At 71.5% G+C, this 112,957-nt stretch carries 108 protein-coding genes and 1 tRNA gene (2 of these 109 only partly in view); 70 read left to right on the top strand and 39 right to left on the bottom strand.

Annotated elements, in window-relative coordinates:
• Positions 1-129 carry the beginning of an inorganic diphosphatase gene (locus KBX71_RS10570; RefSeq protein WP_091403280.1) on the bottom strand. 378 nt of this gene lie to the left of the window's left edge, so only the first 129 of its 507 coding nucleotides appear in the window; its start codon is at positions 127-129; its stop codon lies off the left edge, out of view.
• Positions 130-641: 512 nt separating this feature from the next.
• On the opposite strand from KBX71_RS10570, the gene dacB reads away from it, so the two are divergent.
• The 3 genes from dacB to tilS all read left to right on the top strand — a co-directional run bounded on the left by dacB (position 642) and on the right by tilS (position 4,298).
• Positions 642-2,132, top strand: coding sequence for a D-alanyl-D-alanine carboxypeptidase/D-alanyl-D-alanine-endopeptidase (dacB, locus tag KBX71_RS10565; protein ID WP_374102595.1), 1,491 nt, complete (start codon positions 642-644; stop codon positions 2,130-2,132).
• Between the two features lie 92 nt (positions 2,133-2,224).
• Entirely contained in the window at positions 2,225-3,295 is a 1,071-nt protein-coding gene (locus KBX71_RS10560) for a zinc-dependent metalloprotease (RefSeq protein WP_196929159.1), read from the top strand.
• Between the two features lie 10 nt (positions 3,296-3,305).
• Entirely contained in the window at positions 3,306-4,298 is a 993-nt protein-coding gene (gene tilS, locus KBX71_RS10555; RefSeq protein ID WP_210817759.1) for a tRNA lysidine(34) synthetase TilS, read from the top strand.
• Positions 4,299-4,307: 9 nt separating this feature from the next.
• On the opposite strand, the gene KBX71_RS10550 is transcribed toward tilS, so the two are convergent.
• Positions 4,308-5,270 carry a GlxA family transcriptional regulator gene (locus tag KBX71_RS10550; protein ID WP_203121473.1) on the bottom strand — a complete coding sequence of 321 codons (963 nt, stop codon included), beginning with the start codon at positions 5,268-5,270 and terminating at the stop codon, positions 4,308-4,310.
• Between the two features lie 42 nt (positions 5,271-5,312).
• Between KBX71_RS10550 and KBX71_RS10545 the strand changes: the two genes are divergently transcribed.
• The 4 genes from KBX71_RS10545 to folE all read left to right on the top strand — a co-directional run bounded on the left by KBX71_RS10545 (position 5,313) and on the right by folE (position 9,312).
• Complete coding sequence (locus KBX71_RS10545) at positions 5,313-5,558, top strand: hypothetical protein (RefSeq protein ID WP_210817824.1); 246 nt, start codon at positions 5,313-5,315, stop codon at positions 5,556-5,558.
• Positions 5,559-5,658: 100 nt separating this feature from the next.
• Positions 5,659-6,234: a hypoxanthine phosphoribosyltransferase gene (gene hpt / locus KBX71_RS10540; protein ID WP_210817758.1), complete on the top strand. Its 576-nt coding sequence runs from the start codon at positions 5,659-5,661 to the stop codon at positions 6,232-6,234.
• Between the two features lie 407 nt (positions 6,235-6,641).
• A complete protein-coding gene (gene ftsH, locus KBX71_RS10535) occupies positions 6,642-8,660 on the top strand; it encodes an ATP-dependent zinc metalloprotease FtsH (protein ID WP_124820165.1) in 2,019 nt (672 codons plus the stop codon).
• Positions 8,661-8,694: 34 nt separating this feature from the next.
• Entirely contained in the window at positions 8,695-9,312 is a 618-nt protein-coding gene (gene folE, locus KBX71_RS10530; RefSeq protein WP_307847032.1) for a GTP cyclohydrolase I FolE, read from the top strand.
• Positions 9,313-9,417: 105 nt separating this feature from the next.
• Here the strand turns inward: folE and KBX71_RS10525 are convergent, their stop codons facing one another.
• On the bottom strand, positions 9,418-10,137 hold the full coding sequence (locus tag KBX71_RS10525) for a hypothetical protein (RefSeq protein ID WP_210817757.1): 720 nt from the start codon (positions 10,135-10,137) through the stop codon (positions 9,418-9,420).
• A gap of 28 nt (positions 10,138-10,165) precedes the next feature.
• A complete protein-coding gene (locus KBX71_RS10520) occupies positions 10,166-12,727 on the bottom strand; it encodes an FtsK/SpoIIIE domain-containing protein (protein WP_210817756.1) in 2,562 nt (853 codons plus the stop codon).
• A gap of 194 nt (positions 12,728-12,921) precedes the next feature.
• On the opposite strand from KBX71_RS10520, the gene KBX71_RS10515 reads away from it, so the two are divergent.
• Positions 12,922-13,479 (top strand): hypothetical protein, encoded by a 558-nt coding sequence (locus tag KBX71_RS10515; RefSeq protein ID WP_210817820.1) that lies wholly within the window; start codon positions 12,922-12,924, stop codon positions 13,477-13,479.
• A gap of 2 nt (positions 13,480-13,481) precedes the next feature.
• Here the strand turns inward: KBX71_RS10515 and KBX71_RS10510 are convergent, their stop codons facing one another.
• From KBX71_RS10510 to KBX71_RS10480, 7 genes are all read right to left on the bottom strand, one after another.
• Positions 13,482-14,081, bottom strand: a complete 600-nt coding sequence (locus KBX71_RS10510) for a hypothetical protein (protein ID WP_210817755.1) — start codon at positions 14,079-14,081, stop codon at positions 13,482-13,484.
• Between the two features lie 13 nt (positions 14,082-14,094).
• Complete coding sequence (locus KBX71_RS10505; RefSeq protein WP_210817819.1) at positions 14,095-15,198, bottom strand: M23 family metallopeptidase; 1,104 nt, start codon at positions 15,196-15,198, stop codon at positions 14,095-14,097.
• 71 nt (positions 15,199-15,269) lie between these two features.
• Positions 15,270-15,818, bottom strand: a complete 549-nt coding sequence (locus KBX71_RS10500; protein ID WP_247683215.1) for a hypothetical protein — start codon at positions 15,816-15,818, stop codon at positions 15,270-15,272.
• A 5-nt stretch (positions 15,819-15,823) separates the two neighbouring features.
• Positions 15,824-17,779 (bottom strand): MFS transporter, encoded by a 1,956-nt coding sequence (locus KBX71_RS10495; protein ID WP_210817753.1) that lies wholly within the window; start codon positions 17,777-17,779, stop codon positions 15,824-15,826.
• A 1-nt stretch (position 17,780) separates the two neighbouring features.
• Entirely contained in the window at positions 17,781-21,221 is a 3,441-nt protein-coding gene (locus KBX71_RS10490; protein ID WP_210817752.1) for an ATP-binding protein, read from the bottom strand.
• Between the two features lie 70 nt (positions 21,222-21,291).
• On the bottom strand, positions 21,292-21,654 hold the full coding sequence (locus tag KBX71_RS10485) for a hypothetical protein (RefSeq protein WP_053654782.1): 363 nt from the start codon (positions 21,652-21,654) through the stop codon (positions 21,292-21,294).
• Between the two features lie 13 nt (positions 21,655-21,667).
• Positions 21,668-21,982, bottom strand: a complete 315-nt coding sequence (locus KBX71_RS10480) for a hypothetical protein (RefSeq protein ID WP_053654780.1) — start codon at positions 21,980-21,982, stop codon at positions 21,668-21,670.
• A gap of 356 nt (positions 21,983-22,338) precedes the next feature.
• Here KBX71_RS10480 and folP point away from each other — a divergent pair, with 356 nt between their 5' ends.
• From folP to KBX71_RS10445, 7 genes are all read left to right on the top strand, one after another.
• A complete protein-coding gene (gene folP, locus KBX71_RS10475; protein ID WP_210817751.1) occupies positions 22,339-23,235 on the top strand; it encodes a dihydropteroate synthase in 897 nt (298 codons plus the stop codon).
• The gene (gene folB, locus KBX71_RS10470) at positions 23,232-23,600 is read left to right on the top strand and encodes a dihydroneopterin aldolase (RefSeq protein WP_124820155.1); all 369 of its coding nucleotides are present in this window, start codon (positions 23,232-23,234) and stop codon (positions 23,598-23,600) included. Before folP ends, folB begins: the two co-directional genes overlap by 4 nt.
• A complete protein-coding gene (gene folK, locus KBX71_RS10465; protein WP_210817750.1) occupies positions 23,597-24,124 on the top strand; it encodes a 2-amino-4-hydroxy-6-hydroxymethyldihydropteridine diphosphokinase in 528 nt (175 codons plus the stop codon). The genes folB and folK overlap by 4 nt, the downstream gene beginning before the upstream one ends.
• 19 nt (positions 24,125-24,143) lie before the next feature.
• Complete coding sequence (locus KBX71_RS10460; RefSeq protein WP_210817749.1) at positions 24,144-24,680, top strand: DUF3180 domain-containing protein; 537 nt, start codon at positions 24,144-24,146, stop codon at positions 24,678-24,680.
• 119 nt (positions 24,681-24,799) lie between these two features.
• Positions 24,800-26,014, top strand: coding sequence for an ABC transporter permease (locus KBX71_RS10455; protein WP_210817748.1), 1,215 nt, complete (start codon positions 24,800-24,802; stop codon positions 26,012-26,014).
• A gap of 52 nt (positions 26,015-26,066) precedes the next feature.
• Entirely contained in the window at positions 26,067-26,375 is a 309-nt protein-coding gene (locus KBX71_RS10450; RefSeq protein WP_124820151.1) for a hypothetical protein, read from the top strand.
• A 125-nt stretch (positions 26,376-26,500) separates the two neighbouring features.
• The gene (locus KBX71_RS10445) at positions 26,501-26,932 is read left to right on the top strand and encodes a hypothetical protein (protein WP_307788253.1); all 432 of its coding nucleotides are present in this window, start codon (positions 26,501-26,503) and stop codon (positions 26,930-26,932) included.
• Between the two features lie 54 nt (positions 26,933-26,986).
• Here KBX71_RS10445 and KBX71_RS10440 read toward each other — a convergent pair whose 3' ends face one another.
• Positions 26,987-27,991 carry an ABC transporter ATP-binding protein gene (locus KBX71_RS10440; protein ID WP_196929173.1) on the bottom strand — a complete coding sequence of 335 codons (1,005 nt, stop codon included), beginning with the start codon at positions 27,989-27,991 and terminating at the stop codon, positions 26,987-26,989.
• A 2-nt stretch (positions 27,992-27,993) separates the two neighbouring features.
• On the opposite strand from KBX71_RS10440, the gene KBX71_RS10435 reads away from it, so the two are divergent.
• The 4 genes from KBX71_RS10435 to KBX71_RS10420 all read left to right on the top strand — a co-directional run bounded on the left by KBX71_RS10435 (position 27,994) and on the right by KBX71_RS10420 (position 32,420).
• Positions 27,994-28,680, top strand: a complete 687-nt coding sequence (locus KBX71_RS10435) for an ABC transporter permease (RefSeq protein ID WP_210817747.1) — start codon at positions 27,994-27,996, stop codon at positions 28,678-28,680.
• Positions 28,677-29,417, top strand: a complete 741-nt coding sequence (locus tag KBX71_RS10430; RefSeq protein ID WP_196929174.1) for an ABC transporter permease — start codon at positions 28,677-28,679, stop codon at positions 29,415-29,417. The genes KBX71_RS10435 and KBX71_RS10430 overlap by 4 nt, the downstream gene beginning before the upstream one ends.
• Positions 29,418-29,617: 200 nt before the next feature.
• Entirely contained in the window at positions 29,618-30,622 is a 1,005-nt protein-coding gene (locus KBX71_RS10425) for a glycine betaine ABC transporter substrate-binding protein (protein ID WP_124820147.1), read from the top strand.
• 109 nt (positions 30,623-30,731) lie between these two features.
• A complete protein-coding gene (locus KBX71_RS10420; protein WP_210817746.1) occupies positions 30,732-32,420 on the top strand; it encodes a hypothetical protein in 1,689 nt (562 codons plus the stop codon).
• A gap of 18 nt (positions 32,421-32,438) precedes the next feature.
• Here the strand turns inward: KBX71_RS10420 and KBX71_RS10415 are convergent, their stop codons facing one another.
• The 3 genes from KBX71_RS10415 to KBX71_RS10405 all read right to left on the bottom strand — a co-directional run bounded on the left by KBX71_RS10415 (position 32,439) and on the right by KBX71_RS10405 (position 35,931).
• Complete coding sequence (locus KBX71_RS10415) at positions 32,439-33,626, bottom strand: NADH-quinone oxidoreductase subunit D (RefSeq protein ID WP_181518448.1); 1,188 nt, start codon at positions 33,624-33,626, stop codon at positions 32,439-32,441.
• Positions 33,623-34,855: an SAM-dependent methyltransferase gene (locus tag KBX71_RS10410; protein ID WP_210817745.1), complete on the bottom strand. Its 1,233-nt coding sequence runs from the start codon at positions 34,853-34,855 to the stop codon at positions 33,623-33,625. Before KBX71_RS10410 ends, KBX71_RS10415 begins: the two co-directional genes overlap by 4 nt.
• Before the next feature lie 65 nt (positions 34,856-34,920).
• Complete coding sequence (locus KBX71_RS10405) at positions 34,921-35,931, bottom strand: SDR family oxidoreductase (RefSeq protein ID WP_307847031.1); 1,011 nt, start codon at positions 35,929-35,931, stop codon at positions 34,921-34,923.
• 16 nt (positions 35,932-35,947) lie between these two features.
• Between KBX71_RS10405 and KBX71_RS10400 the strand changes: the two genes are divergently transcribed.
• The 8 genes from KBX71_RS10400 (at position 35,948) to KBX71_RS10365 (ending at position 43,572) form a co-directional block, all read left to right on the top strand.
• On the top strand, positions 35,948-36,544 hold the full coding sequence (locus KBX71_RS10400; protein WP_210817744.1) for a TetR family transcriptional regulator: 597 nt from the start codon (positions 35,948-35,950) through the stop codon (positions 36,542-36,544).
• An 89-nt stretch (positions 36,545-36,633) separates the two neighbouring features.
• Positions 36,634-37,608, top strand: a complete 975-nt coding sequence (locus KBX71_RS10395; protein WP_210817743.1) for a Rossmann-like and DUF2520 domain-containing protein — start codon at positions 36,634-36,636, stop codon at positions 37,606-37,608.
• 114 nt (positions 37,609-37,722) lie between these two features.
• Positions 37,723-38,571 carry a pantoate--beta-alanine ligase gene (panC, locus tag KBX71_RS10390; protein WP_210817742.1) on the top strand — a complete coding sequence of 283 codons (849 nt, stop codon included), beginning with the start codon at positions 37,723-37,725 and terminating at the stop codon, positions 38,569-38,571.
• A 44-nt stretch (positions 38,572-38,615) separates the two neighbouring features.
• On the top strand, positions 38,616-39,044 hold the full coding sequence (gene panD, locus KBX71_RS10385; RefSeq protein ID WP_210817741.1) for an aspartate 1-decarboxylase: 429 nt from the start codon (positions 38,616-38,618) through the stop codon (positions 39,042-39,044).
• A 96-nt stretch (positions 39,045-39,140) separates the two neighbouring features.
• Positions 39,141-40,037, top strand: coding sequence for a septum formation family protein (locus KBX71_RS10380; RefSeq protein ID WP_210817740.1), 897 nt, complete (start codon positions 39,141-39,143; stop codon positions 40,035-40,037).
• Positions 40,038-40,145: 108 nt separating this feature from the next.
• The gene (locus KBX71_RS10375; RefSeq protein ID WP_210817739.1) at positions 40,146-41,843 is read left to right on the top strand and encodes an L-aspartate oxidase; all 1,698 of its coding nucleotides are present in this window, start codon (positions 40,146-40,148) and stop codon (positions 41,841-41,843) included.
• A gap of 56 nt (positions 41,844-41,899) precedes the next feature.
• Positions 41,900-42,796, top strand: coding sequence for a carboxylating nicotinate-nucleotide diphosphorylase (nadC, locus tag KBX71_RS10370; RefSeq protein WP_210817738.1), 897 nt, complete (start codon positions 41,900-41,902; stop codon positions 42,794-42,796).
• 17 nt (positions 42,797-42,813) lie between these two features.
• Positions 42,814-43,572 (top strand): type III pantothenate kinase, encoded by a 759-nt coding sequence (locus KBX71_RS10365; RefSeq protein WP_030489971.1) that lies wholly within the window; start codon positions 42,814-42,816, stop codon positions 43,570-43,572.
• 35 nt (positions 43,573-43,607) lie between these two features.
• Here the strand turns inward: KBX71_RS10365 and KBX71_RS10360 are convergent, their stop codons facing one another.
• Positions 43,608-44,348: a class I SAM-dependent methyltransferase gene (locus KBX71_RS10360; protein ID WP_210817737.1), complete on the bottom strand. Its 741-nt coding sequence runs from the start codon at positions 44,346-44,348 to the stop codon at positions 43,608-43,610.
• An 88-nt stretch (positions 44,349-44,436) separates the two neighbouring features.
• Here KBX71_RS10360 and lysS point away from each other — a divergent pair, with 88 nt between their 5' ends.
• The 3 genes from lysS to KBX71_RS10345 all read left to right on the top strand — a co-directional run bounded on the left by lysS (position 44,437) and on the right by KBX71_RS10345 (position 49,437).
• A complete protein-coding gene (lysS, locus tag KBX71_RS10355; protein WP_210817736.1) occupies positions 44,437-45,945 on the top strand; it encodes a lysine--tRNA ligase in 1,509 nt (502 codons plus the stop codon).
• A gap of 112 nt (positions 45,946-46,057) precedes the next feature.
• On the top strand, positions 46,058-46,402 hold the full coding sequence (locus KBX71_RS10350) for an Lsr2 family protein (protein WP_036392792.1): 345 nt from the start codon (positions 46,058-46,060) through the stop codon (positions 46,400-46,402).
• A 491-nt stretch (positions 46,403-46,893) separates the two neighbouring features.
• On the top strand, positions 46,894-49,437 hold the full coding sequence (locus KBX71_RS10345; protein WP_203125971.1) for an ATP-dependent Clp protease ATP-binding subunit: 2,544 nt from the start codon (positions 46,894-46,896) through the stop codon (positions 49,435-49,437).
• Between the two features lie 561 nt (positions 49,438-49,998).
• On the opposite strand, the gene KBX71_RS10340 is transcribed toward KBX71_RS10345, so the two are convergent.
• The gene (locus KBX71_RS10340; RefSeq protein ID WP_210817735.1) at positions 49,999-50,910 is read right to left on the bottom strand and encodes an A/G-specific adenine glycosylase; all 912 of its coding nucleotides are present in this window, start codon (positions 50,908-50,910) and stop codon (positions 49,999-50,001) included.
• A 96-nt stretch (positions 50,911-51,006) separates the two neighbouring features.
• On the opposite strand from KBX71_RS10340, the gene KBX71_RS10335 reads away from it, so the two are divergent.
• The 3 genes from KBX71_RS10335 (at position 51,007) to KBX71_RS10325 (ending at position 52,917) form a co-directional block, all read left to right on the top strand.
• Entirely contained in the window at positions 51,007-51,519 is a 513-nt protein-coding gene (locus KBX71_RS10335; protein ID WP_210817734.1) for a glycine cleavage system protein R, read from the top strand.
• The gene (locus KBX71_RS10330) at positions 51,516-52,088 is read left to right on the top strand and encodes a peptide deformylase (RefSeq protein ID WP_210817733.1); all 573 of its coding nucleotides are present in this window, start codon (positions 51,516-51,518) and stop codon (positions 52,086-52,088) included. The genes KBX71_RS10335 and KBX71_RS10330 overlap by 4 nt, the downstream gene beginning before the upstream one ends.
• Before the next feature lie 118 nt (positions 52,089-52,206).
• The gene (locus KBX71_RS10325) at positions 52,207-52,917 is read left to right on the top strand and encodes a hypothetical protein (protein WP_210817732.1); all 711 of its coding nucleotides are present in this window, start codon (positions 52,207-52,209) and stop codon (positions 52,915-52,917) included.
• 6 nt (positions 52,918-52,923) lie between these two features.
• Here the strand turns inward: KBX71_RS10325 and disA are convergent, their stop codons facing one another.
• The 4 genes from disA to KBX71_RS10305 all read right to left on the bottom strand — a co-directional run bounded on the left by disA (position 52,924) and on the right by KBX71_RS10305 (position 57,542).
• Entirely contained in the window at positions 52,924-54,108 is a 1,185-nt protein-coding gene (gene disA / locus KBX71_RS10320) for a DNA integrity scanning diadenylate cyclase DisA (RefSeq protein ID WP_030327921.1), read from the bottom strand.
• Positions 54,109-54,239: 131 nt separating this feature from the next.
• A complete protein-coding gene (gene radA / locus KBX71_RS10315; RefSeq protein ID WP_210817731.1) occupies positions 54,240-55,697 on the bottom strand; it encodes a DNA repair protein RadA in 1,458 nt (485 codons plus the stop codon).
• Between the two features lie 85 nt (positions 55,698-55,782).
• Positions 55,783-56,562, bottom strand: coding sequence for a hypothetical protein (locus KBX71_RS10310; protein ID WP_210817730.1), 780 nt, complete (start codon positions 56,560-56,562; stop codon positions 55,783-55,785).
• A gap of 140 nt (positions 56,563-56,702) precedes the next feature.
• Complete coding sequence (locus KBX71_RS10305) at positions 56,703-57,542, bottom strand: UbiA family prenyltransferase (RefSeq protein ID WP_374102592.1); 840 nt, start codon at positions 57,540-57,542, stop codon at positions 56,703-56,705.
• A 46-nt stretch (positions 57,543-57,588) separates the two neighbouring features.
• On the opposite strand from KBX71_RS10305, the gene KBX71_RS10300 reads away from it, so the two are divergent.
• From KBX71_RS10300 to KBX71_RS10285, 4 genes are all read left to right on the top strand, one after another.
• The gene (locus KBX71_RS10300; RefSeq protein ID WP_210817728.1) at positions 57,589-58,362 is read left to right on the top strand and encodes a bifunctional 2-polyprenyl-6-hydroxyphenol methylase/3-demethylubiquinol 3-O-methyltransferase UbiG; all 774 of its coding nucleotides are present in this window, start codon (positions 57,589-57,591) and stop codon (positions 58,360-58,362) included.
• A gap of 41 nt (positions 58,363-58,403) precedes the next feature.
• Positions 58,404-59,570, top strand: a complete 1,167-nt coding sequence (locus KBX71_RS10295) for an acyl-CoA dehydrogenase family protein (RefSeq protein WP_124818984.1) — start codon at positions 58,404-58,406, stop codon at positions 59,568-59,570.
• A 94-nt stretch (positions 59,571-59,664) separates the two neighbouring features.
• The gene (locus tag KBX71_RS10290; RefSeq protein WP_210817727.1) at positions 59,665-60,714 is read left to right on the top strand and encodes a type III polyketide synthase; all 1,050 of its coding nucleotides are present in this window, start codon (positions 59,665-59,667) and stop codon (positions 60,712-60,714) included.
• A gap of 24 nt (positions 60,715-60,738) precedes the next feature.
• Entirely contained in the window at positions 60,739-61,389 is a 651-nt protein-coding gene (locus tag KBX71_RS10285; protein WP_210817726.1) for a hypothetical protein, read from the top strand.
• A gap of 9 nt (positions 61,390-61,398) precedes the next feature.
• Here the strand turns inward: KBX71_RS10285 and KBX71_RS10280 are convergent, their stop codons facing one another.
• Entirely contained in the window at positions 61,399-62,091 is a 693-nt protein-coding gene (locus KBX71_RS10280; protein ID WP_210817725.1) for a hypothetical protein, read from the bottom strand.
• 329 nt (positions 62,092-62,420) lie between these two features.
• On the opposite strand from KBX71_RS10280, the gene KBX71_RS10275 reads away from it, so the two are divergent.
• The 4 genes from KBX71_RS10275 to KBX71_RS10260 are packed head-to-tail and all read left to right on the top strand — an operon-like array spanning position 62,421 to position 65,194.
• Positions 62,421-62,906 (top strand): CarD family transcriptional regulator, encoded by a 486-nt coding sequence (locus tag KBX71_RS10275; protein ID WP_196929198.1) that lies wholly within the window; start codon positions 62,421-62,423, stop codon positions 62,904-62,906.
• Positions 62,907-62,960: 54 nt separating this feature from the next.
• Positions 62,961-63,656 carry a 2-C-methyl-D-erythritol 4-phosphate cytidylyltransferase gene (ispD, locus tag KBX71_RS10270; RefSeq protein WP_210817724.1) on the top strand — a complete coding sequence of 232 codons (696 nt, stop codon included), beginning with the start codon at positions 62,961-62,963 and terminating at the stop codon, positions 63,654-63,656.
• Between the two features lie 13 nt (positions 63,657-63,669).
• Positions 63,670-64,155: a 2-C-methyl-D-erythritol 2,4-cyclodiphosphate synthase gene (gene ispF, locus KBX71_RS10265; protein WP_210817816.1), complete on the top strand. Its 486-nt coding sequence runs from the start codon at positions 63,670-63,672 to the stop codon at positions 64,153-64,155.
• A 10-nt stretch (positions 64,156-64,165) separates the two neighbouring features.
• Positions 64,166-65,194, top strand: a complete 1,029-nt coding sequence (locus KBX71_RS10260) for a tetratricopeptide repeat protein (protein WP_210817723.1) — start codon at positions 64,166-64,168, stop codon at positions 65,192-65,194.
• On the opposite strand, the gene KBX71_RS10255 is transcribed toward KBX71_RS10260, so the two are convergent.
• The gene (locus KBX71_RS10255) at positions 65,191-66,351 is read right to left on the bottom strand and encodes a homogentisate 1,2-dioxygenase (protein WP_210817722.1); all 1,161 of its coding nucleotides are present in this window, start codon (positions 66,349-66,351) and stop codon (positions 65,191-65,193) included. The two genes, KBX71_RS10260 and KBX71_RS10255, sit on opposite strands and share 4 nt — an antisense overlap.
• A gap of 94 nt (positions 66,352-66,445) precedes the next feature.
• Between KBX71_RS10255 and KBX71_RS10250 the strand changes: the two genes are divergently transcribed.
• From KBX71_RS10250 to KBX71_RS10225, 6 genes are all read left to right on the top strand, one after another.
• The gene (locus KBX71_RS10250) at positions 66,446-67,315 is read left to right on the top strand and encodes a hypothetical protein (RefSeq protein WP_210817721.1); all 870 of its coding nucleotides are present in this window, start codon (positions 66,446-66,448) and stop codon (positions 67,313-67,315) included.
• Positions 67,312-68,508: a fumarylacetoacetase gene (gene fahA / locus KBX71_RS10245; protein ID WP_210817720.1), complete on the top strand. Its 1,197-nt coding sequence runs from the start codon at positions 67,312-67,314 to the stop codon at positions 68,506-68,508. The genes KBX71_RS10250 and fahA overlap by 4 nt, the downstream gene beginning before the upstream one ends.
• A gap of 176 nt (positions 68,509-68,684) precedes the next feature.
• Positions 68,685-68,894, top strand: coding sequence for a DUF397 domain-containing protein (locus KBX71_RS10240; protein WP_030327888.1), 210 nt, complete (start codon positions 68,685-68,687; stop codon positions 68,892-68,894).
• Positions 68,895-69,038: 144 nt separating this feature from the next.
• Positions 69,039-69,521 (top strand): SRPBCC family protein, encoded by a 483-nt coding sequence (locus KBX71_RS10235; protein WP_210817719.1) that lies wholly within the window; start codon positions 69,039-69,041, stop codon positions 69,519-69,521.
• An 81-nt stretch (positions 69,522-69,602) separates the two neighbouring features.
• Positions 69,603-70,859, top strand: coding sequence for a PQQ-binding-like beta-propeller repeat protein (locus tag KBX71_RS10230; RefSeq protein ID WP_210817718.1), 1,257 nt, complete (start codon positions 69,603-69,605; stop codon positions 70,857-70,859).
• Between the two features lie 101 nt (positions 70,860-70,960).
• On the top strand, positions 70,961-71,323 hold the full coding sequence (locus tag KBX71_RS10225; protein WP_210817717.1) for a hypothetical protein: 363 nt from the start codon (positions 70,961-70,963) through the stop codon (positions 71,321-71,323).
• Positions 71,324-71,361: 38 nt separating this feature from the next.
• Here the strand turns inward: KBX71_RS10225 and KBX71_RS10220 are convergent, their stop codons facing one another.
• The 5 genes from KBX71_RS10220 to hppD form a co-directional block, all read right to left on the bottom strand.
• Positions 71,362-72,048 (bottom strand): hypothetical protein, encoded by a 687-nt coding sequence (locus tag KBX71_RS10220; RefSeq protein ID WP_210817716.1) that lies wholly within the window; start codon positions 72,046-72,048, stop codon positions 71,362-71,364.
• A gap of 364 nt (positions 72,049-72,412) precedes the next feature.
• Positions 72,413-72,967 carry a hypothetical protein gene (locus tag KBX71_RS10215; RefSeq protein ID WP_307847030.1) on the bottom strand — a complete coding sequence of 185 codons (555 nt, stop codon included), beginning with the start codon at positions 72,965-72,967 and terminating at the stop codon, positions 72,413-72,415.
• 139 nt (positions 72,968-73,106) lie between these two features.
• Positions 73,107-74,210, bottom strand: a complete 1,104-nt coding sequence (gene hisC / locus KBX71_RS10210; protein WP_210817715.1) for a histidinol-phosphate transaminase — start codon at positions 74,208-74,210, stop codon at positions 73,107-73,109.
• A complete protein-coding gene (locus KBX71_RS10205; RefSeq protein ID WP_210817714.1) occupies positions 74,207-75,199 on the bottom strand; it encodes an RDD family protein in 993 nt (330 codons plus the stop codon). The genes hisC and KBX71_RS10205 overlap by 4 nt, the downstream gene beginning before the upstream one ends.
• Positions 75,200-75,445: 246 nt before the next feature.
• Positions 75,446-76,651 (bottom strand): 4-hydroxyphenylpyruvate dioxygenase, encoded by a 1,206-nt coding sequence (gene hppD / locus KBX71_RS10200; protein WP_210817713.1) that lies wholly within the window; start codon positions 76,649-76,651, stop codon positions 75,446-75,448.
• A 139-nt stretch (positions 76,652-76,790) separates the two neighbouring features.
• Here hppD and KBX71_RS10195 point away from each other — a divergent pair, with 139 nt between their 5' ends.
• The 5 genes from KBX71_RS10195 (at position 76,791) to KBX71_RS10175 (ending at position 85,285) form a co-directional block, all read left to right on the top strand.
• Positions 76,791-77,294, top strand: a complete 504-nt coding sequence (locus KBX71_RS10195) for an Lrp/AsnC family transcriptional regulator (RefSeq protein ID WP_210817712.1) — start codon at positions 76,791-76,793, stop codon at positions 77,292-77,294.
• Between the two features lie 70 nt (positions 77,295-77,364).
• The gene (locus KBX71_RS10190; protein WP_374102594.1) at positions 77,365-78,810 is read left to right on the top strand and encodes a PQQ-binding-like beta-propeller repeat protein; all 1,446 of its coding nucleotides are present in this window, start codon (positions 77,365-77,367) and stop codon (positions 78,808-78,810) included.
• A gap of 125 nt (positions 78,811-78,935) precedes the next feature.
• Positions 78,936-80,603 carry a fumarate hydratase gene (locus tag KBX71_RS10185; protein WP_196929212.1) on the top strand — a complete coding sequence of 556 codons (1,668 nt, stop codon included), beginning with the start codon at positions 78,936-78,938 and terminating at the stop codon, positions 80,601-80,603.
• A 258-nt stretch (positions 80,604-80,861) separates the two neighbouring features.
• A complete protein-coding gene (locus KBX71_RS10180) occupies positions 80,862-83,840 on the top strand; it encodes an AfsR/SARP family transcriptional regulator (protein WP_210817711.1) in 2,979 nt (992 codons plus the stop codon).
• A gap of 35 nt (positions 83,841-83,875) precedes the next feature.
• On the top strand, positions 83,876-85,285 hold the full coding sequence (locus tag KBX71_RS10175; protein WP_210817710.1) for a class II fumarate hydratase: 1,410 nt from the start codon (positions 83,876-83,878) through the stop codon (positions 85,283-85,285).
• A 55-nt stretch (positions 85,286-85,340) separates the two neighbouring features.
• Here KBX71_RS10175 and KBX71_RS10170 read toward each other — a convergent pair whose 3' ends face one another.
• Entirely contained in the window at positions 85,341-85,631 is a 291-nt protein-coding gene (locus tag KBX71_RS10170; protein WP_210817709.1) for a hypothetical protein, read from the bottom strand.
• Between the two features lie 731 nt (positions 85,632-86,362).
• On the opposite strand from KBX71_RS10170, the gene KBX71_RS10165 reads away from it, so the two are divergent.
• From KBX71_RS10165 to KBX71_RS10155, 3 genes are all read left to right on the top strand, one after another.
• Positions 86,363-87,175: a helix-turn-helix transcriptional regulator gene (locus KBX71_RS10165; RefSeq protein WP_210817708.1), complete on the top strand. Its 813-nt coding sequence runs from the start codon at positions 86,363-86,365 to the stop codon at positions 87,173-87,175.
• Entirely contained in the window at positions 87,166-87,348 is a 183-nt protein-coding gene (locus KBX71_RS10160; protein WP_210817707.1) for a DUF397 domain-containing protein, read from the top strand. Before KBX71_RS10165 ends, KBX71_RS10160 begins: the two co-directional genes overlap by 10 nt.
• Before the next feature lie 89 nt (positions 87,349-87,437).
• Complete coding sequence (locus KBX71_RS10155; protein ID WP_210817706.1) at positions 87,438-88,022, top strand: GNAT family N-acetyltransferase; 585 nt, start codon at positions 87,438-87,440, stop codon at positions 88,020-88,022.
• Here KBX71_RS10155 and KBX71_RS10150 read toward each other — a convergent pair.
• A complete protein-coding gene (locus tag KBX71_RS10150; RefSeq protein WP_210817705.1) occupies positions 87,989-88,534 on the bottom strand; it encodes a CGNR zinc finger domain-containing protein in 546 nt (181 codons plus the stop codon). The genes KBX71_RS10155 and KBX71_RS10150 overlap by 34 nt on opposite strands.
• An 86-nt stretch (positions 88,535-88,620) precedes the next feature.
• Between KBX71_RS10150 and KBX71_RS10145 the strand changes: the two genes are divergently transcribed.
• From KBX71_RS10145 to KBX71_RS10135, 3 genes are all read left to right on the top strand, one after another.
• Complete coding sequence (locus KBX71_RS10145) at positions 88,621-89,589, top strand: DMT family transporter (RefSeq protein ID WP_210817704.1); 969 nt, start codon at positions 88,621-88,623, stop codon at positions 89,587-89,589.
• 30 nt (positions 89,590-89,619) lie between these two features.
• The gene (locus KBX71_RS10140) at positions 89,620-90,354 is read left to right on the top strand and encodes an HAD family hydrolase (RefSeq protein WP_210817813.1); all 735 of its coding nucleotides are present in this window, start codon (positions 89,620-89,622) and stop codon (positions 90,352-90,354) included.
• A gap of 65 nt (positions 90,355-90,419) precedes the next feature.
• On the top strand, positions 90,420-92,114 hold the full coding sequence (locus KBX71_RS10135) for a S8 family serine peptidase (protein WP_210817703.1): 1,695 nt from the start codon (positions 90,420-90,422) through the stop codon (positions 92,112-92,114).
• A gap of 119 nt (positions 92,115-92,233) precedes the next feature.
• Here KBX71_RS10135 and KBX71_RS10130 read toward each other — a convergent pair whose 3' ends face one another.
• Both KBX71_RS10130 and KBX71_RS10125 read right to left on the bottom strand, forming a co-directional pair.
• Entirely contained in the window at positions 92,234-93,343 is a 1,110-nt protein-coding gene (locus KBX71_RS10130) for a DUF559 domain-containing protein (RefSeq protein WP_210817702.1), read from the bottom strand.
• A 279-nt stretch (positions 93,344-93,622) separates the two neighbouring features.
• Positions 93,623-94,231 carry an IclR family transcriptional regulator gene (locus KBX71_RS10125; RefSeq protein WP_247683258.1) on the bottom strand — a complete coding sequence of 203 codons (609 nt, stop codon included), beginning with the start codon at positions 94,229-94,231 and terminating at the stop codon, positions 93,623-93,625.
• 210 nt (positions 94,232-94,441) lie between these two features.
• Between KBX71_RS10125 and cysS the strand changes: the two genes are divergently transcribed.
• Complete coding sequence (gene cysS / locus KBX71_RS10120; RefSeq protein WP_210817700.1) at positions 94,442-95,857, top strand: cysteine--tRNA ligase; 1,416 nt, start codon at positions 94,442-94,444, stop codon at positions 95,855-95,857.
• On the top strand, positions 95,857-96,990 hold the full coding sequence (gene rlmB, locus KBX71_RS10115; protein WP_124818921.1) for a 23S rRNA (guanosine(2251)-2'-O)-methyltransferase RlmB: 1,134 nt from the start codon (positions 95,857-95,859) through the stop codon (positions 96,988-96,990). The genes cysS and rlmB overlap by 1 nt, the downstream gene beginning before the upstream one ends.
• Positions 96,991-97,127: 137 nt before the next feature.
• On the opposite strand, the gene KBX71_RS10110 is transcribed toward rlmB, so the two are convergent.
• On the bottom strand, positions 97,128-98,219 hold the full coding sequence (locus KBX71_RS10110; protein ID WP_210817699.1) for an ABC transporter ATP-binding protein: 1,092 nt from the start codon (positions 98,217-98,219) through the stop codon (positions 97,128-97,130).
• Between the two features lie 339 nt (positions 98,220-98,558).
• Between KBX71_RS10110 and KBX71_RS10105 the strand changes: the two genes are divergently transcribed.
• The 3 genes from KBX71_RS10105 (at position 98,559) to KBX71_RS10095 (ending at position 100,266) form a co-directional block, all read left to right on the top strand.
• Positions 98,559-98,635: transfer RNA gene (locus KBX71_RS10105), tRNA-Thr, on the top strand.
• A 143-nt stretch (positions 98,636-98,778) separates the two neighbouring features.
• On the top strand, positions 98,779-99,318 hold the full coding sequence (locus tag KBX71_RS10100) for a GNAT family N-acetyltransferase (RefSeq protein WP_210817698.1): 540 nt from the start codon (positions 98,779-98,781) through the stop codon (positions 99,316-99,318).
• Between the two features lie 174 nt (positions 99,319-99,492).
• On the top strand, positions 99,493-100,266 hold the full coding sequence (locus tag KBX71_RS10095) for a hypothetical protein (RefSeq protein WP_210817697.1): 774 nt from the start codon (positions 99,493-99,495) through the stop codon (positions 100,264-100,266).
• Positions 100,267-100,276: 10 nt separating this feature from the next.
• Here the strand turns inward: KBX71_RS10095 and KBX71_RS10090 are convergent, their stop codons facing one another.
• Positions 100,277-101,050 (bottom strand): hypothetical protein, encoded by a 774-nt coding sequence (locus tag KBX71_RS10090; protein ID WP_210817696.1) that lies wholly within the window; start codon positions 101,048-101,050, stop codon positions 100,277-100,279.
• Positions 101,051-101,149: 99 nt separating this feature from the next.
• On the opposite strand from KBX71_RS10090, the gene KBX71_RS10085 reads away from it, so the two are divergent.
• From KBX71_RS10085 to KBX71_RS10070, 4 genes are all read left to right on the top strand, one after another.
• Positions 101,150-101,551, top strand: a complete 402-nt coding sequence (locus KBX71_RS10085; RefSeq protein ID WP_210817695.1) for a helix-turn-helix domain-containing protein — start codon at positions 101,150-101,152, stop codon at positions 101,549-101,551.
• A gap of 35 nt (positions 101,552-101,586) precedes the next feature.
• The gene (locus KBX71_RS10080) at positions 101,587-102,006 is read left to right on the top strand and encodes a VOC family protein (RefSeq protein WP_088952055.1); all 420 of its coding nucleotides are present in this window, start codon (positions 101,587-101,589) and stop codon (positions 102,004-102,006) included.
• Between the two features lie 10 nt (positions 102,007-102,016).
• Complete coding sequence (locus KBX71_RS10075) at positions 102,017-102,688, top strand: DUF998 domain-containing protein (RefSeq protein WP_210817694.1); 672 nt, start codon at positions 102,017-102,019, stop codon at positions 102,686-102,688.
• Between the two features lie 67 nt (positions 102,689-102,755).
• Positions 102,756-103,400, top strand: a complete 645-nt coding sequence (locus KBX71_RS10070; protein ID WP_210817693.1) for a histidine phosphatase family protein — start codon at positions 102,756-102,758, stop codon at positions 103,398-103,400.
• Here KBX71_RS10070 and KBX71_RS10065 read toward each other — a convergent pair.
• Entirely contained in the window at positions 103,388-103,957 is a 570-nt protein-coding gene (locus tag KBX71_RS10065; RefSeq protein ID WP_210817692.1) for a hypothetical protein, read from the bottom strand. The two genes, KBX71_RS10070 and KBX71_RS10065, sit on opposite strands and share 13 nt — an antisense overlap.
• A gap of 168 nt (positions 103,958-104,125) precedes the next feature.
• Between KBX71_RS10065 and KBX71_RS10060 the strand changes: the two genes are divergently transcribed.
• The 3 genes from KBX71_RS10060 (at position 104,126) to KBX71_RS33620 (ending at position 109,023) form a co-directional block, all read left to right on the top strand.
• Entirely contained in the window at positions 104,126-106,513 is a 2,388-nt protein-coding gene (locus tag KBX71_RS10060; protein WP_210817691.1) for a M4 family metallopeptidase, read from the top strand.
• Between the two features lie 66 nt (positions 106,514-106,579).
• Positions 106,580-107,347: an enoyl-CoA hydratase/isomerase family protein gene (locus KBX71_RS10055; protein WP_210817690.1), complete on the top strand. Its 768-nt coding sequence runs from the start codon at positions 106,580-106,582 to the stop codon at positions 107,345-107,347.
• Between the two features lie 152 nt (positions 107,348-107,499).
• Positions 107,500-109,023 (top strand): serine/threonine-protein kinase, encoded by a 1,524-nt coding sequence (locus tag KBX71_RS33620; protein WP_307847028.1) that lies wholly within the window; start codon positions 107,500-107,502, stop codon positions 109,021-109,023.
• A 70-nt stretch (positions 109,024-109,093) separates the two neighbouring features.
• Here KBX71_RS33620 and KBX71_RS10045 read toward each other — a convergent pair whose 3' ends face one another.
• From KBX71_RS10045 to KBX71_RS10030, 4 genes are all read right to left on the bottom strand, one after another.
• The gene (locus KBX71_RS10045) at positions 109,094-109,537 is read right to left on the bottom strand and encodes an HNH endonuclease (protein WP_124818902.1); all 444 of its coding nucleotides are present in this window, start codon (positions 109,535-109,537) and stop codon (positions 109,094-109,096) included.
• Between the two features lie 212 nt (positions 109,538-109,749).
• On the bottom strand, positions 109,750-110,958 hold the full coding sequence (locus KBX71_RS10040; protein ID WP_247683212.1) for a hypothetical protein: 1,209 nt from the start codon (positions 110,956-110,958) through the stop codon (positions 109,750-109,752).
• Between the two features lie 67 nt (positions 110,959-111,025).
• Positions 111,026-112,579 carry an FAD-dependent oxidoreductase gene (locus KBX71_RS10035; RefSeq protein WP_210817689.1) on the bottom strand — a complete coding sequence of 518 codons (1,554 nt, stop codon included), beginning with the start codon at positions 112,577-112,579 and terminating at the stop codon, positions 111,026-111,028.
• Positions 112,580-112,604: 25 nt separating this feature from the next.
• A protein-coding gene (locus KBX71_RS10030; RefSeq protein ID WP_210817688.1) for an MSMEG_6728 family protein crosses the window boundary here: on the bottom strand, positions 112,605-112,957 show its 3' portion. The gene runs 136 nt beyond the window's last position; 353 of the gene's 489 nt are visible here — the last part of the coding sequence; the start codon falls outside the window, past its right edge — the gene reads right to left on this strand; the stop codon is at positions 112,605-112,607.

The following is a 112,957-nucleotide window of genomic DNA, read 5'->3' as shown; positions in this document are numbered from 1 at the left end:
CCCGTAGTCGGCCGGGTACTGGGTGGAGGTGAAGAGGGTGCGGTCCAACCGGATCCGGCCGGTCTTGTGGTCCACCTCGTACTTGTTCCGGTGACCCTTGGGGATCTCAACCGTCACGTCGAAATCCATCTGCACGCTCCCTCGTCTGCCCACGCTGGCTAACGGAACCACTGGCGGCCCCCCGGACAGGTGAATGCCCACCCGCCGACTCCGGCCGCCGCATAGTCTTCGGACCGAAGTAGTGTCACCCAAGCCGATTTTCGCTGGGGGAGGAGGGGGTCGTGGGGAGGGAAGATTCACACTACCGCCCGGACGGTGGCTCCGCGCACGGTACCGGACGATCCGGCTCCGGCAGTGCCAAGGGGCGGGTCCCGGTGCCGGAGGCGCACCTCCCGCGGGCTCCCGAACCATCGACCCCGGCACCGGAGACGGTGCCCGAGCGGCCCCCGCCGCTGCCCTGGCGCCCACCGGCCGGTTCGGCGTCGCCCACTCCGAACACCGGCCACTTCCCGGGAGTCGGCGGTGAACGGCCGGTGAGCGGTCCGCCGCGCGGCAGTGCCACGGTCCCGGTCAGCCCCGCGCCGGTCAGCCCGTCGTTCGGCCCCGGGCCGGTCACCCCCGGCCCCGGCGGGGTCCCCCCGCTGGGCCCGCCGATCTCCGCGCTGCCGGCACCGGCCGACTCCGCGCCCGCGCCCGCCGCGCCGCGCCGCCGGAGACGACTGCCGCTGGTGCTGGTGCTGGCCTCCGTGCTCCTGCTGGTGCTCGTCAGCGTCGGAGTCGTGATCATCCGTCCCGGCCCGGTCGCCGGGTGGCTGGGCGACGACGCCGGGTCCGGGCCCAACGCGGCCGGCGTGACCCAAGATCCCGCCCCGTCGGACGTGCTGGCCGGCCCGGATTCGAACGCCCCGGTGCCCAGCCCGGACGGGGTCCGTGCCGCGCTCGATCCACTGGTCGGCGTCGCCACGCTGGGTGGCCGGGTGAACGTCTCGGTCGCCGACGTGATCACCGGTCAGACGCTGTTCGCCAAGGGGGCGGACGACGGCACCGTCCCCGCCTCGGTGACCAAACTGGCGACCGCGGTGACAGTGCTGGCGGCCCGGGGGTCCGGCTACCGGATTCCCACGCGTGCGGTGGCCGGCGCGAAGGCCGGCGAGGTGGTGATCGTCGGGGGTGGTGACCCGACCCTCGCGATCAACAAGAAGGGCTACTACCCGGGTGCGGCGCGCCTCGACGACCTGGCCGCCCAGGTGCGTGCCGCGCTCGGCGGCACGCCCCCGACCAGTGTCACGGTCGACGGTTCGGTCTACTCCGGCCCGGTCTACGGCCCTGGCTGGGACGACGACATCCCCACCGGCGGTTCGGGGGGCGCGGTGACCGCGTTGATGACCGACGGCGCGCGTACCGACCCGGGCGTCGAGCACGGGTCCGCCCCGCGGTTCGCCGAGCCGGACCTGGCCGCCGGCAAGGCGTTCGCCCGGTTGCTCGGGGTGCCGACCGACTCCGTGAAGCGGGGCGCGGCCCCGCCTCAGGCGGCGACCGGTGCCAGCCCGGCACCGGGTACCGAACTGGGCGTGGTGCAGTCTCCGCCGCTGATCCGGCTGGTCGACGTCATGATCAGCGAGAGCGACAACCTGGTGGCCGAGGCGCTCGCCCGGCAGGTCGCGTTGGCCCGCGGTCAGCCCGCCTCGTTCGACGGCGGCGCCGCCGCCATGGACGCCGAGGTGGCGGAGCTGGGCCTGCCCGCCGACGAGATCAGCGTCTCCGACGGCAGCGGCCTGTCCCGGCTCAACCGGATCAGCCCGTCGCTGCTGACCGATCTGATCCGCTTGGCCGCGAGTCCGGACCATCCGGAGCTGGCCGGGGTCTTCGGTGGTCTGCCGGTGGGCGGCTGGTCCGGAACCCTGAACGAGCGCTACCGCAACACACCGGGCACCGCCGCGGGCGCGGGCAGCGTCCGGGCCAAGACCGGCACCCTGACCGGCGTGCACTCCATCGCGGGCCTGGTCACCACCGCCGATGGTCGGCTGTTGACCTTCGCGGTGCTCACCGACAAGGTGCCGGGTGACCGGGACACCGCCCAGCCGGCGCTGGACCGGATCGCCGCCGCGCTGGCCGGCTGCGGCTGCGGCTGACCGTCGCCGGTCCGGGGTGCCGCGGTCGCCATCGGAGTCGATCGAGGGCGCGAGCCCGGGCCGGGGTGTCGCGGCGCGGGTACGGTGGGTCCATGGCGCAGTTCGTGGACTGGGATCTGGCCGCCGCCACAGCGGGGGCGTTGAGCAAGTCTGGCCCCCGCGTGTCGTACGCCGAAGCCAGTGACGTCGTCGGCGACCTGCGCCGGCTGACCGACGAGGCGGCCGGGCACGTGGCCGACTACACGGGGCTGCGGGCGCAGGTGTCGCATCCGCCGGTCCGGGTGGTCGATCGCCGCGACTGGGCAGCGACCAACATCGCTGGGCTCCGCGAGGTGATCACTCCGCTGATGAGTCGGCTCTCCGGCGACAAGCAGGCGGGCGCGTTGACCGAGGCGATCGGGTCCCGGCTGACCGGTGTGCAGGCCGGCACGGTGCTGGCCTACCTCTCCGGCCGGGTGCTCGGCCAGTACGAGGTCTTCTCGGCTGACCCGGGCCAGTTGCTGCTTGTCGCACCGAACATCGTCGAGGTGGAGCGCAAGCTCGGCGCCGACCCTCGGGATTTCCGGCTCTGGGTGTGTCTGCACGAGGTCACCCACCGCACCCAGTTCACGGCCGTGCCGTGGATGCGGGCCTACTTCCTCAGCGAGGTGCAGGCGTTCGTGGACGCCTCGTCCAGCGGGAGCGAGCACCTGGTCGAGCGGTTGCGGCGCGGGGTGGCCACGTTGTCCGAGGCGGTCCGTGACCCGGAGAGCCGCACCAGCGTGCTGGACATCGTGCAGACCCCGGCGCAGCGGGCCGTACTGGACCGGCTCACCGCGTTGATGACCCTGCTGGAGGGGCACGCCGAGTTCGTGATGGACGGCGTCGGCCCGCAGGTGATCCCGAGCGTGGAGCGGATCCGGGCGTCGTTCAACCGACGCCGGGAGACGGGAAACCCGCTGGAGAAGGCGATCCGCCGGCTGCTCGGGGTGGACGTCAAGATGCGCCAGTACGCCGAGGGGCGCAAGTTCGTGCACGGCGTGGTGGAACGCGTCGGCATGGACGGTTTCAACTCGATCTTCAACTCGCCGCTGACCCTGCCTCGACTGTCCGAGTTGGGCGACCCGGACGCCTGGGTCGCCCGGGTGCACGGCCCGGCCGGCACCATCCCGGCCGCTGGCTGACCCCCCGCCGGTGGCCGCGCTCGCTCCGCCGGTGGCCGCGATCCGGGTGGCGGTACGCCGTGCCCTGACCGGTCTGCCGTCCGGCGGTCCGGTGCTGGTCGCCTGTTCCGGTGGCGCCGACTCGCTCGCGCTCGCGTCGGCCACCGTGTTCGTGGCGCCCCGGCTGGGCCGCGCCACGGTGCTCGTCAGCGTCGACCACGGCTTGCAGGACGGCTCCGCGGAGCGCGCGGAGGCGGTGGCCACCTGGGGTCGGGAAGTCGGTTTCGCATCGGCCACGGTGGTCCGGGTGGAGGTGGCCGGGCGTCCCGGCGGGCCGGAGGCAGCCGCCCGCGAGGCCCGCTACCAGGCGTTGGCCGAGGTGGCCCGACAGCAGAACGCGGTCGCGGTGCTCACCGGGCACACCCGCGACGACCAGGCGGAGACGGTGCTGCTCGCGCTCGCCCGGGGCGCCGGCCCACGAGGGCTGGCCGGGATGCCCGCCCGACGCGATCTGGGCGGGGTGCCGCTGCTGCGCCCCCTGCTGGAGATCAGCCGGGAGCAGACGCGTGCCGCCTGCGCGGTGCTCGGGCTCAGCCCGTGGCAGGACCCGCACAACACCGACCCGTCGTACGCCCGGTCGAGGGTGCGGGCCGACCTGCTGCCGGCGCTGGTGCGGGCGCTCGGACCCGGCGTGGTCGACAACCTCGCGCGTACCGCCCGGTTGGTGGCTGCCGACAACGCCGCGCTCGACGAGTTGGCCGGGACGGCGCTCGCGGTGGCCCGGTGTCCCGACGGAGGGCTGTCCGTACCGGTGCTGCTCGGCCTGGTCCCCGCCGTACGCGGACGGGTGCTGCACTCCTGGGCCCGCGAGCTGGGCGCGCTACCCGGTGCCCTGTCCCATCGGCACGTCGCCGCTCTGGACGCCCTGGTCACCGATTGGCACGGTCAGGGTCCGGCCGACCTGCCCGGGGGTGTCCGGGTGCTCCGCCGGGCCGACCTGTTGGCCCCCGTCGTCCCCGGTTGAGCCCTCTGGTCAGCCGCTGTGCGCCCGGTCCCGGAAGGTCGTCCGGTAGCTGTGGGGGGTGGCGCCGACCCGGCGGCTGAAGTGGTGGCGCAGCGCGGCCGCGTCGCCGAAGCCGGACTGGTCGGCGACCGCCTCCACGCTCAACGGGGTCTCCTCCAGCAGCCGCCGGGCGAGCAGCACCCGCTGGTTGGTGAGCCAGTCGTGCGGGGTGGTGCCGGTCTCGGCACGGAACCGGCGGGCGAACGTGCGAGGCGCCATGCCGGCGCGGGCTGCCAACTCCTCCACCGTGATCGTCCGGTCCAGGTGACCCATCAGCCACTCCAGCACCGGTTCGAGGGTGGGTGCCTCGGGCGCCTTCGGGATGGGCGCCTCGACGTACTGGGACTGACCGCCGTCGCGGTGCGGCGGGACCACCATCCGCCGGGCCAGCCGGGTCGCGGTGGCCGAGCCGTGCTCCTGGCGGATCAGGTGCAGGCACGCGTCGATGCCCGCCGCCGTGCCGGCGCTGGTGAGCAGCCGGCCGTCCTGGACGTAGAGCGAGTTGCACCGCACCCGGGCGCGCGGGTGCCGACGTTGCAGCTCGTCCACGTACCGCCAGTGGGTCGTGCACTCGCGGTCGTCGAGCAGCCCGGCCTCGCCGAGCAGGAAGGCGCCGGAGCAGACGCTGAACAGGTGTGCTCCGCGGGCGTCGGCCCGGCGTAGCGCGTCGAGAACCGGGCCGGGGACGGTGGTGCCCTGGCTGTGCGCGGGGATGGCCACCAGGTCGGCCTCGTCGACCGGGCCGAGGTCCGCGTGTGGGGTGAGGTGGAAGCCGGACGAGGTACGCACGGGAGCGCCGTCCGGGCTGCACACCTGGAAGCGGTAGGCGGGAAAACCGTCGGCCGTCCGGTCGGTGCCGAACACCTCGGCGAGTACGCCGAGCTCGAAGGGGGCGACCTGGTCGAGGGCGAGGACGGCAACGGACCGCAGCATGTGACGAGGGTAACCCGACAGGTGGCAGTAAATCGATGACCAATGGCATTCCTGCCACTGTCCGATCGCTTCGTGAGGTCGCAGACTGGTCTCAGTCCGGTGCGCACCGGCGGCGAAACCGACAGCAATCATGCGAAAGTGAGCGCCGCCATGGAGTTCCTCGTCTTCCTCCTGTTCCTCGTCCTGCTCGTCGCCGCCTCGGCGGCCGGCCTCACCGTCGACAGTCACGATTCGGCCGACTGGAAGCCCACCGACGACGGCCGCCGCTGGCGGTCACGCACCAACTGACGTGATTAGCCTCGTTTGCGCAGAAAATCCTTGGCGGGACCGCGCCAAAAGGTGCGGCCCCGCCGACGGAGGCCATCCGACGTACGGCAGGCTAGGAGTCATGGCTGACGGCTCCTGGTACGACGCCGACATCGACCACGTGATCATTTCTGAGGCGCAGATCCGCGAGAAGACGGCGGAGCTGGCCAAGCAGGTCTCCGCCGACTACGCCCACGTGGGCGACGGGCTGCTGCTGGTGTGCGTACTCAAGGGCGCGGTGATGTTCATGGCGGACTTCGCCCGGGCGCTGGGCCGCAACGGCCCCCCGGCGGAGCTCGACTTCATGGCCATCTCGTCCTACGGACAGGGCACCACCTCCTCCGGGGTGGTCCGCATCCTCAAGGACCTGGACCGGGACATCGCCGGTCGGCACGTGATCGTCGTCGAGGACATCGTCGACTCCGGGCTCACGCTCTCCTGGCTGCTGCGCTACCTCGAGTCGCGCTCGGCGGCGAGCGTCGAGGTGGTCGCCCTGTTCCGCAAGCCGGACGCGGTGAAGGTGCCGGTCCCGGTGAAGTACGTCGGCTTCGACATCCCCACCGAGTTCGTGGTCGGGTACGGCCTCGACTTCGCTGAGCGCTATCGGGAGCTGCCCTACGTCGGGGTGCTCAAGCCCGAGGTCTACGCCCGCTCCTGACGACCGACCCGACCCCGTTGGGCGGCCCGCCGGCCGGCATGAGCCCAACTCGCATCGGTACTCATCAAGCCGACGTTCAGCGCGCTCTCAGCTGATGCGGTTACCGTGTAGCACGGTGGCCCGGAGGTTACTCCGCGCTCGACCCCCTCGATCGCGTGACCGGGCGCTCGGGTGGCCGAGCCGGACTCCCCGCCACGCCGGCTTTTGATGGTGCACGACTGCGGGGCTCGCAAGCTCACTCCTCGCGTGCACGGTGTACCGTCGAATGACCGCGGCGCGGCAGTTTTCGCGCCTCGGGGTCGAGGCCGGCCCGCACGGCGGCTCCGGCCGCCGCTCAGCGCGGCGACACCATCAGACGGTCAGGACGTCGATCAGGAGGATGCGGGCGCTCCGCGCTCGACAACAGTATGGAACGTACGCGTTTCTTCCGCCGACCGGTGGTCTGGATCATCCTGGTCATCCTCGGCGCCGTTGTGCTCAGTCAGCTGTTCACCGCTGGTCCCAGCTACCACCGCGTGGACACTTCCGTTGCGCTCGATCAGCTGCACACCGCCAAGATCAACAAGGTGGTCTTCCAGGACAAGGAGCAGACGCTCCAGCTGGACCTGGCCCAGAAGACCAAGTTCGGTAAGACCGAGACCAACAAGATCGAGGCCCAGTTCCCGTACCAGGCTGGCGACCAGATCTGGAACGAGGTGCTGGACGCCAAGGCGAACAACCGGGTCACCGGCCCGGCCGACGCCAAGGTCTCCTCGGACAGCATCTGGGTGAGCCTGCTGGTCAACCTGCTGCCGATCGCGCTGCTCGTCCTCCTGCTGCTGTTCTTCATGTCGCAGATGCAGGGCGGCGGCTCCCGGGTGCTCAACTTCGGCAAGTCCAAGGCCAAGATGATCACCAAGGACACTCCGAAGACGACCTTCGCGGACGTCGCGGGTGCCGAGGAGGCCGTCGAAGAGCTGTACGAGATCAAGGACTTCCTGCAGAACCCGGCCAAGTACCAGGCCCTGGGGGCCAAGATCCCGAAGGGTGTGCTGCTGTTCGGCCCGCCCGGCACCGGCAAGACGCTGCTGGCCCGCGCGGTCGCCGGCGAGGCCGGGGTGCCCTTCTACTCCATCTCCGGCTCCGACTTCGTGGAGATGTTCGTCGGCGTCGGCGCCAGCCGGGTCCGTGACCTGTTCGAGCAGGCCAAGACGAACGCCCCGGCGATCGTCTTCGTCGACGAGATCGACGCCGTCGGCCGGCACCGTGGCGCCGGCATGGGCGGCGGCCACGACGAGCGGGAGCAGACGCTCAACCAGCTGCTCGTCGAGATGGACGGCTTCGACACCAAGGGTGGGGTCATCCTCATCGCGGCCACCAACCGGCCGGACATCCTCGACCCGGCGCTGCTGCGCCCGGGCCGGTTCGACCGGCAGATCCCGGTGGACGCCCCCGACATGGAAGGCCGCAAGGCCATCCTGCGGGTGCACGCCAAGGGCAAGCCGTTCACGCCCGACGTCGACCTCGACGCGGTGGCCCGTCGCACGCCGGGCTTCAGCGGCGCCGACCTCGCCAACGTGATCAACGAGTCGGCCCTGCTCACCGCTCGCAAGGAGCAGCGGGCGATCTCCAACGACTCGCTCGAAGAGTCGATCGACCGGGTGGTCGCCGGTCCGCAGCGGCGGACCCGGGTGATGAGCGACAACGAAAAGAAGATCACCGCGTACCACGAGGGTGGCCACGCGCTGGTCGCCTGGGCGCTGCCGCACGCCGCGCCGGTGCACAAGGTGACGATCCTGTCCCGTGGTCGCTCGCTGGGCCACACCCTGGTGCTCCCGACCGAAGACAAGTACACCCAGACCCGCGCCGAAATGATCGACACCCTGGCGTACGCACTGGGCGGTCGCGCCGCCGAGGAACTGGTCTTCCACGAGCCGACCACCGGCGCCGGCAACGACATCGAGAAGGCCACCCAACTGGCCCGCGCGATGATCACCCAGTACGGCATGAGCTCCAAGCTCGGCGCGATCAAGTACGGCACCAGCGGGGACGAGCCGTTCCTCGGCCGCAACATGGGCCACGAACGGGACTACTCGGACTCGGTGGCCGCCGAGATCGACGGCGAGATGCGGGCACTTGTCGAGCTGGCGCACGACGAGGCCTGGGAGATCCTGGTGGAATACCGGGACGTCCTGGACAACATCGTGCTCGAGCTGATGGAGAAGGAAACCCTCTCCACTGCCGACATGGCGCGGATCTGCTCCCGGGTGGTCAAGCGCCCGCCGCTGGCGCCGTACAACGGCTTCGGCAAGCGTCAGCCGTCCACCGAGCCGCCCGTGCTCACCCCTGCGGAGAAGGACAAGCTCAAGGCACAGGCCCAGGCCGACGGCGCGCAGGCGTCGGTCGGCGGGGTGGCGCCGTCCAACAACTCGGACGGCACGCACTGAGCAACGACCCGACGGCGACGACGAGCTGGACTACGTGGCCGCACGGCTGATCAGCGGCAGGCTGACGGGTCGCCCCGTCGAAGACGCGGTGGACCTCGGCCGGATCGAGAAGGCCGTCCGCGAGATCCTCATCGCGATCGGCGAGGACCCGGACCGCGACGGACTCCAGCAGACCCCGGCCCGGGTCGCCCGCGCGTACGCCGAACTCTTCGCCGGCCTCCGGGTCGACCCGGCCCAGGTGCTCAGCACCACCTTCGAGGCCAACCACGAAGAGTTGGTCATCGTGCGGGACATCGACGTGATGAGCCTCTGCGAGCACCACCTGCTGCCCTTCCGGGGCAGCGCGCACATCGGCTACATCCCCGGCCCCGACGGGCGGATCACCGGCCTGTCCAAGCTGGCCCGACTCGTCGAGGTCTTCGCCCGTCGGCCCCAGGTGCAGGAGCGACTCACCTCGCAGGTCGCCGACCTGCTGATGAGCAAACTCGCACCACGCGGCGTCATCGTCGTGCTCGAATGCGAGCACATGTGCATGGCGATGCGCGGCATCCAGAAATCTGGTGCCAAGACCATCACATCGGCCGTACGCGGAACACTGCAGTCGGACTCCAAGTCGCGGGCCGAGGCGATGGCGCTGATCATCCCCCGCTGACACAGCGACGCACCACGGCCGGCCGACGCCCTTCCGGGACGGCCGGCCGTTGCGTTCCCGCACCGCCCGCGTTGTTCAGGCCGGACGGTCCCGGCCCAGGGCGGGTCAGCCGGCGAGCAGGGCCAGCAGCAGGCCCGCCGTGGCCAGCACCGCCGGCACCAGGCACACCAACGCGCCGAAACGCACAGTGCGGTCCAGCCGTTCGGTGGGGCTGACCCGGAACAACCGCCCAATGGCGATCCAGCCGGCGACGAACGCGACCGCCGGCATCGGCAACCCGCAGATCAACGCCGCCACAGTGGCCGGCCCCACCCCCGTCGCCGCCAGAACTGCGACCTGGATCAGTGGCACCAGCAACGCAAACGGCCCGTACACCAGGAGGTTGCGCATTCGCGCGGACCAGGACGCCGGCCGGATCCGGCGGCGCGCCGCCAGCGCCGCGTCCGCCGCCTCGGCCCAACCTCGCGCTGCCCGCAACGCCGCCAGCACGGCCGCCGGGCCACCCACCATCGAACGGGCCGCCTCGGTCAGCTCCGGCGGCGACGGCACCAGGGAGATCGGCGGTACGCCCAACTCGCGCAGCCGATCCTGCTGACTCGCCAGCCCGGTACGGACCACCGTCAACTCCTCCCGGGCGGCGTCCGCCGACCGGGCCTGCTCACCTGCGGCGGCAGCCGCGCTACGGCGTACCCCGTCGAGTTGGCGGGCGGCCGCAAGATACCCCGCCCAGGCCGTGCTGGGCTCGAGCACCGGCCGCGTGGCGTCCCCGGTCGCCGCAGCGGCCCGCTGCCGCCCCGGCCCGGTCACCGTCGCGTTCGGATTCACCTCGACACCCTCCACGCGCGCCACCCGATCAGCCGGCCACGTCGGCGAACGGCACCAGGACCGTGCCCCGCTCGTCCGGACCGTCCCAGAGCACCGCCCGGTCGGGGCGCGCCTGCCACTCGACCGGCCGACCGAAGACCGCTGTGAGCTGCGCGACCGGCACGTCCATCACGACCACCGCGGCCAGCTTGTCGACCTCGCCCGCCGGCTCGAACAACGAGGCGAACGGCGGCACCGCACGCCACCAGCCCAGCAGATGTCTCCCCGCCGGAGGCCCGTCCCGCAGAAGCGACCGCAGCCGTTCCACCGGCAGCTCCCGAGGACCAGGCCGGTCCAGCCCGAAGACCACCAGGTACGCGGGCAGTTCGTCGGCCGCGTCCGCGAGCAGCGTCGGCAGATCCACCAACTCGGCCGAATGCCGGGCCGCCAACTCGGCCGTCAACGCCTCCGCGAGCGCCCGGGAGCCCGGGTCCGGTGCCGCCACCAGGAAGCGGGCGCTGCCCGGTGCGTGGTGAGCCGCCGTGCTCCGCGCCGCCGTCGCCAACAACCCGCCCGCCGCGGTACCCGAGCCCAGCACCGCGAGGTTGCGCCCGGCCGCCGGACCCAACGGCACAGCCACCGTCGAGCGGGCCACGTCCACCGCACGGCCCAGCAGAGCCGCCGGCCCGTGCGCCTGCCCCGCCAGGGCCGCCCGCTGACGCGGGTCGTTGCCCAACAGGGGCCGGGCGTAACCCGCGAAGACCACCGGCGGCACCGACCCGGCCGGACGCGCCGCCCACAACTCGTGCCGCAACTTCTCCACGACCTCCGGATGATCCTGCGGATCCGGATGACGGATCAACCGTTCGTGACCCCGGGTCGCACCCCGAGGGCCACCGAGCCCGCCGGCCGTGTTCACCACCGCGCTGCCCACCGGCAGACCCGCCGCCGAGTCGTTCGTCGGCTCCAGCACCGGACTGCCGCCCGGCAGCGCCACCCGCACCGGAAACTGCCCGAGCACCGAATCCCGATGACCAGCATCCGCGCGCGTACTCAGCCCCAACTCGCCCGCGCCCGCCAAGACCAGGTGCACGCCGTACGCACGACCGGCCCGGGCCAGCCCGTCCAACTGGGCGGCGACCTCGCCGGCCAGCCGGTCCCGCTCGGCGAAGAGCAGCGGCACATTGTCCACCACACAGACGATCCGCGGCAGCGGCTGATGCTGACGCAGCTCCGCGAAACGTTGCCCCCCGGCCCGGGCACCCGCATCCGAGCGGCGCTGAACCTCGGCCGTCAAATCCTCCAGCAGATCCCGCACGTACTCCCGGTCGGCGGCCATCGCCGCCGCGCGCACCTGCGGAACCCACGACCGATCCCGCTCCGTCTGCAAGAACTCCACGAAGGACTCGCCGTCGCCGAGATCCGCCAGGTAGAACGCCAGGTCATCCGGGCCGTACCGGGCGGCCAGGCCGAGCAGCGCGGTGGTCAGGAACGCCGCACGACCCGCCGCCGACCGGCCACTCACCAGCCAGTGCGGGGTCAACTCGGTGAAACCCAGCGGCACCGCCCGGCCCCCGGCATCGCCGACGGTCGCGGTCAACCCATCGGCCGAGTCCGACTCCCACAGCCGCTCACCCGTCGGCGGCAACAGAGCACCCAACGCCAACCGGGAACCCGCCTCCACCTGCTCGGCGAGCCGCCGACAAACCGCGTCGACCAACTCGGCCGGCGGGTCCGACTCGACGAAGACCGGCGAGTTCAGACCGCCCGGCGGATCGGCCCCCGGCCCGGCGAACGACGCCCCCGGCGGGTCGCCGAGCAGCGCGTACGCATTACGCAGCGCCAGCGAAGTGGTGTGCGGCAGCGGTGCCCGGGCCGAGTACGGGCCGGCGGGAGGCCAACCCGCCACCACCAGGTGCAGCCCAGCGGCCGGCCCCTGCTCAGCCAACGTCTCGATGCGCGCCAGATCAGTCGGGCCGGTCGACTCCGGCAACGCGGCCACCACCAGCAACAACGTCCGATCGTGCCGGCGTCGCCCACTCGCACCCGGCGTGACCCACTGCTCCGCCTCGGTCAACACCGCGCGCAGACCCGCCACATCCACCGCCGGCGGCGGCAGCAGGCCCGCATCCGCGAGCGCCCCGAACGGCGTCAACACCGCCCCGGTGGCATCCACCGCGCGAATCAACAGGGCACCCGCCGGTGCCGCACCCAACAACCGCAGGAGTACGGCCCGGAGCAACCCCGCCACCCGCGGCTCCCGCGCGTCCGCGTCCACACTGAGGTGACCGGTGCCGACAAGTGGCACCAACGCGGGGAAACGAGCGTCGTCCAACGGCGCCGCAGTACCGACCCGAACGAACGGCGGCGGACCATCACCCGCCGGCGAGTTCACAGTGAGCGAATCCAGTGCCGCGCCCGCCCAACCCGGAGCCAACACAGCCGCAGCCGTCCGGAGACGATCGGCCACCTCGTACTGACGGCGCTGATCGGCCGGAGCCGGCCGCGTCTCGTCCAGGATCCCGGCAGCTGCGGTCGCGACCGCCGTCGCCCGACGATGCAGGGCAGCGGCGCGGTTCGTGCGAGCCTTCGGACCGGCCACCGCGTCCACCCCCTCTACCCGAGGTTGGCAACCCCTCCCAAGCAGAGACGGTATCCCAGCCGAGGCCGCACCTCCGGGAGGTGCCTCGGCGCTGCGCCGGTGATGTCGTGGATCTCACCGGTGGGGAGGGGTCCGTCACGATCCGCTGGATCTGAGGCATTGGCTCCGGGGCGTCCAGCCGATAACTTCAGGAGGTGGAATCAGTGCAGCCCCCCGCCGGTTCCCAGGTCTCCCGCGTACCGGCCCAGCGGACACCGTCCGAGCAGCTGCCGCCCGCCCCTGCGCCGCCGGAACCGCAGCCGCCACGCCGCCGAATGCGGACGATGCTCACGGTCGTCGCCGGCGTGCTCGCCCTGCTCTGCCTGGGCGGAATCGCAACCGCCTACGTGTGGTACGACCGCGCCTCAAAACCCGACCGCAGCACACCCGACGTGGTCGTGGACAACTATCTGCGCGCATTCCTCGTGGATCGCAACGACACAAGAGCGGACCTCTTCACCTGCGAGAGCGGTGCCGACCTGCAGACATTGGGTGCTCTGCGGACCGATCTACTCGCACGAGAACAGCGTTTCGGGACCACGATAACTGTTAGTTGGGGGGCCCTGGCGGTGCAGAAGCAGGGTGATGTGGCTGCTGTTAAGGTCACGTTGATCATCTCGGCCCGAATCGACGGGATGAACCAGAGCGATCGTCAGCCCTGGCAATTCGAAACCCGGCTAGCCGACGGCTGGCAGGTGTGTGGCGGCGCGCGAGCTAGCTAACGTCACTCGATCCACAACAGATGAACCGGCACTTCCAACGTGGTGGGTGACTGGCCGCGCCAGGCCCACCGATACCACTCCACCTCGGGTGTGACTCGTACGCAGATGTCCCCTTCGGCACCCGAGTAGGTCTCGGTGACCGCTCGAAGGTCACGGTGCTCCAGGCCGCCCTCGACGTGCACCACCCGCCGACCGGTGACCGCGTCGGCTTCGAAGACCGGTGTGGGGGTCCGGTGTGCCGGGCCGTCCAGCGAGACCAACCGGATGCCCGTATCCCGGGTGCCGTCCACCCCCGGTCGGCTGCCGACGGTCTCCACCCAGACCCGCTCCACCGGCACCAGTGGCGCGAAGACCTCGACCTGGTCGGCTTCGGCCCGGTACCACTCGTGCTCGGGGATCACCGGCACGTAGGTTCGGGCGCTCTGCACCACCCGGTCGTCCGCGCGCAGGTCGCCGCGCCAACCCAACCCCGGCAGCCCGACCAGCACCCGTCGCCCGCGTAGCTCGACAGGTTCGGTCGCGGGGACGATGGCTAGCGGTCTAGGTGGCTGCGGTGCCCAGTCGGGCTGGTCGGCGAACGGGTCGGGCAATGGTCCGGTCATACCCGCGATGGCCTTACTCAGCGGCGCGCAGCGGGGCGCCCCGCTCGCGCATGAACGGGACCGGGTTCACCGCGCCGGACGCGTTGCGGTTGTTGCGCAGGTGCACCTCGAAATGCAGATGTGGACCCGAGGAGTTGCCACTGCTGCCGACCTTGCCGATCACCTGACCGGCCGTCACGACCTGATCCTTCTTGACGAGGGGTTGGACCACCATGTGGCAGTACCGGGTGATGTAGCCACCGGCGTGCAACAGGTCGACGAACCAGCCGCAGCCCCCCTTGCCGGGGAATCCGTCCACGTTGCAGTCTTGGCGGCCGCGGCGGTCCTCGTCGCAGGTCGAAACCAACACTCGACCGGTCGCTGCCGCGCGGATCTCGGTGCCCTTGGCCGCGCCGATGTCGACTCCGTTGTGGCTGGGCCGGCTGGCGGTGCGGAAACCGGAGCCGACTCCGCCAGGGATCGGCGCGGTCCAGCCTGAGGCGGCGATCTGGCCGCGCTCGGCCGCGTTGCACAACGCCTTGCCGTTGATCTCGACGGTGCGTGCTGCGCCGCCGGCCAACGCGTCCACGATTCGACTGGCTACCTCTTCGTGTTTGGCGTACGCGTCCGGGTATGCGCTGACCTGCACCCGCTGCGCGACCGCGGTCAGTGGTAGGCGTTGCCAGTTGTCCACCTTGACGAGCTTCTCGTAGAACTTGCGGGCCGCGTAAGCGGGGGTCAAGCGCTCGGCGACCGTGCCCCACCCCGGCCGCTGTTGGAACAGGCCGAGCGAGTCGTGGTCCGCGCCAACGCCCTCGTGCGGCAGGGCCAGGGACGCGGGCACCCCGCTGTTCGCCAGGTTGCGCAGGGCGGACTCCTGCATCGCGGTGCCGAGGGCGATCACCCAACCTCGCGAGGGCACGCCCATGTCCTGGCCGACCTTGATGATGATCGCGGCATTGCGGACCTGGCTGTCGCCGTACTCGGCGAACCGCGGCAGCTTGCCCGCGACGTTCACCACTCGGACCGGTCCGCACTCCATACCTGCCAGGGTGTCCCCGTTCTCGGCGTCGTCGCCGCCGAGCCCGGTGAGGAAGAACGCCGCGGTGCCGCCGGTGCAGCAGAGCAGGAGCAGCATCCCGGTGAGCACCGCGGCGATCACACCGAGCCGGAGGGGCCCGCGGCGGGTTCCGGCGCTACCAACGTCGTTCACGGCCGCTCCCAGTCCAGAACGTCGACCAGCCAACCATCGTCGGAGGTGACCAGCTCCAGCCGGAGCCCGCCCGCGTCGAGGGGCAGTAGCAACTCGACGAACGTCTCGGTCTGCTCTCGCATGGTTGGCGGACCGGTGACCTTCTCGGCGGGCACGCTCTCGGGCTCGGCGCCGGTCAACTTCTCCCTCAGCGCTGGCGTGGAGAGTGGCCGTAGGCCTGCCTGCCACTCCTCGGCGGTCATCCCGGGACGGCCCAGCCACGCCTTGGCGAAGCGGTCGGCGGTCTGTTCGGGCGTGCGGGCGCCGGGCGACGTCACGGGTGACGGCGGAGCCGCGCTGTTGAGCAGACCGTCATCGCCGGCCGTCGGGTCTACGGTGATGATCGGCCCATCCGGACGGCTACTCAACCCATCGGTTGAGTAGCCCGAGTTGGAGATCAGCCGGGCTGCCCCGATCACACCGACGATCACCACTCCGATCACCAGCGCAACGCCCAGCCGGGACCGCAGCGCCCGAGTGAAGAGGAATTCCAGCGCCCGTCGCATGACCGTCACCTCGCCTCTGAGCGCACCCGAGGTCCGGTCCGATCCGGTGCCCGTTCGGTGGAGCCCGGACGGTAGACCACGAACGACGGGTTCTCAGCCGGTACATCCGGCTCGGTCCAGGTCGCTGGCTGTCGGCGTCGCGGCTGCGGAGCGACCGGGCGGCCGCGCCCCCCGCCCTTTTCCGTCGGCGCCTCGTCGGACCGCTCTCGACCGTCCGGGCGCGCCGCGTCTGCTCGTCGGCCCTCGGCCGCAGCGGCCGGCACCGGGGTCGGGTCCTCTCGCCGCGCCTCCGGACGTAGCCGGGTCTGCGTTGCGTCGGGCGACCGTCGACGTCCGCCCGCCGGCTCGGCGGTGCCGCCAGGCTCCGCCACGTCCAGTCGCGCGGCGGTCCGCATGTCGCGGAAGAACCTGCGGTGCCAGGATCCGGCCGAACTGACCGCTTCGCTGCTGTCCTTGCCGCCGAGTTGGGTGATCCGCCGGTACGGCCGCAGCAGCAGCCATCCGACCACCCCGCAGAGCCAGACCAGCACCACCTGAAGCCAACCGGGCAGGGCTGGGGTACTCATGATCAGATCGACGGCGAACAGGTAGACGGCGGCCCCGGTGCCGAAGATGGCGATGTTGAACACCGCGGCGACCACGGCGTTCGCCAGCCGCCGGAGGCCCGCGCTGGCTGGCCGGAGCAGACCGACGGTGCCGAGGATGGGTGCCGCGATCACCGCCCACCGAAAGATCAGGAAGCCCAGCAGTACCAGCACCGACGCGGTCAGGTCGAACATCGCGAAGAGCACGGCCGCGAGCACGGCGATGAAGCCAGAGCCGATTCGGTCCATATCGCGGGTGCCCGTCAGGAACTCGTACGCCTCCGGGTCCTCGGCCTTGATCTGCTCTGCGACCGTCATCCACTGCTGCTGCTTGGCCTGGATCGTCGCTGGCCGGGTTGCCGGGTTGGCGCGCAGCTTTTCGGCTTCCTCCCAGGAGAACGCCTTAGCGTCGTACAGGGCAGGGCCATACTTGCGGGCGGTCTCGCTATCCGCCGAGCCGAGCACTCCGCGCAGCCAGTTGCGGTAGAGCATCGCCTCGGTGGCAGTGTCGCTGGCCCGAACAGCGGGCGGTCTTTTATCCACACAAGCGTCTGGGTTGGGAACGGCGCAACGATCCGCCGGGGTATCCCGAGCTGCGGGACCCACCGCATCGTGCACCACGCCGAGCGAGGTGATCAGCGTGCCGTCGGCGATGTTCGCCGACTTGACCGGCCAAGCCGCCAGCGCGGTGACCGCCACCATCACCAGTAGCGCCCACCCAGCCGTCGTCATCGCATTGCTCATGTCCGACTGACGTGAGCGCCAGAGCAGATAGAGACCCACCACGCAGAGTGTGACGATCCCGAAGACGCTGAATACCTTCTGATAGACGGCCTTGGTGGCCTTCTCCACCAGTGGGTCGGCCCAATCCCACATCGAGCGAGGATCCCAGGCTCGCTCCCGCAGGGCGTTCGAGGCGCCTACGACCGCCGTGGCGATCATGAGCTCCCCGTTGGCGACGGTGGTGGTGAACTTGTAGTCCGGATGGAGAATGGTGGAGGCACAGCCACCCTCCACGTCATACGTGTTGAAGCTGTAACCGCCGTAGCCGTAGTCGCTGTATATGCCCTTTGGCCCGGCCAGCTTCGACGAGTCCGGGCGAGAGGCGAACCAGCCGGCGAGGCCAGAATCCGGCGCGGACGGCACGGGCGGCTTCCGGCAGTCGATTTCGGCCTGACTGACCTGCTTCAGCTTCGCTACGCAGGCGCGGAAGTCGGCTTGCCATTCCGCGGTCGTGCAGAGGTCAGCGCGGGCCTGGGCGGCGGGTGGTGCGGCGGCTGCGGCCTCCGCGCCGATCAGCGGCCAGGTGAGGGAGGCCCCGGCCAGTACGCCAAGGGCGAGCAGGAACGGCACAGTCCTTGCCCAGGCCCTAGCCATGTCACGCCTCCAGATCTGGCAGGGGGATGCTCGGCAGGACTCCGGCCGCCGCGGCGATCGCGGCGGGCGTCGTGTCGAGGTGGTCCAGCAGCCCTTCGACGTACGAGACGTCGACTCGGACCTTCTGCACCCGGCCGTCGACGTCGCGCATGACGAACTCACGGAAGCCGAGCCGGCTGGACGAGCTGGTGTCGGCGGCGGAGAGGGAGGCGAGCGTGGCCTCGTACCCGTCGTTTACCGGCACCCGCAGCAGTCGCAGAGCTTCGGAGGCGATCTCGGCGTCTTCGGCGATGCGGCCGACGAAGACTGTGGAGACGAGGTTCTGGACGTCGAGGCCGAGGATGTCTTTGGGGTTCTGCGAGGCGACCAGCGCGGCAAGGTTCCACTTGCGGGAGTCGCGGGCGAGTCTGACCAGGAAGGAGCGCCCGGACCGCCAGCCCTCCATGAAGTGCGCCTCGTCGAGGCCGACGAGCTTGCGGGATGACATCGAGCCGCCGTAGCAGCGCCGCACGGCGAGCCGGTGCGCGGTGTGCAGCATTGGCAGGGCCAGGGCCTCTTCGGCTGACCAGTACTCCCGTTCGATCTTGAGGTCGGGCAACCGTAGCCCGGCCATGGTGATCACGGTGAGTGCCGCGTCGGCACCGAGCAGCCCTTCCGGCGGTCGGCCGAAGAAGAGCATGGCCAGTGGCATCTCGGCGGTGTCCAGTAGGAGGTTGGCCAGTTCCTTGCCGGCGTCGTCGTCGAGCCGCCCGAGGCAGCTCACCACGTCGTCCAGGGTGGAGGTTTCCTCGGCGGGGACCTGGCGGACGGCGTGCCGGAAGAGGGTGGCGGTCGACGCCTCCCTGGCGACCTGCGGCGGGACGAGCATCATGCAGATGTCCTGGACGAGCATCCGCCGCTCGGCCCGGGCGTTGGAGACGGCGATCTCGAACTCCCGGTCACCGGCGGCGCCGGTGCCGAACTCGGAGCGCAGCGGCGTCGGGATCAGCGAGTAGGGCGCCAGGGTGCCGTGTTCCGAGCCGGTCAGGTTCAACACCCGGGAGTACGGCCGCAGTTCGGGCATCGCGCAGAGGCGGGCCAGCGGGCCGGACGGGTCGAGCAGGGTCACCTGGACACCTCGGCGGGCGGCCAGGTAGCCCAGGGCGCCGAGCAGTGTCGACTTGCCGCCGCCGGGTTCTGCGACGAAGACCGCGAGCCCGGAGCGTTCCCGGACCTCCATGGGGAAGTGCAGGTCGAGGAAGACCGGGCGGCGGCAGGTGCCGGCGGTGCGGCCGATGAGGTCGCCTCGCCGGTCGCCCACGTTCGACGCGGCCTGGGGGAGCGCGGCGGCGAGCAGTGGCACCGGCATGCGTCGCACGTAGCCGGTGTTGGCGATCGGCTCGCCGGGGATGAACTCGCGGGCCAGCCAGTCCTGGTTCTTCGGGTGCTGCAGCGAGATGCGCAGCTCCCGCGAGTAGAGCTGGATGAGCCGGCGGGCCCGCTCCAGGCATTCCTCCCTGGTCCGGCCGCCGACGGCGATCCGGTGCCAGCCGTGGGCACGGGCCGAGTCGACAGGCAGACCGGTGGTCATCTCGTCGCCGATCACCAGGGCGCGCTTGGCCAGTCGTTCCAGCTCCGGGGGCGCGTCGATGCCGTGTTCGGCGTAGTCGAGCTGTTGCGAGCGGATCATCCGCAGCCGGTGTTCGAGATTACGGAAGGAGTCGCCGGAGCCGAGGATGTCGACGCGGGTGGAGATTTCCATCGGCCAGGGTAGCCGCTCGTGGAAGTGCAGCCAGGGCTCGTGCCGTTCGGGGATCTCCAGCGGCTCCATCCGGCCGACGGCGAGCACGGCGACGTGCCGCTCCTCGCCGGTCATCCGATTGACCAGCTTGACCGTCGAGCCGTACGGGGTGCGGTAGCGCTCGACCTGCTCGGTCATGGCGAGCAGGTCGCCGCGCTCCCAGCGCCCGTCGGTGACGGGGGAGAGGGTGCTCGGCGGCGACATGCACAGCGCCACGGAGCGGTAGAGCAGCCACTCCAGCTCCTGGGCGGTGACCCGCCGGCCGCGCATGCCGAACGCGCCGAGCACCTCGTCGAACTGCTCCACGGTGCGGCCCAGCTTGCGGCGCTCCCCATCGGCGGTGCCCCGGCCGAAGGTGCGCAGCAGCCGCTCGGTGAGCGAGTCGCCGAGGGAACGGCGGGCGAAGGTGACACCCAGGTAGGTCTGCCCCTCGGCGTGGTTGACCGACATCAGGTGCCGTTGGGCGGCGACCAGGTGATCGGCCCAGCCGGTGGTGCCGGGTACGTCGGGAAGTGGTGCCGAGGTGTGCGTGTCGATCGTGCGCGCCCACTCGTCGGCGGGGAACGGCCGGGTGGTGCGGCGCAGGTGCAGTCGGAAGCCGGCCAGGCCGGCGTACTGCTCGGAGATCGCCGACAGCAGCGCCTCGCGTTCGGCGTCCGGCCGGAACGCCCAGCGGACCTCGGGCAGCCAGTACCAGGCCGTGACGGTGTTCGGCGTGAAGGTCAGGTGGCCGGCGATCTCGGTGATGGCCAACTCGACCGACGGATCCCGATCGCCGAATTTGATCTTTGGAGCCCTAACCCGGGTCGGCTTGATCGGTCGGTCCGGTCGGCTCGGCGTGCGCTGTCGGGGCGCGGCGACCTCTTTCCCGGTGGACGCGGTACCGGTGTTCCTGGGCCGATCCGGGTCGGTGGTCCGCCGCGCCGTGCGCTCCAGCGCTGGCCGATCGGTGGCTGCGATGCTGGCCGGGTGCTCGACCGGTGGCGTGGGCCGGCCTACCGGAGCCGCCGGGGTGGCCGTGGGTCGGCTGCCCGGCAGGGCGCCGGCCGTCCGGCCGGCGGGGCCGGTGAGCGCCGTCGGCGAGCCACCGGTGGTCGCCGCCGCCGGGCCACGGCCGGTGGACGGGTCCGGCTCGTCCGGCGGACGCAGCATCGGCCGTCGATCGCCGGCCTGATGTGGCACCCGGGACTCGCTGGCCGGCTGGCCACCGCCGTGCCGCGGCTCGACCGGCCGACCACCGCTGCCGGACTGGTCGGCGGGTGTCCACGGTGGCTCCAGTTCGGGAACCGCGCGGGCTGGTGCGGGGCTGGGGGTGGGTGGCGGCTGGTGCGGGATCGCCGGCTGTTCCCGGGTGCTCGGGCCGGCCGCGACGGCTCGTGCCGTGCCGGGTCGTCCCCCGCCGCCGAACAGGTCCAGGAAGGGGGAGTCGATGTCGGCGTTCTCGCCGGCCGACACGGCGGTGGGCTCGGCCGGTGGCGTCCGGCGGGAGACCGGCCGGGGCGCCTGGAACACGCCGACGGCGCCGTGACCGGGCGACGTCACAAGCGCGGGGTCGAGGGCAACCTCGTCCTCGTCCTCGGTGTAGTCGAATGAGTGCGCACGGTGACCGGTCGGCGCGCCCGGCCGGCCGGCCGGGGAACCCGGCGTGGAGGAGCGGCTCATGCGATCGCCTCGGTGACCGTCGGCAGACCCTTGCCCGCGTCCTGCGACGGACCGTTCGACGTACGTCCGGTCATGCCAGCTCCTCCCGAATCCTGATCCGGCTGCCGACCAGGCGCGGATCGCGCTGCTCGACCGCCGGCTCCCGGGTGCGTCGCCAGTCGGTCAGCGCGGTGCGGATGACCACCCGCGCCGGCCGATCGGGGTCGACGTGCCGGAAGATGAACGACGTGGTCACGATGGCGAGCGCGATCTCCCAGGCTGGGAAGAGCTCGACCGTCAACGTGAACAGCCAGTGGATGAACATGTAGAGGGGGACAAGCAGCATGAAGAGCCCGTACTGGGCGTAGGGCAGGTGGACCGGAAGGGTGTAACCGGGCGGCCCGAGGTAGACCAGGCGGGCCCGGTAGATGTCGTCGTCGGTGCGCAGCCGCATCTGGTGAACGCGCCTATTCGAAGATCAGGTCGATCAGATAATCGCCGACGAAGAAGAGTGTTGCCGCGCCGGCGATGAAGGCGAGCCCGACGATGGCGATCGCGGAGCTGGTCAGCACCTTGGAGATCTCGCCCCGGCTGGCACGGCCGATGAAGATGACGCCCAGGACGGCGAGCAGGATCGGCGCGATCTTGCTGGCGAAGAAGGTGACGACACCGTTGGTGTCGATCCCCTTCGGTGCCGGCTCCGCGAGTGGAGCCGACGCCAGGGTGGAGAGCGCGTGGGCGACGCCGGACGACGCCGTCTCCATGAGCTCGAAGGCGATCACTGGAACCTCCCCATAGCGCGGCCGGCGGTGCCGCGGCGGTGCAATAGGCAAGCCTGGCGGGAAAAGTGCTCCACAGGGCATGGCGTTCTTGACCCTGTGTTCGTTACTCACCACGGAGGGTGGCGAGGTTTGGGCGGTTTTCCCCCGCTTCGGCCCTCCCTCCAAGCTTCGCCATCTCGATGCTGGCCAATTCCAAAGCGTACGGGCCGCCCCGGATTGCGACAAGCCGCGAAGGGACTGCCCGATGCTGCCCGATTGACCGATCGTACACCTGTTCTAATTGGCACGTCAGGGGCAGTGGTGCGGGGGCGACCCGGGTCGCTGGGCGCCGCTGCCGCGACCGGTACCGTCTAGTCGTGACCGATCTGGTGCGGGCCTCGGGCCCGGTGGTGATGGGCGTCCTCAACGTCACACCGGACTCCTTCTCCGACGGCGGACGGTACGCCGACCTGGACGCCGCCGTCGGACACGGCGTCCGTCTGCGCGACGCCGGTGCGCACCTGGTCGACATCGGCGGCGAGTCGACCCGTCCGGGCGCTGAGCGGATCGACGCCACGACCGAGGCCGAGCGGGTGTTGCCGGTCATCCGCGAGCTGACCGCCGCCGGCGTGAGGGTCAGCGTCGACACCAGCCGCGCACGGGTCGCGGAGGCAGCTCTGGCCGCCGGCGCGGCGGTGGTCAACGACGTCTCCGGTGGCCTGGCCGACCCGGACATGGCCCGCGTGGTCCGCGACGCGCACTGCCCGTGGGTGCTGATGCACTGGCGTGGGCACTCCCGTGGGATGCGCGAGCTGGCCACCTACACCGACGTGGTGGCCGACGTCCGGGCCGAGTTGGCCGAACGGATCGACGCGGCGCTGGCCGCCGGGGTGTCCGCCGACCGCCTCATCGTCGACCCCGGGCTCGGCTTCGCCAAGACGGCCGCGCACAACTGGGAACTCAGCGCCCGCCTGCCGGAGCTGCTGGATCTGGGCTACCCGCTGCTCTTCGGGGCCAGCCGTAAGTCGTACCTCGGTGGGTTGCTCGCCGCGTCGGACGGCACGCCGCGACCGACCGCCCAGCGGGAGGCGGCCACCGTGGCCACCAGCGTGCTGGCGGTCGCGGCGGGCGCCTGGGGCGTACGCGTGCACGACGTGCAGGCCACCGCCGACGCGCTCGCCGTCTGGGTCGCCACCGGAAGCCCGCGCCTGGCCGTGCCGCCGCACGACCGGAAGCGAGCGCGACACGACCACGAGCATGGGGTACGGCGATGACGACGGACCGGATCCACCTGACCGGCCTGCGGGCGCGCGGCCGGCACGGGGTGTACGACTTCGAACGCGTACAGGGGCAGGACTTCGTGGTCGACGCCGTCCTGGAGCTGGACCTCGGCCCGGCTGCCGCCACCGACGACGTCACCGCCACCGTGCACTACGGCGAGTTGGCCGAACGCCTGGTCGCTGTGGTGACGGGCGAGCCGGTGAACCTGATCGAGACCCTCGCGGACCGGCTCCTCGCGGTCTGCCTCGCCGACGAACGGGTCGACGCCGCGACGATCACCGTGCACAAGCCGGAGGCCCCGGTGCCGCACACCTTCACCGACGTGGCAGTCACCATGACCCGGGCGCGTGCCAGGTGACCCGGGCGATCCTCTCGCTCGGCAGCAACCTGGGTGACCGACTGGAGCACCTGCGTACGGCCGTCGCCACCCTCGGCGACGCGGTGCTCGTGCTCTCCGGGGTGTACGAGACTCCACCGTGGGGCGACACCGACCAGCCCGCGTACCTCAACGCGGTGGTGCTCGCCCAGGACGAGAGCGCGACCCCGCGCGACTGGCTGGAGCGGGCCCGCGACGCGGAGCGCGCGGCCGGCCGGGTCCGTGACCCGCAGCGGCGGTTCGGGCCGCGCACCCTCGACGTGGACGTGATCGCGGTCTGGGGCGACGACGACGAGCCGGTGCTCAGCGACGAGGAGGAGCTGACCCTGCCGCACCCCCGGGCGCACCTGCGCGCCTTCGTGCTGCGTCCGTGGATCGACATCCAGCCGTACGGTCGGCTGCCCGGTCACGGCTGGCTGACCGACCTGCTGACCACCGGTCCCGCGGCGGACGAGGCGTTGGAACTGCGTCCCCGGCCGGAGTTGGCGTTAGAGTCGACGGCATGACCGAGCGGAACCGGCCGGCATGACGCAGGCGAAGCCCCCACCCCGCGGGTCGGGCCCGGACGGGTCCCGGATGGGCCCCACCCGGATCTCGACGCTTGTCGTGGCCGGCCTGGCTGCGGCGGCCGTGGCCTGGCTGCTGATCAGCTCCCTCTACTACAGCGGCATTCCCCGGCTGCCCTGGCTGCCGGTGGTGACGCTGGCCGGCCTCGCCGTGCTGGAGGCGTACGCCGCGATCAACACTCGGGGCCGGATCGATCGCAAGCCGGGCCGGGAGCCGGTCAACCCGCTGGTGGTTGCCCGGTTCGTGGTGCTGGCCAAGGCGTCGGCACTCGCCGCGGCGATCTTCGCGGGCTTCTACGCGGGGCTCAGCGGCTGGCTCTTCGTGGAGACCACCCGCGCCGCCCTGGACGATCGACCGGCCGCTGTTGGTGGCCTGCTCGCCTCGCTGGCCCTGGTCGGCGCCGCGCTCTGGCTGGAGCGCTCCTGCCGGGTGCCGGAACGCCCGGACGACGAGCGCGAGCAGGACCCATGGGAGAGCCACCCCGGCCAGCGCTGAGCAGGGGGTTACGCCCGGCTGCGGGCGCGGGTACGGTGCCTGCGATCAGAGAGCAAGGGCCGCCCAGGGTCCGTCCGCGCGCCGGACCGGGGACGGCCGGCCACTGGGGAGGCGGCGTCATGGGGAACGAAGAAGCGGGCCGGGACCGGGCGGCCGAACCCTCGTCGGGGGTGCCGGCCGCCGTACTGGACAACGTCTTCGACGACCCCACCCACGGTGAGCCTGGCCGGGACCGGATCGGCGTACACCTGGGGTGGGAGCTGCTGCTGCTGGTTGGGCTGGCAGTCGTGAGCTGGATGCTCTGGCAGGAGGATCCGACCGCCGTGCGCGACGGCAACCTGCGGACGCTGCTGATCGACGCGGTCGGGCTGGGGTTGCTCGCACTGGCGGCGGGGCTGAGCCTGCGTACGGCCGCACCGAACCTGGCAGTCGGCCCGGTCGCGGTGGCGGCGGCCCTGCACTACGCCGAGCAGGGTGATCGGGGCCTGCCGGCGTCGATCGGCCCGGCCCTGGCGGTCGCCGCGGTGGGCGGGCTCGCGCTGGCGCTGGCCGTGGTGGTGCTGCACGTGCCGGGCTGGGCGGCCAGCCTGGCCGGCGCCGCCGCCGTGGTGGTGTACATCGAACGCCGTTCGGCGCCGGTGCTGGTGCAGGGCGACTACGACCCCACCAGCAGCGCGGGGTACCTCTTCGCCGGCTTCGCCGCGGTGGCCGTCCTCGGCGGGCTGTTCGGCGCGATCCGGGCGATCCGCCGGCTCGTCGGCCGGTACCGACCGATGGCCGACCCGGCCCTTCGGCGGGGCGCGGTGTCCGCCGTGGTGTCCGCCGTCGCCCTGGTCGTCTCCACGGTGCTGGCCGCTCTCGCCGGCGTACTGCTCGCCGCCAACGACCCTGGGCCGGTGGCGCCCACCTCGGGGCTGGACTCGACGGTGCTGGCGATCGGCGTGGCCCTGCTCGCCGGCACCAGCGCGTATGGCCGCCGGGGCGGCGTGTTCGGCACGCTGCTGGCGGTCGGTCTGGTCACCGTCTTCCAGGTGTACGCGGTGGAGCGCGGCTGGACGTTGAGCAACTGGGTGGTCGGTGGGGCCGCGCTCGGTGTCGGGCTGCTGGCCACCAGGCTGGTCGAGACGCTCGGGCGGCCTCGACCGGGCAGCCCGGAGAGGCCGGAGCCGGTCAGCGACGGCACGATCAGCTCGGGTTGGACCATGCAGCAGCCGCAGTCCGTGGAGAACTGGCCTCCCACGCTGCCGACCCAGGCCGCTCCCCAACCGGTCGACCCGTGGCGGGATCCGCGCTGGGAGGACGGCCCGCGGCGGTGGGACACAGACGAGCGGTGACCCCGTCGCGTCCGCCGAGCCGGAGCTGATCTCGACCGTTAGGCTCGGCGACATGACCGACACACCTGCCGCCACCCCCGGCGGAACCTCGTTCGAGGAGCTTGACGCGCTGTCCACCGAGGAGCTGCGGGAGCGGGCGTTCGCCCGGGCCCGGGAGCGTCGGGACGTGGGCTTCTACTGGTCGGTGCTGCGCCGCCTGCCGAACGCGGACGAGGCGACGGTGCTGGACGGCGCCCCGAACTCGATCGGCCCGACGATCGACGAGGCCAACGCGCTGTGGCGGGAGCTGACCGGTCACGGCTACGAGGAGTCGGCGCCGCTGCTGCGGGCCGCCTTCATCGACTACCTGATGAAGCACTGAGCCGCTCGGGGCAGCCCAGGTCAGCCCGAGCCACCGGTTCGGGGCCTGGGCGGATCGCGCAGCTCATCCACCGCTCCGGCCCGGTCAGCCGCTACGGCACGGCCGCCGGCACCGGGGCGCTCGCCGTGCTGCTGCTGGTGGGCATCTGCGGCAGTCCGGCGTACACCGGCTGGGCCGTCAGCCTGACCGACCCGGAGTCGGGCGGTGCCTTCTACGCGCGCCTGCTCGCCTGGCCGGCCTGGCGGCTCGACGCGGACGGGCAGGCCGGCGGGTTGTTCGCCGCCGACGTGCGGGCCGTGCTGTTGGTGGTCCTGGCGGTGGCCCTGCTCTACCTGTTGCCCGCCGCCCAGGTCGCCCGGGTGCCCGGCCCGGTCAGCCAGTTCTTCTCCGGCTGGGCCGCGTACGTGCTGGCCGGTGGCCTTGCCGCAGTGCTGGCGGCGCTGCTCGGCCCGGCGCCGTCACTGCTGGGGGCCCTGCAGGACGCCAGCGCCGGTGCCGGTTACGGCTTCCTCACCGGGTGGATCATCGGCATCGCCAGCCTCGGCGGTCGCGCCTGACCCGGCCGGGGCGGGGTCAGGCGCGGCGGTCGTGCCCGACCCGGCCGGAGGGGGTCAGCTGGTCGGGCGGCCGAGGTCGAGGAGACGCTGTCGGCTGAGCGCGCCCACCGGTCGGCCGGCGTCGGTCACGACGAGCCGGTCCCGGCCCGAGGTGAGCAGGACCGCCAACGCGTCGTACGCGGAGCCGTCCAGCGCGACGGTGGGCAGGTCCGCTGCGGCGTCCTCGGGCACCGGCTCCAGCGCCTCCCGGTCGAGCGGGGTGACGGCCAGCCGGCGGATGCCCCGGTCGGCGCCGACGAACTCGCGTACGAACGGAGTGGCGGGTGCGCCGAGCAGCGTGGCAGGGGTGTCGTACTGCTCCAGGTGCCCGCCCTCGGAGAGCACCGCGATCCGGTCACCGAGTCGGACCGCCTCGTCCAGGTCGTGGGTGACCAGCACGATCGTCTTGCGCACCTCGGCCTGCAGGCGCAGGAACTCCTCCTGGAGGTGGGCCCGGACGATCGGGTCGACGGCCGAGAACGGCTCGTCCATCAACAGCACCACAGGGTCGGCGGCGAGCGCGCGGGCGACCCCGACCCGCTGCCGCTGGCCACCCGACAGCTCGTGCGGGTAGCGACCACCGAACTCGGTCGGGTCCAGCCCGACCAGGTCGAGCAACTCGTCGACCCGGGCCCGGGTCTGGCCCTTGGGCCAGCGAAGCAGGCCCGGCACGGTTGCCACGTTGGCCCGTACCGTCTGGTGTGGAAAGAGACCGACGTTCTGGATCACGTACCCGATTCGACGGCGTAGTCGTACCGGGTCGACGTCGGTGACATCCTCGTCGCCGAGTGTGATGCGACCGGCGGTCGGTTCGATCAGCCGATTGATCATCCGCAGCACTGTCGACTTGCCGCAGCCGGACGGGCCGATCAGCACCACCAGCTCGCCGGCCCGGACATCCAGGCTGAGGTCCCGGACAGCTTCGGTGCCGTTCGGGTAGCGCTTCTGGATGCCCTGCAGGGTGATCGACGCCGCGCGAGGTGATTGGGCCACGCTGGCAGCCTCCGGGGTAACGTCCACGTATGTCCTTCCGCCTGAGCTACCGGGCCGACCCGGGTAACCCCTGGTTCTCCTGGCAGTACGTGCGGGACAACTCTGACACGATCCTCGCCGCGGTGCGCGAACACGCCTCCCTCACCGGGCGGGCGGTGTTGATCGCGGTGCTGATCGCCCTGCCGTTGTCCGTGCTGGCGTACTGGGTCCGTCCGCTCGCCGGGCCGATCCTCGCCGTCAGCGGGGTGGTCTACACCATCCCGTCGTTGGCCCTCTTCGCGTTCATCGCCCCCTACCTGGGCACCGGGGCGTCCACGGTGCTTGTCGGGCTGGTCCTCTACGCGCTGCTGCTGATCGTGCGCAACGTGGTGGCCGGTCTCAACCAGGTGCCCCCGGAGGTTCGGGAGGCCGCCGAGGGCATGGGTTACGGCCGGTGGGGGCGCCTGTTCCGGATCGACCTGCCGCTGGCGCTGCCGGGCATCGTGACAGGCGTACGGCTGGCGACCGTCTCGACCGTGGCGTTGGTCACGGTCGGGGTGCTGGTCGGGCACGGCGGGCTCGGGCAGTTGATCTTCGCGGGCTTCCAGAACAACCTCTACAAGGCTGAGATCATGACCGCCGCGCTGCTCTGCGTGGCGCTCGCGGTCGTGCTCGACCTGCTGCTCATCCTGGTCGCCCGACTGGTGACCCCCTGGTCCACCCGGAGGGCACGGTGACCGTCGCGGCGAACCCGATCGGGCAGGCGATCACCTGGATCAACGACCCACTGAACTGGACCAACCCCGGCGGCATGCTGGACCGGCTCGGCGAGCACCTGACGATCTCGGCCCTGGCGGTGGCGCTCGGCTGCCTGGTGGCCTGGCCGCTCGGCCTCTGGCTGGGGCACCTCGGCCGCGGTGGCGGCCTCGTGGTGCTGATCTCCAACGCCACCCTGGCCATCCCCACCCTGGCGCTGCTGACCATCCTGCCGGTGGCCTTCGCCAGCGGCTTCGGGCGGACGCCGGTCGTGGTGGCACTTGCCGTCTTCGCCGTGCCGCCGCTGCTGGCCAACGCGTACACCGGGGTGCGGCAGGTGGACCCGGAGGCCCGCGACGCGGCCCGGGGGATGGGCCTGTCCAGCTCGCAACTGTTGCGCCGGGTGGAGTTGCCGCTCGCGGTGCCATATCTGGCGGCCGGCTTCCGCACCGCGGCGGTTCAGGTGATCGCGACCGCGGCGCTGGCGTCGTTCGTCAACGGCGGCGGCCTGGGCCAGATCATCCGGACCGGCTTCGGTATCGGTATCGCGGCCGGTGGCGGGCAGATCGTCGCCGGCGGTGTGCTGGTGGCCGGGCTCGCGCTGCTCGCCGAGGTGGTCCTCGGCGGCGTCGAACGACTGGTGACCCCCAAACCGCTGCGGCGCGGGCGACAGCGCCTGGGGCGGCCCCGAGCCGCAGATGCCACCGGGAGCGCCTGACCCGTCCGGGTGAGCCTGCGTCCGGCTGGCGACCCAGGTCCGTCCGATCGGTGACGATGGGGTGACGAAGTCCATCCCAGGTTGTCGGTCGGTTGCGGAGCATGTTGGGTGGACATTCGCGGGCGACCGATAGTCAGGATCGTCCGTCGGACACGCGGCCGGCCCGGGACGGGCCGCGCCGGGACACGGAAGGCGGGCACATGCGCGCACGTACACGTCTGGCGATCGGTGCCATCGGCGCCGTCGCCGGGGCAGCGCTCCTCACCGGATGCGGTGACGCCGGCTCGTCCGGCACCGACGCACCGCAGACGAGCGCCTCCGGCGCCGGGTGCGCCCCGGTCGCCGGCCAGCAGCTCATCGCTCTCCAGGACGACAAGAAGCTCCAGAACTCCGATAACGTCATTCCCGCGGTCAACACCAAGGCGGCCAACCCGCAGCTGATCGCCGCACTGGACAAGGTCTCCGCCGCGCTCGACACCCCGAAGCTCATCCAGCTCAACAAGGCCGTCAACGAGGACCGCAAGACCGCCAAGGTGGCGGCCGAGGAGTTCGCCAGCGCGAACAACCTCACCGCGGGCATCGCCAAGGGCCCAGGCGGAGACATCACGGTGGGCGCCGGCAACTTCGCCGAGAGCCAGATCCTGGGCGAGCTGTACCGGATCGCGCTCACCTCCGCCGGCTACCAGGTCAAGGTGCAGCAGATCGGCAACCGGGAGCTCTACGCGCCGGCTCTGGAGAAGGGCGAGATCCAGGTCGTCCCGGAGTACGCGGCGACGATGGCCGAGTTCCTCAACACCAAGGCCAACGGCCAGAACGCGCAGCCGGTCTCCTCACCGGACATCAACACGACGGTCACCGCGCTCAAGGCCGAGGGCGACAAGGCCGGCCTCACCTTCGGCACCCCGGCCGCCGCACAGGACCAGAACGCCTTCGCGGTGACCCAGGCCTTCGCCGACAAATACGGCGTCCGGACCCTCTCCGAGTTGGCGGCGAAGTGCTCCGGCAGCGCGACCTCGCTGGGTGGCCCGCCGGAGTGCGAGCAGCGTCCGTTCTGCAAGCCGGGCCTGGAGAAGACGTACGGGCTGTCGGTCGGAAAGTTCTCCTCGCTGGACCAGGGCGGCCCGCTGACCAAGAGCGGGCTGCGTGACGGTTCGATCAGCGTGGGCCTGATCTTCTCCTCGGATGGTGCCTTCGCCACCAGCTGAGCCCTCCCCGCACGTGCCGAGGACGCCCCCGCCCCGACCGGGCGGGGGCGTCCGCGCGTCCCGGGGACCCCGTTCCCTCCGATGGATGTCGTGGGTAGGCTGCACATCCATGCCAGCCCCGGCCACCTCTGACGCCCGGCGTCAACCACCACTGCTGACCATGCTCTTCTGGGCGGGCGTCGCCCTGGCGCCGGTGGCGGCGCTGATCCTGCTGGTGGCCGACGGCAACGGCCCGCTGCGTTTCGCCGCGGTGCTCGCCATTCTCGCGGTCGTGCTGATCGGTCTCTCCATCGCGCTGCGGCCCGAGAGCGAAGGCGACTCGGCGCGGACCGACGAGTTGCTGGACGAGATCGAGGAGCTGCGTCGAGAGCTGCGCAGCGAGATCGTGGCCGCCGCCCAGCGCGGCAACCAGGCGCTTGACCAGGCGCAGCGGGCCCAGGAAGGGGTCGCCGCGGTGCGCCGCCGCCTCGACGCCAGCGGTGCCGCCCTCGCCGGTGCCGCCCCCGCTGTCGAGCCGGCGGGCCCCGGGCGGGCGCGGGTGGCCGCCGTCGAGCCGCCGGCGGACGTCGCGCCGGTGGCCCGCAGCCGGGTCCCGGGTGACGCGTCGGCCGGCCGCGCTCGGGTGTCCGGGCCCGATGACGCGCCCCGACGGGGGCGCCCCGAGCACGACGCGCCCCAGTGGGGGCGCCCCGAGCACGACGCGCCCCAGTGGGGGCGCTCCGAGCACACGGACGACGACGAGCCGGCGTACGCACGGGAGGCCCCCGAGCCACCGGCCGCCGCCGGGGTGTACGGCGGGGAACGGCCGGCCGCCACCGCGTACGGCTCAGCCCGCCCCGAACCGGCGCATCGGCCGGGTGGCGTGGTCCGACACACCGAGACCGTGCACGTCACCACCCGGCACACGGTGGTGGACGGCGGGGCGGCCGAGCCGGCTGGGCGCTACGGCGGCGGGTACGCCGGTCAGTGGACCCCGCCCGCGCAGGAGTGGAGCCGGGGCGGTGACGCGGATGAGCGCCCCCGTCCGGCCGGCCGAGCGAGGAGCGAGCCGGAGGAGCGTCCCAGAGCCGGGTACGGCGACGAGCCGGGCTGGGCGGGCCGCCGCGACGAACCGGAGTGGACCGATCGGCGTGACGCGTACGGCCAGCCCGACGAGCCCGCGCCGGCGGCCCGGTCGCACCGCACACCGGAGAGGCCGGCGGTGAACTCCTGGGACAGCCCGGACGATCGGGGCTGGTCGGAGCAGCGCGACCGGACGGACGCCGCCGCGGCGCCGCAGCCCGGGCCGCCTCTGCGGGCCGACGACACCGGCGAGTACTGGTCGCAGTTGCGGGCCGGTGACCGGTGGGCCGCCGTCCGCGACGACGAGAACGGCCGCGAGTTGCGGGTCGGCGAACGCCGGGCCGAGGTGCACGCCGACGCCAGCGGCACCGAGTACCGGGTGGCCGACCGCTGGGCCGCCGTCCGCCACGAGGAGCCGCGCCGTCACGACGACGCCGGCCGCTACGAGGAGCCGCGCCGTCACGAGGAGCCGCGCCGTCACGAGGACGCCGGCCGCTACGAGGAGCCGCGCCGTCACGACGACGCCGGCCGGCGGGCCGAGCCGGGAAGGCCGGCGCTGCCGGTGGGTGGTGTGCCGGTGCCGGACGAGTGGCGCCCACCGCGCCAACGCGGCCACCAGGCGGAACCCGAGCCGGAGCGGACCGGCCGGCGGCGGGTCGACGAGCGCTACGGCTACCCGCCCCAGGACGACGTACCGCGTGCCGGCGGGGCGCCACCCAGCGACCGCTGGCGGTGACCGGTCAGGCGACTCGTGTCACTTGTCGATGTCGCCGACCACGAAGAACATCGAGCCGAGGATCGCGATCAGATCCGGGACCAGGCAGCCGGGGAGCAGGGTGGCCAACGCCTGCACGTTCGCGTACGAGGCGGTGCGCAACTTCAACCGCCACGGCGTCTTCTCACCCCGGGACACCAGGTAGTAGCCGTTGATGCCGAGCGGGTTCTCCGTCCAGGCGTACGTGTGCCCCTCCGGCGCCTTGAGCACCTTCGGTAGCCGGGTGTTGATCGGCCCGGTCAGCTGGTCCACCCGGTCGAGGCACTGCTCGGCAAGGTCCAGCGACGCGTACACCTGGTCGAGCAGCACCTCGAAACGGGCGTGGCAGTCCCCGGCGGTCTTGGTGACCACCGGCACGTCCAGCTCGTCGTACGCCAGGTAGGGGTCGTCGCGCCGCAGGTCCAGGTCGAGCCCGGAGGCGCGGGCCACCGGCCCGGACGCGCCGAACGCGGCGGCGTCCGCGGCGGACAACACGCCCACGCCGACGGTACGGGCCAGGAAGATCTCGTTACGCCGGATCAGGTGGTCCAGGTCGGGCAGCCGGCGGCGCACCTCACCGATGGCCGCGCGGGCCCGCCCGGTCCACCCGTACGGCACCTCCTCCTTGAGGCCACCCACCCGGTTGAACATGTAGTGGATCCGGCCGCCGGAGACCTCCTCCATCACCGCCTGGATGGTTTCCCGTTCCCGGAACGCGTAGAAGATCGGTGTGATCGCCCCGATCTCCAACGGGTACGAGCCGAGGAACATCAGGTGGTTGAGCACCCGGTTCAGCTCCGCGAGGGCCATCCGCAGCCAGGTGGCCCGCTCCGGCACCTCCATGCCCATCAGGCGTTCCACAGCGAGCACCACACCCAGCTCGTTGGAGAACGCCGAGAGCCAGTCGTGCCGGTTGGCCAGCACGATGATCTGCCGGTAGTCACGCACCTCGAAGAGCTTCTCCGCGCCCCGGTGCATGTAACCGACGATCGGTTCGCAGGCGACCACCCGCTCGCCGTCGAGTACCAGCTTCAACCGCAGCACACCATGCGTGGAGGGGTGCTGCGGGCCGATGTTCAGCACCATGTCGGTGCCGAGTTGCTGATCACCGGTGCCGGCGATCAGCCCGGCCCCGGTGCCGACGGTCAGTTCACGGAGGTCCCCGGCGTCGGTGGTCATGCCCGTCATCGTGCCACGGCCGGCCCGAGCGGGATGCCGACCGGCTGGCGCAACCACAGGTGCCCGCCGAGCCCGGCCCTGTCGGTCAGCTCGGCCACCGCCGACGCGGCGGCCAGCGCCCGCACGTAGCCGACCGGGTCGGTGCCGGCCAGGCTGAGCGGCGGTCGCCCGCCGTCGGCCCCGAGCGCCCGCAGCGCCTCCCGCTGAAGGACGAGGGAGTACGCACACCGGGCGACCGCCGCGCCAGCGGAGGCGACCGAGTCCATGGCCACGTGCGCGGTCACATCACTCGACCCGTCGGGCACCGGAGGCACCTGCCGCCCGCCCCGATACCCGGTCAACGTCCCGTCGACAGGTCGTGCGTCCCTCAGGTGCCCGTAGTCGACTGCCACCGCCAGCCCTCGGCTGATCTTTGCTACTGCGTTGGCCCAGGCTTCGTCCCGCGGTCTGCCGATCTCTGCGCGGTGGTCGCTGTGGGGGGTTTCGGGGCAGCCCGGCCGGCTCCGGGCGGTCAGGCTTGATCCCTGCGCCGGCCGGGCTGCCCCGAAACCCGACTCGCTCTCGGTTGTCGCGTCGGACCAGGTCGCCCCAGGGTTCGGGTCACCGTCCGTACTGGGCCGGTTCGCGGGGCTCGGCCACCAGTTCGTCAGCCAATCAAGATCGGCGGAGCTGACCGGCTCACCGACTGATTCGGCACCGGTGTCGGGGTCGACCAGCAGGTATCGCCAGCTCTCTTCGGTGTGTACTGCCACGTCCAGTGGGACGTTGTCCAGCCACTCGGTGGCGATCAGCAGTCCGGTGACCCCGGTGGGGATCTCGGCTGTCCAGTTGATCTCTTCGGGCAGGTTCTCGGGGCGGTGGGCGTACTCGACTGCTGTGAAGCGGATTCGATCCGCAAGCGACGGGCGGGCGGCGACCAACGACGGCTCGTGGGGCGACCGACGGGCGGCGGCCGTGGAAACCCCCACCGCGCCCCCGACGGCGGGTACGGAAGCGACGAGCCCCAGCAGAGTGTGCAGGAGTTCCCCACGGCCAGCGCCCACGTCGACAACATCGAGTCGGTCAGGGTGGCCGAGGGCCGTGTCCACCTCCGAGATCAGGCGCAGCAGGGCGGTGGCGAAGGCCGGGGACGCGTGCACGCTGGTGCGGAAGTGGTCGGCCGGCCCGGTGCTGGCGACGAAGAAGCCGCCCGGCCCGTAGAGCGCCCGACTCATCGCGTCTCGCCACAGGATCGACATCAGTCCACTCCGAGTTGAGCGTGGGTCACCGTGCCGACCCTACGGTCAGGGCCGTCGTTCGTGGTTCATGCCCGGAAGTAGTGCCCTTCGTCCAGGTCGGCGATCAGGCCGGGGTGGGCAGGGGCCCAACCCAGCAGTTCACGCGTGATCGCGGACGACGTCGGATTGTCCATCTGCGCGAACGATCCGAGGAAGCCGAAGTAGTTGTCTGCGTCGTCGGGGCCGATGCTTCGGGCCGGGATGTCGAGGTTGCGACCGATGGCAGCGGCGATTTGTTGAAAGGGGACTCCTTCGTCGGCGGCTGCGTGGAGACGCGCACCGGCCGGGGCCTTTTCGAGGGCCAGCCGGTAGAGCGCGGCCGCGTCGAGCGTGTGCACGGCCGGCCACCGGTTGGCGCCCTCGCCGACGTACGCGGCGTACCCGCTCCGCCGGGCGGCGGCGATGATGACGGTGATGAAGCCGTAGTGGTCGAGCGAGCTGTGCACGGTGGGCGCGAGCCGAATGGTCGAGGAGCGCACACCGCGGGAGGCAAGGTCGACTACGAAATTCTCCGCGTCGATCCGGTAGCCGCTCGGGAAGGCGTCGCGTTCGGTGCCGGGGCGGCCGACGATGCCGCCCATCGCGAGCATGGCCGTCCCGCTCGTGCCGACCAGGGGTTTGCCGGAGCCGTCCACGCCGTCGGCGAGTGCCCTGAGTGCGCGCAGGTCGGCCTCGGCTGCGCCGGCCATGTCGCCGCCGAGCATGAGGTCGTGGCGGAACGCCAGGTGGATGACCCCGTCGGACGCGGCTGCTTCCGCAGAGAGCGTGTCGAGGTCCGACAGATCGCCGCGGCGTGCCTCAGCGCCGAGCTTCTCGATCGCGGCGGCTGACGTGTCGGAGCGGGCCAGGCCGACGACCTCGTGTCCGGCGGAGAGCAGTGCCGGCACGACTGCGGAGCCGAGATGGCCGGAGGCACCTGTGATGAATACGCGCATGGCAGTCCTTCGTGGGTAGGTCATGTCACCTTGCGACATGACCGTACCTCGTGATGTCGCCATGTGACATGGCTCAGGGAAAATAATGTCGCAGAGTGACATCGGGTACCATCGCGGCATGGCTCGCTGGCAACCAGACGCGCGCGGCCGCTTGGAGGCGGCCGCTTTCGAGTTGTTCCGTGAGCGCGGCTTCGAGCAGACCACTGTCGCCGACATCGCCGCCCGTGCCGGCCTCGACAAACGCACCTTCTACCGGCTCTTCGGGGATAAGCGCGAGGCTCTCTTCAGCGGCAGCGAGCGCGTGGAGGAGGCCCTGGTCAAGGTGGTGGCCGAAACGGACGCCGCCCCGTTCGAGGCGGTCATCGCGGCCTTCCGTCAGATGGCTGTGGAAATCTTCGCCGACCGCCGCGAGCAGGTCCGGATGCGCCAGTCGATCATTGAGAGCAGCCCGGAGCTGCAGGAGCGTGAGCTGCGCAAATCGGGCGCACTGTTGGCCGCCGTCACCGCCGCACTCCGTGCCAAGGGCCTCGACGAGACCACGGCCACGCTGGCCACCGAGTCGGGTGGCACGGTCTTCCGCGTGGCGTACGCCCGCTGGGTCGCGCTCGACAGCGACGCCTCGCTCGCCGACCTGATCGCCGAGGTGGCCACCGAGCTGAGCGCCATCACGTCGTCCTCAGGAAGGCATTCACGAGGTCCCCTCCTTCGGTGGTGAAGGTTTTCACACATGCTTGTCCGGGTTCGGTGGGCCGGGCGCATACTTGCGATCGACCGGTACCCCTTCTCGAGGACTGGATCGTCGTCATGAGCGCACCGTTGCGCCCGCGTCCGGCCGCCCCACGCGGGCCTGCCGCATCGTGGGAGAGCGCCGTTCCCGGCGCCCGCGCCACCTCCCGTCTGCTCACCGTCGGTGTCGTTGGCGCCGGTCGGGTCGGCGCCGTGCTGGGTGCCGCGCTTGCCGCCGCCGGGCACCCTGTGGTTGCCGTCTCCGGCAGTTCCGGAGCCAGCCGCGCCCGCCTCGCCCTGTTGTTGCCCGAGGTTCCCCGCCGTCCGGTCGCCGCCGTGGCCCACGCCGCCGGCGACCTGTTGCTGATCGCGGTACCGGACGACAGGCTGGCCGGTGTGGTGGCCGACCTCGCGGAGCGGGGCGCGTTGCACCCGGGTCAGATCGTCGCGCACACCTCGGGAGCGCACGGCCTGGCCGTGCTGGGGCCGGCCGTCGCGGCCGGTGCCCGGCCGCTCGCCCTGCACCCGGCGATGACCTTCACCGGTACGCCTGACGACCTGGCCCGGCTGGACGGCATCTCGTACGGGGTGACCGCCCCGGCGGAGCTGCGCCCGCTGGCTGCCCGACTGGTCGCCGACCTTGGTGGCGTGCCCGAGTGGGTGGCCGAGTCGGATCGCCCGCTCTACCATGCCGCGCTGGCCCACGGCGCGAACCACCTGGTGACCCTGGTCAACGAGGCGACCGACCGGTTGCGTGACGCCGGGGTGTCCCGACCGGAGAAGGTGCTCGCCCCGCTGCTGCGCGCCGCCCTGGAGAACGCGCTGCGGCTCGGCGACGACGCGTTGACCGGCCCGGTCTCCCGCGGCGACGCGGGCACCGTGCAGCGGCACCTGGCTCGGTTGGCGGCCACCGCACCGGAGTCCGTCCCCGCGTACCTGGCGCTGGCCCGTCGCACCGCCGACCGGGCGATCGCCGCCGGCCGGCTGCGACCGGTGGACGCACAGTCGCTGCTCGGCGTGTTGGCCGACAGCAGTCGGGAGGTGGCTGCGTGAGCGTGAGGAGTGAGCCGATCTTGCGAGCCCCGCAGTCGCGAACCGAGGTATCGCTGTGAGCGTGAGGAGTGAGCCGATCTTGCGAGCCCCGCAGTCGCGAACCGAGGTGTCGCTGTGACCCAGGTGGTGCACACGCGGGCCGAGTTGGCCGAGGCTCGGGCCGGGCTGAAGGGCACGGTCGGGGTGGTGATGACCATGGGTGCGCTGCACTCCGGGCACGAGACGTTGCTGCGCGCGGCCCGGGAACAGGCCGACCACGTGCTGGTTACGGTCTTCGTGAACCCGTTGCAGTTCGGGCCGAACGAGGACTTCGACCGCTACCCGCGCACCCTCGACACCGACCTGGAGGTGTGCCGGCGGGCGGGCGCCGATCTGGTCTTCGCCCCGTCGGTGGCGGACATGTACCCGGACGGGCAGCCCCGCGTACGCCTGGACCCGGGGCCGCTCGGCGCCGAGTTGGAGGGGGCGAGCCGGCCCGGCTTCTTCCACGGCGTGCTCACCGTGGTGCTGAAGCTGCTCCAGCTCACCCAGCCGGACCTGGCGTTCTTCGGCGAGAAGGACTACCAGCAGCTCACCCTGGTCCGGCGGATGGCCCGCGACCTGGACGTGCCGGTCGAGGTGGTCGGCGTGCCGACCGTCCGGGAGTCGGACGGGCTGGCGCTGTCCAGCCGCAACCGTTACCTGAGCGAGCCGGAGCGGGCCGCCGCGCTGAGTCTGTCCGCCGCGTTGCGGGCCGGCGCGCGGGCCGCCGACGACGGTCTGGACGCGGGGGCGGTGCTGACCGCCGCGCACGCCGCGTTCGGCGCCGGTACGCCCGGTGCCCGTCTCGACTACCTGGTGCTCACCGATCCCGAGTTGGAACCGGGGCCGGTGTCCGGGCCGGCCCGGCTGGTGATCGCCGCCTGGGTGGGCGCCACCCGGTTGATCGACAACTCGGCGATCCACCTCGCCCCGCGCCCCTGACCCGGCCGCACCACCCTCCACCAATCCCGTGAAAGGCCACAGCGATGTTGCGGACCATGCTCAAGTCGAAGATCCACCGCGCCACGGTGACCCAGGCCGACCTGCACTACGTCGGTTCGGTGACTGTGGACGAGGACCTGCTCGACGCCGCCGACCTGCTCCCCGGCGAGCAGGTGGCGATCGTGGACATCACAAACGGCGCCCGGCTGGAGACGTACGTGATCCCGGGTGTGCGGGGCAGCGGCGTGATCGGCATCAACGGCGCCGCCGCGCACCTGGTGCACCCCGGTGACCTGGTCATCCTGATCTCGTACGGCCAGATGGACGACGCCGAGGCCCGGTCCTACCGGCCACGGGTCGTGCACGTCGACGCCGACAACCGGGTGATCGAGTTGGGTGCCGACCCGGCTGTGGCGGCGCCCGGTACGGCCGGGAACCCGGTGCCCAGTCCGTTGGCCGTGTCCGGAGTCTGATCCCGCGTACCGCGATTCCGGTCTGTCACCAGAAGGTCATTTCCGGTTACCCTGAGCGCGCTGGCGGAAGCTGGCCGGTGGCTGGGGGAGGCCGCTATGCGCAGTGCGATGACGACGCTGTTCGCCGCTGTGGCCACGGCGGTGCTGCTGGTGGGCTGCGCCGGGTCCGGCGGTCTGGACGGTGATCTGACCGACGACTGGGCGGCGTTGCCGGCACCGTCGGCGTTCACTCCGGCCGCCGGCGTGTGTCACGCCGCCGATTTCACCGATCTGGTCAGCCTGGCCAGCTATGAGCCGGTGGACTGCGCCGGCCCGCACCGACTGGAGACCGTGCATGTGGGGGCGTTCCCGGTCGAGCGGACGACCGCTCCGGTGGGTGGTTCGGCGGAGCTGCGGGGCGCGTTCGCCGAGTGCGACACCCGGGCGGCCGGCTACGTGGGTGACGACTGGCGGTCCGGCCGGCTGCGGCTGTCGGTGGCGATGCCCAACGGGCCGGGCTGGGCGGCGGGTTCCCGGTGGTTCCGCTGCGACCTCACCGAGCTGACCACTGTCGAGGCGGCGGCCACAGTGGTGGTCCGTTCGGGCAGTCTGCGGGACGCGTTGAAGGGGCCAACCGGGCTGCGCCTCGGTTGCCAGCAGACCCGCGGGGGCGCCGGCCGGGGTGTGCAGACGCTGATCCCGGTGGAGTGCGGCAAACAGCACGACGCCGAGTTCGTCGGGGTGTGGCGCGCACCGGACGTGGCGTACCCGACCCGGGACGCCGACTGGGTGCCGCTCTACAACGGTTGTCGCAGCGTCCTGGCCCGGTACGCGGGCGTACCTGACGACGCCAAGCTGCGCTTCCGCAGCGGCGTGGTGGTCCGACCGCCGGGGGCGGGGCGCTGGAAGGTCGGTGATCGGGGCGTCCGCTGCTATCTGTGGCTCAGCGAGCGCACGGTGACCGCCTCGCTGAAGGGCGCGGGCACGGCTGGTCTACCGGTCCGGACGAAGTGACCACGGCCGGACGGTTCGCCGTGGGCGGCGTGTGCCGGACGGGGTCGCCCAAAACACTCGTCCCGCCCCCGCCGCCCCGGGCGAGGATGGTTCGGGTTGACTGGGGGGATGGACCTCCCGACCGTCGACCTGCCTGCCCTGCCCGCGCTGCTGGCCGCGCCCGCGCCCGGCTGGGTGGAGACCACCGACGTGATCGTCGTGGGTTCCGGCGTGGCCGGGTTGACCGCGGCGCTGCACCTGCGTGAGGCGGGTCTGCACGTCACGGTGGTTACCAAGGTCAACATCGACGACGGCTCGACCCGGTGGGCGCAGGGCGGCATCGCCGCCGTGCTCGACCCGGCGGACACCCCGGCGGCGCATGCCCGGGACACCGAGGTCGCCGGGGTCGGGCTGTGCGACCCGGCGGCGGTCCGGGTGCTGGTCGAGGAGGGCCCGACCCGGCTCCGCGAGCTGATCCGGATCGGCGCCGAGTTCGATCGCCACCTGGACGGCTCGCTGATGCTGACCCGCGAGGGCGGGCACCGGGCGGACCGGATCGTGCACGCCGGCGGGGACGCCACCGGCGCGGAGGTGCAGCGGGCCCTGCACGCCGCGGTGCAGCGCGACCCGTGGATCCGGCTGGTCGAGCACGCCCTCGTACTGGACCTGCTGCGCGCGCCCGGCGACGGCCCGGACGGGCTCGGCCCGGCCTGCGGGATCACCCTGCACGTGTTGGGTGAGGGCAGCGAGGACGGCGTCGGCGCGCTGCTGGCCCGTGCCGTGGTGCTCGCCACCGGCGGCATGGGGCAGATCTTCTCGGCCACCACCAACCCGGCGGTCTCCACCGGCGACGGGGTGGCGCTGGCGCTGCGGGCGGGCGCGGCGGTGACCGACGTGGAGTTCGTCCAGTTCCACCCGACCGCCCTGCTCACCCCGCCCGGCGCGGGAGTGCCCGGGGCGGGGCACGCGCAGCAGCCGTTGGTCTCGGAGGCTCTGCGCGGCGAGGGCGCGTACCTGGTGGACGCGGACGGCAAGAGGTTCATGGTGGGCCAGCACGAGTTGGCCGAGCTGGCACCCCGGGACGTGGTGGCCAAGGGCATCCACCGGGTGCTGCTGGCCACCGGGGCGGACCACGTCTTCCTCGACGCACGGCACCTGGGCGGCGACTTCCTGGCCGGTCGGTTCCCCACCATCGTGGCGTCCTGCCTGGCGATCGGCGTGGACCCGGCGACCGATCTGATTCCGGTGGCGCCGGCGGCCCACTACGCCTCCGGCGGGGTTCGGACCGATCTGCGCGGCCGCACCTCCATCCCCGGCCTGTACGCCTGCGGCGAGGTGGCCTGCACGGGCGTGCACGGCGCGAACCGGCTGGCCAGCAACTCGCTGCTGGAGGGTCTGGTCTTCTCCCGGCGGATCGCCGAGGACATCGCTGCCGGCCTGCCCGAGCAGGCCCAGCCGGCGGACACCGGCGCCTGGCGTGGCGGTACGGGTTGGGTGCTGCCCGCGGAGGTGACGCCGCCCCTGCAACGGGCGATGACCCGGGGGGCCGGGGTGCTCCGATCCGCGACGACCCTGGCCGAGACGGCCCTGACGTTGACCGAGCTGGGCGTTGCCCGGGGCCGGCCGCGGACCGCCGACTGGGAGGCGACCAACCTGCTCACCGTGGCGTCGACGCTTGTCGCCGCCGCGTACGCCCGTGGTGAGACCCGGGGCTGCCACTGGCGGGAGGACTTCCCGACGGCCGACGAACGGTGGCTGGGCCATCTGGTCGGGGCGGTAGGGGCGCAGGGCCGGGTGACGCAACAGTGGGAGGAGACGGCCCAGTGAGCGCGAGGAGTGAGCCGGTGTTGCGAGCCCCGCAGTCGGGAACGAAGGAGGCGACGATGATCGAGTCGACGGAGACGGCGTTGCGGGCGGCCGGGTTGGATCCGGCGTCCGTGCGGCAGGTCATCGAGGGCGCGCTCGTCGAGGATCTGGGTCCGGATTTCCTGGACGTCACAAGCGTCGCCACCATCCCGGCGGAGCAGACCGACACCGCCGACCTGGTGGCCCGCGCGGACGGGGTGTTGGCCGGGATGGTGGTGGCCGCCGCCGTGTTCGAGCTGGTGGGCGAGGTGACGGGCTTCGGTCGTACCGTCGAGGTGTCGGTGTTGGCCCGCGACGGCGAGCGGGTGGCCCGCGGCGACGTGCTGGCGACGGTGACCGGCCCGACCCGGCTGCTGCTGACGGCCGAGCGGACGGCGCTCAACCTGCTCTGCCGGATGTCCGGGGTGGCCACCCACACCCGCGCCTGGGCGGACGCGCTGGCCGGCACGAAGGCGATGGTGCTGGACACCCGCAAGACGACGCCGGGCCTGCGGGCGCTGGAGAAGTACGCGGTGCGGGCCGGCGGGGGCACCAACAAGCGGATGGGCCTCTACGACGTGGCCATGATCAAGGACAACCACAAGTTGGCGGCCGGGGGGATCACGGCGGCCTACCGGCGGGTCCGGGAGGCGTTCCCGGAGGTTCCGGTGCAGGTCGAGGTAACCACTGTCGACGAGGCGGTGGAGGCGGTGGAGGCCGGGGCGGACTTCCTGCTCTGCGACAACATGACGCCGGAGGTGCTGGCCGAGGCTGTCGCCGCGGTGGGTGACCGGGCGGAGCTGGAGGCGACCGGCGGGCTGACCCTGGAGGTCGCCGGCCGGTACGCGGCCACCGGCGTGGACTTCCTCTCGGTGGGCGCGTTGACGCACTCGTCGCCGATCCTGGACATCGCGCTGGACCTGCGCACGGAGTAGTTGTCTAGGCTGCGTGCGTGCTGCTCTGCATCGACATCGGAAACACCAACACCGTGCTGGCGACCTTCGACGGCGACAAGCTGGTGCACTCCTGGCGGATCAAGACCGATGCCCGCTCGACGGCGGACGAGCTGGGCCTGATGTTCCGGGGCCTGCTCGCCGGGGACAACGTCGAGATCACCGGTGTGGCCGCCTGCTCCACGGTGCCGGCCGCGCTGCGGTCGCTGCGCACCATGCTGAGCCGTTACTACGCCGACCTGCCGAGCGTGGTGGTCGAGCCGGGCGTGCGGACCGGGGTGCAGCTGGCGATCGACAACCCGAAGGAGGTCGGCGCGGACCGGGTGGTCAACACCCTGGCCGCGTACACCCTCTACGGCGGCCCGTCGATCGTTGTGGACTTCGGCACCACCACCAACTTCGACGTGATCAGCGAGCGCGGTGAGTTCCTCGGCGGCGCGTTCGCCCCGGGCATCGAGATCTCCTTCGACGCGCTGGCCGCCCGGGCCGCGCAGCTGCGCAAGGTCGAGGCCACCAAGCCCCGCTCGGTGATCGGCAAGAACACCGTGGAGTGCCTCCAGGCCGGCCTGTACTTCGGCTTCGCCGGCCAGGTGGACCGGATCGTCGAGCGGATGACCGAGGAGCTGGGCGAGGTGCGGGCGGTGATCGCCACCGGCGGCCTCGCCTCGCTGGTGATCAACGAGTGTCGCAGCATCACCCACCACGAGCCGATGATCACGCTGATCGGCCTGCGGATGGTCTACGAACGCAACCTGTGACTTCGGCCGCCGTCTGGGCGACCTCCGTCCGGGCCTCAGCGCCGCCGGGCGCGCAGCACCAGCGTCCGGTACGGCAGCTCGATGGTGTCCCGGCCAACCAGGGCGGGGTGAATGTTCAGGAGGTCGGTCAGCTCCCGCTCGACCCGCCGCTGATCCGCGGTGGAGGCGGTGAGCCAGTACGAGCGGGTGCGGACCATCCCGAGCAGCTCATCCGGCGTGAGCGTGGTGCGGTGCCTGAACTCGCGCTGCTCGATGGCGTCGAAGTCGGGGCCGAAGTCGGGGTACTCGCCGACGACCAGGCTGCTCGACTTGTCCCCGAGGTGAGCGATACGGCTCAGTTCGGCCACCCAGTCGACGCTGTCGTCCCGGATGTTCCAGATGGGGGCGAAGGTGCCACCGGGGCGGAGTACCCGGGCGATCTCGGCGTGCGCGGGCTCCCGGTCGAACCAGTGGTACGCCGTCCCCGCCAGCACCGCGTCCGCCGTCGAGTCGGGCAGGGGCACGGCCTCGGCGCTGCCCGCCAGCGCCGTCGTGTCCGGGGTGCTGTGGGCGAGCTGCGCCCGCATCCCCGGATCGGGCTCCACCGGTACGACCTCGTGGCCCAGGGCAAGCGCGGCGCGGGTCAGGATGCCGGTGCCCGCCGCGAGATCGACCACCCGGGCCTCGATCAGCCCGTCGAGTGCCCAACGGACTGCGGCCTCGGGATAACGTGGTCGAAACCGGTCGGAATCACTCGCAGCGGCACCGAACGACAGGGCGTGAGTGTGATCGACCATGACGGGCAGGTTATCCCGTAACGGCTTCCGGACCGCTTGAGTACGCTCGGGCCTGACCCCCTGTATCTCCGTGACGAGGAAGCGTGCCGTGAGCGAGCAGAACCCCGTGCCAGTGGACCCCGCCGACGACCTTCCCGAGCAGATGAAGGTCCGCCGGGAGAAGCGGGACCGGATGCTCGCCGAGGGCGTCGAGCCCTACCCGGTCAGCTTCCCCCGCACCGCCACCCTGGCGCAGGTCCGGGCGGGCTACGCCGACCTGCCGACCGACACCGCGACCGGCGACCAGGTAGCGGTCACCGGCCGGGTGATCTTCGTACGAAACACGGGCAAGCTCTGCTTCGCGACCCTGCGGGACGGCGACGGCACCGAGTTGCAGGCGATGCTCTCCCTGGACCGGGTCGGGCCGGAGCGGCTGGAGGCGTGGAAGCGCCTCGTCGACCTCGGCGACCACGTCGGCGTCACCGGCGAGGTGATCACCAGCCGTCGGGGTGAGTTGTCGGTGTTGGCCCAGCAGTGGGAGATGACCGCCAAGGCGCTGCGACCGTTGCCGGTGGCCCACAAGCCCCTCTCCGAGGAGGCGCGCGTCCGGCAGCGTTACGTCGACCTGATTGTGCGGCCGCAGGCACGGGAGATGGTGCGTACCCGGGCCGCCGCGGTACGCAGTCTGCGCGATTCACTGCACGGGCAGGGCTTCATTGAGGTGGAAACGCCGATGTTGCAACTGCTGCACGGTGGCGCGGCGGCCCGACCGTTCGTGACCCACAGCAATGCGTTGAACACCGATCTGTATCTGCGAATCGCTCCGGAACTGTTTCTCAAGCGCGCTGTGGTCGGCGGCGTCGACAGCGTCTTCGAGATCAACCGCAACTTCCGTAATGAGGGTGTCGACTCTTCGCACTCGCCGGAGTTCGCGATGCTGGAGACGTACCAGGCGTACGGCGACTACGACACGATCGGCGAGCTGACCCGTAATCTCGTGCAACAGGCGGCGATCGCGGTCAGCGGTTCGACGGTGGTGACCCACGCCGACGGACGGGAGTTCGACCTGGGTGGCGAGTGGCGGTCCGTGACGTTGTTCGGCGTGCTTTCCGAAGCGCTCGGCGAGGAGGTCACGGTCCGCACCGAACGCTCCCGTCTGGTGGAGTACGCGGACAAGGTGGGATTGGCCGTGGACCCGAAGTGGGGTCCCGGCAAGCTGGCCGAGGAGTTGTTCGAGGAACTGGTCGTTCCCGGTCTGCAGGCGCCCACCTTCGTACGGGACTACCCGGAGGAGACGAGCCCGCTCACCCGGGGCCACCGCACCGAGCCGGGGCTGGCCGAGAAGTGGGACCTCTACGTGCTCGGTTTCGAGCTGGGCACCGGGTACTCCGAGCTGGTCGACCCGGTCGTGCAGCGGGAACGGCTGGTTGCACAGGCGCAGTTGGCCGCCCGTGGCGACGACGAGGCGATGCGTCTCGACGAGGACTTCCTACGGGCGATGGAGTATGGAATGCCGCCGGCCGGCGGTATGGGAATGGGAATCGACCGGCTGTTGATGGCCCTGACCGGGCTCGGAATTCGGGAAACGATCCTCTTCCCGTTGGTCCGCCCGGAGTAGTCCCGCCCCGGTGTGCGCCGAGCCGTAACCGGGTCCTATTGACGCGACGAGCGGCGCGCGGGTTATTGTGCTCTTGTTAGCAGGGGCACCCTGCTCGAAAGGAATGTGGGACGTGGCCAAGCAGATCATTCACAAGCTGGTCGATGACCTGGACGGCGGGGACGCGGACGAGACCGTCAAGTTCGCCCTCGACGGCGTTCAGTACGAGATCGACCTCTCGAGCGCCAACGCCGCGAAATTGCGCGATGCATTTGCCTCGTACGTGGGTGCCGGCACCAAGGTCGGCCGGGGCGGCGTCGTGATCGGTGGGCGGGCTGCCCGCGGTCGGGGTGGCGCGACCGCCGATCGGGAACAGAACAAGGCGATCCGGGAGTGGGCCAAGAAGGCCGGCAAGGACATCTCGGACCGGGGTCGTATCCCCCAGGAGATCGTGGACGAGTTCCACGCGAAGCGCTGATCCGTCAGCAGTTTGGTGGCTAGCCGCCACCGCAGGCGACACCGACGCCGGGCCGGAGGACTTTCTCCGGGCCGGCGTCGCCCGTTCCGGGCCGGGAAGCATTCCGGGCCGACCGACGTTGTCCACAACCAGTGGAACAGCTATCCACAGCCTGTGGACAACCTCCCCCAGGGCCGCGCGGAGCGCTCGTCGCGACCGCCGGTTCGGCCTCCCGGGGCCTCCCGGAGCGCTTCCGGACCCCGGATCGGGCTTCCGTCGAGCCAGTCGGATTTCGCTCTGCGCGTAGCGACAGGGCTACCGGAACACCTCCTGAGCGCGGACGGTTGTTCAAAACGACGTGCAACCGACCCAGAGCAGAGACACACGACCTCAGCTGAGTCGGTCAGCGACGATAGAGTAAGGAGGCACGGACGCCCGTCCTGGACGTCCGCGCACCGGCCCCGCCAAGATCTTGACCATCAAGGCGCACGGCACGTGAGGAGCACGAGGGCATGTTCGAGCGGTTCACCGACCGAGCGCGACGGGTTGTCGTCCTGGCCCAAGAAGAGGCCCGGATGCTCAACCACAACTACATCGGTACGGAACACATCCTGCTGGGCCTGATCCACGAAGGTGAAGGCGTCGCGGCAAAGGCCCTGGAGAGCCTCGGCATCTCCCTGGAGGGCGTCCGCCAGCAGGTCGAGGAGATCATCGGCCAGGGTCAGCAGGCGCCGAGCGGGCACATCCCGTTCACGCCGCGGGCCAAGAAGGTGCTGGAGCTGTCGCTGCGCGAGGCGCTGCAGCTCGGCCACAACTACATCGGCACGGAGCACATCCTGCTCGGGCTGATCCGTGAGGGCGAGGGCGTTGCCGCCCAGGTGCTGGTCAAGCTCGGCGCCGACCTCAACCGGGTCCGCCAGCAGGTGATCCAGCTGCTCTCCGGCTACCAGGGCAAGGAGCCCGCTGCGGCGGGTGCCGCGCCGGGTGAGGCCGCGCCGTCGACCAGCCTGGTGCTGGACCAGTTCGGCCGCAACCTGACTCAGGCCGCCCGCGAGGGCAAGCTCGACCCGGTCATCGGGCGCGAGAAGGAAATCGAGCGGGTCATGCAGGTGCTCTCCCGCCGTACCAAGAACAACCCGGTCCTGATCGGTGAGCCCGGCGTCGGCAAGACCGCCGTGGTGGAGGGCCTGTCCCAGAAGATCATCAAGGGCGAGGTGCCCGAGACCCTCAAGGACAAGCAGCTCTACACGCTCGACCTGGGCGCGCTCGTCGCCGGTTCCCGCTACCGCGGTGACTTCGAGGAGCGCCTCAAGAAGGTGCTCAAGGAGATCCGCACCCGCGGCGACATCATCCTGTTCATCGACGAGATCCACACCCTGGTGGGTGCGGGTGCCGCCGAGGGCGCGATCGACGCCGCGAGCATCCTCAAGCCGATGCTGGCCCGTGGTGAGCTGCAGACCATCGGTGCCACCACCCTTGATGAATACCGCAAGCACCTGGAGAAGGACGCCGCTCTCGAGCGCCGCTTCCAGCCGATCCAGGTGGGTGAGCCGTCGCTGGCCCACACCATCGAGATCCTCAAGGGCCTGCGCGACCGCTACGAGGCTCACCACCGCGTCTCGATCACGGACGCAGCCCTGGTGGCTGCCGCAACTCTGGCCGACAGATACATCTCCGACCGCTTCCTCCCGGACAAGGCGATCGACCTGATCGACGAGGCCGGTGCCCGGATGCGGATCCGTCGGATGACCGCGCCGCCAGACCTGCGTGACTTCGACGAGCGCATCGCCCAGGTGCGTCGCGACAAGGAGTCCGCGATCGACGCTCAGGACTTCGAGCGCGCCGCCCAGCTGCGCGACAAGGAGAAGCAGCTCCTCGGCCAGAAGGCTCAGCGGGAGAAGGAGTGGAAGGCCGGTGACCTGGACGTCGTCAGCGAGGTTGACGACGAGCAGATCGCCGAGGTGCTCGGCAACTGGACCGGCATCCCGGTCTACAAGCTGACCGAGGAGGAGACCTCGCGCCTGCTGCGCATGGAGGACGAGCTGCACAAGCGCGTCATCGGCCAGGAGGACGCGGTCAAGGCGGTCTCGAAGGCGATCCGGCGTACCCGGGCCGGCCTGAAGGACCCGAAGCGCCCGTCGGGCTCGTTCATCTTCGCCGGCCCGTCCGGTGTGGGTAAGACCGAGCTGTCCAAGGCGCTCGCCGAGTTCCTCTTCGGCAGCGAGGACTCCCTCATCCAGCTGGACATGTCCGAGTTCCACGACCGTTACACGGTCTCCCGGCTCGTGGGTGCCCCTCCCGGCTATGTCGGCTACGACGAGGGCGGGCAGCTGACCGAGAAGGTGCGGCGTCGGCCGTTCTCGGTGGTCCTCTTCGACGAGATCGAGAAGGCCCACCCGGACGTGTTCAACACGCTCCTGCAGATCCTCGAAGACGGTCGGCTCACCGACGGTCAGGGTCGCATCGTGGACTTCAAGAACACGGTCATCATCCTGACCACCAACCTGGGCACCCGAGACGTCGCCAAGGCGGTGTCGCTGGGCTTCCAGCAGTCGGAGGACTCCGAGTCCAACTACGACCGGATGAAGCAGAAGGTCAACGACGAGCTCAAGCAGCACTTCCGGCCTGAGTTCCTCAACCGGATCGACGACACCATCGTCTTCCACCAGCTGCGTCAGACCGAGATCCTCTCGATCGTGGACATCATGATCCAGCGGATCGAGGGCCAGCTGCGGAACAAGGACATGGGTCTGGAGCTGACCGACAACGCCAAGAAGTACCTGGCCGCGAAGGGCTTCGACCCGGTGCTCGGTGCCCGTCCGCTTCGTCGCACGATCCAGCGCGACATCGAGGACAACCTCTCCGAGCGGATCCTGTTCAACGAGCTGACCCCGGGTCAGATCGTCGTGGTCGACTGCGAGGGCGACCCGGACGACATCGACAAGTCCAAGCTCGTCTTCCGGGGCTCGGACAAGCCGGTCGAAGTTCCGGACGCCGTCCCGGCCGATCTCGGTGGCACCGCCGCTGGCACCGCCGCCGCAGGCGTGGACGAGTAACACAACAAGCAAGGGGCGGGGCCCCGGTGGCGCAAGCCACCGGGGCCCCGCCTTGTTGCGCCCCCACAGGTCTCGCCGCCGTCCCACACCCACCCTGGCCGCAACCCTTCGGGTCCTCGGGGAGCGTCGCTCCCGGTCGCCGCGCCCGCCGGATACGGGCGCCTTGCCCGCCGGGCCGCGCTCGTCGTACAGCGCCTGCCCCACCTGGCCCCTGCCCGGTGCGCCCTGCCGGGCCCGCGCGGCGCCTCGCGCAATCCCGACGAACCCGTCACCTGCGCCGCGACGCACGCGCTGCCACGCCCCGCAAGATCCGCGCAACATCGGGGAAAGTGCTGCCTCGCGGCGTCCCGAAGCAGCACTTTCCCCGATGTTGTCTGGCGTAGTGGCGAGCTCGGCCCTGGCCTCGCTCCCGGCGGGACCTCCGTCGGCAAGATCGCGCAACATCCTGGGTGTAGTGGCATCCGGCGCGCCCGACACCACTACATCCAGGATCGAGCACGATCTTGGGGTGACATGCGCACGGGCGCACGGGCGTGCGGGGTGTGCGGGCGTGCGGGCGGGTCAGGTGGTGAGGTCGGCGGTGGGGAGGGACGGGCCGTCACCGACCAGGCGGAAGGAGTCGACGCCGGCGGGTTCGACCAGCCCGTCCTGCACGAGGCCGGCGAGGGCGCGGGCGCGTTGCACGTCGTCGGTCCAGACCTGGTCCAGTCGCTGGTGCGGGACCGGCCCGGTGCTGTCCCGGAGCACTCCGAGCAGCAGGCCGCGTACCTGTCGGTCGGTGCCCGCGTACCGCTGGGGTCGGCGGGTGGGCCCGGCGGGTGCCTCCTGGCCGGAGGCCCGCCAGGCGCAGACCGACTCGACGGGGCAGGCGGTGCAGCGCGGTGACCGGGCTGTGCAGATCACCGCGCCCAGTTCCATGAACGCGGCACTGGCCAGCGCCGCCGAGGCCGGTTCCGTCGGGAGCAACTCTTCGGTGGCGACCAGGTCGGCTGGTCGGGTGACGGGCCCGGCGTCCGGTTCGCCGGCCACCGCCCGGGACACGACCCGGCGTACGTTGGTGTCGACCACCGGGTGCCGCTGCCCGTACGCGAAGGCGGCCACCGCCCGCGCCGTGTAGGTGCCGACGCCGGGCAGTGCCAGCAGTTGCTCCAGCCGGTCCGGCACCTGGCCGCCGTGTCGGTCGACGATCGCGACCGCGCATTCGCGTAGCCGGACCGCCCGACGGGGGTAGCCGAGGCGTCCCCACATCCGGATCGCCTCGGCGGGGGTGTCCGCCGCCAGTGCGGCAGGCTCCGGCCAGCGGGCCAGCCATGCCTGCCAGGCCGGCACCACCCGGACCACGGGTGTCTGCTGGAGCATGACCTCGCTGACCAGGATGGCCCACGGGGTGACCCCGGGCTCGCGCCACGGCAGGTCACGGGCGTGCTGTTGGAACCACTGGCTGACCACTGTGGCGAAGTCGGGTTGAGTCATGGCGTCGTCGATGATGTCACGCCGGGCGTTCCCGTTGGGTGGGCGGCTCGGGCGGGGTGCTGCGTCGTCGTTCGGCGGACGGGGGAGAATGCGCGGATGAACGAGCTCGCGATCACCGTCATCGGTCGGGACCGGCCGGGCATCGTGGCCGACGTCGCGGAGGTGCTGGCCCGACTTGGCGCGAACCTCACCGACAGCACGATGACGCGGCTGCGGGGGCATTTCGCGATGACCCTCATCTGCACCGGTCCGGCCGCCGCCGAGGTCGAGGCCGCACTGGCGCCGCTGGCCGCCGAGGGTCAGCTGCTGGCGACGGTACGCGCGGTCACCCCGGACGGCGATGTGCCTCCGGTGGGTGAGCCGTACGTGATGGCGGTGCACGGTTCGGACCGGATGGGGATCGTCGCGGCGATGACGCGGGTGCTGGTGGACGCCGGGGGGAACGTCACCGACCTGAGTACCCGGTTGACCGGTGCGCTCTACGTGGTCCTGGCGGAGGTCGAGTTGCCGGCCGGGGTGGCGGACACTCTGGTCGACCGGCTGCACCGGACGGCTGCCGAGCTGGGCGTGGAGGTCACGCTCCGGCCGGCGGACCCGGATCTGTTGTGACCGGCGAGGAGCGCGGCCCGGACGTCGGTCTGGGGGACTGGACACCGGAGTCGCTGGACGTGCCGGGCGAGGTGCGGGTGGTGGTGTCCGCCCCGAACCCGGTGTTGAGTCAGGCGGCTGACGAGGTCGATCCCACGGCGAAGGAGACGGTCCAGCTCGCGGCCGACCTGATAGCCACGATGAGGGTCTCGCCGGGCTGTGTCGGGCTGGCCGCGCCGCAGGTCGGGGCGGGCGCTCGGGTCTTCGCCGTTGATGTGACCGGGCATCCGAAGGCGGTGACTGTGCACGGCACCTTCGTGCTGTGCAACGCGCGGGTGGTCGAGGCGACGCGGTGGAAGCCGGGCCGGGAGGGCTGCATGTCGGTGCCGGACCTGACCGGGGACGTGAAGCGGGCCAGCCGGCTGGTGGTGGAGGGTGAGCTGCCAGGCAGTGGCGCGCCGGTCCGGCTGGTGACCGACGGCTTCGAGGCTCGGGCGTTGCAGCACGAGATCGACCACTGTGCGGGGCTACTCTTCCTGGACCGGGTGGCCGGTGCGCACGCGGTCTACCAGCGCAAGGTCTACCTGTGATCGGCTGCTCGGCCGGTGTGTCGTCCGTCCTCAGTGGAGGGTGTGGCGAGCGCCCCGAAGTGGCTCCGGCGCGTCGCGCCGCACTGCCCGGTACGGCGCGGCTACGGTGGAGGGCATCATGCGTCTGACGGTCGGCCCCCTGCCACCCGCCGTGTACTGGCGGCGTCGCGTCGTCGTACTCGGAGCGGGGTTTCTGTTCCTGATTGTCCTCCTCTACTCCTGCACCGGTTCGGATCGTTCCGGTGGTCAGGAGCCGAAGGCGGGGAGTTCTCCGTCGACGACGTCTTCCGGGACGTCCGGTCCCGTCGGGCCGGTGTTGACACCGCAGACCGGGGCTCCGTCGGCGTCCGCTGATGCGGGTGCGACGACCCCGAGCCCGGCGATCACCAGCAACACACCGCCGCTGGGTGCGGCGGCCGGTTCGGAGGACGACGGCACCTGCACCAACGAGGAGATCAGCGTGGTCTCGTCGGCGACTCCGACCTCGGTGCAGCGAGGCACGGTGGCCCAGCTGCAACTGAAGATCAAGAACACGTCGGATCGGACGTGCAGCCGCAACGTCGGCGCCGATCTTCAGGAGATCTTCATCAAGGCCGGTGCCGAGAAGGTCTGGTCGTCGGACACCTGCGGCAAGGTCACGGGCTCGGACGTGCAGACCTTCACGCCGAACTTCGAGCGTTCCTACGAGGTGCCGTGGAACGGGCGCGACACCAGCCGCTGCGACGGCGCGTTGGCCGGCGGGCCGTTCCCGCCGGTCGGGTCGTACCAGGTGTTCGCTCGGGTCGGCACGAAGCTCAGCGACCCGGTGAAGCTGACCGTCACCGGCTGAGCCCGGTCAGACGTAGCGTTCCAGGATGGATGCCTCGGCGAGCCGGGACAGCCCCTCGCGAACGCCGCGGGCACGGGCGTCACCGACCCCTTCGACGGCCTGCAGGTCCTCCACCGTCGCGCCGAGCAGACGCTGGAGGCTGCCGAAGTGCAGCACCAGGCGGTCGACCACCGCCACCGGTAGCCGGGGCACCTTGGCCAGCAGTCGGAAGCCGCGCGGACTGACCGCGGCGTCCAAGGCGTCGGACGCGGCCGGGTAGCCGATCGCCTTGGCCACCGACACCAGGTCGATCAGCTCGGTGGCACCGAGCAGGTCCAGCTCGACGAGAGCCTCGTCGAGGGTGCGCGACTTGCGGCCGACGGGGAGGTAGTCCCGGATGACCAGGGTCCGGTCGGCGTCCACGCCGGCCATCAGCTCGTCGAGTTGCAGGGCGAGTAGGCGGCCGTCGGTGCCCAGCTCCACCACGTAACCGGCGATCTCGTCGGCGATGCGGCGAACCATCTCCAGTCGCTGCACCACGGCCACCGCGTCCCGCACGGTGACCAGATCCTCGATCTCCAGGGCGGAGAGCGTGCCGGAGACCTCGTCGAGCCGGAGCTTGTAGCGCTCCAGGGTGGCGAGCGCCTGGTTGGCGCGGGAGAGGATAGCCGCCGAGTCGTCGAGCACGTGCCGTTGGCCGTTGACGTAGAGGCTGATGATCCGCATGGACTGGCTGACCGAAATGACCGGATAGCCGGTCTGGCGGGCCACCCGCTCGGCGGTGCGGTGCCGGGTGCCGGACTCCTCGGTCGGGATGGACGGGTCGGGCATCAGGTGCACGGCCGCCCGGACGATCCTGGTGCCGTCGCTGGAGAGCACCACAGCGCCGTCCATCTTGCACAGCTCACGCACCCGGGTCGCGGAGAACTCCACGTCCAACGGGAAGCCGCCGGTGCACAGGCCCTCGACCACCTTGTCGTAGCCGAGCACGATGAGCGCACCCGTGCGACCCCGCAGAATGCGCTCCAGACCGTCGCGCAAGGCGGTGCCCGGGGCCATCAGGGCGAGATTCGCCCGCAGCGGATCTCCGGCACTCCCGGCGGCTCCCGCAGTCACGCTCACGCTGATCGGGCGGGCGGGCGAGCCCACGGCGCCGGTGCGGGCCTGGGGCGGCGCGCCGGCTGGCTTGGTGGTATCGCGGTCGATCGGCACGGGCACAGTCTACGGACTGCCGTGCGGTGGGTGCTGTCGTGGTTACTGTGATGTGTCACGATGCCGCCCTCTTCCCCGTTTCCCGCTTGCGACGCGCTGTCCGGTTTCGCCGCCCTCGTCGGCACGGTGGGTCACTCGGCGGACGCACGGGCCGCATGGTGGAGCGCCGAACGGACGTCGGTGACCTCGGTCACCCGCATCTGCTCGGGGCCGGCGCCGGTGCTGGCCGGGCCGCAGCCGGGGGGCACCAGGGCCACCTTGAAGCCGAGTCGGGCCGCCTCGGCCAGCCGACGCGGCACCGCCCCGACCCGACGCACCTCGCCGGTCAGCCCCACCTCACCGATCGCCACCAGGTGCGGCGCGATCGCCAGGTTGAGCCCGCCGGAGGCGACCGCCAGGGCCACCGCCAGGTCGGCGGCCGGCTCCACCACCCGGATCCCGCCCACGGTGGCGGCGAAGACCTCCCGGTCGTGCAGGGTCAGCCGCTCGGTGCGCCGTTGCAGCACCGCGAGCACCATCGCCAGTCGCGCCGAGTCGAGGCCGGAGACGGTGCGTCGGGGAGAGCCCGCCACTGTCGCGCCGATCAGAGCCTGCACCTCGGTGACCAGGGCCCGCCGCCCCTCCATGGCCACTGTCACGCAGGTGCCCGGGACCGGCTCCGCGTAGCGGGTCAGGAACAGCCCGGACGGGTCGGCCAGGCTGCTGATGCCGCCCTCGTGCATCTCGAAGCAGCCGACCTCGTCGGCCGCGCCGAACCTGTTCTTCACGCCGCGCACCAGGCGCAGCGACGAGTGCTTGTCGCCCTCGAAGTGCAACACCACGTCGACCAGGTGCTCCAGCACCCGAGGCCCGGCCACCTGGCCGTCCTTCGTGACGTGCCCGACCAGCACTGTCGCGATGCCTCGCTCCTTGGCGACCGAGACCAGCGCGGCGGTGACCGCGCGGACCTGGGTCACCCCACCGGGCACCCCCTCGGTGCCGGTGGTCGAGATGGTCTGCACCGAGTCGAGCACCAACAGGCCCGGCTTGACCGCGTCGAGGTGACCGAGCACCGAGGCCAGGTCGCTCTCCGCAGCGAGGTAGAGCTGCTCGTGCAGGGTGCCCATCCGCTCGGCGCGCAGGCGCACCTGACTGACCGATTCTTCGCCGCTGACCACAAGCGAGGGGCTGCCGGCACCGACCGCCCAATGCTGCGCCACATCGAGCAGGAGGGTCGACTTGCCGACACCGGGCTCGCCGGCGAGCAGCACCACGGCACCGGGGACCAGGCCGCCGCCGAGCACCCGGTCGAGCTCGCTCACCCCGGTGGGCACGGCGCGGGCCGGGGCGGCGCTGATGGTGGCGATCGGTCGGGCCGGCTCGGACGGCATCCGGGAGCTGACCACCCGACCGGAGACGGTCGGACCGGTGACGGTGTGCTCGACCACCGCTCCCCACTCGCCGCACTCGGGGCAGCGCCCCACCCACTTGGGCGGCTGGTGCCCGCAGGCGTCGCACTGGTAGGCGGGACGCGGCTCGCGGGCGGCGGACCGACCACGAGCGGCACCGGCCGTGCCGCCACGCGGAGGGGTCGATCGGGAGGTGGTCACATCAGGACGCTAGCCCTCGCGTACGACGAAAACACCCCGGCGTGGTGGTCACCACGCCGGGGTGTTTGTCGATGTGCGGGTCGGGTCACCCGTGGGTCGTGCCGCCCTCGTCGCCCTCGTAGCCGCCCTCGCGCTCGATGATCGGCGACGGAGGGGCCGCCGGGGTGAGCGGCACCGCGACCGGGGCCTGGCCGGTGACCGTGTTGCCGTTGCCGAAGTCGAAGGTCACGACGACGTTCTGGCCGGAGCGCAGCGCCTCGGTCAGGCCGATCAGCCGGAGCTGCGTGGTGGCCTCGGAGTTGAACTGGATGTAACTCAACGGCGCCAGCTCGATACGCGCCGGCTGGCCCGGGGCGGAGGGGCTGGCCGAACCGGACGCCCGCGCCGACTCCGGGGCGGACGGGGTGGCCGAGGACGACCCGGTCTCGGAGGGCGTCACCGACGGGCTCGGCGAACCGGACGTCGAGTTCGACGGGCTGGCCGAACCGGACGGCGACGGGCTCATGGAGGCGGACTCCGAGGCGGACGGCGACGGGCTCGCCGAGCCGCCGCTGATCACGACCTCGCGCGCGCTCTCGGTGGTGACGGTGACAGTCACCGTCTCCTTCGAGTCGTTGTAGATCACGGCGCCGAGCCCCGCGTCCTGGCCGGCCTTGTAGCCCTCGGTGCCCGGGAAGTCCACGAGCAGGCCCCGCACGGAGAACGAACCGTTGTTGGTCGTGAGGTTGACGCCCTGGACCGACGGCTCCTTCAACGCGGTCTCGGCGATCTGACCGGTGCCGCATCCGGAAGCCAGCAGGCTGGCCGCCGCAATCCCGGACAGCAACAGGGCCGCCCGCCGGGATCCCCTGATCGAGCGCGTCACGTCGGTCCTCCTCGTCACAATCCCCACCCGGGCCGTACGCCGGGCACGGTGGCCATACCCGCGCAGACCGCGCTCCAGGGTAGTTGGGGCTGATCGAGGTCCGCACGCGGACCCGGCAATGCCACCTGCCCGGGTGGCGTTCACACCACCCGACCGCTCGCCACCAGCAGAACCACGTCGATGAGGGCCACCAGCATCACCGCGCGGAAGGCCGCCACCGGCCGCCGGCCGGCCCGGATCGCCGAGCGCCCGGCGTACCAGCTCAGTGGCGGCACCACGGCGGCCGTGCCGACCGCCGCCCAGCCGATGGCTGACGGCGGCCCGGGTGGTCCGAGGACCAGGGCCGCGGTCGCCGCGAGGAGGAGACCCGCCGCGGCCACCCGGCTGCCGGCGGCGCCCAGCCGGTGGGGCAGGCCGCGCACGCCGGTGCGGGCGTCGTCGGCCAGGTCGGGCAGCACGTTGGCGAAGTGCGCGCCGGCACCCAGGCAGGCCGCCGCCGCCACCAGCCAGACCGGCGGGGTCGGCTGACCGGGCAGTGCCAGCACCACGAAGGCGGGCAGCGCGCCGAACGACACGGCGTAGGGCAGCACGGAGAACGCGGTGGCCTTGAGCGGCCAGTCGTAGAGCAGGGCGGAGACCAGGGCGAGCGTCAGCCAGAACGCCGCCGCCGGGTTCGTGGTCAGCGCCAGCAGGGGGCAGGCCACCGCGGCCACCGCGGCGGCCCAGGCGGTGGCGCCTCGACCGACCGCGCCACTGGCGACCGGTTTGTCGGTACGCCCCACAGTGGCGTCCCGCTCGGCGTCCAGCGCGTCGTTGGTCCAGCCGACGGCGAGTTGGCTGGCCAGCACGGCGAGCACCACCGAGACGATTCCGGCCGGCCGGTGGCCCACTCCCCACGCCAGCAGACCGGCCACCGTGGTCACCGCTGCGCCCGGTTCCGGATGGCTCGCTCTGACCAGCCCTAACACCCTCGACGACATAAGGGAAGTCTGGTCGTTACCGAGCAGTCGTGCCACGCTCGGTTCCATGCGAGACGTGGCTGCGGCCGGGGCGGCCACCGGTCCGAGGGTGTTGCCGCGAAACGATCCGCGTCAGTACGACGATCTGGCCGGTGAGTGGTGGCGGCCGGATGGGGCGTTCGCGATGTTGCACTGGCTGGCGGAGGCCCGTGCGGCGCTGGTGCCGCCGGCCACCCGTCCGGACGCGTTGCTCGTCGACCTGGGCTGCGGTGCCGGCCTGCTCGCGCCGCACCTCGCCGGGAAGGGCTACCGCCACGTGGGGGTGGACCTGACGCGCTCGGCGCTCGTTCAGGCGGCCGACCACGGGGTGCGCGTGGTCCAGGGTGATGCCACAGCCGTCCCGCTGCCCGACGGCTGCGCCGATGTGGTCTCCGCGGGCGAGTTGCTGGAGCACGTGCCGGCCTGGCCGCGCGCGGTGGCCGAGGCCTGTCGGCTGCTACGCCCGGGCGGGTTGCTGGTGCTGGACACCCTGAACGACACGGCGCTGGCCCGGCTGGTCGCGGTCCGGATCGCCGAGCGGCTGCCGACGGTCCCGCGCGGCATCCACGATCCACTGTTGTTCGTGGACGCGCGGACACTGGTGGCGGAGTGCGCCCGGCACGGTGTCGACCTGCGGCTGCGGGGCATCCGTCCGCAGGTCGGCGGCATGCTCGCCTGGCTGCTGCGCCGTGCCCGCGCGAGCCGAACGGCCGGCGCGGTGCCCGCCGGCCGCGCGCCGCGCATCGTGCCGACCGGGTCCACCGCCGTGCTCTACCAGGGCCGGGGGGTCCGCAAAGGATAGTCGGGCCGGGGCGGGGTATGGAACGCCAAGGAGGGGGCGAGATGACTGTGCACGCGCTTGAGGCAGCACGCCGGTTGGCGCCACGATTCGCGGCGCGGGCGGCGGAGCACGACCGGGACGGTTCCTTCCCCGTGGACGACTTCGCCGACCTGCGAGAGGCCGGCCTGTTCGGGCTGATGGTGCCCCGGGCGCTCGGCGGCCTGGGAGCCACCTTCGCCGAGTACACAGCGGTGGCCACCGAGCTTGCCCGGGGTAACGGCGCGACCGCCCTGGTGTTCAACATGCACGCCTCGGTTACCGGCGCGCTGGGCGCGGTCACCGAGGAGTTGGCCGAGGCGCTGGGCGTACCGGACGAGGCGCTGGCCGCCCGCGACCGGCTGCTCAGCGCGGCGGCGCAGGGCTCCTGGTATTCGGTCGCGATGAGCGAGCGTGGCTCGGGCGCGCGCTTGTCGCAGCTGACCACGGCGTACGAGGCGACCGACGGGGGCTGGCACCTCAAGGGCAGCAAGACCTTCTGCTCCGGCGCCGGGCACGCGGACGGCTACCTGGTGGCGGCGCGTAGCGCGGTCGACCAGTCGGTGGTGTCACAGTTCCTGGTGGCGGCCGGTGATGGGGTGACCGTGGAGCCGACCTGGGACTCGCTCGGCATGCGCGCCACCTCCTCCCACGACCTGCACCTGGACGTCAGCGTGCCCGCCGACCGGCTGCTCGGGGGGGTGGAGGGGCTGGCGCTGGTGGTCGCCCAGCTGATGCCGCACTGGCTGGTGGCCAGCTACGCGGCCGTCTACGTGGGGGTCGCCCGCGCGGCGATCGACGCGGCGGCCGAGCACCTCAACGCCCGTAACCTGGCCGGTCTGCCGGCGGTGCGGGCTCGACTGGGGCGGGCGGACGCGGCGACGGCCGCCGCACAGCTGGTGGTGGCGGAGGCAGCCCGCCGGGTGGACGAGGCGCCCGGTGACGAGGAGACCAACCGCTGGGTGTGGCGGGCGAAGCTGCTCGCCGGCACCACGGCCGCCGAGGTGGCGGCGTCGGTGCTGGAGGCGGCGGGCACCTCGGCGACCCGCCGTGGTCATCCGCTGGAGCGGCTCTACCGCGACGCCCGCTGCGGCTCACTGCACCCGGCCACGTCGGATGTCTGCGCCGACTGGTTGGGCATCGCCGCGCTGGGCGGCGACCCGGATCGTGACGGATCGGCGCCACGTTGGTGAGCCCGCCGCACCGGGCTCGCACGGAGGAACGACCAGCCGAGGTGGTTGGTGGGACGGCCAGGGGGAGGACAGCATCTGACGAGAGGTGGGGATCGTGTCCGTACCAGTGATCGCGGGGCTCGGGACAGCGCAGCCGCCGTCCGCTTCGCAGGACGAGTTGTGGGAGGGCTTCTTCTCCCGGCACTTCACCGGCACCACCCGAGCGTTGGCCGAGCGAATCTTCGCCAACTCGGGGGTGACCCGGCGGCAGGCCGCGGTCAACCCGCTGCTGGAGGACGTCTCGGACTGGCCGACCGAGCGTCGGATGCGCCGCTACCAGGTGGAGGCGCTGCCGCTGGGCAAGGAGGCGGTGGGTCGCGCGTTGACCGCGGCCGGGCTGAGCGCCGGCGACATCGGGATGTTCATCGTCTGCTCCTGCACGGGGTACGCCACCCCGGGGCTGGACATCCTGCTCGCTCGGGACCTGGGCATGGCCGCGGACACCCAGCGGATGTTCATCGGCCACATGGGTTGTTATGCGGCCCTGCCGGGGCTCGGCGCGGCGAGTGACTTCGTCACGGCCCGGGGGCGTCCGGCGCTACTGCTCTGCGCGGAGCTGACCAGCCTGCACATCCAGCCGTCCAGCGCCCGGGTGGACACCCAGCAGATCGTCTCCCACGCGCTCTTCTCGGACGCCGCGGTCGCCGCCGTGGTCGTGCCGGGCGGCCCGGGGTACGCGGTGCGCGAGGTCACCGCCGTCACCGACACCTCGACCGCCGATCACATGACCTGGGACGTCACCGACGCGGGGTTCCGGATGGGGCTGTCGTCGAAGGTGCCGCAGGTGCTGTCGAGGCACGTCCGCAGGCTGGTCGACGACCTGTTGGCCCGGCACGGCGTCGCCAGCTCCGAGGTGGACGGTTGGGCGGTGCACCCGGGTGGGCCGCGGATCCTCAACGTGGTCGAGCGGGAGCTGGCGCTGCCTCCGCAGGGGTTGGCGGCGTCCCGCGCGACGCTCGACGAGCACGGCAACTGCTCGTCGCCGACCGTGCTGCTGATCCTGGACCGGTTGGGCCGGGCGACACCGGCGGCTCGGCGCATCGTCATGCTGGCCTTCGGCCCCGGTCTCACCCTGTACGCAGCCCTGCTGGATCGACAGGACTGAGCCTCCGGCCGGTACGCTCGGGGGGTGGATGCGACGGCGGACGACCGGCTGCGCTCGGTGGTGCTGTTTGGTGCTGTGGCGGCCGTTCTGGTCGTCGGCGGCTGGTGGTGGCGTGCCGCCGCGCCGGCGTCGACGGCAGGAGCGGCTGTCCCTTCGGCGGCGGCCGTGCCATCGGTCGGGCCGAGCGTCAGCACCCCAATGGAACGTCTCCTCGCGGCTGAGGAGCCTGATGAGCGGCTGACGGTGCGGATGGACCCCAACACCGGCGAGGTCCTGCGTGTGCATAGCGGCCCGCGGTTGGTGATCGACCCGGAGACGGGCTCGATCAGCGACATCGAGGGCGATCCTCGGGTGCTCTTCTCCGCGGGTGACCTGCCCGTGTTCCAGGAGACGATCTGGCGGGAGCAGCGGGACCTCGCTGCTGGCCAGGAAGTGACCCGGCAGGCCGGCAACGACGGTGCGCGCTACCTGCTCCAGTACCAGTGCACCCGCCCCGGCACGATGGCGGTTACGACCGACGGAGCCAAGATCAACGGTCCGGTGCGCATCGACTGCGACGGCGCGATCGCCCATGCCGAGGTGCTGCCGGGTCCCGGGCCGTTCCGGGTGTCGCTGTCGGCCGTCGACCGGCCCATCGACATCCAGGCGCAGCTCGTCGCCCTGCCCCCTCGCTAGCACTGCCGCTCAGGCGGCGAGGTTGCTCAGGTCGCCCCGGTAGGACTCGATCGTGCCCAGGTCGGGCAGTACCCGGGTCACGATGCCGGCACGGTCGACCAGCAGGGCGGCCGCGGCGCCGGGGCGGGCCGGTTGGCCCAGGAACGAGCGCAGTCCTCCGGCGGGGTCGGCGAGGGCGTGAGCCTGCCGCTGGGTGGTCGGCCCACCCGGGCCCGTCCGCCCTCCGGTGACGGTGACCACGGCGACACCAGCGGGTGCGGCCGCCAGGGCATCGCTGACCCGGTCCGGGCAGGGGCAGCCGTCCAGCAGGATGATCATGGCGGGTAGTAGGCCGCGCAGTGGCACGGGCTCGTCGTCCGCGTCGACCAGGTCCAGTGCGGGCAGCGCCCGACCGGCGAGCGTCGCGGGTGGCGCGTAGGGGGCCGGGGTCGGACGGTCGGTGCCGCGGTTGGCTCGAGGCCAGGTGACCACCAGCAGGCCGGCCAGCGTGGTGAGGACGGCCACCAGTAGGACCAGCAGTGGCAGGCCCAGGGCCCGGGGACCGCCCGGGAGGCCGCTGGCCCGGCGCAGCTCACGGCGGATCTGGGCGGCCTCGGCGGCCAGTGCGGAGGCGTCGTCGGGAACCACCACGCGTCCCCATTCGGGCGGGAGGCCGGGCAGGCCGTCGGCTGGCCCGTGACCCTCTGCGTCCGGCTTGCCCATCGGACCCCCTGGAAGCGTCTCGAGAGCGGAGTGCGGCTCGTGCCTCCAGGGTCGCGCACCAGGGGCTCCTCCCGCTACATCTGGGCGCAGTCCTGCTGGCCGGGCTACCATGGGAGGAGCGCATAGCCCTTGATCTCGACGTTCTGTTCACCCGTACCGGGCAGTCATTTGCGCGTTACGGAGCGTGTTCGAACCATCGGTTTGACCGCCTGTCAAGCTGAAGCAAGACCTCTCACAGGGCCCCTGAGCTGCGCCAACGGTCAGGACATCGGTGAGACATCGGTGCCTGAGCGTGTTACCCTAGACACAGCGAAAGGGGTTTCGAACCTATGGTTTTCAGTGTCGGCGAGACCGTTGTTTACCCCCACCACGGGGCCGCACTCATCGAGGCAATCGAGACTCGGGTCATCAAGGGCGAGCCTAAGCAATACCTCGTCCTGAGGGTCGCGCAGGGTGACCTGACGGTCCGGGTGCCCGCCGAGAATGCCGAGATCGTGGGCGTGCGCGAGGTGGTCGGCGAAGAGGGCCTCGGCCTGGTCTTCGACGTTCTCCGGGCTCCGCACACCGAGGAGCCGACCAACTGGTCGCGGCGTTACAAGGCCAACCTGGAAAAGCTGGCTTCCGGCAACCCGCTGAAGGTCGCCGAGGTCGTTCGCGACCTGTGGCGCCGGGAGCGGGAGCGGGGCCTCTCTGCGGGCGAGAAGCGGATGCTCGCCAAGGCCCGCGACATTCTCGTCGGCGAGGTCGCGCTGGCGGAAAAGAGCACCAAGGACGAGGCGGAGACGCTGCTCGACAAGGTCCTCACCGAGGCCTAGTCCGCAGAGCATCGTCGTACCCACGAAGTAGCGAAGAAACCACAGGACCGCGACGTGACCGCGCAGCTAAATCCGCGCGGTGACGTCGCGGTCCTCGTGCCTGCGGCGGGTGCCGGCGTACGGCTCGGCCCCGGCCGACCCAAGGCGCTGCGCCTGCTCGCCGGTGAGCCACTGTTGGTGCACGCCGTGCGTCGACTGGCAGCCGCGCCCTCCGTGCACACCATCGTGGTGGCCGCGCCGGCCGCCGAGGTGCAGGCCGTCCGTGAGCTGTTGGCCCCGATCGCGCGGGTGATCGTGGTGCCCGGCGGTGCGGAACGGCAGGCGTCGGTCGCCGCCGCACTGGCCGCGGTGCCCACCGGCCCGACGATCGTCCTGGTGCACGATGCCGCCCGGGCGCTCACCCCGCCCGAGCTGGTCGAATCCGTGGCGGCGGCGGTGCGTGGCGGGCTCGACGCGGTGATCCCGGTGCTGCCGGTCGTCGACACGATCAAGGAAGTCGGTGCCGACGAGGTGGTGCTCGGCACCGTCGACCGTTCCGCCCTGCGCGCGGTGCAGACCCCGCAGGGTTTCCGGCGCACCGTGCTCAGCGCCGCACACGCCGCCGCCGGTGACTCTCTCACCGACGACGCCGGGCTGGTCGAGAAGCAGGGTGTCGCGGTGAGCTGCGTGCCCGGCTCGGAGTACGCGCTGAAAATCACCCGCCCGTTCGACCTGGCTCTGGCGGAGCATCTGCTTGCCGCGTCCGGTTGACGCGTACCCTCTGATCATGATCGTTCCCCGGGTGGCCATCGGCACCGACGTGCACGCGTTCGAGCCGGGCCGGCCCTGCTGGGTGGCCGGGCTGCTCTGGCCCGAGCAGGACGGCCTCGCCGGGCACTCGGACGCCGATGTGGCGGCCCACGCCGCCTGCAACGCGCTGCTCTCCGCCGCCGGCCTCGGTGATCTCGGTTCCGCCTTCGGGGGGGGCCAGCGGGTGTGGGAGGGCGCGTCCGGGGTGGCGTTGCTGCCCGAGCGGGCCCGCGGGGGGGGGGCCGCCGGCCTGGAGATCGGCAACGTGTCCGTGCAGGTCATCGGCAACCGCCCCAAGATCGGCCGGCGCCGTGCGGAGGCGCAGGAGGTCCTGTCCGCCGCGGTCGGCGCCCCGGTCACGGTCTCGGCGGCGACCACCGACGGGCTCGGCTTCGCAGGCCGTGAGGAAGGGTTGGCCGGGGTCGCTGTGGCCCTGGTGTACGACGCGCCGGCCGCCTAAGCTCGCCGCGATGTCCAGCGAACCCACCCCCGACCAGTCCGCCGCCGACGGTTACGTCCAGCGGGCCCAACTCCTCGCCGAACTCGGCCGCTACGACGAGGCGGCCGGGGAGTTGGCCTACGGGTTGGCCCTCCAGCCGGATGACGTGGACGCGCTCACCATGCTGGCCCGGGTGCACCTGGCCGCCGACCGCCCGGCCGAGGCTCTCAGCGCAGCCGACACGGCAGTGACCGCCGCACCGGAGGCCCTCCCGCCGCTGGTCGCCAGGGGCATGGCCCTGGCCGATCTGGAGCGCTACAGCGAGTCGGCGGCCACCGCCGACCGGATCCTCGCCCTGGGCCCGACCGACGCGTACGCCCAGCGGAGCGCGGCGGCGATCCTGGCCGGCGCCCGCAATGGTCAGCCGGCGCTGAACGCTGCCTGGCGGGGTGTCGAGTTGGCCCCGCAGGAGCCGCAGGCGCACCTGGTGCTCAGCCTGGTCGCCGCCCGGCTGGACCTGTTCGACCTGGCCGAGCGGGCCTACCGGGAGGCGCTGCGGCTCGACCCGCGGATCGCCGAGGCCGGCCACGACGTGGGTGTCATGCGGCTGGAGCAGCGCCGCTGGTCGGAGGCGTTGGAACACGTCGCCGAGGCGGTGACGGTCAGCCCGAGCCGGATCGACTCGCCACGGACCCTCGCGTACGGGCTGCACCGCCTGGTGCTCTACGGCGCGGGCTGGTCGCTGGTGGCGGCGGTGCTCGTCGCGTTCGCGGCGCCGGCGAGCGACGGGTTCTCCCGCATCCTGGCGGTGCTCGCCGCGCTCACCGGCGGGATCGTCGTCTGGCAGCTCGCAGCCCGGCTGCCGGGGCTGACCCGGACCGTCCTGCCCGCCCTGCTGCACGCGGACCGCGCGATGGCCCTGGCGATCTACGCCGTGGCCGCCGCGCCGCTGCTGTTGTTGGTGTACGCCATGGTCGGCTCCCCGTGGCCCCTGGTGCTGGCCATCGCCGTCACGGCGGTGGCCGAGTTCGCCGTCTTCACGCGTACCGCCATCCGCTAGCGCGCCCAGGTCCAGGCGTATCCCTCGTCTTCGCAGGCGCTCGCGGCGTCGCAGAGATCCAGCGGGCGGAAGGTGTCGACCATGACGGCGAGTTCGTCGAAGTAGTCCGCGCCGATGGAACGCTCGGCGGCGCCCGGCTGGGGGCCGTGGGTGAAACCGGACGGGTGCAGTGAGATCGACCCCTGCTCGATGCCGGAGCCGCGCCGCGCCTCGTAGTTGCCCCCGGTGTAGAAGAGCATCTCGTCGGAGTCGACGTTGTGGTGGTTGTACGGCACGGGGATCGACTGCGGGTGGTAGTCGACCTTGCGGGGCACGAACGAGCAGATGACGAAGTTGGGCCCCTGGAAGGTCTGGTGCACCGGCGGGGGCTGGTGGATGCGGCCGGTGATCGGCTCGAAGTCGTGGATGGAGAATGCCCACGGGTAGAGGTGCCCGTCCCAGCCGACCACGTCGAACGGGTGGTGCGCGTAAGTGTGACGAGTCCAACCGCGCCGGTGCCGGACCAGCACCTCGACCTCCTCGCCGTCGACGAGCAGCGGGGCGTCGGGGCCGCGGACGTCCCGCTCGCAGTACGGCGAGTGCTCCAGGAACTGGCCGCGTACGGAGAGGTAGCGCTTGGGTGGGCCGATGTGCCCGGACGCCTCGACGGCGAGCATCCGGACGGGCTGGTCGCCGGTGGGCACCAGCCGGTGGATGGTGGAGGTGGGGATGACGATGTAGTCGCCGGCGACCGCGTCCAGCACCCCGAACGGGGACTCGACCCGCAGGGTGCCCGACTCGACGTAGAGGCAGTGGTCGCCGGTGGCGTCGCGGAACAGCGGTGAGGGCTGGTCGGCGAGGACGTACCCGATGCGTACGTCGTCGTTGGCGAGCAGGTACTGCCGGCCGAGGATGGGGTCGGAGCCGCCGGTGTCCAGTTTGTGGGTGCGCAGGTGGCGGGGCTTGAGCGGCAGGTTCGGCGCCCGGGTGAACGCGGGCGGGGTGAACTCGTCGGCGGCCAGGATCGCGGTGGGCGCGTACCGGTGGTAGAGCAGGGACGAGTCGGAGGAGAAGCCCTCCTGGCCCATCAGCTCCTCGGCGTAGAGGCTGCCGTCGGGCTGCCGGAACTGGGTGTGGCGCTTGCGCGGCACCTCGCCGACGCTGCGGTAATACGGCATCTCGCCTCCCGATATGACCCGTTCACCGGCCGAAGGCGTCCGATAATCGGACGCTGTTGTCCGTTCCTCGTAGCGTCCCGTACATTCTTGTTCCGTGTCAACGCAGGTGCCCGCACTCCTCCACGGCCTGGTGGACGACGCCGCCGTCTTCCCTCCGGGCAGTGCCGCGCTGCACGACGCCCTGGCCGCCCACCGCCAGCACCGCGCCGCCTGGTACGCCGACCTGGTCGGCCCGCTGCTGATCCCCGCCTCGGACGTGGCGGCCGGTGAGCTGAGCGGTCTCGTCGATCCGGGCGAGGGCCTGGTGGTCGGCGTGATCGGTGACACCGGGATCGGGAACCTGCCGTTCGCGTTGTCGTTCCTCGCCCCGGACGGCGTGACCCCACGCCAGGTCGAGGTGGCGGTCGCCAAGCGCGGTGAGGATCCGCTGCCCGGCATCGCCGATCTGCTGCGGCTGACCGACGCGCTACCGGACGTGGAGGCCGTCTACGCCGAGCTTCCGCTGACCTTCGGGCTGATGGGCGCGCTGGACGCGCTCGTCGCCGCGCGGGCCGACGGGGTGCCGATCGCGGCCAAGTTCCGCACCGGCGGCCTGGCCGCCGAACTCTTCCCCACGCCGACCGAGCTGGCCGCGGTGATCTGCGCCTGCCGGGACCGGGGCCTGCCGTTCAAGCTCACCGCCGGGCTGCACCAGGCGATCCGACACCTGGACCCGGAGACCGGGTTCACCCACCACGGCTACGCCAACGTGCTGGCCGCGACCCTGGCTGCCGCCGACGGTGACGGGGCGCGCTCGGTCGCCGAGCTGCTGACAGTTGTCGACCCGCGCCCCCTGGTGGAGCGGACGACGGCACGACTGGACGGGCCCCGGCCCCTGTGGGTGGGCTTCGGCTCGTGCAGCATCCTGGAACCACTTACCGATCTGATCCGGCTTGGGCTGGTGAACGGGGGCTACGACGCATGACCTGGGTGACCGGCGCCGACGGTTCGTCGTACGGGGTGACGAACCTGCCGTACGGGGTGTTCCGGCAGAACGGGGGTCCGTCGCGGATCGGCGTGCGGATCGGATCCTGGGTCTTCGACCTCGCCGCGGCGGAGGCCGCCGAGCTGGTGCTGGCCGCCGGCACGCTGTGCCGACCCGTGCTCAACGACTTCATGGCCCTGGGCCGTCCGCAGTGGACGGCGGTGCGGCAGCGGATCACCGAGCTGCTGACCGACCCGGCGCACCGGGACGCTGTGGAGCCGCTGCTGCTGCCCCTCGACGACGTGGAGCTGCTGCTCCCCGTCGAGGTTGCCGACTACGTCGACTTCTACTCATCCGTTCATCACGCGTCGAACGTCGGGCAGATCTTCCGCCCCGGCCAGCCGCCGCTGCTGCCCAACTGGAAGCACCTGCCCATCGGCTACCACGGCCGGGCCGGCACCGTGGTCGTCTCCGGTACGCCGGTGACCCGGCCGACCGGGCAGCGGGCCTCCGCCGAGGGTCCGGTCACCGGCCCATCGGTACGCCTCGACATCGAGGCCGAGGTCGGCTTCGTGGTGGGCGTACCCAGCGCGTTGGGCGATCGGGTCTCCGTGGACGACTTCGCCGAGCACGTCTTCGGGGTGGTGCTGGTCAACGACTGGTCGGCCCGGGACATCCAGGCCTGGGAGTACCAACCGCTCGGCCCGTTCCTCGGCAAGTCGTTCGCCACCTCGGTCTCGGCCTGGGTGACGCCGCTGGACGCGCTCGGCGACGCCTTCGTGCCGGCCCCCGACCAGGACCCGCCGGTGGTCGACTACCTGCGGGACGTGCCGCACCTGGGCCTGGACCTCCACCTGGCGGTCGAGTGGAACGGTGACCAGGTCAGCGAGCCCCCGTTCGCCACCATGTACTGGACTCCCGCACAGCAGTTGGCGCACCTCACCGTCAACGGCGCGTCGCTGCGTACCGGCGACCTGTACGCCTCCGGCACCGTCTCCGGCCCGGACCGGGGGCAGGTCGGGTCCTTCCTGGAACTGACCTGGGGAGGGGCCGAGCCGGTCAAGGTGGGTGACGAGAGCCGCACCTTCCTCAACGACGGCGACACGGTGACCATCACGGCCACCGCGCCCGGCCCGGACGGCACCACCATCGCCCTCGGTGAGGTATCCGGCACGGTTCGTCCGGCCCGCTGAGCCGCCATCCGTCGCCCGTCTCGTGCACGGGACCCGTGATCGCACCGGCTGTGCGACCGCCGGCAGTGGTTGATCCGTTGAGCGTCCGGATTCCGTTGCTACACCGCGCAATCCGAGCCGGGCTCTGCCCGGCCGCCAGCGGTGGGGCAATCCCGACGCACACGGAGGTAACGACGATGCACGATCTTGCGGGCGCGGTCTGGCGTACCAGCAGCCGCTCAAACGACCAGGGGCTCTGCGTGGAGGTGGCGGACAACCTGGTCGACGTCCATGGTCTCGTCGGAGTCCGCGACTCCAAGGACCAGGCCGGTCCCACACTCGCGGTCAGCCCGCCGGGGTGGACGGCGTTCATCGGCGCGATTCGGGCCGGTCGCTTCGAGCGTTGACCGGCGCTTCGGCACCTGTCGACGACGACCGGTGTCGAAGCAGCCGTCCTATCGGACAGCGTGGCCTCCGGGTGGTGGAAATTCCGTCCCGGGGGCCACGTTCGGCCCTCACTCCGCGTACCGTCGGGGACACGGGAGGGTGGCATGTCGACGGTGGCGATTACCGGGATCATCGAGGCGGACGCTGTCGATGTCTGGCGTCTGCTGACCGACCTGCCCGGCCGCGCGGCCCGACTGACCGCGGCCGGCCCGATCGAGGTGCTCACTCCGGGTCAATTCGGGCCGGGCACCTCCTGGCGTGAGGAGCGCGTCCAGCCGGGCGGCGGCACGCTGACCGAGGAGTTCCTGGTGGTGGAGGCGCTCGCGCCGCAGCGGCTGGTGCTCTGTTCCTCCGGTGCCGGCGCCGACTACCGGATCACCTGGAGCCTGCGACCGGTTCGCCGCCGCCGTCGGGGTTGCACGGCGATCACCGTCACCCAGGAGGCGGTGCCGACCGCTCCGTACGGTCGGGTGGTGGCACTGCTGCTCGGCGGGCTGGCCGCGCGGGCGGTCGAGGCGGCGCTCTGGCGTGATCTCGCCGACCTGGCCGTCGCGGCCGGTGCCAGCGGCTCCGTCGAAGCCGCCTGAGCGTCAGCCGGTCACCCGTCGCCGTGACCTGAACGGGGTCCGGCCCCATCCGCTGGGTAGGGTGCCGGGCGGAGGTGCGGCATGACGTTCCCGAGAGGCCGGCGACGGCTCGTGATCGCGGTCGCGGCGCTGCTCGCGACGGCGGCCGTCGCGGTCATCGTGCACCGGGTCCTCGCGCCGGCAGAGGTGAGCACCGTGGCGCGGGCCGACTATCCGGCCCCGGCCCGACCGGCTGCCGGAGTGATCGGTCGGTTGCCGGTCGCCCCGTTGATCGTCGACGGGAGACTGCGGGTGTACGCCGCACACCGCCAGGTCTACGCGGACCAGCCGGTCGACGGGCGGTACCGGACCAGCCCGTACTGGTCGTACCGGCGGTGGCCGGCCGAGCTGACCGCTGTGGTGGCCAGCGGCAGCACTGTGGTCAGCCGCTGGTCGGACGGGCAACTTGTCGCACTCGACGCCCGGACCGGCGGGGTGCTCTGGCGAACCGGCGGCCCGAAGCCCGCCGAGAGCACGGCGGTGGTGCGGCGTACCTGGGCGGCGACCGTCTGGGACGCTCCCGGGCTCCAGCTCACCGACCTTCCCGACGGGCGGGTCGTGCTGGTGGTGAGCGACGATGCCCAGGCGCGTGGGGTCGAGTTGAGCGGCGGTCGGGAGCTGTGGCGGGTCGAGCTGCCCGGCCGGTGCCGCAGCGATGTCGGCACCACCACCGGTGGGCAGTTGATCGGTCTGGACACCTGCGCCGGGGCGGCCACTGTCGAGTTCCGGGACGCGGCGACGGGCGCGGTGCGGGAGCGTTGGCGACCGCCGGACGGCCCGGACGGGTTGGTGGTGACGCCGCTCGGCTGCCGTACCGGTCGGTCGGACTGTCTGGGGCTGCGGACCGCCGGGCCGGGCGACGAGGGCGGTCGGGGCTGGCTGTTGGGTGCCGGCCCGCCGGTTGCCGCCCCCGCACTGGACCCGGCCGGCGCCGCGCTGGTCGGTGAACAGTCCGTCGTCGTGCTCGACGGGGTCGCGGTGGGCCGGTCGGCGCGTACGGGTACCGAGCTGTGGCGGTCCGCGAGCCTGGGCGCGGCCCGGGTGCTGGCGGGGCAGCCGGGCCGGGTGCACCTGCTGACCGAGGCGAACGACCTGGTGACGCTGGACCCGGTGACCGGTAGGCAGTTGTCCCGTTTCGCGCTCAACGTCGGCTCGGACGGGACCGGTTGGGCGCCCGGGGCGGTGACGGCAGAGGACGGGTTCGTCGCGATCGAGCGGCTCCGCAAGCCGGTCGACCCGACTGGCGACGACAGGCGCTATTACTACACCGGCGAGGCGGTGATCCTGGCCGCCACCTGATCGTGGCGTCTTCGACAGCGGAACACCGAACCGTTCCATTCCCTTTGTCGCAAAAGGGTACGTTTTTCACGGTTCAGGTTTCCGGTGGAAGGGGTCGGCGCATGGCCAGGACAGCAGCCAACTACCTCGTGGGCGGCGCGCTCGCCGCCACCGCGAGCCTGGCGTTGGCGGTGTCGCCGATGCTGGCCACCGCTGACCCTGCCTCGGCGCGCGGGTTCAGCGCCGCCCGGCCCGAACCGTCGGCGGGCGGCAACGTCACGTTCGAGATCCTGCCGGCGTCGCCGACCCCGCCCCCGACCCAGCCGCCACCCACGTCCACGCCGACGGCACCACCCCAACCCACGCCCAGCCACGGTGAGTTGCCGGTCACCGGATCGCGTGGGTCGGCGCTGTTGCTCGCCGTGCTGGGCGCAGCCCTGATCGTTGTCGGGTGGTTCTCCGCCCGCCGGAGCCGACCGAGCTGACGGGCCCCGGCCGGAGCCGGCCGAACTGCCGCGCGAGCTCAGCGACCGGCCGTGGTGCGCTCCCTCGGCCGGGTGGTGGGAGGCCCACCGGACCGGCCGGAACGGCGGGCCAGCATGGCGAGGCCGACGACCAGCAGCAGGCCCCCGACGGCCGCCGCCACGGTCCACGCGGAGAAGATCCGCGAGACGACACTGCCGCGTTTCCCGACCTGACCGGCGTCGGGGAACGTGATCTGCGCGGTGACGCTCCGCTTCACCAGGCCGCTCTCCAGGTTCACCTCCGCGTTCCAGGGGCCGTTCGGCAAGGTGACCGGGAACCGGGCGATGACCTGCCCGGAAGCGCCCGGCGCCAGCGTGACGCCCTGTACGACCGGAAACGGGCCGGCCCGACTGCCGGCTGGGCCATCGGTGAGGGTGACGGCACCGGTCAGGTCGACGGCACGGCCGCCGGTGTTGCTGACCTTGATCGTTAGCGACGGTTCACCCTCGGGGCTGCGAGCCGGGCGTACCTCACCTATCGAGAAGTCGGACGCGGGTTCGCCGCCGGGCCCGATGTCGAGGTACATCCGGACTCCGACCCGGTGAACCTGAGTGATCTCGCCGCCGGCCCGGGGTGTTGACGCGGTGGACGCCCAGATCACCCCGTACCGCTCGCCCCGGGAGGCGGGCGGCGGCACCGTGACGGTCGCCTGGACCCGAGTCTCACCCTGCGGTCCCAGCTCCACGGAGCGCTCGTCGAGGGTGACCCATGAGGTCAGCTCGTTCTCGGCGCGACCCTCGCCGAACCGGAACGCCCCACCCTCCAGGGTCGCGGCCGCCGGGTAGACGTCGACCCGACGGGTCTGGTCGGTGCGATTGACGATCAGCAGTTGCCGCTTGATTGTGGTGCCCGGCGGTAGGTGGTCGACGATATAGCGCAGCGCCCTGGGGTCGGTGCGGCGCTCGGTCGGGGCTTCCAGCAGCCGGATCCCGATGGTGCCGTCGTCCGATCCCGCTTCCGGCTCGACCGCGCCGGCCCGGGTCGACAGACCCGGACCGGCGAGGCAGAACAGGGCGAGCGCGACAGCGATGGTCGACCGCCCCCGGGGGCTATGCCACGGAATGTGTCACCGTGCCGGTGTAGACGCCCGCGATGCTGTCCAGCGGGACGTTGACCACCAGGGTGGGGTTCCAGGCGGCGGTGTTGCCGCCGGTGCCGCCGGTGTGGGTGAACGCGATGACCGGGGTGACCGTGTCCAGCGGCTCGGCGTCCCCGGCGGCGGCCTGCCCCTCGGTGAAGGTGCCGTCGCCGGTGGTCGCCGTCTCCGGGCCGGACCAGTAGTCGATCTCGGACGGCAGGACCGTCTCGGGCGCGGTGCCCCCGCCGGTCTGGAAGACGGTGGCTGTCACCGTGGCCTCCCAGGAGGCGTCGGCGGCGCCTCGGGAGTCGTCGACCGTCACGACGCCGAGCTGGCCGGTGATAGTGCCACCGGGGGCGCCGTCGCCGAGGTCGGCGGTGGCCGGCGCGGTGATGTCGAGGGTGCCGGCGAGCACCTCGAAGGTGGCCGTCGTGTCATCAGTGGGGGCGGCGGCGGCCGGTGCCGCGAGGAAGCCCACCATCGTGGCGGCGGCCGCCCCGGCGAGAAGAATCTTGGCAATGCGCACTGTCTGTTACCCCGTTTTCTCGAAGTGAGCCGGCGTGGTCCTCAGCACGTCCGGTCACTTCGGAAGATAAGGGAGTAAGAAGCAAGAATTGGACAAACAGTACTTATGGCCCGATTCGGTTACAGGTGTGGCAGTTTGATCAGGTCAGCGCCAGCTCCGCAGCCGTCAGGAACGCGTCGTTCTCGGCCGGGGTGCCGATGGTGACCCGGACCCCGTCCCCGGCGAACGGCCGCACGATCACCCCGCGCGCCTCGCACGCCTTGCCGAACGCCACAGCCCGCTCGCCGAGCGGCAGCCAGACGAAGTTGGCCTGGCTCGTCGGGACCTCGGGCACGAACTTGCGCAGCGCCTCGGTGACCCGGTCCCGCTCGGCGACGACCAGGGCGCAGCGGCGCTCCATCTCCGCCACCTGGGTCAGCGCGGCGAGCGCCCCGGCCTGGGCCGCCGTGCTGCTGGAGAACGGGGTCGCCACCTTGCGGATGGCGGCGGCCACCACCGGCTGGGCAACCAGCCAGCCCATTCGCAGGCCGGCGAGCCCCCACGCCTTCGACAGGGTGCGCAACACCGCCACGTTGGGCCGGTCCAGGTAGTCGAGCCCGTCCGGCACCTCCGGGTCGGTGACGAACTCCCGGTACGCCTCGTCGATCACCACCAGCACGTCGTCCGGCACCGTGTCGAGGAACCGGTCCAGCTCGGCCCGGCGCACCGCCGTACCCGTGGGGTTGTTCGGGTTGCAGACGAAAATCACCCGGGTCCGGTCGGTCACCGCCGCGGCCATCGCCGCCAGGTCATGCCCGTGCCCGGCGTCGTTGGGGACCCGCACGCTTGTCGCGCCGCTGGTCGCCACGATGATCGGGTACGCCTCGAAGGACCGCCACGAGTAGAGCACCTCGTCGCCGGGCAGGCAGGTGGCCCGGACCAGGTGCTCGGCGAGCGCCACCGAACCGCAGCCGGTGGCGATCCGGTCGGCCTCCACCCCGTACCGCTGGGCCAGTGCGTCACGCAGCGCGACCACGCCCATGTCCGGGTAGCGGTGCGAGGTGGTGATCGCCTCGGTGACCGCCTCCACCACGCCGGGCAGCGGCCCGTACGGCACCTCGTTGCTGGCCAGCTTGATGGCCTCCGGCAGGCCCAACTCCCGGGCCAGGTCGGCGGGGCTGCGCCCCGGCACGTAGCTGGGCAGCGCGTCCAGGTCGGCGCGGGTCAGCCGCAGCGCCGGCTGGTGGCGTCCGGAGTCGGTCATGGGGTGTCTCCCGGGGGCTGGTTGCGGTCGTTCGAGGGGGCGGATTCGGTGCGGTACGGGACTTCGACGACCACCGTCTGCGCGCGCTTGTCGTGCAGCGCCTGGCGCAGCGGGTGGTCGAAGAGGGGGGAGAGCGCATCGACAAGTTGCAGCACCAGGCCGAGCCCGACGCAGTACCAGAGCAGAGTCGGCAGGCCCAGCGTGCTCCACCGGCTCAGCGCCCGGCGGAAGCCCAGTGGCTGGTCGGCGGCGAGCGGCACCGCCCGGATCCGCATCACCCGCTTGCCGATGGTCTGCCCGCCGGAGGCCATGGTCGGCACCTCGTACGCCAGCCAGAGCGCGGTGGCGATCAGCAGGATCGCCACCAGCAGAGAACCGGCCTGCTCACCGGGCATCGGCAGACCGTCGGCGGAGGTGTCGCCCCGCGCCGCGCGCCGGAAGACCTCCTGCCAGTACGGCGCCCACTCCTGCGCCCAGCGCCAGACGAACCAGCCGTTGACGAGCACGTTCAGTGCGAGGACGAGGCCGAAGTCGATCAGCCGGGCGACGAACCTACGGCCGTAGCCGGCCAGCCGGAGGCCGTGCGGGCGCGGCTCGGGCGGTCGTCCGGGCCAACCGGGGTGACCAGCCGGTGGTGCCCAGCCGGGAGGACCAGCCGGTGGTGCCCAGCCGGGCGGAGCACCCTGCGGACCCCAGCCGGGAGGGCCGGCCTGTGGTCCCCAGCCTGGGCCGTGTCCCGGTGGCGGGCCGTACCCCGGGGGTGGGCCCTGCTGTGGCGACCAGGCCGGCGCGGGGGGTGCCGAGGCGGGGGTCGTCGACGCGGCGGGCGCGGCCGGAGTGACCGGCGCGGGCGGCGGCTCGGGCGGCGGCGGGCCGTCCGGCGGGGTGGCGTCGACGGGAATGGGCGCACCGAGCCAGCCCTCGCCGTCCCAGTATCGCCGGGTCTCGGTGTCGGCGGGGTCGACGTACCAGCCGGGTTGAACGCTCACGCCGTCGCTCCGCTTCGCTTCGCGGCGGCGCGAGGCGCCACGCTACTGAGCCTGCTGGTTCGCTCGCTGCGCTCGCTCACGGGGATACCTTAACGACGACCACTCCGGGGAATTCCTCACGGAGGTGTCGCGCGGCGTACCCGTGGGGGTGTGGTCCGGGTTGCGGCGCGACGCCGCCGGTGGTGGGTCGGGGCCCACCGGCCGGCGGCGTCGGGTACGACGGAGGTTGCGTCACGCTGGCAAGTGTTACAGGTTGCCGCGGGCTTCCTGCTCTCGCTCGATCGCCTGGAAGAGCGCCTTGAAGTTGCCCTTGCCGAAGCCCAGCGAGCCGTGCCGCTCGATCAGCTCGAAGAAGACCGTGGGACGGTCCTGCACCGGCTTGGTGAAGATCTGGAGCAGGTAGCCGTCCTCGTCCCGGTCGACAAGGATCTTGCGGGCCTTCAGCTCCTCGATCGGCACCCGCACCTTGCCGATCCGCTCGCGCAGCTCCGGGTCGTCGTAGTACGAGTCCGGGGTGTCCAGGAACTCCAGACCGGCCGCGCGCATCGCGTCGACGCTGGCGAGGATGTCGTTGGTGGCGACGGCGATGTGCTGCGCGCCCGGGCCCTGGTAGAACTCCAGGTACTCGTCGATCTGGGACTTCTTGCGGGCGATCGCCGGCTCGTTGAGCGGGAACTTCACCTTGCGGGTGCCGTTCGCCACGACCTTGCTCATCAGCGCCGAGTAGTCGGTGGCGATGTCGTCGCCGACGAACTCCGCCATGTTGGAGAAGCCCATGACCCGCTTGTAGAACTCGACCCACTCGTCCATCCGGCCCAGCTCCACGTTGCCGACCACGTGGTCGACGGCCTGGAAGAAGCGCTTCGGCTGGAGGCCGGCGTCGATCATCGGCTGCCGGTCCACGATCGGGCCCCGGGCCACGAAGCCGGGCAGGAACGGGCCGGTGTAGCGGGACCTGTCGACAAGCGTGTGCCGGGTGTCGCCGTACGCGGCGATGGCGGCCATCCGGACGGTGCCGTGCTCGTCGGTCACCTCGTGCGGCTCGACGACGCTTGCGGCGCCCTGCGCGATGGCGTGCGCGTACGCGGCGTCCACGTTGGGGACCTCCAGCGCGATGTCGCTGATGCCGTCGCTGTGCCGGGCCACGTGCTCGGCGCCGTCGGCGTCCGGGCGCACCGCACCGGTCAGCACGAACCGGGCCGAGCCGCTGGTCAGCACGTACTGGGCGTGGTCCCGGTAGCCCTGCTCGGGGCCGCGGTACGCCACGCAGGTCATGCCGAAGGCGGTGGAGTAGTAGTGGGCGGCCTGCTTGGCGTTGCCGACCAGGAAGTGCACGTGGTCGAGGCCCCGGACCGGGAACGGGTCGTGGCTGATGTCGTGGTCGACAGCGCCGACGAGCCGGTCGACGTCGACGTCCTCGGTCGACTTGGGTCGGTCGATCGCCTGGGTCATGGTGGGCTCCCTCGCGTACCGGCCGGCCTTGTGGGCCGCCGTGGTCGGTTCTTGTGGCGAGGATCGCTGCCCCGGCGTCGGGTGGGCAACTGTTGCCAGAAATGCTGGTCAGGTTGCGCATTCGGTATGGTCTTCACTCATGAATGGTGAGCAGAATGTACAGCTCGACGCGCTCGACGTGCGCTTGATCGAACTGCTCGCCGAGGAGCCGCGGATCGGGGTGCTGGAGTGCTCCCGGCGGCTCGGGGTGGCCCGGGGCACCGTGCAGGCGAGGTTGGACAAGCTGGTCGAGCGGCGGGTCATCGAGGGCTTCGGCCCCGAGATCGCACCGGCCGCGATCGGTTTCGGGGTGACCAGCTTCGTCACGCTGGAGATCAGTCAGCGGCACGGCCACGACCCGGTCACCGCTCACCTCGCCGCCATTCCCGAGGTGCTGGAGGCGCACACCATCACCGGCTCCAGCGACCTGCTCTGCCGGATCGTGGCCCGCTCCAACACCGACCTGCAACGGGTCATCGACCAGATAGTCTCGTCCGCCGGCATCACCCGGGCCTCGACGATCATCGCGTTGGCCGAGCAGATTCCCTACCGCACGCTTCCGTTGGTTCGCAGCGCCGTTCGGGCCGAGGGAAGGGCGCTGTAACACCTCCGAGCCCAGAAAGCGCGGCGACACGGCGGCGCGGGCGTACGGAAGATCCGTGATCGTGGCTACGGTGTGCGGTGTGGCGAAGGGGAGCGTGCGCGGTGGGCTGCTGCTTGGCCTCGCCGTGGTCGTCGCGCTCGCCGCGACCGGCGTGTGGAACCCGTTCCCCGGCATCTGGGACTGGGTGGACCGCAGCGAACCCATCTCCGAGCCCGACGTGGTCTGGCAGCAACGGGTCGGCGGCACCCCGCGCAGCGTGACCATCGCCGGCGACGCCGTCGTGGTCGAGCAGCGCACCCGGGTCGAGGCGCGCAGCCTGGCCACCGGCGCCCAGCTCTGGGAGCGCAAGGCGGACTGGGCGGCGGTCGCCGGCGGCGACCGCGACCCGGTCGTGGCAGTGGGCAAGCTCCTGGTCAAGGGGTACGAGCTGCTCGACCCGACGACCGGGGTGACCCGGCGACGTGACGACGACGCGGTGGCCGTCTGGACGTACCGCAACCTGCTCCTCGACGCCCGGTGCACGGACGCCACCGACTGCACCCTGAGCGCCTGGGACCCGCGCGGCACCGCGCCGCTCTGGACGGCCTTCCTGCCCGGGGTGCACAGCGGTCTGCTCGCCGACAACCCGGGCCTGCGCGGCACCCGCCGGCTCACCGCCACCCGGATCGACGACGGCGTGGCCGGGGCGGAGGCCGCGCCGCCGCTGCTCGGCTTCCCGGTCGACGGTCGGGTCCACGTGGTCGACACCGCCACCGGCCGGGTGTTGCAGAACGTCGAGCCAACCCGGGACGAGCGGCTCTCCGTGGTGGGCGGCCGGCTGCTCCGGGTCGCCGCCCGCTCCCAGGACGGCACCTGCTACTTCGCCATCTCCGCCCGGGACTCGGCGACCGGGCAGGAGGCCTGGCAGCGGGCCGGCGTCAACCTGCGCACCGCCGACTCTGCCGGCTGTGTGCAACGTGAGGACCCGCAGGGTGCGCGGAACGTGCTGATCGGCGTCGCCCCGGACGGCCGCGAGGCGGTCATCGACGGGTACGACGGGCGGCTGCTCTGGGTCGGTGATTCGGGCACCAGGTTGATCGCGGTGGACGACCGACTGGCGGTGTTCCGGGCCGCCGACAAGCGCTCGGTGATCGCGCGTGAGCTGGGCACCGAGAAGGTGCTCTGGACGCGACAGGCCAGCGGCAAGGCCGGGGCCGCGCTCACCCCGTACGCGGCGGTGGTGGCCGACGAGAAGCCGTCCCGACTGGTGGCACTGGACCCGCGCACCGGCAAGGAGTTGGCCGCCCTGCGCACCTCGGCGAACGCCCTCGCCGTCGGATCACAGGGCATGATCATCGGAGAGGGGCGGGAGATCGGGTACGTCCGCTTCGGCGCGTCCGGAAACTCGCCGAACCGACCGCCCAGCGACGGTGGGAATCCCCGGCCGGGAAGCACCGGCCCCGGCGGGCAGGACGACGGCGACTGCGGGCCGAAGGGGGAACTCTGCCCCGACCCGGGCGGCGGCAAGGACGGCTGAGCGGGCGGTTCGCCTGATGATCAGCACGGAAGCGGGGCCCGGCACGCCTGGCGGATGAGAGCGGCGTCCCAGGACCCGCCCGGCGGGTGGGAGTGATCGACCGGTCTGCCCTAGGCTTGCCGCTCATGAGCAGTGCCGCTGCATTCTCGTACGCCCCTCTGCTGCCGACCGGCCCGGACCAGACGGACTATCGCCTGGTCACCGACGAGGGCGTGGACGTCGTACACGGCCCGGGAGGCCGCCGGTTCCTCACCGTGGAGCCGGCCGCGCTCACCGCGCTGACCGCCGAGGCGATGCACGACATCGCGCACTTCCTGCGCCCCGCGCACCTGGCGCAGCTCCGGTCGATCATCGACGACCCGGCCGCCTCGCCGAACGACAGGTTCGTCGCGCTGGATCTGCTGCGCAACGCCAACATCGCCGCCGGCGGTGTCCTGCCCATGTGCCAGGACACCGGCACCGCCATCGTGATGGGTAAACGCGGTCGGCACGTGCTGACCGACGGCGCCGACGCGGAGGCCATCTCCCGGGGCGTCTACCAGGCGTACACCAAGCTCAACCTGCGCTACTCCCAGCTCGCCCCGCTGACCATGTGGGACGAGCGGAACACCGGCAGCAACCTGCCCGCCCAGGTGGACCTGTACGCCGAGGACCCGGACGGGCACCCCGACGCGTACAAGTTCCTGTTCATGGCCAAGGGCGGTGGCTCGGCCAACAAGTCGTACCTCTACCAGGAGACGAAGGCGCTGCTCAACCCGACGCGGATGATGCAGTTCCTGGAGGAGAAGCTGCGGCTGATCGGCACCGCCGCCTGCCCGCCGTACCACCTGGCCGTCGTCATCGGCGGCACCTCCGCCGAGTACGCGCTGAAGACCGCGAAGTACGCCAGCGCCAAGTACCTTGACGCGCTGCCGACAGCGGGTTCGATGAGCGCGCACGGCTTCCGCGACCTGGAGCTGGAGGCGGAGGTGCTGGAGCTGACCCGCAACTTCGGCATCGGCGCGCAGTTCGGCGGGCGGTACTTCTGCCACGACGTACGGGTGGTCCGGTTGCCCCGGCACGGCGCGTCCTGCCCGGTGGCGATCGCCGTCTCCTGCTCGGCGGACCGTCAGGCCGTCGCCAAGATCACCCCGTCGGGTGTGTGGCTGGAGCGCCTCGAAACCGACCCGGCGCGGTTCCTGCCCGACGTCACCGACGATTCGCTCGACGCCGAGCTGGTCGTCCGGGTCGACCTGAACCGGCCGATGGACGAGATCCGCGCGGAGCTGTCGAAGTACCCGGTGAAGACGCGCCTCTCGCTCTCCGGGCCGCTCGTGGTCGCCCGCGACATCGCCCACGCCAAGATCGCAGAGCGCTTGGACGCCGGTGAGCCGATGCCGCAGTACCTGCGTGACCACGCGGTCTACTACGCCGGCCCGGCGAAGACCCCCGAGGGGTACGCGTCCGGCTCGTTCGGCCCGACCACCGCCGGCCGGATGGACGCCTACGTGGAGAAGTTCCAGGCCGCCGGCGGTTCGCAGGTGATGCTGGCCAAGGGCAACCGGTCCGGTCAGGTGACCCGCTCCTGCCAGCAGCACGGCGGCTTCTACCTCGGCTCGATCGGCGGCCCCGCGGCCCGCCTCGCTCAGGACTGCATCAAGCACGTCGAGGTGCTCGAGTACGCGGAGCTGGGCATGGAGGCGGTCTGGAAGATCGAGGTCGAGGACTTCCCCGCCTTCATCGTGGTCGACGACAAGGGCAACGACTTCTTCGCCGAGGTCACCAAGCCGGTGCTCACCGTCGGCCGCCGCTGACCCGACAGCTATGGGAACGGGCGCCGGGCGAACTCGCCCGGCGCCCGATCTGTCGCCGACTTGCCGACATCGGTACGCCCGCCCCGCTGGGGGGTGGGACGGGCGTACCGCCCCCGTCGGATGCCGTCACCGACAACGCACAGCGAGTGTGCTGCGCCCCGCTGTCGATCCGCTCTCAGATCGCTATCGCCTGATGAAGGCGGTCCGTTACCGCAGGACTACCCTGCTGGAAGTTGCACCACTGACGCGGGAGAGCACATGCGGTTCGGGATCCTGGGGCCCCTGCGGGTGGGCGGTGGCGAGTCCACTGTCACCGCGGGACGCGACCGGATCGTGCTCGCCATGCTGTTGTTGCGCACCGGCCGGCTCGTGCCGGTCGACGAGCTTGTCGACGCGGTGTGGGAGGACCGCCCGCCGGCCACCGCCCGCGCGCAGTTGCAGACCTGCGTGTCGCGGTTGCGTCGCCGGTTGACCGAACTTGGGCTGGCACCGGAACTCATCGTCACCGACCCGGCCGGCTACGGCGTGCGAACCGCACCGAACGACCTGGACGCCGAGGTCTTCGCCCGGGGCGTCGAGGCAGCCCGAACCGCCGCCACTGCCGGTCGCCTCGTCGACGCCCGTGCCGAATTCCGCGCCTCCCTGGCGCTGTGGCGCGGGCCGGCGCTCGGCGGAATCCCGAGCCGGAGCGTCCGCCGTCGTGCACAGGCACTCGACGAGCAACGCCTCACCGCCTTGGAGGAGTGCGTCGACGTCGAGCTGCGCCTTGGTCAGGCAGCCGAGCTCATCGAGGAACTCGCGGAGAGCGTCGACCGGCACCCGTTGCGGGAGCGGCCGCGCGGCCAACTGATGCTGGCGCTGTCCGCGGTCGGGCGGCAGGCCGACGCGCTCGCGGTCTACCGGGAGGGCCGGCGGTTCTACGCCGACGAGTTGGGCATCGAGCCGGGTGCCGAGTTGCAGGAGCTGCACCAGCGGGTGCTCGCCGGTGACCTGGCCCTGGCTGGTCGGGAAGCTCGGCCGATCGCTCCGGTCCGCTCGCTGCCCCGGGCGATCGGCGACTTCACCGGCCGGCAGCACACGCTGGCTCGCCTCATCAAGGAGGTGGAGGCGGGCGCTCGGATCCACCTCATCGACGGCATGGCGGGCAGCGGCAAGACCACCCTCGCAGTGCATCTCGCGACCGCTCTCGCAGATGACTACCCGGATGCCCAGCTCTACCTCGACCTCCATGGGCACAGCGAGCGCACGCCGTTGACGCCGGCCGCGGCGGTCGCCACGCTCCTGCGGCAGCTCGGTGTGCCCGCCGAGAGGGTGCCGACGAGCCAGGACGACCGGTTGGCGCTCTGGCGCACCGAGCTGTCCGGCCGGCGGGCCCTGCTGGTGCTGGACAACGCGGCCACCGCCGACCAGGTGACACCGCTGCTGCCCAACGGCTCGCACTGCCTGATCCTGATCACCAGCCGCCGCCGGCTGGTCGGGGTGGATGAGGGGCGACCTTCGTCGCTGCCCGTGCTCGACAGCGACGAGGCGGTCGAGTTGCTCGGGCAGGTCGTCGGCGTCGCCCGGGTGGCGGCAGAGCCGGAGGCGGCCAACGAGGTCGTCCGACGCTGCGGACACCTGCCGCTGGCCATCCGGCTGGCCGGTGCCCGACTGGCGCACCGACCCCGTTGGCGCATCGCCGACCTGGCCGAGCGGCTGAGCACCCGGCCGGATCCGTTGGCCGAGTTCGAAGCCGGCGAACGGTCCGTCGGTCGGGCCTTCGCCCTGTCGTACGCCCAGGTGTCACCGGTCGCGCGGCGTGCGTTCCGGTTGCTGGGCCTGCACCCGGGAGTACGGTTCGACAACTCGGTCACCGCCGTACTGGCCGAACTGCCCCTGCCCGAGGCGCAGGACCTGCTCGACGAGTTGGTGGACGCGCACCTGGTGGAGGAGGCGGAATCCGGCCGGTACCGGTTACACGACCTGGTCCGGGAGTACGCGCGGACGCTGGTCGCCGAGCCGGAGCGGGCAGGCGAGCGGCGGGACGCCATCGAGCGTCTGCTCGATCACCACCTGCACGTCGCCACGGCGATCGCCCGCAAAAGGGAACTCACCTCGGCCCAATCGCTGATCTTGGTGACGGTGCCGATACGTGCTGACCTGGTCACGATCGTCGCCGAGCAGGGTCGAGCCTGGCTCGACGAGAACCTTGCCCTGTGGACCGCCCTGGTCCGGTTGGCGGAGACCGAGGGGTTCCTCCAGCAGTGCTGGCAGTTGGCGAGGGCCTGCTGGCACGCCCAGTTCGAGAGCGGCCGCCTAGACGAGTTGATCGAGACACATTCCGCGGGACTGCGCGCCGCCGAGGAGTTGGGCGACGACCGGGCGGTGGCGACGATGCTCAACTATCTCGCCTCGGCCCATTACCGGCTGGGTGATTTTCCCGAGTCGATCCGGTTGATGGAGAGGTCACTGGAGATCTTCCGCCGGCTCGGTCTGCGCCGCGAGTTCCGCAACACCCTCGGCAACCTGGGCACCTCGTACGCCGCCAACTACCAGTTCCGCAGGGCCCGGGAGCGCTACGACGCCGCCCGGGCGTTGGCGACGCGGATGCGCGACACGGCAGCGCTGGCGAACGAACTCAACAACCTGACGATGACCCTGCTGCTCTGGGGACGGAACGACGAGGCGCTGCGCACCGCCCGGCGGCACCTGGGGATCGCCCGCGAAATCGGCGACCCGCGCCGGATCGGCAACGCCCTCGGGCACCTCGGGATGATCCGGCATCGGATGGGTGACGTGGTGCCGGCCGAGCGGTTGCTGCGGGTGGCGCTGCGCGTCAAGCGAGAGGTGGGCACCCGGTTTGGCGAAGGTGAGGTGTTGAACGAGATCGGGATGATGGAACGGGAGGCTGGCCGTCCGGAACGGGCCGCCGACCTGCACCGTGCGGCACTGGTCGCGATGACCGAGGTGGGGGATCGCATCGCCCAGTGCGGCTCGCGCAACCTGCTGGCCCGAGCCATTTTGGACCAGGGGGACATGACAAGCGCGCTCGACCTGCATCGGCGGGTGCTCGTCGACGCCACCGGGCTGGGTTCCCCACGCGAGCAGGGCCTGGCGCTGGAGGGCATCGCTCGCTGCGTACGGGCCACGGATCCGACGGCGGCCCGCGCGCACTTGGAGCAGGCGCTGACGCTGTTCCGGCAGATCGAGTCGCCGGACCGGCACGAGGTGGAACGGTTGCTCACCGAGTTGGGCTGACGGATCATCTGCGAGTCGGCCACGGGCGCGGCAGGATGGTACGCGTGACGACTCCAGAGGCGACCGGTTACCGCATCGAACGCGACTCGATGGGCGAGGTGGAGGTGCCCGCCGAGGCGCTGTGGCGGGCGCAGACCCAGCGTGCGGTGCAGAATTTCCCGATTTCCGGCCGGGGCCTCGAACCGGCCCAGATCAAGGCCCTCGCCCAGATCAAGGGCGCGGCCGCCGAGGTCAACGGCGATCTGGGCGTGATCGACGCCAGCGTGGCCGCCGCGATCGCCGCCGCCGCCGCACACGTGGCCGACGGCGGTTACGACGACCAGTTCCCGGTGGACGTGTTCCAGACCGGCTCGGGCACGTCGTCGAACATGAACACCAACGAGGTCATCGCCACCCTGGCGAGCCGTGAGCTGGGCTCACCTGTGCACCCGAACGACCACGTCAACGCCTCCCAGTCGAGCAACGACGTCTTCCCGTCCTCGATCCACCTGGCGGCCACCCAGTTCATCGTGGAGGACCTGCTGCCGTCGCTGGCGCATCTGGCGGCCGCGCTGGAGGCCAAGGCCGCGGAGTTCGAGACAGTGGTCAAGGCCGGGCGAACGCACCTGATGGACGCCACGCCGGTCACCCTCGGCCAGGAGTTCGGCGGTTACGCCGCCCAGGTCCGCTACGGCATCGAACGGCTGGAGGGCGCGCTGCCCCGACTGGCCGAGCTGCCGTTGGGCGGCACCGCCGTGGGCACCGGGATCAACACCCCGCTCGGCTTCGCCGCCGCCGTGATCGACAAGCTGCGCGAGTCGACCGGGTTGCCGCTGAGCGAGGCGCGTAACCACTTCGAGGCGCAGGGCGCGCGGGACGCGCTGGTGGAGACCTCGGGGCAGTTGCGGACCGCGGCGATCGGCCTCTACAAGATCGCCAACGACATCCGCTGGATGGGTTCCGGCCCCCGCGCCGGCCTGCGTGAGCTGCGCATCCCCGACCTCCAGCCCGGCTCGTCGATCATGCCGGGCAAGGTCAACCCGGTGGTCGCCGAGGCGATGCGGCAGGTCTGCGCCCAGGTGATCGGCAACGACGCGACGGTCGGGTTCGCCGGCTCACAGGGCGACTTCGAGCTGAACGTGATGCTCCCCGTGATGGGTCGCAACCTGCTGGAGTCGATCCGGCTGCTCTCCGCGGTGAGCCGGCTCTTCGCCGACCGGCTGGTGGCCGGCCTGGTCGCGGACGCCGAGGTCTGCCTGGCGTACGCCGAGGGCTCACCGTCGATCGTCACCCCACTCAACCGCTACCTGGGGTACGACGAGGCTGCGTCGATCGCCAAGGAGGCGCTGGCCAAGCAGACCTCGATCCGCGAGGTGGTGATCTCCCGGGGTCACGTCGACTCCGGCAAGCTCACCGAAACCCAACTCGACGAGACGTTGGACCTGCTCCGGATGACCCACCCCTGACCCGGCTCGCCCAGCCCTGGCCCGCCCAGCCCTGGCCCGCCCAGCCCTGGCCCGCTCAGCGCAGGTGCCGTGGTCTCGCCCAACCGAGGAAGCGGGTGAAGAGCGCGGCGGGGTCCGGGCCGTCGTGCGGGTTGAGCCGGTACAGGTCGGCAGCCGCCTCGTGCAGGACCGCACACAGGTAGATGCTCAACGCGACCCGGTCGTGCGCGTACTCATGGCGCAGGGTGAGTCGGGCGACCGGGCACGGCCAGGGCGCGGCGCAGACCCGGCAGAGCCAGAGCGGGCGCAGCGGCAGGTGCGGTCGACATGGCGTCGTCGCGCGGTAGTCCAGGCTGGTCCGGGACATGCTGGGCCTTCTTGCCGGGCTGGGGGCTGCGCTGAGCTGCGGGCTGTGTTGCGCTGGGGGGGCTGCGCCAAGATCGCGCTCGATCCTGGATGTAGTGGCTTCCACGCGTCAGGACCCCACTGTTTCCACGATCGAGCACGATCTTGCGAGTTCGGTCGGATGGCCGGCGTGGTCGTGGCCGGCGTGGTCGTGGTCGAGGTGGTGGGCGCGGTCGGGGTGGTAGGCGTGGTCGCCGCCGGGGGATGTCTTGGGCGGATGCTTTGGACCTGACTCGTTTGTGGCATCACCCCCGCTTGGTGGTGGCTGCCGCAGCCGGGTGCCGTCGTGCAGCCAGCGCCTCCGGCCGTGGCTTGGTCCGGTCGTGGCTTGGTCGGGTCGTGGCTTGGTTCGGCCGTGGCTTGGTTCGGACGTGGCTTGGTTCGGACGTGGCTTGGTTCGGACGTGGCTTGGTTCGGACGTGGCTTGGTTCGGACGTGGCTTGGTTCGGACGTGGCTTGGCTCGGCCGTGGCTGTCTGGGAGGTGGGACCGCCCGGTCGGGGGAGCGGGCGGTCCCGTGCGGTGCCGGCAGATCCCGGGGGGACGGGGAGCGGCGCTGCGCTTCACAGTCTGGTGATCAGGCGACTACGGTCGGAAGGGTTTGGCCGCGTCGTCATAGCCGCCCTGCGTCGGGTGGCGCCACCGCTGGCGGCCGGCTGGAGTTGATCGTCGGCGGGGTGGAGGGCGGTACGGCATGGCCGATGGGCAGATGACGGCGGCGGCGTTCCTGATCGCGGAGCTGCGCCGGGCGCGGGTGCGGCGCGGCTGGAGTCAGGAGGAGTTGGCGAAGGCGGTCAACTACTCGGCGTCGATGGTCAGCGCGGTCGAGCTGGGTCAGCAACAGCCCACCGCCAAGTACCTGGAACTCGTCGACCGCGCCCTGGACACCGGCGGCCTGTTCGGCCGCATGTCCACCGAGCTGGTAAGCCTGGACAAGGCCCACGTCTGGTTGCGCGGTTGGCGTGCGATCCTCGCGGAAGCGCGGGCGCTGCGATGGTTCGACCCGCTGCACGTCCCCGGGCTACTGCAGACCGAGGGCTACTCCCGCGCCATCTTCGAGTCGGACCGACTGCTCGATGCCGACGAAGTAGAGCGTCGGCTGACGGACCGGATGGACAGCCAGCGGGTGCTCTACGAGGACCGCCCGCCGCACGTGGTCGCGGTGCTTGACGAGTCGGTGCTGAGGCGACGCGTCGGCGGTCGGAAGGTGATGTGCGAGCAGGCTCTGCACCTGGCGCGCTTGGCGACCGAGCATCCGCGCGTTGAGCTTCACGTGGTGCCCCGCTCGGCCGAAGAGTATCCAGGCCTGAACGGACCGTTCATCCTTGCCACCGTGGCCGACCACAGCGATCTCGCCTACCTCGGTGGCCAGATCGGCGGTCAAGAACTCGATCGTCCTGCGGATCTGTTACGCCTACAACGGACCTGGGAAGCTACCCTCGGACAGGCGTTGCCACCGCAGGAGTCGATCGAATTGCTGAGGGAAGTGGCGGAGTCGTGGAGTTGACCCGAGCCCGGTGGCGCAAGAGCAGCCGGAGTGGTTCCAACGACCAGTGCGTCGAGGTGGCGACGAATCTTGGGGACGTGGTCGGGGTGCGAGACAGTAAGGACTCGGACGGGCCCGTGCTCGTTGTCGACGCGTACTCCTGGCGGCTCTTCGTGGTCGCGCCCCTGCGCTGACGCGACCGCCCCGCCCGCGACGGCGGTCGGGATTTGCCCGCGCGCGTAAACGGCTCGACGTTGGTGTGGGGCGGCGGGATGATTTCGTCATGAGTGAGCCACCCTGCACCGAGCGGTTGCGGTTGCGGCGGCTGACCATTGCCGACGTGGACGCGCTTGTCGAGTTGGACAGCGACCCCGAGGTGATGCGTTTCCTCACCGGTGGCGTCGCTACCCCGCTGGCAACCGTGCGCGACGAGCAGTTGCCGAGGCTGCTGGCCCAGTACGACAGGTATCCCGGGCTGGGGCGGTGGGCGGCGCACGATCGGGAGTCCGCCGAGTTCCTCGGCTGGTTCGCGCTCGACCCGTCGGAGGACGGCGCCGAAGCCGAGTTGGGCTACCGGCTGCGCCGCTCGACGTGGGGGCGGGGGCTGGCGACCGAGGGGTCGAGGGCGTTGGTCCGGTACGCCTTCGATGCCGTCGGGGTGCGTCGGGTCTGGGCCGAGACGATGACTGTGAACGAGCGCTCCCGGCGGGTGATGGTGAAGGCCGGGTTGCGCCACGTGCGGACCTTCCACCAGCAGTGGGACGACCCGATTCCGGGCACCGAGCAGGGCGAGGTGGAGTACGAGGTGCGGGCCGAGGAGTGGACGACCGTCGGTCAGGAGCGGCCGGCGGCCCGTCGGGCGCGGTAGGCGGTCACCGCGGCCCGGTTGCCGCAGCCGGCCTCGCAGAACCGCCGGGACCGGTTGCGGGACAGGTCGACGACCACGTTGTCGCAGTCCGGGTATTCGCAGATGCGTAGCCGGCTCAGCTCGCCGGTACGAACGAGGTCGGCCATCGCCATGGCGGCCTCCACCGCGATCCGGGTGGCCAGCGGCGCGTCGCGGGGCACTGCGTGCAGGTGGTACGGCTCGTCGTCGTGCTCGATGAGCTGGGGCAGCGCCTTGTGTTCCAGCAGCAGGCCGTTGACGACCGCGACGATCTCGGGTGGCTCGGCGGACCAGATGCGGCGCAGTCGGGGCCGCAACTCCCGGACGGCGCGTAGCTCGGCGTCGGTGTGCTCGTGCCGCCCGCTGTAGGAGTGGCGGACGAAGAACGCGTCCAGCGCCGCGACGTCGGGCAGTAACTCGCCGTCTCGACCTGCGGTGTTGACCAACGCCGCGGCGGCGATCAGCGAACACTCGGTGTCATGAGCGAATAGCAACTTGACTCCTGTCATGGCTTCCGCCTAGCGTCATCAGCACAAGGATAGTTTGCTCATGACGCAGTGCCCATCCCGAGGAGCGTGACATGCACTCACGACCTGCTGCCGGCGTCGGGTTGGCGCTGCTCTCCGCAGTCACCTTCGCCACCTCCGGTACCTTCGCGCGATCGCTCATCGAGGCCGGCTGGTCAGCCGAATCCGCAGTGATCGCCCGCGTCGGCGTGGCCGCCCTGGTGCTGGCGATCCCCGCCCTGCTGTCGCTGCGCGGCAAATGGCACGTGCTGTGGAGCAACGCCACGGCCATCGGGCTGTTCGGGCTCCTCGGGGTGGCGCTGGCCCAGGTGTGCTTCTTCAACGCCGTGCGCTACCTGCCGGTCGGTGTCGCGCTGCTGCTGGAATACCTGGGCATCATCCTCGTCGTGGTCTGGATGTGGCTGCGGCACGGGCAACCGCCCCGCCGGCTCACCATCGCCGGGTCGGTGGCCGCGCTGGCCGGGCTGGCATTCGTGCTCGACCTCGCCGGCACCGCCGACTTCCACCCGGTGGGCGTGCTCTGGGGACTGGGCGCGGCGTTCGGCCTGGCCGGCTACTTCGTGCTCGCCGGACGAGTCGACCCCCGGCTGCCCTCGGTCGCCATGGCCAGCGGCGGGATGGCCGTCGGCGCCGCCGTGCTGCTCCTCATCGGGCTGACCGGCCTGCTGCCGCTGCACGCGACCTTCGGCGAGGTCACCTTCGCCGGGGAGCCCACCAGTTGGCTGGTGCCCATCGTCGGGCTGTCGCTGGTGGCCGCTGTCATCGCGTACCTCACCGGTATCGCCGGTACCCGGATCCTCGGCCCCCGACTGTCGTCGTTCGTCGGGCTGACCGAGGTGCTCTTCGCGGTGCTGATCGCCTGGCTCTTCCTCAACGAGTTGCCCACCGGCTGGCAGTTGTTCGGTGGCGCGCTGATCATCGCAGGCGTCGCATTGGTACGCCTCGACGAACTGCGCGGGTCGCCCTCGACGGCCGCGCCGTCGGCCTCGCCCGAGCCTGAGCTGGCGCTGGGCGGTCGGTGAGGTTTGCCGGTCGGTGAGAGAGTGGGTTTCGTGCTGACCACTGTGGTGTTCGACGCCGACGAGACGCTGCTGGACCTGCGTCCGGCGGTCACGGGCGGGCTGGTGGCCGTCCTCGACGAGATGCGGCGACGCACACCGGCTGCGGCCGGTGTGACGCTCGCCGAACTGGAGTCGGACTGGGGCGCGGTCTTCGGGGAGCTGAACGCCGCCCCGGTGGTGGAGATCCGGCGAGCCGCACTGGCCCGGTCGCTGGCCCGCGCCGAACTGGTCAACCACCTGGACGAGATCGCGGACCTCTTCTTCGCCCGCCGGTTCGCACTGACCCGCCCGTTCCCGGACGTGCCATCGGCGCTGGCCACGCTGCGCGGCCGGTACACGCTGGGCTTCGCCACCAACGGCAACAGCCGCGCCGAACGGTGCGGGCTCGCCGGCGAGTTCGCCTTCGAGCTGTACGCACACGAGAACGGCCTGCCCAAGAAGCCAGCCCCAGATTTCTACGCCGCGGTGGTCGCGGCGGCCGGGGTGCCAGCCGGGCAGATCGTGTACGTCGGCGACTCGTGGGAGCACGACGTGGTGGCGCCCCGCCGGGCCGGCCTGCGATCGGTGTGGCTGAACCGGCTCGGCCTGCCTCGCCCCCTCGGCTGCACACCCGACGCCGAAGTTTCCAGCATGGCCGATCTGCCGACCGCGCTGGCGGATCTGGGCGTCGACGCGGTCGGTGTGCAGCTGGAACTGGAGGAATTCACCACCATAACGGGCGCTTAACTGGCGTAATCCAGATCGTTGTTGTGTGATGGCTGCCACGTCCCTCAACGAGAGGATCCGATGTGGTGAGCAAGCGCTTCACCGCCCGTACGGTCGCGACCGCGGCAGTACTGGCACTTACGGCTACGGGGTTGGGTGTGCCGGCCAACGCCGCGCCGAGCAACTCCCGCACCTTCACCGTCGTCGCCGAGGACGGCGTCGCCGCCGACACGGCAGTCGCCGCGATTCGGGCAGCTGGCGGCACTGTGGTGTCCCGGTCCGACGAGGTCGGCATGTTCCAGGTCAGCAGCGACCGGGCCGACTTCGCGGCCAGGGCGACCGCCGCGCCGACACTGATCGGCGCCGCCGAGCAGAAGGCCATCGGCCGCAAGCCGAAGCTGGACCGGGTCGAGCAGGAGCACCTGACGGCCGCCGCCGGTGCTCGTGCCGCCGCCGGTGCTGCTGCCAAGAAGGGCGCCAAGCTCGACCCGCTCGATGACAAGCTGTGGGGCCTAGAGATGATCCGGGCCGACAAGGCCCGCAAGATCGAGCCGGGCGACCGTCGGGTGACCGTCGGCGTACTGGACACCGGTGTCGACGCCAGCAACCCGGACATCGCGCCGAACTTCAACTGGTCGCTGTCGCGCAACTTCGCGCCCGACCTGACCGACGTGGACGGCCCCTGCGAGGTGCCGAGCTGCCTCGACCCGGTCGGCACCGACGACGGCGGGCACGGCACCCACGTGGCCGGCACCATCGGCGCTGCGGCCAACGGCTTCGGCCTCTCCGGTGTCGCCCCGAACGTCTCGTTGGTCGAGCTCAAGGGTGGCCAGGACTCCGGCTACTTCTTCCTCGACCCGGTCGTCAACGCCCTGGTCTACGCCGGCCGGTCCGGGATCGACGTGGTCAACATGTCGTTCTACGTCGACCCGTGGCTCTACAACTGCACAGCCAACCCGGCCGACTCGCCCGAGGACCAGGCCGAGCAGCGGGCAATCATCAAGGCGATGAAGCGGGCGCTGATCTTCGCGCACAACAAGGGCGTGACCCTCGTCGGCGCGCTCGGCAACAACAACGAGGACCTGGGCGCACCGCGCACCGACACCACGAGCCCCGACTACGGCGCCGACCCGTACGACCGGCCGATCGACAACGAGAGCTGCTGGGACCTGCCCACCGAGGGCCCGCACGTGATCGGGGTGTCGTCGGTCGGCCCGTCCGGCAAGAAGTCGGACTTCTCCAACTACGGCACCGAGCAGATCTCGATCGCCGCGCCGGGTGGTTGGTTCCGGGACGGCTTCGGCACCGACACCTTCCGTACCGACGCGAACATGATCCTCTCCTCGTACCCGAAGCACGTGCTTCAGGAGGAGGAATCGGTCGACGCCGACGGCAACATCGTCGCCGGTTTCGAGAATTCGGTCTTCAAGCAGTGCAAGGCCAACGGTGAGTGCGGCTACTACACCTACCTCCAGGGCACCTCGATGGCGTCCCCGCACGCCGCCGGCGTCGCCGCGCTGATCGTCAGCCGGTACGGCAAGGCGCAGGGTCGGACCGGCTTCGGGATGTCGCCGGACCAGGTCGAGCAGCACCTCTACCGCACGGCCGCCGAGCACGCCTGCCCGGAGCCGCGTCTCCAGCAGTACCGCAACGAGGGCCGGGACGAGACCTATGACGCGTACTGCGCGGGTGGAGTCAACTTCAACGGCTTCTACGGCTACGGAATCGTCGACGCCTACGCGGCGGTGAAGACCCCGCTCAAGCCGAACGCCCGCCCGTAGCGCACATCGCACTGCGGAGGTGGCCCAACCGCCACCACCCTCCGGGGCCCGGTCGACGCTCGTCGACCGGGCCCTGCGGTCGTCCGGGCCTCCTGCCCAGGAACCCGAGATGATCCTGGTCATGTGGGCGACTTCCGTCGCCAGCCGCGGCTGACCAGCGCGTCGCGCACCTCGCGAAGCACCGCCGGGAACTCGCCGTGCAGCCGTTGGCTGGTCACGCGCAGGACCAGCCAACCAGCGGCGACCAGCTGATTCAGCCGACGGCGGTCGCGGTGCAGCTGCTCCGCGTCGGAGTGCCACTTCCCGTCGTACTCCACCGCCACCCGATATTGCGGCCAGGCCAGATCGGGGTGCAGAACAACGCCGATCGGCAGGCGTACCGGATGTTGAATCGCTGGGCGCGGCAGCCCACCCAGCACCAACCGCACGCGTAGCTGTGACTCCGGTGGGGACTCAGCTCTGTCGTCGGCCAGGTCGAAGACCCAGCGCGCTCGTCGCCCACCGGGCCGGTCAGCATTGCGGGCAGCCATGGCGGCCAGGGTGTCGCGATCGGCCAGCCCCTGCCCGAGCAGCGAGTCGACGATGGCGACCGCCCGGACCGGGTCGAGCCAGACGGCCGTCTCCCAGGCGGCCCGCCCAGGATCGGACCGGGGGATCGGAAGCTCCGGCTCCCGGGACCATGGCGGGCTGGCCGCCGCCCACCCGTCGCCCCGGCTGGCCGCCACCATGCCCCCTGCTCCGACGGACACGGCGGCCGGGCGGGACAGTTGCCGTGCTGTGCGTGGTGACATACCGCCGGCGGGTGGGCGCCCTGCTCCCGTAGGTCGCGCCGCATCACGTGGACGTCCAGCGCTCGACGGACGCCCGGCATCCGGCATCGGGGTGATGGCATCGACGTGTACGCGGAGGCCGCGCTGTGGGCCGATCCGCCGCGATCGGGGCACGAGGACGTGCACATCGTCTGTGAAGCTCGCGGCGTGTTGGACGCCGTGCAGGTAGGCGGCCGACGGGCCGCCGACCACCACTCCGGGCGGTAGCCGGAGGAGGGCGGCGCGACAGGCGAGGGCGTGGTCGCGGTCCAGCCGCGAATCGGCGTAGATGTCGTGGCGCAACCGCACCCAGGCGGAGTTGCGCAGCTGATGTTCGGTGAGCAGACCGTCCCGGACAGCGTCGGAGCCACGGAAGACCTGCCAGGCCAGGGCATCGGGGCGATGCGGACGTGGTGGCATGCTGAGCAGCCTGCCGACCACCGATCGGCCACCGAAACCCCTGTGGACAACCCAGCCCGCGCGTGCCGCAGCACCTGTGGACAACCACGAATCCGCCTGCTGATCTTGCTATGCGCCGGCCGGATCGACAGGGCATTCGGGCTGCCGCCGAGCGGTGATCCACTCGCGTTCCTGAAAGTCGGGCGGTCGTTGGCCTTGGGATACCGCGACTTCCGTAACGCCGAGGTGGGCGTGCGCGGCGCGGCGCCGATGCGGTGGTGAGGTGGGGCGTGGGCCGGGTCAGCTGAGGGCGGCGGTGATGGCTCGGGCGGCGGCCAGCACCTTGGGGCCGATCGTGTCGACGTCCAGCGGGGCGAGCGCGACCACGCCGACGCTGGCCTCCAGGCCCGGTACGTCGAGCACCGGTGCGGCCAACCCGTACGCCCCGGCCTGCAACTCTCCGCTGCTACTCACCGGCTCTGCCACCCCGGCTCGACCGGCCAGGATCGCCCGGCCCGCCGCTCCCCGGTCCAGTGGGTGTCGTGCCCCGGCCCGGTACGCGACGTGGAACGACGTCGAGCTCGGCTCGACCACGGCCAGGGCTACGCCCTCGCCACCTTCGACCACGGTCAGATGTGCGGTCGCGCCGGCCTGCTCGGCGAGGCGGCGTAGCGCGGGCAGCGCACCCTCGGCGAGCAGCGGCTGGGCCCGTCGGGCCAGGTGCAGCAACCCGGCCCCGAGGCGCAGCCGACCGTCTCCGTCGCGGCGCAGCATGCCGTGTCCGGTCAGCGCACTGACCAGCCGGTAGACGGCGGCCCGGCCGATGCCGAGCCGATTCGCGGCCTCGGTGACGGTCAGACCGCCAGGGGCGTCGGCGACCACGTGCAGCAGCCGCAAGCCCCGGTCCAGCGTCTGCGATGTCTCCCCGGCGCGCCCCGCCCCGGCGTCGGCCGGCCCGGAGGCCGAACTGGAGACCGGCCCGGAGGTCGGGTCGGGGGGGGCGGTGGGGTTGGCTGGCGTGTCACCGGAGCCACCGGAGCGTGCGGTCGCATCCACGCCTGGCAGCGTACGACCCGGCACCGGCGGACCCGGACAGGCACGGACAGCTACCCTTGTACGGTGACGCTACGCCTGTATGACACTGCCACCCGATCGGTGCGGGACTTCGTCCCGCGGGAAGCCGGCAAGGTGGGGGTCTACCTGTGTGGTCTCACCCTCCAGGCCCCGCCGCACATCGGTCATCTTCGCTCCGGCGTCAACTATGACGTCCTGCGTCGGTGGCTGTTGGCCGCCGGCTACGAGGTCACCTTCATTCGCAATCTGACCGACATCGACGACAAGATCCTGGTCAAGGCGGGCGAGCAGGGTCGTCCGTTCTGGTCGATCGCGTACACCAACGAGTTGCTGCTCGCCCAGTCGTACCGGTCGTTGAACGTGTTGGCACCCACCTATGAGCCGCGCGCCACGGGGCACATCCCCGAGATGCATGAGCTGATCACGAAGTTGATCGCCGACGGGCACGCGTACCCGGCGAGTGACGGCTCGGGCGACGTCTACTTCGACGTGGCGTCCTGGCCGGCGTACGGGTCGCTGTCGGGTCAGTCGCCGGACGCCATGCAGTCCGCCGGGGACGCCCCGGATCGGGGCAAGCGGGATCCGCGCGACTTCGCGCTCTGGAAGGGTGCCAAACCGGACGAGCCGGCGGACGCCTACTGGCCCTCACCGTGGGGGCTGGGCCGTCCGGGCTGGCACATCGAGTGCTCGGCGATGTGCTGGCGCTACCTCGGCCCGGAGTTCGACATTCACGGCGGTGGCCTGGATCTGACGTTCCCGCACCACGAGAACGAGATCGCCCAGTCCAAGGCTGCCGGGTTGCCGTTCGCCCGTTACTGGGTGCACCACGGGTTGTTGAGCATCGGCGGGGCCAAGATGGGCAAGTCCGCCGGCAACGCGCTGGATCTGGCGTACGTGGATTCGCTCGGTGTGCGGCCGGTGGAGCTGCGCTACTACTACGCCGCCGCGCACTACCGCTCGCTGATCGACTACTCGGAGGATTCGCTGCGGGACGCGGCCACCGCTTACCGGCGGATCGAGGGTTTCGTGCAGCGGGCCGTCGAGCTGGTCGGTGCCGGGCAGCTCGGTGAGCTACCCGCTGGCTTCGTCGCGGCGATGAACGACGACCTCAACACGTCCGCCGCGCTGGCCGTGCTGCAACAGCACATTCGGGACGGCAACACCGCGCTGAGCGTCGGCGACGATGTGACCGTCCGCACCACGCTGGCCGTGGTGCGGGCAATGCTGGATATTCTCGGGGTCGACCCCCTCGACCCGGCCTGGACCGGTGGCGGCGGATCGGACGATCTTCGTGCCGTGGTTGACTCCCTGATCGCGCTGGCCCTGGAGCAGCGTGCGCAGGCGCGTGGCCGCAAGGACTGGGCCGCCGCGGACGCGGTGCGTGACCAGCTCAAGCTGGCCGGCGTGGTGGTCGAGGACACCCCCCAGGGCCCCCGTTGGACTATTGGAGAGCAGGACTGATGGCCGGCAACTCGCAGCGCCGTGGCCGGCGACTGACGTCGAAGGCAAGCGCCCCCAAGGGCACCGGCGGCAAGAACAAGGACTCGTTGGCCGGGCGGGGCCGCACGCTGCCCGCGGACGAGCGGCCGTGGCACAAGGGTTACTCGGGCACCGAGAAGCTGCCCCAGCGCACCGCCTGGAAGCAGGACAAGGAGCGCCGCGCGGCGGCCGAGGAGGGGCGCGCCCCCAAGATCGGTCAGCCCGGCAGCAAGGACACCACCTGGGGTCGGGGCGGCGGTCGGGGCGTACCGGTCGGTCGGGGTGCTGCCACTGGCGGACGGGGCGGCAAGCCCACCGGGCGGTCCGGTCCGCGGGTCACGCCGGGGCGCAAGTCCAACCCCTCCAAGGACACTCCGGAGCTGCTGGTCGGGCGTAACCCGGTGCTGGAGGCGTTGCGCGCCAACGTGCCGGCGACGGCGCTCTACACCGCCCAGGGCATCGACATGGACGACCGGATCAACGAGATCATCCGGACCGCCGCCGACCGGGGCATCGCCAACCTGGAGATCAGCCGCGCCGAGTTGGACCGGATGACCGGCGGGGTGCTGCACCAGGGTGTCGGCTTGCAGGTGCCGCCCTTCGCGTACCAGCCGTTCGAGGACATGGTCGCCGCTGCCCTGGAGCAGCAGGCTCCGCTGCTGGTCGCACTGGACGGTGTCACCGACCCGCGCAACCTGGGCGCCGTCATCCGGTCGGCTGCCGCGTTCGGCGCGCAGGGTGTCTTCGTACCCGAGCGTCGTGCCGCCGGGATCACCGCGACCGCCTGGCGGACCAGTGCCGGCGCGGCCGCGCGGGTGCCCGTGGCGCAGGTGACCAACCTGACCCGGTCGCTGAAGGCGTGCCGGGACGCCGGCTTCATGGTCGTCGGCCTGGATGCCGACGGCGACACCGACCTCTACAACCTGGAGGCCGCTGTCGGTCCGCTGGTGGTGGTGGTCGGTTCCGAGGGGCGTGGTCTGTCCCGCCTGGTCGGGGAGACCTGCGACCTGACCGTCAGCATTCCGATGATCTCCGAGGTCGAGTCGCTCAACGCCAGCGTGGCCGCGGCGGTCGCCCTGGCCGAGGTCGCCCGTCGGCGCTCCGTCGAGCTGTAAGCACGTCGACGAAGGCCCTCTCCCGCCGAGCGTGGGAGGGGGCCTTCGTGTCAGCTCTGACGGGTCAAGAGCCGCTTCGGGTACGACGAAAGGGGCGGCCCGCCGAAGCGGACCGCCCCTCTCAGTACGGCGTTACGTCAGATCCGGCCACCGGTGGAGGCGTGGAAGACGTGGCTGCGACCGGCGACCGGCTTGACGAACACGGTGTCACCCATGTTCGGCATGTTGCGCCGGTCGGTGCGGACGACGAAGCGCTCCGAGTTGCCACCCAGCGCGGCGTGGCCGTAGACGTTGGCGTCCGAGCCGAGGTCCTCGACCAGCTCGACCACGACCGGCATGCCGCCCTCGGTCGGGCTGACCAGCTCGCAGTCCTCCGGGCGGAAGCCCACGGTGACCTTGCCGTCGCCACCCTCGGCGCGGGCCGCCTCGACCTGCTCCCGGGTCAGCGGGATCTGCAACTCGGCGAACTCAGCGCCCCGCTCGTTCAGCGGAACGGTCTTGATGTTCATGGCGGGAGAGCCCATGAAACCGGCGACGAACACGTTGGCCGGGGTGTCGTAGAGCGCCCGCGGGGTGTCCACCTGCTGAAGGACACCGTCGAGCAGCACCGCGACCCGGTGACCCATGGTCATGGCCTCGACCTGGTCGTGCGTGACGTAGACAGTGGTGACGCCCAGCTTGGCCTGCAGGGATGCGATCTGGGTACGGGTCTGCACACGGAGCTTGGCGTCGAGGTTCGACAGCGGCTCGTCCATGAGGAAGACCTGCGGCTCGCGGACGATCGCCCGGCCCATCGCGACACGCTGACGCTGACCACCGGAGAGCGCCTTCGGCTTACGGCCGAGGTACTCCTCCAGCTGGAGCAGCGCGGCTGCCTCCTTGACCCGCCGGTCGATCTCCGACTTGGAGGTCTTGCGCAGCTTGAGGGCGAACGCCATGTTCTCGTACACCGTCATGTGCGGGTAGAGCGCGTAGTTCTGGAAGACCATCGCGATGTCGCGGGCCTTCGGGGGAAGGTGGGTGACGTCACGCTGGTCGATGTAGATCGAACCGGCGTCCACGTCCTCCAGGCCGGCGAGCATCCGCAGGCTGGTGGACTTACCGCAACCGGAGGGGCCGACCAGGACGAGGAACTCGCCGTCGCCGATCTCGAGGTTGAGCTCGTTGACGGCGGGACGCTCTTGTCCGGGGTAGACCCGGGACGCCTTGGAATAGGTGACCGTAGCCATGGTGAAGCGCTTCCTTTCACCGGCAGGAACGTGCCGGACGATCCGAGTGAAGGAGCAACCGGCACGAGTCCGTGCCGGTCAGCGGACGGCAGCCCGGCCGCGGGGGGCCCGGTTGTCGTCCGTGTGAGTGAACCGTAAACGCGTTTACCCGTGCTGCCAAGGCGGGGGGCCGCCCAGCCCACCAGGCGGGCTACGCATTCCGGTCACTCGGGCACGGTCAGACATCAATCGACGCGACGTCTAACGGCCGCGCGTCGGGTTGTTGACGATTCCCGTGGTCGGGAGGCATCTCGATCGGGATAACCGGACGTCAGTCGCTATGCTGACCTCGACGCACGCGCCCCTGTAGCTCAGCTGGCCAGAGCACTCGCCTTGTAAGCGAGATGTCGCCGGTTCGATCCCGGCCGGGGGCTCCAATTCCATCAGACCTTTCCGACCGGCACTGCCGCGAGTCGGCCGTCGGTGACGCCGGCTTCAGCACCTGCATGACAGACAAGCCTCGGGACGTTGCTGACACGTCTGGCTAGGAAACTGCTCAGGAGGCAATTAGCCTGCGCCCATGGCAGACCTGGGAGCCGTCGCCTGGCCGCCTGCCCCGATCAGGACCGAGAGGCTCGTGCTCCGTGAGCCCGAGGCCCGGGATCGTGCGGTGTTCATCGAGTTGCTGGCGTCGCCGGAGGTCAACACCTACCTCGGTGGTCCCCGCCTGCCTGGCGAGCTTGAGCGCGAGATGCCCAGGGTGCCTGAGCGGTGGCCCGGGAGCTTCGTCGTTGATCTCGACGGGGCGATGATCGGCCAGATACTGCTCAGGAGAGCAACGGGGCACCGTCGCCCGGCTGCCGTCGGGAAGGCTGACCTCGGTTACCTGTTCCTGCCGCAGGCGTGGGGATTCGGGTACGCCGCCGAGGCGTGCATGGCGGCACTCGACTGGTTTGACGGCGCTCTTCCCGGTGAGCCGGTGGTGCTCACCACCCAGACTGCCAACGTCGGCTCGATGCGCCTTGCGGCAAAGCTGGGGTTCACGGAGATAGAGCGGTTCCACGCCTGGGACGCCGAGCAGTGGCTCGGCCTGCGGTCGCCGGTAACGCCATCTGGTTGAGCTGAGCGACTTGTCGCCGGTTCGATCCCGGCCTGGGGGCTCCAATTCCATCAGACCTTTGCGACCGGCACTGCTGTGCCTCTGCCGGTCCGCATCGAGGGGCACCCGGACGTCGACCAACTCCGTTATCGTGCCTCCGGCCGCCACCCGGCGGGAGTCCACGGGGGAACCACCATGAAACAGAGCACCGTCCTGCTCGCGCTGGCTTTGACCGGCGGTCTGCTCGTTGCTGCCGGATGCACTCCTAAGACGGAGCCCAAGCGCGCCGAGGAACCGGTCCAGGCCACCACCGCCGTGCCGTCTCCTACGCCCGACGTCCGGGGCGAGCTGGTCGTGGCATTGCAACGGTCGCAGGGCGTCGCCCACCGGTACGCGGTGCGCGGGAACCTGCCCGAAGGGCAGAACGTCGCCGGCACAGGAGTCTTCGATCCGAAGAAACGCCGCTTTCAGACCACGGTCTCAATCACCGGTGGGAAGTACCCGTCGGCGGGGAGCCGGATCGTGATTGGCACCGACAGTTACTCACGGCCGTCCGACGAGAAGGAGTGGGTGCACGTCGATCTGAAGCGAGTGAAGCCCGACGATATCTTCCTGCGCTTCGACTGGGCCGACCCGACCGGTCTCAAGGCGTTCACCTCGTCGATCGTCTCGGTGAGCCGCGTCGACCCGCACACCTACACCGGCCGTTTCGACCCCCACAGCGACAAGGACACCACGTCGTTCCTTCCCGTGGGCGCACCGAGCATCGTGTCGCTCGGCATCCGCCCGTCGCCGTTCACGATCACCACCGACGCCCAGGGCTGGGTCACCTCGATCAAGGTGGAGCTGAGTCCCAGCGAGGGCCCGAAACTGACGATGACCACCACCATGAAAGATCACGGGAAGCCCTCGAAGATCAACGCGCCGGCACACGCTGGTGAGGCCGCGGACTTCTATTACCGCAAGTGACAGCTCAGAGTCACTCAGGACGCACGGTGCCCCACAGATCTGGGTGGCGGTAATGGTTGCGGGAGCCGGCCAGCAGCACCGCCCGCAGCGGGGCGAGGTGCGGGGTGTCCGGGGGTAGGTGAAGGCGGTCCAACAGGGCGAGCGCCGGCATCGGTTCGAGGTCGCCGTACACGTCGTGGTAGCTGGCCCGAAGGCCCGCGAACAACGCCGGGTGCAGCTCGGGCACGGTTGCGACGGCCTCATAGACATCGTGTTTGTAAGCCCAGCCGACCGGCCCCGAGTGCTCCAGGACCCGGGCGATTCGACGGTGCACCGGGCCGGTGGCGAGATCGCACAGGCGCCGTTGGGCCAGCATGCGGCGAACGTCGTCGCCGGCCACCCGCGAGAACGCCGCCTGGGCGGTGTCGCGGTCCTCGAACCAGTCGACCCACAGCGAGTACAGCACCTGCTCAGCCGGCTCGACGGCTTCGAGACGCTGTCGGTATCCCGCCCAGAAGGCATCCATGACCACTGGATCCGTCTGCTCGGTGATGAAGGTCCGCAGCTCGAAAGTCGCCCAGTATTCGTCGAGCAGATCGAGGAGGCCGAGGCCCGTGCGTAGCCGCTGCATCGGGGTCAGCCGGTCGTCTCCCAGGGCTGCGGCCGCCCACTCGTGGGCGAGGTCGTTGTCGGAACGTTCGAGGTCACCCGACGAGGTGGATTCCAGCCAGCGTCCCTTGCCGAGCGGCGTCACGCCCTCATCGGCCAGCCAGCGCAGAGCGTCGTCGGCCGCGGGCGTGTGCATCCGGCAATTGTCAGCGATCGGAGAACATCGTCGCCAGTGCGGCCCTCTGCCCGGAGGTAGCCTGGGCTCGGCGGCGAGCGAAGTGGGACCGGGGGGTCGATGAGTCGGGCGGTGGAGGAGTCGAACCGGGCGATGCTGCGTGCCCGGGACGCGATGGACCGGGCTTACGCCGAGCCTCTGGACATTTCCGCGTTGGCCCGGATCGCGCACGTCTCGGAGGCGCACTTCATCCGTACCTTTCGGGCCACCTTCGGTGAGACCCCGCACCGCTATCTGCAACGCCGCCGGGTGGAGCGGGCGATGGCGTTACTGGTGGAGACCGACCGGGACGTGACGGATATTTGTTACGCCGTCGGCTTCGGCAGCCTGGGCACGTTCAGCCGGACGTTCCGGCAGATCGTCGGGGATTCGCCCTCGGATTTCCGGCGTCGGCGCGTCGCGCCGGCGAACGTGCCGTCGTGTTTCACCAAAGCCTGGACCCGACCCAGCAGTTTTGGATAAGCCGCAGGTCACGGTCTACCTCTAGCGTCGTGGGCATGACGATGAACGCGATCAGCCGCTCCCAGATCTACGTCCTCGACCAGGACGCCGCGCTTGACTTCTACGTCAACAAGCTCGGCATGGAGGTCAACACCGACCAGGACCTCGGCTTCATGCGGTGGCTCACGGTCAACCTGCCCGGCGACCCGGAGCGCGAGATCCTGTTGGAGAAGCCGGGCCCGCCCGCGCTGGACCCGGCCACCGCCGAGCAGGTCCGGGAACTGCTCACCAAGGGTGCCCTCGGCGGGTACCTCTTCATGACCACTGACGACGCCCGCAAGACGCACGAGGATCTTGTCGCGAAGGGAGTCGAGATCACCGACGAGCCGACCGAGCGCCCGTACGGGATCGACTTCGGCATCCGGGACCCGTTCGGCAACCGGATCCGCATCGGCCAGATGTTCCCGCGGGCGTAGGGGGCGGGCGATGGGCCAGGCCGCGACGTTTCCCGTGGTACGACCGACCGCCGTCGGTCGGGACCGCCTGCTGTTGCTCGGCGGGGTGCTCGCCGGCCCGATGTTCGTCAGCTCGGCGATCGTGCAGGCGGCGACCCGGGACGGCTTCGACTTCCGTCGCCACCCGGTCAGCGTGTTGAGCACCGGCGAGCTGGGCTGGATCCAGATCGTCACGTTCCTGGCCACCGGGGTGCTCTGCGTGCTGGCCGCCCAGGCGCTGCGCTGCCGTACCAGCGAAGACGGCGCATCGGTGTGGCTTCCCCGACTGCTCGCGCTCTACGGCCTGGGCCTGGTCGGGGCGGCGATTTTCAGCGCCGACCCGGCCGATGGGTTCCCGGCCGGTACGCCTCGGGGTGCCGGTGAGATCAGTTGGCACGGAGCCCTGCACTTCCTGGTGGCGGCGGTCGCCTTCGTGTCGCTGATCGTGGCGACGGTGGTGGCCGCCCGTCGGGCCGCCCGGCTGGGAATGCGCGGTCGAGCCGCGTACCACCTGGTGACCGGGCTGTTCTTCGCGGTGGCCTGGGTGACGCTGATCGTCCGGCCGGTACCGGCCGCGATGGTGGCGTTCGGCCTGGCGGTGACGGCCGGCTGGCTGTGGGTGTCGGTCACCTTCGCGCGGGCGGCGTCCGGTCGGGCCGACTGAGCCGACGGCCGCAGCACCGGGAGGTGCGGGTCGAACTCGTACCTCCCGGTGTGTTGAGCTGGGGGCCATGGTGACCCGGTTGCTGTACCTGACCCGACACGCCGAGCAGGACCTGCCCGAGCCGAGTGGACCGGATGCCGGCGAACCGGATACCGGCCTGTCCGAGCGCGGCCGGCAGCAGGCCATCCTGCTGGGCGAACGTCTACGGGCCCGCCGGTTCGCCGCCGTCCATCACGGGCCGCTGCGCCGGGCCGCGCAGACCGCCGAGCTGATCGCCAAGTCGCTGCCCGAGGTTCCGGTGTACGAGACGGAACTGGCCGGTGACCACCTCCCGCACGACACCGATCCGGCTGGCCTGCCGCCCGCGTACGCCGAATTCCTGACGCAGTTCTCGGCGGCCGAGCGGGTCGACGGGCCGCGAGTGACGGCGGACGCGGTGCGGCGGTTCGCCGGCCCGGTCGGCGGGGGGCCGGCCGGCGGCGAGCCGGTTCGCGAGTTGGTCGTGACGCACAGCTTCCTGATCGCCTGGCTGGTGCGGCATGCCCTCGACGCGCCGGAGTGGCGGTGGCTGGGCTTGAACTCGCACAACGCGGGCCTGACCGTCATCCGGTACAGCGCGGCCGGCCCGCCGAGTCTGGTCGCCGTCAACGACGTGGCTCACCTTCCGCCGGAGCTGCGGGGCACCGGCCTGCCCCCGGACTACCTGGTCTGAGTGTCGGTGGCCCGCAGCAGCAGCTCGACCAGGGCGTGGGTGGCTGGCAGCCGTTGCGCGTCGTCGCTGGGGCAGTCGTCGTACCCGATCTCGGTGGTGCCGACGGTCAGCCGGTAGCTGAACACGTCTGTGCAGATGGTCGCGCCGGCTGTCTGGCGGGCCTCGGCGTACAGCCGGGCGTCGGCGGTCAGCCCGCGCAGCCGGCCGAGGTCGGCGGGGTTGAGTTGGCCGGTACGCCGACCGCCGGCACGGTCCACGGCCGTCCACCGGCCGTCCGGCTCGACGGTCACGGTGTCAGCGCGGCCGGCGAAGCCGCCGGAGCGAAACAGCATCACTCGCGTCGACGCGATATCGGTGGCCGGCGGCCCGGTCGGCAACGTGGAGGCGGGGGCCGTGGTTGGCGGCGGCGGGACGTCGGTGGCCGGCCCGGTCGGGGTGGGCCCGGCGCTGGTCGGCGGCTGGTCACCAGCGGCGCCGCTTCCGTCGGTGCTGGTGCAGCCGGCCAGGAGCGCGACCAGTAGGGCGAACGTGACGCCGGCTGTCGAGGCGGGTCTCATGCCCGTCGGACGTGCCGGGGCGGGTGTTGGTTCCCTCGTCAAGCCCTCTCATCCGAACGGCCAATGTCGATGTCTGACATCGGTTCAGCCCTTCTTTTTTCTTCAACACATAGCTATATGTACATGTGTGACTACCTCCGTCACATCCTTCTCCTCTCAGGAGCGCACGTGAAAAGAGCTCTTGCCGCCGTCAGTGCAGTGCTGCTTACCAGCGGCCTGCTGACCGGCGTCGTCACCCCGGCGCACGCGGCCCCGCCCACCTCTCCCGCGCCGGACGCCTCCGCCGCAGCCCGAGCGGAAACCGTCCTACGAGCGAACCCCGGCGCCGTCCAGGGTTCGAGCGCCGAGTCCTACCAGGTGCACAGCGCCAAGGTGGACCCCAGCGGCGCGGCCCACACCCGCTACACCCGGACCTACCACGGCCTGCGGGTGTACGGCGGTGACTTCGTCATCCACACTGCGCCGAACGGCACGTACGCCGGCAGTTCGGTTGGTTTGGCCGCGCCGCTGACCCTCGCCACCTCGGCCAGGACCACAGCGGCAGCCGCGAAGAAGGACGCCAGCGCGCGGTTCGTCGGTAAGGCCGAGGCGGTGGGCACACCGGAACTGTTCGTCGACGCCAGTTCCGGCACGGGCCGACTGGCCTGGGAGACCGTGGTCAGCGGATGGCAGCCCGACGGGCAGACCCCGTCCCGGCTGCACGTGATCACCGACGCCGCCACCGGCGCGACAGTCGGGTCGTACGACGAGATCGAGTCGGTGGTCGGCAGCGGCCAGGGCATCTACACCGGCACGGTCAGCATCGACACGACGCTCTCCGGCAGCACGTACCAGATGATCGACCCGTCGCACGGCAACGGCCGTACCTGCGACATGAACAACGGCACCTCGACCTGCACCACCTTCACCGACGCGGACAACGCGTGGGGCACCGGGGCCAACTCCAACCGGCAGTCTGCCGGCGTGGACGCGCACTTCGGCGCGGCGAAGACGTTCGACTACTTCAAGAACGTGCACGCCCGCAACGGCATCTTCGGTAACGGCACCGGCGTGCCGAGCCGGGTGCACTACGGCAACAACTACGTCAACGCCTTCTGGGACGGCGCCCAGATGACCTACGGTGACGGCTCCAGCAACTCCCGCCCCCTCGTCTCGCTGGACGTGGCTGGGCACGAGATGAGCCACGGTGTCACCGAAGCACTGGCCGGCCTTGTCTACTCCGGCGAATCCGGCGGCCTCAACGAGGCCACCAGTGACATCTTCGGCAACATGGTGGAGTTCTATGCCGCCGCGCCGAGCGACCCGGGCGACTACCAGGTCGGCGAGAAGATCAACATCAACAACAACGGCACGCCGCTGCGCTACATGTACAACCCGTCGCTGGACGGCTCGTCCGACAACTGCTGGTCCACCAGCACCAAGAACAAGGACGTGCACTACTCCTCCGGCGTGGCCAACCACTTCTTCTTCAACCTGGCCGAGGGCACCGGCGCCACCTCGTACGGCACCTCGCCGGTCTGTGGTTCCGCCCCCTCGGTGACCGGCATCGGCCGGGCCAAGGCCGAGAAGATCTGGTTCCGGGCACTCGACGTCTACTTCACCTCCAACACGGCGTACGTCAGCACCAGCAACCCGGCGAACACCTCCCGCGCGTACAGCCTGCGGGCGGCCACCGACCTGTACGGCAGCTGCTCCACCGAGTACAAGGCCGTGCAGGCAGCCTGGACCGCGGTGAACGTGGCCGGCAGCGACTCCGCCTGCTCGACCGGCAACGACTTCTCGGTGTCGCTCTCGCCAACCGCCGGTTCGGTGAACCCGGGCAGCTCCGCCGCCACCACCGTGTCGACCGCCACCACCAGTGGCTCGGCGCAGACGGTGACGTTCTCCGCGTCCGGCCTGCCCAGCGGGGCGAGCGCCGCGTTCAGCCCCGCCTCGGTGACCTCGGGCGGCTCGTCCACCCTCACCATCAGCACCTCGGCGAGCACCCCGGCCGGCACGTACTCGATCACCGTCAACGGTGCCGGCGCGGTCACCCGCAGCGCCACCTACCAGCTCACCGTGAACGGCACCGGCGGCGGCTGCACCGCGCCGGGTCAGAAGCTGGCCAACCCGGGCTTCGAATCCGGCGCGACCGGCTGGACGGCAAGCTCCGGCGTCATCACCAACTCCAGCAGCCAGGCAGCCCGCACCGGGTCGTACAAGGCATGGCTGAACGGGTACGGCAGCACCCGCACCGAGACGCTCGCCCAGTCGGTGAGCCTGCCGGCCGGCTGCTCGTCGTACGCCCTCAGCTTCTGGTTGCACATCGACTCCGCCGAGACCACCAGCAGCGTCGCCTACGACAAGCTCAACGTGCAGGTGCTCAACTCGAGCGGAACCGTTCTGGCCACCCTGGCGACCTACTCGAACCTGAACAAGGCCACCGGCTACAGCCAGAAGTCCTTCTCCCTGGCCGCGTACGCCGGCCAGACCGTCAGCCTGAAGTTCACCGGCACCGAGGACTCCTCGCTCCAGACGTCCTTCGTGGTCGACGACACCGCGCTCACCGTCTCCTGACCTGACCGCGGGCCCAGCGACCGCCCCTCGGGGTGGCCGCTGGGCCCGCGCCGTTATGGTCGCCGTATGTCGGACACGGAGTTGACCGTCGAGGTGACCGGACCGGTCGCAACCGTGGTGATCCACAACCCGGCCCGGCGCAACGCGATGACCGCAGCCATGTGGCGGCAGCTCCCCGAGCTGCTCGACCGGCTGGAGCCCGACCCCGCCGTACGGGCGTTGGTGCTTACCGGCGCCGGCGACACCTTCTGCGCGGGCGCCGACCTCGGTGACCTGGCCGAGCTGCTGGACGCCGGTGACACCAGCATCGCGGTGGCCGCCGAGGAACGGCTGGCCCGGTTCGCCAAGCCGACCGTCGCGGCTATCCGGGGCGCCTGCGTCGGAGGTGGGGCTCAGCTCGCTGTCGCCTGCGACCTGCGGATCGCTGCGGACGACGCCCGGTTCGGCGTACCGCCGGCCCGGCTCGGGCTGGTCTATCCGGCACCGACGACGCGCCGACTGGCCCGGTTGGTCGGCCCTTCCGCAGCCAAGCATCTGCTGTTCACCGCCGAGCTGATCGACACCGAGCGCGCTCTGCGGATCGGCCTGGTCGACGAGGTGCTGCCGGCCGACCGGCTCGCCGCCCGGGTGGACGAGCTGACCGCGACCATCGCCCAGCGGTCGCCGCTGAGCATCGCCGCCGCGAAGGAGATCATCGACGAGCGGGCCGAGCCCGCGCGGATCGCCTGGTGGCACCGGAAGGTGACGACGACGGGCGAGGCCCGGGAGGGGGTCGCGGCGATGACCGAACGCCGCCAGCCCCGCTTCGCCTGGCAGCCACCGACGGACGACTGACCTGCTCCGGCTGCTCCCCGCCGTGGTCGGCGCGCTTGCGGTCGGTGTCGCGATGGGTGGTCAGAACACAGGCATCTAGGGCCGGTCCCACTCATCGCGATATTTCGATCCCGGGTACCCGATTCTCAGGCCGGTACGGCAGGCTGTCCGTCGTGCAGCGTGATCAGTTGCTTGCGGGCCGCTACCGGCTCCTGGAGCGCCTTGGCAGTGGGGGCATGTCGGCGGTGCACCGGGCGTACGACGAGGTGCTCGAACGGGACGTGGCGGTGAAGGTGCTGGTCGCCTCGGAGACCAACGCCCGACAGCGGATCCGGGGCGAGGCCACGGCTGCGGCCCGGTTGTCGCATCCACACGTCACGAGCGTCTACGACTATGGCGAGTCGGCGTTGGACGGCGCCCAGGTCCCGTTCGTGGTGATGGAGTTGCTCGGCGGTCACACCCTCGAACACCGGTTGGTGGCCGGGCCGTTGCCACCGCGCGCCGGTCTGCGGGTGTGCGCCGAGGTGGCCTCGGCGCTCGCCGCCGCACATGATCAAGGGCTGGTGCACCGCGACATCAAGCCGGGCAACGTGATGCTCACGCCGACCGGCGCGAAGGTGCTCGACTTCGGCATCGCGGCAGCCGCCGGCGCCCCGGAGATCGACTTCGAGGGGCGGCTGCTGGGCACACCTGCGTACCTGGCGCCGGAGCGGTTGCAGGCTGGCGAGGTTCTGCCGGCCAGCGACGTGTACGCCCTCGGCCTGCTGTTGCACCGGGTGCTCACCGGCCGGCTGCCGTGGCCCGCCGAGGCGCAGACCGGGATGCTCCGCGCGCACACGCATGTCGAGCCGGATCCGCTGCCCCCGCTCGACGGCGTACCGCCCGAGGTGCACCGGCTCTACCGCTGGTGCCTGGCCGTCGACCCCGCCGACCGGCCGGCGGCCGCCGACGCGGCCCGCATCCTGCTCGCCGCCGCCAGCGGAGCCGCGCCCGAGGCCGCCGCCGTTGCCGCCGAACCGGCACCAGACGTCGATCCGGCAGCAAGCCCCGCAGGGCGGGCAGCAGACGTCGCCGGGCCGACCGGCGCCGGGCCGACAGGCAATTCGGCGGTGCCGATGAGGCGCCGGCCGTGGCGTCGGGGGCGGGCCATCCTGACGGTCGGTGGTGCCGTGATCGCCGCGGTGGCGCTGGCCGGGTCGCTCGGCGACTTCAGCAATCGTCGACAGGGACAGAGCGACGCGCCGACGGGCAGCGGCCCGGGTACCACCACTGTGGGGATGCCCCGCTCCGACGAGCCGATCGACGCGGCCGACACCGGGCCGGCCGCCGTACCGCCGACCAGGAACACGGCGCCCGCTACCCGGACCGGCCCCCCGACCGGTCCGCGCGAAACAGCGTCTCCGGGCCCGACCACCACCACTGGAGGCCCGACCCCGACCACTGGCGGGCCGACCCCCACCTCTGCCGCCGGGGTACCCGTGGACTCGCGCGGCGGGACGGTCACCGCTCGCTGCGTGGGCAAGATGGTCGAGGTGCTCACGGTGACGCTCGCGCCCGATTTCCGGGCCGAGGCGTACGACCCGGGGCCGGCGAAGCAGATCGTGGTCGAGTTGATCTCAGCGGAGTACCGCAGCGAGATCCGGGTGCAGTGCCCTGACGGCGGACTGAAGTCGAAGGTCAAGGAACGCGCCGCCTGATCGGGGGCCGGCGGGTGCCGCGCCCGGAATGTGCCCGGGACGCGGCCCCCCGTTCCCGCCGGCCGGTCCGTCACCGCCCGGCCAGTGCACCCCAGCCCGGGTTGACCGGCTCCCGGCGCAGCGGCATGCCCGCCTCCGCCGGCGTCCGGTCCCCTTTGCGCTGATTGCAGGCGTAGCAGGCGGCGGTGGTGTTTCGCCAGGTGTTCCGGCCGCCGCGTGAGCGGGGCAGGATGTGGTCGATGGTGGAGGCCGGGCCGCCGCAGTACGCGCAGCACCTGTCGTCGCGGCGCAGCACACCGGCGCGCGACCAGGCCGGCCCGGAGTTGAACCTCCACCGGGTGACCACGAAGCGGACCAGCCGCACCACCCGGGGCATCGGGAAGACCCCGATCACCCGGTCCGGCTCGGCCTCGTGGATCTCGGCCACCCGACGGCAGAGCATCCGCACGGCGTGTTGGACGGTGACCCGGTGCAGCGGGCCGAGGTCGGCGTTGATGACGAGAACGGCGTCCACCGGGACTCCTTTCCAGATGGTGACGGACAGCGAAAAGCCGCCCGGTCCGGCTGTCGGACGGGGCGGCTCAGCGCGTACGGGTACGCGTCAGTCGGGCCGGCCCGCCCGGGGACCTTCCGCTCGGTAACCGTCACCGGGCAGCGTCGACGGCACGGTGGTGACGTGCGACATCGTCATGAGTTGCTCCCGCGGTGGTGGTTGACCTTGCGCGCTCACGGTAGGTCGACACGGGAGACGCGAGCAACGTATTTCGGTCGGCCGGCCTCCTCGGGACGCCGCTGGCGCCGGGTGCGGGGAGGTGTTTTCGCCGAGACCCGGGCGGCGGTCAGCGGCCGGTTCAGCCGCAGGGCCATCCGTGCGGTGAGTTCGCTGTCCAGCAGGGGCCGGTTGACCTCACCGGCGACCGCCAGCGCCGGCCCGGAGACCGACCGCCAGATCGCGGCCAGCCCGGCGCCGAGGCCCACCAGGGCGACGGTGGCCCGGGTGGTCGGTGAGCCGGCGGCCGCGGCGGCGCTCACCCCGACGACCGCGAACAGCACCAACAGCAGGGGTACGAGCACCGGCCAGAAGATACCGCGGGCCGCCTGCGCCACCAGCCGCCGGTCCCGGATGATCAGATTTCTGGCGATCACCGCGTAGTCCTCCTCGTCGAGCAGGTCGCGGGGGTGCAGGCCGCCGGTGAGCACGTCGCGCCAGAGGTCACCCTGGCCGCGCAGCGCCCGGCTCAGCGCGGCGGGCGTCGGCTCGGTCGGGTCGCCGTGGCCGGCGCGGTCGACCGCGCTCGCCCAGGCGGCCAGCGACCGGCGCACCACCGCGGCCGAGTACGGCGGCAGCACGCTGGCAAGCTCGTCCAGCCATCGGCTGATCTGGACCTGCCGGCCGCCGAACTGTCGCAGCAACTGCGCGACGTCGCCGGCTCGGACGGTGTCGGCCACTGACCGGCCCAGTCGGTAGGCCAGCCCGACCCGGTGGTTGGCGGCCATCGCCCAGCGCAGCACCTCCACGTTGAGGTCGTCGAGGGCGAGCAGCAGCGGCACCGGGTCGGCGAGGTCGGGCCGGCCCGGGTCGGGGAGCAGGGCACGGGCGGCCGACGTGTCGGGTACCGGCCGGGTGTGCCGGGTGAGGTCGGCGATCTGGGCCAGGGCGACGTCCACCCCGTCGAGGTACATCCGCATACGCCGGTGGGCGGACATCTCGGTGAGGTTGGAGAGTTTGGCCGGCGGTACGGCCGGGCGGGCCTCGACGAAGGCGCGGGGCTCCGCCTGCTGCCCGTGGTGGTAGGCGTCCGCCATCCACCAACCCAGCCGGAGCGCGGTGACGATGCAGGCGCGCTCGTCGTGGATCAGCGGGTACGTGTCGTCGCGGCCGACCTCGTCGATCGACGAGCCGTTCTCCGCGCCGGCGCGGTGCAGTGGTGACATCTCCCGCTGCCCTCCCGCCCGGCCGATCGACGGTTGATCATTCGAGCGTACGGCAGCGTACTGTGGCTTATGTTGTGTTTTGTCGATTTAGCCTGGTCCGACCGGCCAGCAGGCCACGCGGTCGGATCGAGCGCACCGGCTCCGCCGCGCCACCCTCGGCGCGCAGGATGTGGTTCGCGGCGATGATCCCGGTCGCGGCCGAGCGTTCCATCAACGCGCTCGGGAAGTCCGTGGCGATGCCGTCGCCGGCCAGGTAGAGGCCGTCCGCGTCGGTGCGTACCCCCGGTCGCCACGCGTGGCTGCCCGGCGTGAACGCCGGCGCCTGCGCCTCCACCCGGGCCCGCAGCTCGCGGACCCGCAGGTCGCCGACCTCCGGCCAGAGCGCGACCAACTCGCGGCGCATCCGCTCGGCCAGCTCCTCGGCCGGCACACCGGGCTCGCAGGCGTACGCGTGCAACTCGATGACCGACCCGCCGGTCTGCTGCGCCCAGCGACGCGGCTCGTTCTCCAGCCGGTGATAGAGCGTCACCGAGTCCAGAGTGGGCTGGCGGGACACGCCGCTGAACACCGCCCGCTCGGCGGCCACGTCCCCGGCACACCAGTACCGCGCCACCGCGTACGGCGGGCCGGGGTTGCCGAAGGCCGGCATCCGTGCCGCCAGTTCGGGTGCCTGCTCGGCCAGGTCCGGTGAGGCCGCGACCAGCGCGGCGAGCGCCGGCGGGTCGACGGCGAGCACCACGTGACCCGCCGGATGGCTGCCGCCGTCGGTGGTCGTCACCCGCCAGCCGTCGGCGTCGCGGTGCACCCCGGTGGCGGCGCAGTTGGTGAGGACCCGACCGCCGTGCTTCTCCACGTGCCGGGTCAGCGGCTCCCAGATCGCCGTGGCGTAGTCCTCGTCGGGGCAGTCGAAGGCCAACCCTTCCGGATTGCCGAGCAGGTAGAAGTGGAACTGGGCGACCATCTCGGCGGCCGACATCTCCGCCTCGTGGTTGAAGAACGAGTGCGAGAAGACCTCGAACAGCATCGCCCGCGCCCGGTCCGGCAGTCGCAGCGACGCCAGCAGCTCGTCGGCGGTGGCATCGTCCAGGTCGGCGTAGGTGCGCACCGGGTCGTAGCTGAGCAGCGGCAGCGCGGCGTCCCGATCCATGCGTCGCAGGTCGGCCAGGCGCAGGCTGGGGCTGCGCAACAGCAACGCGAGCAGGTTCGCCGGCGGCGCGGGCGGCAACTTGCCGAACTCCTCGGTCGGCCACTGCCCGCTGAGAATCGGGTAGCCCGGAATGGGCTTGAGGAAGCCCAGGCCACTGTCGACCCGGCGGAGGATCGACCGCCAGTTGTAGTACTGCCGGAAGAACGCGTGGAAGCCGTGCTCGTTGCGCTGGCTGCCGTCGGCGAGCGCCTCCGGCCAGGCGCCCAGTCGACCGCCCAGCGTCGGCGCCGCCTCCAGCACCGTGACCGCCACACCCCGTTCGGCCAGCACCACCGCCGCCGACATGCCGGCGATGCCGCCACCCACCACCAGCGCCGTGGTCGGTCGCGGCACGCGGTCGGCGCCACCACCGCCCGGGTCCACCTGGTGCTGCCGTACGCCGAGCAGCCGACCTACCAGTTGCGACAGCGCCATGGAGCCCAGTCTGCCGCACCTTCGCTCAGTCGGCCGGCAAGCAACGGCGGGGGCGGTCCGAGGCGGGCCAGACGTACTCCAGATCCTCCGGCACGTCGTCGCCGAACAGTGGGCGGTAGTGCGCCGGGTCCTTGCGCAGCAGCGACGAGCGGTGACTCAGGTGCAGGTCGTCGCGGCCCAGCCACGGTGGCAGCTCACCGGCTCGGGCCAGCTCGTCCTGGGTCCGTACGACGCCGCCCCCGCAGGCGGCGGCGAGGTCGACGGCCATCGTGGCGGCGCAGGTGTCGGCCCGTCCCGGTTCGGTCCAGACCGCGCACATGTCCAGCCCGTAGCGGACCAGCGCCTCCTCGTACCCGGCCCACATCTTCACGGCCGGGT

This window comes from Micromonospora sp. D93 (assembly GCF_018070365.1).
GTDB lineage: Bacteria > Actinomycetota > Actinomycetes > Mycobacteriales > Micromonosporaceae > Micromonospora > Micromonospora ureilytica.
Note: the sequence above shows the minus strand (reverse complement) of the source record. Positions and strands in the feature narration are given on the sequence as shown.

Excerpts from the sequence above, each read along its gene's own strand:
- KBX71_RS10495 (WP_210817753.1), bottom strand. The coding sequence starts at position 17,779 with ATGGCTAGGGCCTGGGCAAGGACTGTGCCGTTCCTGCTCGCCCTTGGC.
- KBX71_RS10130 (WP_210817702.1), bottom strand. The coding sequence starts at position 93,343 with ATGCCACCACGTCCGCATCGCCCCGATGCCCTGGCCTGGCAGGTCTTC.
- KBX71_RS10230 (WP_210817718.1), top strand. The coding sequence starts at position 69,603 with ATGACGTTCCCGAGAGGCCGGCGACGGCTCGTGATCGCGGTCGCGGCG.
- nadC (WP_210817738.1), top strand. The coding sequence starts at position 41,900 with ATGATCGAGTCGACGGAGACGGCGTTGCGGGCGGCCGGGTTGGATCCG.
- hpt (WP_210817758.1), top strand. The coding sequence starts at position 5,659 with ATGGCTGACGGCTCCTGGTACGACGCCGACATCGACCACGTGATCATT.
- KBX71_RS10280 (WP_210817725.1), bottom strand. The coding sequence starts at position 62,091 with ATGGGCAAGCCGGACGCAGAGGGTCACGGGCCAGCCGACGGCCTGCCC.
- KBX71_RS10185 (WP_196929212.1), top strand. The coding sequence starts at position 78,936 with ATGAGCAGTGCCGCTGCATTCTCGTACGCCCCTCTGCTGCCGACCGGC.
- KBX71_RS10085 (WP_210817695.1), top strand. The coding sequence starts at position 101,150 with ATGAGTCGGGCGGTGGAGGAGTCGAACCGGGCGATGCTGCGTGCCCGG.
- folB (WP_124820155.1), top strand. The coding sequence starts at position 23,232 with ATGACGACGGACCGGATCCACCTGACCGGCCTGCGGGCGCGCGGCCGG.
- KBX71_RS10080 (WP_088952055.1), top strand. The coding sequence starts at position 101,587 with ATGACGATGAACGCGATCAGCCGCTCCCAGATCTACGTCCTCGACCAG.
- hisC (WP_210817715.1), bottom strand. The coding sequence starts at position 74,210 with ATGACCGACTCCGGACGCCACCAGCCGGCGCTGCGGCTGACCCGCGCC.
- KBX71_RS10505 (WP_210817819.1), bottom strand. The coding sequence starts at position 15,198 with ATGCTGCTCCTGCTCTGCTGCACCGGCGGCACCGCGGCGTTCTTCCTC.
- KBX71_RS10170 (WP_210817709.1), bottom strand. The coding sequence starts at position 85,631 with ATGTCCCGGACCAGCCTGGACTACCGCGCGACGACGCCATGTCGACCG.
- ftsH (WP_124820165.1), top strand. The coding sequence starts at position 6,642 with ATGGAACGTACGCGTTTCTTCCGCCGACCGGTGGTCTGGATCATCCTG.
- KBX71_RS10255 (WP_210817722.1), bottom strand. The coding sequence starts at position 66,351 with ATGCCGTATTACCGCAGCGTCGGCGAGGTGCCGCGCAAGCGCCACACC.
- KBX71_RS10405 (WP_307847031.1), bottom strand. The coding sequence starts at position 35,931 with ATGTCACTCTGCGACATTATTTTCCCTGAGCCATGTCACATGGCGACA.
- KBX71_RS10420 (WP_210817746.1), top strand. The coding sequence starts at position 30,732 with ATGCCAGCCCCGGCCACCTCTGACGCCCGGCGTCAACCACCACTGCTG.
- KBX71_RS10235 (WP_210817719.1), top strand. The coding sequence starts at position 69,039 with ATGTCGACGGTGGCGATTACCGGGATCATCGAGGCGGACGCTGTCGAT.
- KBX71_RS10175 (WP_210817710.1), top strand. The coding sequence starts at position 83,876 with ATGGTACGCGTGACGACTCCAGAGGCGACCGGTTACCGCATCGAACGC.
- KBX71_RS10295 (WP_124818984.1), top strand. The coding sequence starts at position 58,404 with ATGACTGTGCACGCGCTTGAGGCAGCACGCCGGTTGGCGCCACGATTC.
- hppD (WP_210817713.1), bottom strand. The coding sequence starts at position 76,651 with ATGACCCAGGCGATCGACCGACCCAAGTCGACCGAGGACGTCGACGTC.
- KBX71_RS10395 (WP_210817743.1), top strand. The coding sequence starts at position 36,634 with ATGAGCGCACCGTTGCGCCCGCGTCCGGCCGCCCCACGCGGGCCTGCC.
- KBX71_RS10375 (WP_210817739.1), top strand. The coding sequence starts at position 40,146 with ATGGACCTCCCGACCGTCGACCTGCCTGCCCTGCCCGCGCTGCTGGCC.
- KBX71_RS10415 (WP_181518448.1), bottom strand. The coding sequence starts at position 33,626 with ATGACGGGCATGACCACCGACGCCGGGGACCTCCGTGAACTGACCGTC.
- KBX71_RS10455 (WP_210817748.1), top strand. The coding sequence starts at position 24,800 with ATGGGGAACGAAGAAGCGGGCCGGGACCGGGCGGCCGAACCCTCGTCG.
- panD (WP_210817741.1), top strand. The coding sequence starts at position 38,616 with ATGTTGCGGACCATGCTCAAGTCGAAGATCCACCGCGCCACGGTGACC.
- KBX71_RS10360 (WP_210817737.1), bottom strand. The coding sequence starts at position 44,348 with ATGGTCGATCACACTCACGCCCTGTCGTTCGGTGCCGCTGCGAGTGAT.
- KBX71_RS10090 (WP_210817696.1), bottom strand. The coding sequence starts at position 101,050 with ATGCACACGCCCGCGGCCGACGACGCTCTGCGCTGGCTGGCCGATGAG.
- KBX71_RS10070 (WP_210817693.1), top strand. The coding sequence starts at position 102,756 with ATGGTGACCCGGTTGCTGTACCTGACCCGACACGCCGAGCAGGACCTG.
- KBX71_RS10155 (WP_210817706.1), top strand. The coding sequence starts at position 87,438 with ATGAGTGAGCCACCCTGCACCGAGCGGTTGCGGTTGCGGCGGCTGACC.
- KBX71_RS10560 (WP_196929159.1), top strand. The coding sequence starts at position 2,225 with ATGGCGCAGTTCGTGGACTGGGATCTGGCCGCCGCCACAGCGGGGGCG.
- KBX71_RS10340 (WP_210817735.1), bottom strand. The coding sequence starts at position 50,910 with ATGACTCAACCCGACTTCGCCACAGTGGTCAGCCAGTGGTTCCAACAG.
- KBX71_RS10225 (WP_210817717.1), top strand. The coding sequence starts at position 70,961 with ATGGCCAGGACAGCAGCCAACTACCTCGTGGGCGGCGCGCTCGCCGCC.
- KBX71_RS10075 (WP_210817694.1), top strand. The coding sequence starts at position 102,017 with ATGGGCCAGGCCGCGACGTTTCCCGTGGTACGACCGACCGCCGTCGGT.
- KBX71_RS10065 (WP_210817692.1), bottom strand. The coding sequence starts at position 103,957 with ATGAGACCCGCCTCGACAGCCGGCGTCACGTTCGCCCTACTGGTCGCG.
- KBX71_RS10275 (WP_196929198.1), top strand. The coding sequence starts at position 62,421 with ATGGTTTTCAGTGTCGGCGAGACCGTTGTTTACCCCCACCACGGGGCC.
- KBX71_RS10485 (WP_053654782.1), bottom strand. The coding sequence starts at position 21,654 with ATGCGGCTGCGCACCGACGACGACATCTACCGGGCCCGCCTGGTCTAC.
- KBX71_RS10035 (WP_210817689.1), bottom strand. The coding sequence starts at position 112,579 with ATGGCGCTGTCGCAACTGGTAGGTCGGCTGCTCGGCGTACGGCAGCAC.
- KBX71_RS10260 (WP_210817723.1), top strand. The coding sequence starts at position 64,166 with ATGTCCAGCGAACCCACCCCCGACCAGTCCGCCGCCGACGGTTACGTC.
- KBX71_RS10040 (WP_247683212.1), bottom strand. The coding sequence starts at position 110,958 with ATGTCACCACTGCACCGCGCCGGCGCGGAGAACGGCTCGTCGATCGAC.
- KBX71_RS10490 (WP_210817752.1), bottom strand. The coding sequence starts at position 21,221 with ATGAGCCGCTCCTCCACGCCGGGTTCCCCGGCCGGCCGGCCGGGCGCG.
- KBX71_RS10305 (WP_374102592.1), bottom strand. The coding sequence starts at position 57,542 with ATGTCGTCGAGGGTGTTAGGGCTGGTCAGAGCGAGCCATCCGGAACCG.
- KBX71_RS10325 (WP_210817732.1), top strand. The coding sequence starts at position 52,207 with ATGCGTCTGACGGTCGGCCCCCTGCCACCCGCCGTGTACTGGCGGCGT.
- KBX71_RS10110 (WP_210817699.1), bottom strand. The coding sequence starts at position 98,219 with ATGGCTACGGTCACCTATTCCAAGGCGTCCCGGGTCTACCCCGGACAA.
- KBX71_RS10400 (WP_210817744.1), top strand. The coding sequence starts at position 35,948 with ATGGCTCGCTGGCAACCAGACGCGCGCGGCCGCTTGGAGGCGGCCGCT.
- KBX71_RS10510 (WP_210817755.1), bottom strand. The coding sequence starts at position 14,081 with ATGACCGGACCATTGCCCGACCCGTTCGCCGACCAGCCCGACTGGGCA.
- KBX71_RS10195 (WP_210817712.1), top strand. The coding sequence starts at position 76,791 with ATGAATGGTGAGCAGAATGTACAGCTCGACGCGCTCGACGTGCGCTTG.
- KBX71_RS10435 (WP_210817747.1), top strand. The coding sequence starts at position 27,994 with ATGTCCTTCCGCCTGAGCTACCGGGCCGACCCGGGTAACCCCTGGTTC.
- KBX71_RS10100 (WP_210817698.1), top strand. The coding sequence starts at position 98,779 with ATGGCAGACCTGGGAGCCGTCGCCTGGCCGCCTGCCCCGATCAGGACC.
- KBX71_RS10055 (WP_210817690.1), top strand. The coding sequence starts at position 106,580 with ATGTCGGACACGGAGTTGACCGTCGAGGTGACCGGACCGGTCGCAACC.
- KBX71_RS10240 (WP_030327888.1), top strand. The coding sequence starts at position 68,685 with ATGCACGATCTTGCGGGCGCGGTCTGGCGTACCAGCAGCCGCTCAAAC.
- KBX71_RS10145 (WP_210817704.1), top strand. The coding sequence starts at position 88,621 with ATGCACTCACGACCTGCTGCCGGCGTCGGGTTGGCGCTGCTCTCCGCA.
- KBX71_RS10460 (WP_210817749.1), top strand. The coding sequence starts at position 24,144 with ATGACGCAGGCGAAGCCCCCACCCCGCGGGTCGGGCCCGGACGGGTCC.
- KBX71_RS10165 (WP_210817708.1), top strand. The coding sequence starts at position 86,363 with ATGGCCGATGGGCAGATGACGGCGGCGGCGTTCCTGATCGCGGAGCTG.
- KBX71_RS10380 (WP_210817740.1), top strand. The coding sequence starts at position 39,141 with ATGCGCAGTGCGATGACGACGCTGTTCGCCGCTGTGGCCACGGCGGTG.
- KBX71_RS10550 (WP_203121473.1), bottom strand. The coding sequence starts at position 5,270 with ATGCTGCGGTCCGTTGCCGTCCTCGCCCTCGACCAGGTCGCCCCCTTC.
- fahA (WP_210817720.1), top strand. The coding sequence starts at position 67,312 with ATGACCTGGGTGACCGGCGCCGACGGTTCGTCGTACGGGGTGACGAAC.
- KBX71_RS10450 (WP_124820151.1), top strand. The coding sequence starts at position 26,067 with ATGACCGACACACCTGCCGCCACCCCCGGCGGAACCTCGTTCGAGGAG.
- KBX71_RS10095 (WP_210817697.1), top strand. The coding sequence starts at position 99,493 with ATGAAACAGAGCACCGTCCTGCTCGCGCTGGCTTTGACCGGCGGTCTG.
- rlmB (WP_124818921.1), top strand. The coding sequence starts at position 95,857 with ATGGCCGGCAACTCGCAGCGCCGTGGCCGGCGACTGACGTCGAAGGCA.
- KBX71_RS10300 (WP_210817728.1), top strand. The coding sequence starts at position 57,589 with ATGCGAGACGTGGCTGCGGCCGGGGCGGCCACCGGTCCGAGGGTGTTG.
- KBX71_RS10335 (WP_210817734.1), top strand. The coding sequence starts at position 51,007 with ATGAACGAGCTCGCGATCACCGTCATCGGTCGGGACCGGCCGGGCATC.
- KBX71_RS10345 (WP_203125971.1), top strand. The coding sequence starts at position 46,894 with ATGTTCGAGCGGTTCACCGACCGAGCGCGACGGGTTGTCGTCCTGGCC.
- KBX71_RS10410 (WP_210817745.1), bottom strand. The coding sequence starts at position 34,855 with ATGTCGATCCTGTGGCGAGACGCGATGAGTCGGGCGCTCTACGGGCCG.
- KBX71_RS10500 (WP_247683215.1), bottom strand. The coding sequence starts at position 15,818 with ATGCGACGGGCGCTGGAATTCCTCTTCACTCGGGCGCTGCGGTCCCGG.
- KBX71_RS10545 (WP_210817824.1), top strand. The coding sequence starts at position 5,313 with ATGGCATTCCTGCCACTGTCCGATCGCTTCGTGAGGTCGCAGACTGGT.
- KBX71_RS10425 (WP_124820147.1), top strand. The coding sequence starts at position 29,618 with ATGCGCGCACGTACACGTCTGGCGATCGGTGCCATCGGCGCCGTCGCC.
- KBX71_RS10180 (WP_210817711.1), top strand. The coding sequence starts at position 80,862 with ATGCGGTTCGGGATCCTGGGGCCCCTGCGGGTGGGCGGTGGCGAGTCC.